Below are 115,343 nucleotides of genomic sequence, written 5' to 3'. Positions count from 1 at the left end.
AAACAGTCTCGACCTATTCTCGTTAATGTATGGTGCAAACTATGATTTAATAGTTTACATAAATATCAATAAGGGGTGTTTACTAATGGTTCACAAAAAAGGGATGAAGCAATTTTGGCTATTATTCGCATTAGTAGGATTGTTGATGTTGTTAGCAGCATGTTCGGGCGATGATACGAAAGACGATGTAGCAACAAACGTTGAAGGTACAGAAGCGGATGGAACACCGGAAGAACCGGCAAAAGAGGATGGACTATCAGGTAAATTAGAAATTCAATACTTCGTAGGTGGTTACGGAGATGAATGGTGGAAACAAGTAATTGGCGATTTCAAAAATGAGAATCCAAATTTAGAAATTGTTGAACATGCGGGTCCAAATATTAATACAGAAATGAATACGCGTTGGATTTCAAATAATCCACCAGATGTTGTGTATATCGATGGAGCCGGTGCAAATGAAACGCAAATGATTGCAGAAGGTCAATTAATGGATATTAGTGATTTTGTAAAAGATTTAAAGATGGAAGATGGTACACCGTTACTAGACAGCTTCATTTCACCAGCTGAAGAAATTGATGGTGGGAAAATTTACTCGTTACCACTTGTATTTGATACATGGGGTATTTGGTATGACTCAAACTGGTTTAAAGAAAATAATTGGGCAGCACCAACAGACTTTGACACGTGGTTAAGTTCAATGGAGCAAATTAAAGTAGAAACGAATATTGCACCGTTCATTACGACGGGTCAACACCCACAATACTTTGAGCGTGGTGTATTAAATCCTGCCTTTGCAGCAGCTGGTGGGGAACAATTTTTAAATGATTTAAGAAATGGTGTAGTAGAAGCATGGCAAAGACCCGAAGCATTAGAAGTTATGAAAAAAGTACAAAAAATGGCCGATGCGAAAGTTGTAGATCCTGGATTTGCGGCATATAACCATACACAATCACAAATGAATTTCCTACTGCATAAAAATGCATATATTCCAGTAGGATTCTGGTTACCGAATGAAATGAAAAATGACACACCAAGTGACCTTGAATTCGGTTTCACGCCAACACCGATGAATGAACCAGGAGAGCCTTTAGCGTTAGTACCAGATATTCGTACGATTGCGGTTTCTGAAAAAGCAAAAAATCCAGAAGCAGCAAAAGCGTTCCTAGAGTTCATTTTCACTGAAAAATACGCACAAGACTTTGCAGCATCAACTGGCGCTATTATGAACTTGAAAAATGTAGATCTGTCAGCAAATACAAATGTGCCTGAATTTTTAACAGGTATTAATGACATGATTAATAATCCAGATGCTGTACAACTTTACAAGCACCATACACCAGACGCAGAGGTACAAAAAATTGCGGTTGAAATTACAAATGAAATAAAATTACAACTTATTGAGGTTTTATTAGGTAAGAAAACGGCAGAGCAATTTATCGATATTATGACGAAAAAATCTCAAGAATTACGAAAATAAATAAGTAAAGGAATGGGGTTGACTAGGAAGAACGTTTTCTAGACAGCCCTTCCTTTCTATTAACATTCAACTGAGGGGAGGAAGAAATAGAAATGGCGCAATCAGCGAAACAACGCTATTTATTTTTAGCCTTTTGTTTACTTCCAACGTTTTTATTATTTCTTGTTTTTACCGTATATCCGATGCTCGGCGGTTTATATTATTCCTTTTTTGAATGGTCAGGCACGAGCTCAGTAAAAACATTTATTGGCTTAGATAATTATGTGAAGCTTTGGAATGATACCATTATTAAACAGGCGATATTTAATGACTTCTTCTTCGTATTTGTAAAAGTAATTGGCATTATGATGCTTTCCTTATTTTTTGCAGTTGCGCTAACACAGCTTCGTATTAAAGAAGCACCGTTTTATCGCATCGTATTTTTCTTTCCAAACATTATGTCCGTTGTCGTAATCGGGATCCTTTGGCAATTTATTTATGACCCGAGTATCGGACTGGTTAACAGCTTTTTAATGAAAGTCGGCTTAACCGAATGGGCGCGTCCTTGGTTAGGGGATATGACGTGGGTTTTACCGAGTATTGCGATTCCTGCGATATGGGCGGGGATTGGTTTATTTATGTTATTGCTTATGGGGGGCATTTCGAATGTACCTAAAAGTTTATATGAAGCAGCAGATATAGATGGTGCTTCAGAATGGCAACAATTTTGGCGAATTACGGTGCCATTAATTTGGCCGCAAATTAAAACATCGATTTTATACATTATTATTACATCATTAAACGGCTCATTCGTGTTAGTTCAAGTAATGACGGGCGGTGGTCCAGGAAGCGCGTCAGAAGTAATGGGCTCATACTTATACCAACGTGCATTTGAAGACTTTCAATTTGGTTATGGTGCGGCGATTGGCGTATTAATTTTAGTCGTATCACTCATTACCGTTTTAATTTCGCAATTTATTTTGAAAAAGGAAAAAGTAGAATATTAAAGGGGGGTTATGATGAAAGCTTTTTCACAAATTATGGTGCGAATTCCGCTTATACTATGGGCTATAATCGTAATTTTCCCGCTCGTTTGGATGTTTATGGGTGCTTTTAAAACGAACGCTGAAATTTTCACTTCTCCATGGGCGCTCCCACAAACGTTTAACTTTTCAAACTTTGCACGTGCATGGAATGACTTCAATATTGGTCGTGCCTTTTTAAATAGCTTTTTCGTTACGGCTTTAGGTTCCATTTTAACGTTAGCACTATCAATCCCAACGGCGTACGCATTAGAACGAATCCGCTCGAAAATGGGCGAGGTGCTCATCAATGTTTATTTAGCTTCGATGATGATACCAGCTGTTTTAGGGTGGATCCCGCTATTTTTCTTATTAATGAAGTTGAATTTACTAGATAATTTATGGGCGTTATCTCTTATATACGCCATTTCACATGTGCCTTTTACCATTTTCATATTAATCGGCTTTATTGGCAATATACCAAAGGAGCTTGAAGAGGCGGCAACTGTGGATGGGATGAGTCAATATGGTATTTTGTTTAAAATCATTACACCTTTAATCAAATCAGGTATTATGACGGTCACAATTTTAAATGCGATCTCTTATTGGAATGAGTTTTTTATGGCACTTATATTACTACAAACAGAAAGTAATACGACATTAGGGGTTGCGATGAACTTATTAAAAACGAAAGCGCAATACGAAAGTGCGTGGGGCGTATTATTCGCAGGATTATGTATCGCAGTGATTCCAGTCATTATTTTCTACACAATTTTCCAACGCTCTATTGTAAAGGGTATGACAGAAGGTGCGATTAAATAGGAGGATTCATATGGAATTCCAAGCAGTCCAAAAATTTATAGAACAGTCCATAGAACAAAATGTATTACCAGGTGCGGTGCTTTGTATTGCTAATAGGAAGGATATTTTATTTAAAAAGTCTTTTGGCAAGGCGCATGTTAAAAAGGATATTTTAATGAAGGAAAATACGTTATTTGATGTTGCTTCTTTAACGAAAGTTGTCGCAACAACACCAGCGATTTTATTACTTTTAGAACAAGGATTACTTGATTTAGACGATTCGATTGCACACTATTTTCTAGAGTTACAAGGGCAACATGAAGAGGTGACGATTAAACATTTACTGACGCATACGAGCGGCTTTCAACCAGAAGTAAGGTTTTATATCGAAGCAAATGTGCAGAAGAGTCCATTAGAAGTAATTGAACAAATACAAAATCGTAAAGCAATTGGCTCAGAAGTGATTTATAGCGATGTGAACTATATTTTACTAGGCATGCTCGTAGAAAAGATTAGTGGAGAGTCACTATCTAGTTTTACGAGGAAAAACATTTTTCAACCACTACAAATGGAACACACATTATTTAACCCTTCATCCGATTTACAAATACAAATAGCAGCTACTGAATATCGCAATCATTTGCAAGATTACCAGTGGGGAGATGTTCATGATGAGAATGCCAACTATTTTGGTGGTGTAAGTGGGCATGCGGGGCTGTTTTCAACGGCGGAAGATTTAGCACGTTACGCACAAGCTTTTATGAAAGGGGAACCTTCTATACTTACAGAAGAAACGAAACGAATGAGTAAACAAACGTATACGAGGGAACTAGATGAACAGCGCGGCTTAGGATGGCAAGTGTATAGTAATCCGACTTTTTCAGGGCAATATTTGCAAGATGGTTTTGGACATACTGGTTTTACTGGAACGTCAATGTGGATTTCAGATGAACAGGAAATCGCCATCGTGTTACTAACGAATCGGGTGCACTATGGGCGACAATGTAATATTCAAAGGTTTCGACGAATTACTCATAATTTAATCGCGCTAGCAGTAGAAAACAGTAGGAAATAAGGTGATGGACATAGCAAAACAGTACTATATCGGTATTGATGGGGGAGGAACGAAAACACGCTGTGTGATTGGCGATACAGAGGGCAATATCATTGGTTATAAAGTAAGCTCCTCTGGCAATATAAGTGCGATTCCACTTACGCAGTTGCATGACATGCTTCAGTCTATGATCGAAACGGTTTTAGCACAGGCGAAAATTCCGTTGCATGATGTTCATAAAGTTTTTATTTGTTTAGCTGGTGCAGATCGCTTAGATGAAAAGAATAAAATTCATCAATCCTTTGAGGGAAGTACGTTGTTTGACAAAATAATGATTCAGAGTGATGCACATGCCGCATTAGCAGCGGGAACATGGGGGGATTCAGGTACATTATTAATTGCAGGCACAGGTTCTATCGTTTATGGCTGGAATGGTGGACACAATTTTCGAGTGGGCGGCTGGGGCTATTTATTAGGTGATGAAGGAAGCGGTTTTCATCTTGGGAAATTAGCGGTGCGCTCTATTTTACAATCCCATGATGCAAAGCTTCCAATGCGACTGTTCCAGCGGGAAATATTAGCGCACTTTCAAGTTCAACATCCGCCAGACATCATCTCGAAAATTTATAGTCAAAAGGCGTCAGTCCCAATGATTGCATCCATTTGTAGCGATGTGCTGTTGGCATTTGAACAAGGGGATGAACTTGCAAGTGAGATGGTTCACTTAACTCAGCAGGAATTAATCCGTTTAATTCGCTTAGCTCAACCTCAAATGGATATGGAAAAGCCACTCGTTTTACATGGGGGATTATTCAGTAGTGGTCCTTTTTTTGAATCATTTTGTAAACATTTAAAACTACAATTTCCTACGTTGGAATTGTTGAGGCCAGAAGTTTCAGGTGAGGTAGGCGCCTATATTTTAGCTCTGCATGCTAATCAAATTTTAATGGATGAAGCGATGAAGGAAAATATTAAAAACACATGGGGAAATGTAAAGGAGGCGTGACATGAACAACCAACAATTGACAACTGAAAAACGCAATTCTGAAACGATGAATTTAGATGAATTAACGGTTGAAGAAATTTTAACGATTATGAACCGCCAAGATGAGCATGTCGTTCAAGGTGTCGCCAAAGTACTACCAACTTTAGAGAAAATCATCGAGAAGATTGTTGATAATATTTTAAATGGTGGGCGAATTTTTTATGTAGGTGCTGGTTCCAGTGGGCGTTTAGCGATGATGGATGCGTCCGAATGCCCGCCGACATTTATGACAGATCCTAATTTAGTCCAAACGATTATGGCAGGTGGAAATTCAGCATTTTTCCAAGCAGTTGAAAATGCAGAAGATGATGCCGAGGCAGGACAGCGAGATATAGCTGAGAAAGCGATTACGAAATGGGATACCGTCATTGGGATTACGGCGAGTGGTACAACACCTTATACAATAGGTGCTGTAAAATATGCGCGATTGAACGGGGCATTTACGGTTAGTTTAACGAGCAATAAAGATTCAAAAATTAGCCAGTATACAGATCAAGCAATTGAAGTGGATGTCGGTCCGGAAATTTTGACGGGCTCAACACGTTTAAAAGCAGCGACTTCTCATAAAATGATTTTAAATATGATTAGTACAGCCACTATGGTGAAACTAGGAAAAGTGTATGAAAATTTAATGGTCGATGTTAACGCCAGCAATAATAAGCTAGTGGAGCGCGCAAAAAGAATCGTTATGATGGCCACAAATTGCTCATATGAACAGGCAGAACAAGTTTTAAACACGACGAATCTAGCAGTAAAACCAGCGATTGTCATGCTGAAAACAAATGCAGATTTTGAAACAGTTCAAACGATACTTAGTGAAGTAAACGGAAATACGAAGCGAGCTATTGCTAAACTAAATTTATAATTGACTGAGGTGTTAGTTGTAGATTGCTAACATCTTTTTTTGTGGAGAATTTTATCCAACACATTTTGATTTCTATCCATCACTTTTCACTTTCTATCCGCCGCGACCTAGGATTTCGGGGGGACGGATAAAATTGAAACAAGCGATACGAAATTCACATTAAAAATCAATGGAATATGGTACACTAAACGCAACGAACTTAAGGTGGTAAAAAACATGTCAGCAATAAACTTATTAAATGAAACATTACAAAATAAATGGTCTTTTGAAACAACAATGAAAATTCAAGAAGAAATGATTCCCGCTATGCTTGAAGGAAAAGATGTAGTCGCGGAATCGCCAACAGGCTCAGGGAAAACACTTGCATACACATTGCCGATTTTAAATAAAGTAGATGGCTCTAAAAAGCAAACGCAAGCATTAATTGTGGCACCATCACAAGAACTCGCAATGCAAATTGTCGAAGTGATTCGTGATTGGACAGCGGGAACAGAAATTACAGTTCAACAATTAATTGGTGGGGCAAACTCAGCTCGCCAAATTGAAAAGCTGAAGAAAAAACCAACGATTGTTGTCGGTACACCAGGTCGTCTAAATGAATTAGCGCGCCAAGGAAAGCTAAAGTTAAAGGAAATTGAAACGATTGTATTAGATGAGTGCGATCAATTATTAAGCCGAGAATACCGAGTAGTTGTGAAGTCATTTATCGAAGGATCTGCTTTCGGACGTCAAGTCGTTGTCGTTTCTGCTACGATTACGGAGGAAATTAAGATGGTAGCCGAGCGCTTTATGTTCGAGCCAATCGAAATCGAAATCAAACCAGAAGATATGGTGAAGTTCGGTAAAGTCGTGCATTCTTTCGTAAAAATCGAAGAGCGTGATAAAACGGATATGTTGCGCCGTTTATCAAATATTGAAGGGCTGCGCGGCTTAGCATTCGTCAATAATATCGACCAAGTATTAATGAAACAAAATAAATTAACTTACCGCGATGCACCAATTGTTGCGTTGCATTCAGAGATGAAAAAGGATGAACGTAAAGCTGCATTAGATGCTTTCCGAAAAGGGGATGCGCGTATTTTAATTGCAACAGACATTGCAGCACGTGGTTTAGATATTTCTGGATTAACACATGTTATTCATGTTGATGTGCCACGTACGATTGAGCAATATACGCATCGCTCAGGTCGTACAGGTCGTGCAGGGGCAGATGGAGAAGTATTAACATTACTTTCTTATCGCGATGAAAAAACATATAAAAAATGGGTGCGTGATTTATCACAAAAGGCTGTACAAAAAATATGGCATCAAGGGGAATTTATTGAGGGGAATTCAAAAACGGTTTCAGCGAAAAAAGAAGCTCCTAAAAGCACAAGTGTGCAAAAGCCTTACAAATCAAAAACAGGTAATAAAGGAATGACATTCAGTAAAACAAAAAAGGGGAAATAAGCGATGACATTTGCAGAAAAGTTAGAGCAATATGCAGAGTTAGCTGTACGTATTGGCATCAATGTACAAAAAGGACAATACGTATTAATTAATACTTCAACTGAAACGTTAGACTTTACAAGAATTGTTGTAAAAAAGGCATATGAAGCAGGCGCGGGTCGCGTACATGTTAATTTGACAGATGCTAGCTTTGAGCGCTCCTACTTTGAAAATGTATCAATAGAAGAAACAACGAACTTCCCAAAATGGATTGTTGCGCAGCGTGAGGAATTAATCGAGCGCAAAGGGGCACTTTTATGGATTGAAGCAGATGATCCCGATTTATTAGCAGGGATTGATGTTGAGAAAATCGGTGCACAGCAAAAGGCATCAGGTACTGCACTTGTCAATTACCGAAAAGCTGTCATGAATGATGATATTGCTTGGTCAATTATTGCGATCCCATCAGCAAAATGGGCTGCTAAAGTATTCCCGCAATTACCGGAAGAAGAACAAGTACCTACATTATGGGATGCAATCTTTAAAACCGTTCGTATCGGTGAAGGGGATGCTGTAGCGAAATGGCAGCAGCATATTGAAAGTTTAGAAAATCGTGCAGCACAATTAAATAACAAAAAGTATCAACTTTTACATTATAAAGCGCCAGGTACAGACTTGAAAATTGCACTTCCGGATAAGCATTTATGGGTGAGTGGAAGTAGTAAATCTCCAGATGGCACAACGTTTATCGCAAATATGCCGACAGAGGAAGTATATACATTACCAGCAAAGTTTGGTGTGAATGGTATTGTCTCGAATACGAAGCCACTTGTTTATAAAGGCAATATTATTGATGACTTTACATTAACATTTGAAAACGGCAAAATTATTAAAGCAGAAGCAAAAGTAGGGCATGCGTTACTTCAACAGCTTATTGCTACGGATGAAGGCTCTGCTTATCTAGGGGAAGTGGCATTAGTGCCGCATGAGTCACCGATTTCAGCTTCGAATATTTTATACTACAATACATTATTTGATGAAAATGCATCGAATCACCTTGCTATTGGTGAAGCTTATCCAACTTGTTATGAAGGCGGTAGAGCGCTTGAGGCAGGTCAATTGGAGGCACTTGGCATAAACCAATCATTTTCACATGAAGACTTTATGATTGGTAGTGCGAATATGGATATTGATGGGGTTTTAGCTGATGGAACGGTAGAACCGATTTTCCGTAAAGGAAATTGGGCGTTCTAACTTATTCAGGGGATAGTTGTGATAAAGGAGGTGTGTCCATGCGCCGATTTACTATATTAACAGCGTTATTTTTATTCATGATGCCATTTCGTACTGAGGCTAAGGAGCAAGAAGTATATGTAGCAATAGGTGATTCATTAGCGGCTGGACAAACGCCTTATTCTCAAATTGATGCAGGCTATACCGATTTTATTGCACTACAGCTTCAGCGAAATGGCAAGTTAGCTCATTTCACAAAGGAACTTTCTTTTCCGGGTTACCGAGTGGAAAATGTACTGGAAAGTGTGCAATCTGAAAAAGCCGATATGCTATTAAAAGATGCAACGTTAATAACGGTTTCAGCGGGGGCGAATAATTTGCTCCCACTCATATCGTATAATGCTAATGCAGGAACACTCGCATTTTCACAGCTTTCAGCCAATTTCGCATTAAATGAAGTGCGAATTCAAATGCGACAATTACTGGAGCTATTACGTGAAAAAGCACCTGCTGCAGAAATTTACGTGATGGGCTACTACTTTCCATATGTAAGTGTTCATGAAGAGCAAGCAGAAGGGGCTATTACATCGTTAAACATGTTAAATCGTATATTACAACAAGAGACAGAACAGGCGAATGCTCATTTTGTCGATGTGTATGATGCGTTTAATGAACGTGCGCAGTCATATTTACCCAATCTCTCTGACATTCATCCAATCCAACAGGGCTACCGCTTAATGGCCAATCAAATGTTAGAACAGTATAGTGGCAATTCGTCATTCGAAATGCGAAAAGAAGCGATGCCACAGCCGGATCCTTTAACGTTTGAGGAAATATTACAGTTAAGAAATGATGTAGTAGAGGATAAGGTGTCTGCGCCCAAGCTATATGTGGCATCACCTCATATGCCCAATAAACCACAGCCATTACCAATATAAAAAACACATCCTTACCGATAATGCATTCGGAATGGATGTGTTTTTTGTTTCAATTATTTGTTAAGTGTTACATCGCCTAATTGATAAATACCGTCTGAACCTACATTGAAGCCAGAAACTTTATCAGACACACCTGTTAAGTAAGCTGGGTGTAATACGAATGCCATTGGCGAATCGTCTGAAATTTTTTGTAATGCTTCTTTATAAATTGCTTCACGAGCAGCTGGATCTGCTTCGCGTCGACCATTATCAAGTAATGTATCTACTTCTGCGCTTGTGTAGAATGAACGGTTACCTGCTTCACCATGTTGAGAAGAGTGGAATAATGCATATAGACCGTAGTCTGCATCATTTGTAGAGTTCGACCAACCTAAGATGAACATATCATGCTCACCAGCAGCTGTTTTCTCTAAGTACGCACCAAACTCTAACACTTCGATAGTTGCAGTGATGTTCAGTTTCTTTAATTCTTCTTGTAAAACGATTGCTACTTGTTGACGAACTGGATTATCATTCGTCCAAATTGTTGTAGTGAAGCCATCTGCATAACCTGCTTCAGCAAGTAAAGCTTTTGCCTCATCTAAATTATATTCCATTGAAGTTACATCTTCTGTGTATCCGAAAATACCAGGTGATAGTGGACTAATAGCTGGAATACCATAACCTTCATAAATACCATCGATTAATTTTGTACGGTCAATTGTTTTAGAGATGGCTTGACGTACTTTAGCATCGTCGAATGGTTTCTTTTGTGTATTAAAACCAATATAAGTTAAAGAAGAAGATGGTGTTTCTAATACAGAAGCATCTTCAAAAGAGTTAACGTTTGCAACTTGGCTAGGGTCTACAAGACCAATAATATCTGCATAACCAGATTGTAATTCAGCAACACGAGTAGCTCCTTCTGGAACAACTTTGAATGTTACAGTATCAATATTTGCTGGAGTACCAGCGTATTCTGCAAATTTTTCTAATTTAATTTCAGTACCTGGTGCCCATGAAACAAATTTGAATGGACCAGTACCTACTGGATTTGTTGAAACTACTGAACCAGCAAGTACAGCACCATCAGCTTCCATAGCAGCATAGTCAGCTGCGATTGATTTCGGACTGATAACACCACCACCATTATGCGTTAAGTGTGCAAGTAATGGAGTGAATGGATATTCAGTAACGAATTGAATTGTATTTTCGTCGATTACTTTAATATCAGTTACCATCTCGAATAGGAATGCACGAGGAGAGGCAACTTTAGGATCTAAAATACGATCGAAAGAAGTTTTTACAGCTTCCGCGTTGAATGCTTCACCATCATGGAACGTAACGCCTTGCTTTAATTTGAATTCCCAAGTTAATTCATCAACTTGCGTCCAAGATTCTGCTAAACCAGGAGCTAAGTCACCGTTTGAATCACGGACAACTAAAGTCTCATAAAGATTTGATTGTACGTTTGAAGAAGATACGTCATTTGAACCATGTGGATCTAATGAACTAGCGTCTGATTGTTCTGCGATGATTAAATCGCCACCAGCAGCTGCTGGAGTGTCTTCAGTTTTACCAGAATCTGTATTTTCCCCAGACTTAGTATCACCGTCTTTAGTAGATGAGTCTTTGTCGTCTCCGCCACAAGCTGCTAATACTAGCACTAGTGTAAACGTAAGAAGCATCATCCATAGTGATTTTTTTGAAAATGCCATGTTGGAAATCCCCCTGTGCAATATATTTTAGAATATTACAAAAATGTAAACTCTTTTTAAAGAATAGCATAGCGTCTAAATAGCATCAATAATAAAAAAGATAAAATAAATTTTAAAGAGAAAATACGAGTTTTATATAGAAAAATTGTATAATAATTTTATATTCAGAAATATTATAAGAACGCAGATTTCATATGTAGTTAGTGGAATTTAATATAGCGGAAAATATTATTTCGAGATAATTAAAATTCAGAAAACATTAAAATGATAAAATTTTCTGAATTTTATTAGAAAATTATTATGTTGAAAAATAATGTTTTAACTATATATACTAGAATCTATACAAAATTATTAGAATTTTGAGTTTACGTTACATTTGAAAGGGTGATTGATATTGAGTACACAGACAGAAAAAAGTCCTGTCATTGGGAAAAAAAGTAGTCCTCGTTCGGAAGCTTTTAAAACATTTATGAAGCGATTATTGAAAAACAAGGCTGCTGTTATTGGTGGACTTGTCATACTGTTCATCATTTTAGTTGGAATAATCGGTCCTTTTTTGCTGAAAACGGATCCTAATGCACAAGATATTCTCAACAAGTTACAACCACCTTCAAAAGAGCATTGGTTTGGAACGGATAACTTTGGACGAGATATTTTTACGCGTGTTGTATTTGGAACAAAACTGACATTAAAAGTTGGATTTTTATCTGTTTTAATCGGTGGTATTATCGGGATTGTATTAGGAATTGTTTCAGGTTATTACGGTGGAATCATCGATACGCTTATTATGCGTGTTATGGATGTATTATTAGCGTTCCCCGGTATTTTACTAGCTTTAGCAATCGTTTCAGTTTTAGGTGGAAGCTTAACGAACGTAATTATTGCGGTAGGTATTTTCTCAGTTCCAGCATTTGCTCGTATTGTGCGGGGATCAACCTTACAAGTAAAAAAACTCGAATATATTGATGCGGTAAGGGCATTAGGTGCCTCGGATGGACGAATTATTTTCAAACATATTTTACCGAATATTTTGTCTCCAATTATCGTGCAAGCAACGATGCGTATTGCAACGGCAATTTTAACAGCATCTGGTTTAGCCTTCCTAGGTTTAGGTGCACAGCCACCAGCGTCGGAGTGGGGAGCGATGCTAAGTGATGGTCGCGCTTACATGCATAATGCGAGCCATATGGTGATGTTCCCGGGGATGATGATTGTCATTGTTGTATTAGCATTTAATATATTCGGAGATGGATTACGCGATGCACTTGATCCAAAAATGAAGCAATAGGAGGAATGATGAATGACTAAATATATTATCCGTCGTTTACTACAAACGATTCCTGTTTTATTAGGCGTTTCTATTTTAGTATTTTCATTGATGTTCCTTATTCCTGGTGACCCTGCGCAAGTAATGGCTGGAGAAGGTGCATCTGCACAAACGGTTGAAAATTTACGTGAAAAGCTTGGATTAAATGATCCGGCTTATGTACAATACGGTCGCTTTTTAAGCAATGCGTTACAAGGGGATTTAGGGAATTCAATTCGCAGCGGTCGCCCTGTAATGGATGAGATACAAGCACGTTTTTGGGTAACGCTCGAGGTGGCCATTTACTCGACAATTTTAGCGGTATTTATAGGGTTAATTGCAGGGATCATTTCTGCTGTGCGCCATTATACGCTAACAGACGTTTCGATTATGATTGTCGCTTTATTCGGTTTATCGATGCCGAACTTCTGGCTTGGTTTACTATTAATTCAGTGGTTTGCACTTGGTAATTTGCCATTTGACATTCCATTCCCAGAGATTTTAAAAATGCGTCCATCGGGTTGGGGCGATACATGGCGTCAAATGGTGCTACCAGTTATTACACTCGGAACAGGGGGAGCTGCAATTATCGCACGTATGACTCGTTCTTCCATGCTTGAAGTTATCGGTCAAGATTACATACGTACTGCACGTGCCAAAGGGGTATCAGAGCGAGTTGTTATTTATCGCCATGCGTTAAAAAATGCGTTAATTCCAGTTGTTACGATTATCGGGTTAGAGTTTGGTGGTTTCCTAGGTGGAGCTGTATTAACAGAAACAATTTTTGCGATTAACGGGATGGGTCGTTTGACGATTGATGCGATTCGACAGCGAGATTTCCCAATTGTTCAAGGAACGGTACTCGTCATTTCGCTGTTATTCGTACTCGTTAACTTACTCGTAGATATTTCATATAAGTTCTTAAATAAACGGATTGACTTGAATTAGTAGAAGAAAAGAGGTGTGGCAAATGAATGAAATGGAAAATATTTTAGTCGTCAACAATTTACAAACAACATTTAAAACAGATGCAGGAGATGTGCGCGCCGTTGATGGTGTAAGTTTTACGGTTCCAAAAGGGAAAACAATTGGAATTGTAGGAGAGTCTGGTTCAGGAAAAAGTATTACGTCACTGACAATTTTACGTTTACTCGCTTCAAACGGTAGAGTAAATGGTGGAGAAGTTCTTTTTAAAGGTAAAGATTTATTAAAATTACCTGAAAAAGCGATGCGAGAAATTCGTGGAAATCAAATTTCGATGATTTTCCAAGAGCCGATGACATCTTTGAATCCTGTTTATACTGTCGGTCAGCAAATCGGAGAAACGATTCAAATTCATAAAAAGGTAGGAAAAAAAGAAGCAATCCAACAATCAATAGAAATGCTGAAATTAGTAGGTATTCCTTCTCCTGAAAAGCGCGTAAAGCAATATCCGCATGAGCTTTCAGGGGGGATGCGTCAGCGTGTTATGATTGCAATGGCACTTGCTTGTGACCCGGAAATCTTAATTGCGGATGAACCAACGACGGCACTTGACGTTACGATTCAAGCGCAAATTTTGGAGTTAATTAAAGATTTACAAAATCGTTTGGGCATGTCGGTTATTATGATTACCCATGATTTGGGCGTCGTTGCAGAGACGTGTGATTATGTAGCGGTTATGTATGCTGGTCAAGTAGTAGAGTATTCAGATGTGCGTTCGTTATTTAAAAATCCGAAGCATCCGTATACATTAGGCTTATTAAATTCATTGCCACGTCATGATATCGAGCAAGAGAAATTAATTCCGATTAAAGGGATGGTGCCGAGTCCGCATGAAATGCCTGTTGGATGTCGTTTTGCACCGCGTTGCCCAGTTGCCACGGAGCTTTGTCATAATAAACAGCCGCTACTATTAAATACAAATGATACAAATGCAGAGCAAATCCGATGCTGGATGTTTTCTGATGAATGGGATGGAGATTCGGAGGTGACGCTATATGGCGAAAAAAGAACTATTAAAGGTTGAGGGATTAAAGCAGTACTTCCCAATAAAAGGTGGCTTTTTAGGTCGTACAGTGAATCACGTAAAAGCGCTAGATGGCATTTCATTTACAGTATACGAAGGTGAAACAGTTAGTATTGTAGGAGAATCGGGCTGTGGTAAATCAACAACAGGACGTGCGATTTTACGTTTAGAAGAACCGACAGAGGGGTCTGTTACATTCCAAGGAACAGATTTAACGAAAATTTCTAAAGGGGAAATGCGCAAATTCCGTAAAGATTTACAAATTATATTCCAAGATCCTTACGCTTCGATTAATCCGCGTCAAACGGTAGCAAGTGTATTAAATGAAGCGATGCACATTCAAAATGTATTACCAGCAAATGAACGCCGTGCACGCATTGAAGAATTATTAGAAACTGTAGGCTTACGTCCATATCAAGCAGATCGTTATCCGCATGAGTTTTCCGGTGGTCAACGTCAGCGTATCGGAATTGCACGTGCTTTATCAGTCGATCCAAAGCTTATTATTTGTGATGAAGCAGTATCAGCGCTAGATGTATCGATTCAGGCGCAAGTATTAAACTTGTTAGAAGAGTTGCAAGATGAATATGGATTAACATACCTTTTCATATCACATGACTTAGGGGTTGTACGTCACATTTCAGACCGTATTATCGTTATGTACTTAGGGAAAATTGTGGAGATTGCAGATAAAACAAGCTTATTTGAAAATCCACAGCACCCTTATACGAAGGCGTTATTATCAGCCATTCCAGTGCCAGATCCAGATGCGGTTAAAAATCGTATCGTCCTTAAAGGAGATGTCCCGTCACCAATTGATCCGCCAGCAGGATGTCGATTCCATACGCGTTGTCCTTTTGCGACGGAAAAATGCCGTACAGAAGAACCACTACTGCGCACGACATCTGCAATGAAAGGCGGGCATGAAGCGGCATGTCACTATATCGAAGAAATTGCAGCAGGGACAATGACTGAAAAGTAATAACTAATATGTACCACACTAGACGAAGAAAATTTCGTTTAGTGTGGTTTTTTTGCCTAGTATTATAGTGCGAGTTGTGTCTTGCCAATAACGTCGTGTACACTATGGATAATAAAGTGAGGGGGTAATTTTATGAAAATTTTTCACACGGCAGATTGGCATTTAGGAAAACTTGTGCAAGGTGTATCAATGGTTGCAGATCAACAACATGTTTTGCAACAATTTATTGAAGATATTCGAACAGAAAAACCAGATGTCATTATTATTGCAGGGGATTTATATGACCGTTCAGTTCCCCCAATCGAGGCAATTCAATTGTTAAATACAACATTGCAGCAAATATTAATTGAAGAGAAGACACCAATTATCGCGATTGCTGGTAATCATGATAGCGCGACACGTTTAAACTTTGGTAGCGAGTTGATGAAGGTAAGTGGTTTACATATTATTGGTCATTTAGAAAAAGTAATTGAGCCAGTCATTTTACAGGATGCTTACGGGGAAGTTCATTTTTATTTAGTGCCTTTTGCAGAGCCATCAATGGTCCGGGCAATTTATGAAGATGAAACGATTACAACGCATGAAGCAGCAATGGCTAAAATTATTGACCAAATAAAAATGACGCTCGACCCTACAAAACGCAATATTATCGTTGCCCACGCTTTTGTTACGAAGGATGGTTTGCCTGAAGCAAATACGAGCGATTCTGAACGCAAGCTTACAATTGGAGGAACAGAGTGTATCAATTCGGCATTATTTGAGCCGTTTTGTTATACCGCTTTAGGTCACTTACATCAGGCGCATTTCGTTGCAAATGAAACGATTCAATATGCAGGCTCCCCACTTAAATATTCTGAATCAGAAGTCAATCACAATAAAGGCTTTACAATTGTGGACTTACAGGAAAATGGAGAAGTAATTTTGGAACGTCGACTTTTGACAGCAATCCGTGAAATGAAAATTGTGACAGGTATGTTAGAAGATATATTGCAACATTCCCGTAGTGAGGATTACGTTTTTGTAAAACTAGTAGACGAAAGTTATGTGAAAGGTGCAACAGAGCTTGTTCGTACCGTATATCCGAATGCGCTACATATAGAAAGAACGGCTGTTTATCGTCAAATGGAACAGCAAACATCAACAATGAGTCGTGTTGAAATGGATGATTCTGAGCTGTTTGAATTATTTTATAGCGAAATGACGGGAAAACCATTAAGTGATGAAGCAAAGGAAATTTATACAGATGTATTGCAACAAATACTCGATAGTGAACGAGAATCACAGGAGGTGCTATAAATGAAGCCGCTAAAGCTGTCTATGAGTGCATTTGGTCCTTATAAAGAGAAGGAAGTCATTGATTTTACAAAGCTACATGAACATGGCATTTTTGTCGTTTCTGGATCTACGGGTGCAGGAAAAACGACGATTTTTGATGCGATTACGTTTGCTCTTTATGACTCAGGTAGTGGTGAGGACCGGGAAAAATCATTCTTTTTAAGAAGTGATTTTGCAGAACCGGAAATGGATACGGAAGTCGAGCTTATTTTTGAAGTAAGGGGTCGAATTTATCGAATTTGGCGTAAATTTGGACATGATGGAGCGAGTGCAAAACGGGAATTTTATGATATTACGGGTGGGAAAGAGGTACCTGCTGTTGAGAAATTTCAAGTGAAGCTTGTCCAGTCAAAGGTTGAGGAACTTATCGGATTAACACAATCACAGTTTAATCAAATTGTTATGCTGCCACAAGGAGAATTCCAAAAGCTATTAACTTCTGAATCGAAGCATAAAGAAGAAATTTTCCGCAAGATTTTTAAAACAGAGCGATTTACAAAAATGGTCGAGCTATTAAAAGATAAAAAGAAACTTGCGGAAAATATGTACGATCAGGCAAAAATGCAACAGGATCAGACTATTTATGAAATAAAAAATAGATTGCCTGAGCGTGAATCTGAGCTTTTTGCAATAATTAATGGTGATGCCATCAATATGTATCAAGTTGAACAAGCATTAGCTGTGGAAGAACAGCATTATGTAACGTTAGCAGCCGAGCTAAATAGTCGTTATGAGGTGTTGAAGAAAGATTTAAAGCAGCAAAATGAACAGTTTAGTGAGCAGAAAATTCTAAATGACCGTATTGAGAAATTTAAGCAACGCCAAATTCAATTAGCCGAATTAAAGCAGCGGGAAGCTTATTTTGGGGAACAAGCTAATCAAATTGAATTGGCGGTAAAAGCGAGTCAAATTACGCCTTTTGAACGTGATTATGAGCGAGCAAAAACGCAACTATCATTGGCAAAAGAAACGTTGGTACGTGCAACGACTGAACAAACAAATGCACAAGAGCTATTATCTCAAGCGTCAATCAGCTTTGATGAGCAACAAAAACAAGCCCCATTACTCACAACGTATGCTAAAACCATTTCACAATTGGAACAAATTTTACCGATTTATCGTTCCATGGATGATATTAAATTAGCAGTCAACAAGTTGGAAAGTGAAAAGGGGAAGGCGGAAAAGTTGTTTGCTGAATTGTCAGCTGAGCAACTAGATTTAACAGGGAGAAAAACAAATCAACAAGCGCTCATTAAACAGTTAGAAGACGATATTGTTCCTTATCAGAAAACATTTGAAGAACATGCGGATATCGTACAAAAAATAAACAATATAAAAGAAACAATTCAGTTATCAAATAGCGTACAAGCATTGCAAGATGGAGTTTCTCAAAAGCAAAAAGTTGCCGAAGATGCACAACAACAAGTAAAGCAAGTGGAGCAACAAATCCGTCAAAACCAAGCGGCATTTATTGCGTCTACATTAATAGCCGGAGAAGCTTGCCCAGTATGTGGTAGTTTTGAACATCCAACTGTGCATAATCAAGAAACAGCGGTGGTTGAAGAACATGTTGTGGATGACTTGCGAAAAAATGCAGAACATATGCTGCAACAATATTATCAGGTGAAATCGAAGCTCGATATTGAGTTAAGAAATTTACAATTAAAGCAGAAGCAGCTTGACGAACAACAAGTAACGATCGATGCGCTATTACAATATGAACAAACGACAAACGAGTTGGCACAAGCATTGCAAAAAATGAAGCAGCAACAGGCACAATTAGTAACAGAAAAACAAACGCAAGAAGTGCTTGCTAAACAGCTAGAGGCATTGCAAACTCGTATAGATAAAGGGCGTACTTATGTAACGAATGTAAATACGCAATTAGCTCTGGAACAAGGAAAACTAGAGCAAAGTGAAAAGTCGATGCTGCCACAATTTACAACGGTGCAACAAGTGAATGCAGCATTACAGGCGGAGCAATTGAAGCATGAAACTTTAAAAAGGGAAATTGACCAAGCTACCCAACATCTACAACAAGCACAATTAAAAGAAAAAACATGTGCAGCAAATTTTGAACATGCTAAGGGGCGGGAAATTGACCAGCTTCAAGAGGAATCAAAGGCGAAATCAGAATATTTATTAGCGCTAGAAAATGCCGAGTTTGCAGACGAGACAAGCTATAAAAATTCGATTTTAACGATGGAAGTCCAGCAACAAATACGTCAAAAAATTGAAGAGTTCCGACAAAAGATGCATACAATTGCCGTTCAAATCGCGGAAGATTCTGCTCAATTAGCAGGGAAAGAACCTGTTGATTTAACGGCATGGGCGCAGAAAATTAATGAATTGAATGAACAATTTGAGAAGCTATATGCAGACTTTAAACAGGCTGAATCATATGTAGAGCAATGCCGAACAACGAAAATTCGACTGCAAAAAGTAGCAACTGAAATTGAGCAATATAAAGAAAAGTTAATTCAAGTAGAGCAAATTTATGATGTCATACGTGGCCAAAATGAAGCGAAAATTTCATTTGAACGCTTTGCACAAATTGGTTATTTAGAAAAAGTGACACATGCAGCGAATGAGCGATTGCGTGTGTTATCGAATGGTCAATATTTCTTAAAGTCAACGGGACGTAAGGAAGGAAATGCGCAAAGTGGACTAAGCATTGATGTATTTGACAGTAATACAGGGCAAACGCGCGATGTTAAAACACTTTCTGGCGGGGAAAAATTCAATGCTTCACTTGCCCTTGCATTAGGAATGGCGGATGTTATTCAAAGTGTGCAAGGAAGCGTCCACATTGATACGATGTTTATTGATGAAGGCTTCGGAACATTAGATGAGGAATCACTCCGAAAAGCGATTGATATTTTAATCGATTTGCAACAAACAGGGCGATTAATTGGTGTCATTTCACATGTTGCCGAATTAAAAGCAGCAATGCCAGCCATATTACAAGTGCAAAAGCTAAAAGAAGGGCATAGTAAAACGGAGATTATTATAAAATAAGAACACAGAAAAACCATTTTGACGGCGTGCAAAATGGTTTTTTATGCATATATAAATGGTATCCAGCAATTATGTTCACATTTTTAGATGCTTTGACTTTGATCGATTATCAATTAATTTTCTGACGATTGGATATACAATAGGTGCATATTTAATGGCGGTTTTTATTATTTTTTTTAGCTTCATAATGGAGCACTCCTTTAGCTTCTTTTATTGGATTTTATAATTAGTATGTCCAATTTAAAAAACATTAACGCAATACTTTAATGGCTTGCACTAAGTTCCAAATGGCAATGGAAATGAATAGAAGAAGGTACAAAATAAAAATAATTGCGGAAAGTAAAAAAGTATTTCCATTAAAAGAGGTTGTATATAATGCGAAAAATGATGCTGAAACAAATAATAGTAAAAATATAATACCTAAAACGAACGGGACTGAATGTGAAATAAAAGCGCGTTTGGCATGAGAGCGAACAACTTGTTCCTTACTCACCAAAAATATAAATAACGGGACAATGAATGGCGCAAAAAAGATACTTAAATAGCCAATTGCACTCAAACCTTTTGAATTATCCAAAAAGGTCAACTCCTTTACTTTTATATTCGAAAATGTACTAAGTTATCGAGCCGTAACAAAAAAATATAGTATTGATAATTTTACTACAACTGGATATAATTGAGTAGTCTGAACAATTAAAAAGATGTAACCACAAGGGGTGCCAAATTTGTTGGCTGAGATTGTGCACGTAATGCACGGACTCTTTGAACCTGTAAGTTAACACTTGCGTAGGGATGTGGATAGAAACCGACTAATAAACGATAGTCAGGCTCTGTCCTGCTATCGTTTTTTTCTATTCCTTCTCACTTTTTACATCGAAAAAAGGAGGAGATTTATTTTGGACAAAAAGAAATTATTAATGATGGTGGAAATTGCAATTTTTGCTGCCATCGGGCTAGTGTTAGACCAGTTTTCGTTTAGCTTGTGGGCACAAGGTGGATCCATTAGCTTTGTCATGCTACCTATCGTATTAATGGCGATTCGTTGGGGCATAGTAGCAGGTTTGGCAACAGGGTTAATTATTGGGATTTTACAAATGGCATTCGGTGCCTTTATTGCACATTGGGTACAGGCACTACTTGATTACGGTATTGCTTTTACAGTGGTGGGGTTAGCTGCTATTGTACGCAAACCATTACTTGAAGCATCACAAGCATTAAACAAAGCGAAAATGACGACTTATATTGTCATCGGAATTTTCATCGGTGGATTTTTACGATTCAGCGCACACCTAATAGCAGGTGTTGTATTCTTTAAGGAATATGCAGGTGATGAAAATGTATGGAAATATTCAATCATTTATAACACTTCGTATATGCTACCAGCAACGATTTTAACAGCTATAGTAGCGGTATTATTATTCACTACTGCGCCAAGATTATTAAAAACGTTTGACTCAATTAAAGGGAAATCCCCAGCTTCAATTAATGAAAGTTCAACATCCAGCTGACGGTACAATCGATAAAATAAATAACTAAAAATGGAGGAGTGTCTCGAATTGGGGACACTCTTTTTATTGGTAGGTAGGAATTTTCGCCATGTTGCAATATATGTTATAGTGTAGGGTAGACATTATTAGAAGGAAGGAAGTTTAACATGATTGTTACAACTCAAGAAGAAATCCAAGCGTTTAAAAAGATTGGTCGCATATGCGCGGAGATTCGTGAGGCGATGAAGCTTGCGACAGTTCCGGGTGTTACTACGAAAGAATTGGATGAAATTGCAGGGCGCATGTTTGCGGAAGCAGGAGCCATTTCAGGACCAAAAGGGGAATATGATTTCCCAGGATACACTTGTATTAGTGTTAATCATGAGGTAGCACATGGTATTCCAGGTTCAAAGAAAATCCAAGAAGGTGACATCGTTAATATTGACGTTTCAGGATCTTTAGACGGCTATTTTGCAGATACAGGGATTTCTTTCGTAGTTGGTGAAGGCTATGAAGATAAAGAGAAATTATGTGCAGTAGCAAAATCAGCGCTTGAGCGTGCGTTTACAAAAGTAAAAGCTGGTTCAAAATTAAACCAAATTGGTAAAGCAGTAGAACGCGAAGCACGCGATCACGGTTTAACGGTTATTATGAACTTAACAGGCCACGGCTTAGGTAAATCTTTACATGAAGCACCTGACCATATTTTAAATTATTACGACGCATGGGATACGACAATTATGAAAGAGGGAATGGTCCTTGCAGTAGAGCCATTCATCTCGGCAAAAGCAGAGCATATTGTGGAATCAGGTGACGGCTGGACATTCGTAACACCAGATAAATCATTAGTTGCCCAAATTGAGCATTCCATTATTGTTACAAAAGATAAACCAATTATTTTAACAATGTTAGAAGACTAATAAAAATCGTAACGGCATTTTTTAGCCGTTACGATTTTTTTGTAATTTATTATTTTATATGGACTTTTGATTGGGAATTGCACATTGAAAATACTAATAATTGAAAAGCTAAAAGCATAAATTGGTAAGAAGCATACTTAAATAAAAACTAGTGGAATTAGAAGGTGAAAAGACCGGTATTCAAATAAAATAATGTATGTCCAATTTGTATTTATATTAAAAAGTAAAACCATCCTTCCGTTTACAAAGAAATATGTGTAAAAAAGCACAAACGAACGAAAATTACCAAATTCAGATAATTTCAAGTAAACTAATAGTAGTTGAACAAGGGGAGGATGAAAAAGATGAAGCAATTAAAGGATTTGGATTTATCATTAGAATTAGATAAGAAAATGTACAAGAAAAAGTTGAAAGTTCTACAATATGAAATGCTAAATGCGCAACAGTTTTTATTTAATAATAAAATCGGATTAATTTTAGCTTTTGAAGGGATGGATGCAGCTGGTAAGGGTGGCGCGATTAAACGTTTAACAGAGCGTATCGACCCACGAGGCCTAGTTGTACACCCTATTTCAGCCCCACAACCACACGAGCTTCGTTACCATTATATGCACCGTTTTTGGCGTAAGTTGCCACAGCATGGTCAAATCGCGATATTTGACCGTTCTTGGTATGGTCGTGTACTCGTTGAACGAATTGAAAAATTTGCGACTGAAGATGAATGGAAACGCGCTTACGAAGAAATAAATAATTTTGAAGCACAATTAACAGATGGTGATTATATCATGATGAAATTCTGGATTCACATTGATTCAGAGGAGCAATTAAAGCGCTTCAATGATCGTGCAGAAGATCCGTATAAATCATGGAAATTAACGGATGAAGATTGGCGCAATCGTGAAAAATTTGATTTGTATAGTGAAGCAGCAGATGAAATGTTTGCAAAAACGGATACAGAAGATGCACCGTGGCATTTAATTTCAGGAAATAATAAATTCCATGCGCGTGTTCAAGTATTAAAAGAGATTATTGAACATATTGAAAAAGAAGCTACGCGCAGAGGCTTGCAGATGACAAATGTTTTTGAAACACAACAAGCGGCTGAGGAAGAAGTTGTTGCAACTATTGAATTACCAGTAAATACAAAGGAACGAAAGAAAAGTAAAAAAAGAAAACAAGTTAAAAAGTAATAATGTCCTTTATATTGGTGAATACGTAGGTGAATTGTGATGAAAAGTTTATTTAATTTATTTCAAAAGAAAGGTGATCCAATGGTACGACTTGTTGGACAGCAGTGTTTGTTGCGTACCTTTATTGAATCCGATGCAAAGGCACTCGCTAAGTTGCTTTCAGATAATAAGTTTTTTTGGTCAGTCCATGAGCCACTACATCGGGATGAATATTATACAGAGGTAACACAGTATAATAAAATTTTAGAAAGTATCCAACTTTTGCAAGCAAATAGAGAATTTTCATTTGGAATATATGATCTACAATCACAGCAGCTTATCGGTCATATTTCGCTGTATGCTATTAAACGTTTACCGTATTCAAGTGGCTTTATTGGTTATTCAATAGATAAAAATTTTATAGGTAGAGGGATTGCAACAGAGGCGGTCAATATTTTGTTAAGGTTTGCTTTTCAAACAATTAATTTACATCGTGTGGAGGCATATGTTTCTCCGCAAAACTTAGCATCTGTTCGTGTATTGGAAAAAGCAGGCTTTGAACAGGAAGGGTTACTAAGGGATTTATTATTTATTAATGGAAAATGGGAAGACCACTATATGTATGCATTGCTCCAACAGGATTTCAAAAAAAAGTAAAATAATGCAACCTTTCTTAATCTGGAACGTAGATTAGGAAGGGTTATTTTACTTCCTTAAAATTACTAATTATTAGAAGGGTGGCTTTATATAATGAAACCAATCGTACAAGTGAAAAATTTATCAAAGACGATTAAAAATAAGCGCATTATTAAAGATTTGAGTATCGATTTTTTTCCAGGTCAAATTACAGGATTTCTAGGACCGAATGGCGCGGGAAAAACGACGACAATTCGAATGATGACAGGACTTATGCATCCTACTGCTGGGGAAGTTATCATTGATGGTAAGTCATTAGCCAAAAATTATGAGTCTGCAATAAATCAGGTTGGCGTAATTGTCGAAAATCCAGAAATGTATAAATTTATGAGCGGCTATAAAAACCTCCAACATTTTGCACGCATGCATGAAGGCGTGACAAAAGGGCGAATTGATGAGGTCATTCGTCAAGTAGGGTTAGAAAAAAGGATTAATGAAAAAGTAAGCACGTACTCGTTAGGAATGCGCCAACGTTTAGGATTAGCACAGGCCCTTTTACATCGACCAAAATTTTTAATTTTAGATGAACCGACAAATGGTTTAGACCCAGCAGGTATTCGTGAGTTTCGAATGCATTTACGCCATATCGCACAAACAGAAGGGGTTTCGATCGTTGTTTCGAGTCACCTACTGTCTGAAATAGAGTTGATGTGTGACCGTGTAGCTATTATTCAAAACGGGGAATTAATCGATATTAAAGAAATTAACGCATCGGAATCAAGCATGTATTATATCGAGGCAGAGCCAAAAGAAAGATTCATGCAATTACTTGATGGTTATACAATATCAGCTTATGAAAATGGTTTTAATGTAGAAATTCCAAAGCAACAAATCCCTGCATTATTGAAGAAACTTACTAGTGAAGTTGAGGTTTATGCAGTTCAACCGAATAATAAAACATTAGAGGATCAATTCCTTGAAATGACAGGTGGAGGTGCAATCGATGAAATTAGTCGTTAATGAATGGGTTAAATTATGGGCGAAAAAGAGTACATGGGTCATGCTTATACTGATGTTACTGTTAGTCATCGTACCAGCGGCAGCTATAAAATATTATGATGATCCAGTAAATGAGGGTTGGCAGCAAAGTTCACAACAATTGATTACTGATTTTGAGAAGATAATTGAAGAAGACGATTTAAACGAATCTACAGGTAGCTATTATTATGAACGGATTATGATTGAGGAATACCGCCTTGAACATAATATTGCACCTAATGGAACAACGATGGATACATTCATGAGTAGTACGTTAGAAGTGGTGTCCATGGTTATTACGATATTTATCGTAACTGTAGCAGCGGGAATTGTTTCAAGTGAATTTTCAACAGGCACAATTAAAATGCTGTTAACGAGACCTATTGCAAGGTGGAAAATCTTATTGTCAAAATTAGTAACGACGATTATTTTCGGATTAACGCTTTATATATCAGCGATTATTTTGTCTGCAATTCTTGGTGCTACTTTATGGGGGACAGCGTTGTCAACGCCATTAGAAGTTATTGAAGGACAAGTAGTACAAATGGATGTATGGTCAAGCTATTTTGAAATGTTCTTTTTATCATTTGGTAGCTTCTTTATGTCAATTTTCTTTGCATTTTTAATTGGTACTATTTTCAAATCAAGCTCACTTGCTATTGGCTTGACGTTATTTAGCTCGTTCATGAGTAATATTGTTGTCATGTTATTAAGCCGTTATGAGTTTATTAAGTTTGTATGGATTACGCATGTGAACTTAAGTCAATATGCAACAAACTATACACCGATGATACCGGGTACAACGTTAACTTTAGCCCTTACCGTTAATTTTGTTTATGCTGTTATTTTCTTAACCATTACATTTATCGTATTTAATAAACGAGATGTCACTGCGTAGTGAAGAAATACTTTTAGTGCCAAATTTAACCCCCACCACTTTGATGAAACATAAAATGGTGGGGGTGTTTCAATTTAAGTTTTTATTTTTTAGAGTAGCCATTACCATCTGAAACTAAATCGAGCTTTCCTGTACCTGGATCAATGACTAGTCCATGAATTGGAACCCCAACTGGCATTAATGGGTGGCTCCTTACTATATCGACACTTTTTAACACGCTCGTTGTCACATCACCAAAACCGCGCAACCACTGTTCTAAATCTACACCTGAGTAATTAATAATATCAATAGTTTCTTGCTTAATCCCACGTTCACACATATGCTCTAGCATTGCTTGTGGGTCAATTGCGCTCATCCCGCAGTCATAGTGACCAATTATATAAATTTCTTCAGCTTGTAATTCATAGACCGCAACAAGTAAACTACGCATAATACCACCAAATGGATGATTGACGATTGCCCCTGCACTCTTGACGATTTTTACATCCCCATTGCGTAAATTCATCGCTTTTAGTAATAATTCAACTAAACGAGTATCCATGCAAGATAAAATAACAATCTTCTTATCTGGATATTTCGTAGTAATGAATGGCTCATATTGTTTCTCTGTGACAAATTGTTCATTGAAATTTAAAATATTATTTAGTGATGACATATGTTGTAAACCCCTTTCGTTACAATTATTATTTTATATTTTTATTTAGATAATTCAAATAATAAATACATTACTTAAAGTAAATAGATTAAAAATAAGGGTACTTGTGCGAAAAATGAGCATAAAAAAACAACCGCTAAATAAGAAGCGGTTGTGAAAAATTAATGATGGTGACCATCTTTTACTTTTTCATTTGGAGCAAAAGCGCCTGCCTTTGTATCTACTAATACAGAATCATGCGCCTGTAATCCCATGCGTAAATACTGAATGAATAAAATTAAACAAATAAGAATTACAGCAGAGAATCCGAGAACTATTGTATAGTAATCAGATAAAAATGGGTGATGGTGATCAAACATTGTAGAAAACTCCTTTCTATTCGATAATTTAAGAATGATTACACCCAATTATAACCTAACCAATTGGAACATTGTAGGGGAATTTGTGTAATTTTTATAGAATAGAATGAAAGTATGGCAACATCTTGAAATTTTCTGACATCGATTAGAAGCCTAATTTCTGTTAGTAGAAGTTAGAACGCCCAGTTGCCATTCCGGAATACCGGTTCTAATTTCCCGTCTTCAGTAATTCCATCAATGTTCATTTGTGCAGAACCAATCATAAAGTCTACATGTGTAATACTTTGATTCAGCCCTTTTTCTAATAATTCCTCACGTGACATTGTTTTGCCGCCTTCTAAACAAAACGCATAAGCACTTCCGATTGCTAAGTGATTCGACGCATTTTCATCAAATAATGTATTGTAAAATAGAATGTTTGATTGTGAAATTGGCGATTGGAATGGAACGAGTGCAACTTCCCCTAAATAATGAGAACCTTCATCTGTTGCGACAAGGTTTTTTAATACATCTTCACCTTGTGCTGCTTCTACATTCACAATGCGCCCATCTTCAAATGTAAGTTTAAAGTTGTCGATAATATTGCCACCGTAGCTTAATGGTTTTGTACTAGAAACGAAGCCATTCACACCATCTTTTTGAGGTGTTGTAAATACTTCCTCTGTCGGGATATTGGCCATGAATTCCTCGCCTTTTTCATTGACACTGCCTGCACCACACCATAAATGTCCTTTTGGGAGCGTGATTGTTAAATCTGTTCCTGGAGCAGTGTAATGTAATTTTGCATAATTTTTATCATTTAAATAGTCTACTTTTTCGTGAAGTGTTTCATTATGTTTGGCCCAAGCGTCGATTGGATCTTCTAAGTCTGCACGTGTCGCTTTAAAAATCGCATCCCAAAGTGCATCGACTTGTTGATCTTCAGCTAATTCAGGGAAAACTTTTGCGGCCCATTGTTTTGATGGTGCGGCAATAACCGTCCAGCTAATTTTATCGGATTGCACATATTGTCGATATTTGCTTAATGCAGTACCTGAAGCCTTTTGGAATGTGGCAATGCGCTTTGAATCGACACCAGCAAGTAAATCAGGGCTTTGAGAAACGATATGCATAAATGCTGCCCCTTGCTCTGCTAACCATTCACGCTCTTGTATTTTCCATGGAGGGAAGAAGTCAAAAGAATCCTCAGGAGCTAATTCGTAACGAAGGCGAGCAACTTGATCATCCGTGTAATCAACAAAAACTTGTTTCGCTCCAACTTCATAGGCTAATTTTGTAACAATTTGTACAAAAGGTGCAGAATCAATAGAAGCAGCAATATATAAATATTGATTTGGTTGAATATTAACTCCTACTTTTACTGCTAATTCAGCGTAATTTGTTAAGTTTCTCTTAAAATTTAAGTTCATTTGAATCATTCCTCCAATTTAATTCCTATAAATTTTGGTAACCTTGATACATTGTAATCAAAAATGGCAAAATACGAAGAAAAATGTATTATTACATCGAAAAAAACAAAAATTGCCTATATACTAGTGTATAGGAAGTTAATAAAAAATAAAATAGACCGAAGTAATAAACAGACAAAGTAATTGGAGGAACTACATATGGATATTTCATCACTTGTTGGGATAATTGTAGCGTTTTTTGCACTACTACTTGGGATGTTCATGAAAGGTGTTACACCTGATGCATTATTGAACCCTGCCGCTATTTTAATTATCATTTTTGGAACAATTGCTGCAGTAACAATCGCATTCCCAATGAAGGAACTAAAGCGAGTTCCAAAACTTTTTAAAATTTTATTTACAGAAAAGAAATTGGCGAGTGACATTGATTTAATTAAAATGTTTTCTCAATGGGCTGATTTAGCTCGTCGTGAAGGGTTATTAGCTTTAGAAAGTAAAGCCTCAGAGGTAGAAGATCCTTTCTTAAAAAATGGTTTAACACTAGCCATTGATGGTCAAAATGCTGACTACATTCGAGATGTACTAACCGAAGAAGTAGAGGCAATGGAAGATCGCCATACTAGCGGTGCTCTTATCTTCACACAAGCCGGTACTTATGCTCCAACATTAGGGGTACTTGGTGCAGTAGTAGGACTAATCGCAGCATTAAAAGATATGACTGACATTGATAAGTTAGGTGTTGCGATTTCAGCAGCCTTCGTAGCAACGTTATTAGGTATCTTTACTGGTTATGTATTATGGCATCCATTTGCTAATAAGTTAAAGCGTAAATCTGCAATAGAAGTAAAGCAAAAGCGCATGATGGTTGAAGGGATTTTATCTGTTTTAGAAGGTGAAGCACCTCGTGTAATTGAGCAAAAATTAGCATCATACTTAACAATGGAAGAGCGTAAGCAAATTACGGAAAGCGGGGCGGGTGGCCTTGGCAAAGAGGCATAAAAGACAGAAAAAACAAGAAGAACATGTTGATGAATCATGGCTCGTACCATACGCCGATATTTTAACGTTACTTCTAGCCCTATTTATCGTATTATTTGCTTCAAGTACTGTTGATGAGAACAAATTGGAACAAATGTCTGCTGTATTTAATGACGTATTCAGTAGTGGTACGAGTGTTTTAGATTACCCTGCAGTTATTCAATCACCAGATAGCGTGTCACCAGATATTCAATCGGGTGCAACGAAATATTTGGAAGACCAAAAAGCTTTACAAGAAGTTCAGGAGCGAATGGATGAATTTATTGCGGTGAATGAGCTAGAGAAGTTATTTGAAACAAAAATGACGGATGAAGGTCTATTAATTACAATCCGAGATAGTGTTCTTTTTGATATGGGTAAAGCAAAAGTAAAAGATGAATATATGGCTATTGCGACTGACTTGTCGCAAATTGTTATGTTTGATCCACCGCGTAATGTCGTTGTAACAGGTCACACAGATAATGTGCCGATTCGAACGACTGAGTTTGAATCAAACTGGGAGTTATCTGTAATGCGCGCAGTGAACTTTATGAAAATATTAGTTAGTGACAATGAAGAGCTAGATGCAAATTATTTCAGTGTAAAAGGCTATGGTGAATTTAAACCGATTGCTACAAATGATACAGAAGATGGTCGTGCTCAAAACCGTCGAGTAGAAGTTCTTGTTCAACCTCGTGTGAATGAAGCAGGACAAGTAATAGTAGAGTAAAGTTAAGGAAGTGCTATTTTGATTCATTCAAAATAGCGCTTTTTTTGTGGTTATAAAGCTAGAAATTGGGGGAAACAATATAATACAGGTCGATAAATAGGAGGTTTTAATGATAATTGCCCGTTTTGATTTTTTGTAAGGAAAAAATGTTTGACAACCTCCAAACAAAAGTTTTATAATCTAAACAAATGTTTGATTTAGGGAGGTGAGACTATGAATGAAAAGGAAAAATTAGTCTTCCAACTAATTAAAGAAAATCCATATTTATCACAGCAAGATATGGCGCAACAATTAGGTATGTCTCGACCAGCATTAGCCAATACGATTTCCTCGTTAATCAAAAAAAGGGAAATCATTGGACGCGCTTATGTACTGCCTGAAAAAAATCAAATTATCGCAATCGGTGGAGCTAATGTAGACCGGAAATTTTCGATTGAAAAAGATGTCCAATTAGGCACATCTAATCCAGCTACAATTAGCGAAAGCGTCGGTGGCGTTGCACGTAATATTGCAGAAAATTTAGGACGACTAGGCAATCAAGTTTCATTATTAACGACACTTGGTGATGATCATGATGGTCAGCTTCTTGAAAATTCTAGCGAAGCCTATGTAAGTTTTGATCTTGTAGAAAAACTTCAAGATGAAAAAACAGGATCCTACACAGCAGTACTAGATAATACAGGTGAACTCGTTATTGCTATGGCGAATATGTCGATTTATACAAAGCTTCTGCCAACTGTACTAGAAAAACATGAGGCAACATTGCAACAAGCGAGTTGTATTATCATTGATTTAAATTGCCCAGCAGAGACAGTTCAATATACGAAGGATTTAGCTAAACAGCGAAATATTCCTTTTGTCATCGTGCCGGTATCATCACCTAAGATGATTCACATGCCTGATAATTTAAACGGTGTAAGTTATTTTATTTGTAATCGTGATGAGGCGGAAACATATTTACAAGTAACACTTGAAAGTATGTCGGATTATGAAGCGGCAGTTCGACAGTTAATACAAAAGGGTGCACAATCAGTTGTATTAACACTTGGAGAACACGGTGTATTAGCAGGTAATCATGAAAAAATCCAACATTTCGAAGCCGTAAAGACTACGGATATTATCGATGTTACGGGTGCGGGAGATGCATTTGTTAGTGCCTTTTTACATGGGGTCATAAATGATGAGGACCTCGAAGTAGCGATTCAGCTAGGATTAATCAATGCATCAAAAACATTGCAATCGGAAAAAACAGTAAGAACAGATTTAACAAATGAAGCATTAAATCATTGGAGGGAATTATTATGAAACAATATTTATCATATTCACAAGAGGTTTTAGAAGCAAAAGAAAAAGGATTACCTGTTATTGCATTAGAGTCAACAATCATTTCACATGGTATGCCATACCCGCAAAATGTAAAAACTGCTCGTGAAGTAGAACAAATTATTCGTGATGGTGGCGCGGTTCCGGCAACAATTGCTATTATCGATGGGCAAATTAAAATCGGTTTATCGGATGAAGAACTAGAAATGTTCGGTAATGCACAAGGTGTTGCAAAAGCATCTCGTCGTGATATCGGTTATTTATTAGCAACGAAAAAAATTGGTGCTACAACTGTAGCGGCAACAATGATTTGTGCTGAATTAGCAGGAATCGAATTATTCGTTACAGGTGGTATCGGTGGTGTTCACCGTGGTGCAGAAACAACGATGGATATTTCAGCTGACTTAGAAGAATTAGCGATGACAAATGTAGCGGTTGTTTGTGCAGGCGCAAAATCGATTTTAGATATCGGTTTAACATTAGAATACTTAGAAACAAAAGGTGTACCTGTTATCGGTTACGGTACGGATAAATTACCAGCATTCTACACAAGCGAAAGTGAATTTGATGTTAACTTCCGTTCAGATTCTCCAGCAGAAACAGCTGCAATTTTACGTGCAAAGTGGGATTTAGGACTGCGCGGTGGGGCATTAGTAGCAAACCCAATTCCAGCAGAAGACTCAATCGAAGCAAGTTTTATTAATGGAATTGTTGAAAATGCATTAGCAGAAGCAGTACAACAAGGAATCGCAGGGAAAGATGTGACTCCATTCCTATTAGGTAAAGTAAAAGAATTAACAGAAGGTAAATCATTAGAGGCGAACATTGCATTAGTAAAAAATAACGCACGTGTTGGCGCGGAAATCGCTGTTGAATTAATTAAATAGTTCATTTCCTGGGGAATATTGTCGGGGAAACGCAAAAAGAAGCTTATCACGTATGTGATAGGCTTCTTTTTCAAATACTTTATTTACGAAGCTCACCAAGTTCTGATACGATGGCATTCATTTCACTTAGGCTAAATGATTCGCGCTTCATAACCATTTCATATAAATATAATAAGTCCTCGTATTTTTCAGCGTTAAATTGGTCTGCTTGCATTGCATCAACATTTACCATACGAAGTTTTTCTTTAATTTGTTCAATCATAAAAATAACATTTTCTTGTGTTGGATTTGATAATTCCATAATTATGTGCCCTACCTTTCAATATATACAAAATCATCATTTCATTTTGTTTCCTAAATGTCAACATAATCATGAGGGCGCGGCTTTCAAAAAGTTGGGAGTTTGGTTAGAATATAAGTAGACATATTAAGTTAGATTTGAATTGTAGATACTAGGAGGAAAAAGTCATGAGTAAAAGTAAATTACTACCGTTTGTTGTAATAGGTGCAGTAGTTGGTGCAACGATAAGTATGTTCGATAAGACAACGCGTCAGCATACTGTAGAAACATCGAAAAAAGTAAAAGGGACAGTAACGTATTATGCAGAAAATCGTGAAGAGTTAATGGAAATAGTAGGTGGAAAAGTTCAACAAGCGCAAAATTTATATAGTACAGTAAATAATAATGTACAAAATTTATTACAAGGACAAGACCCTAATGAGCTAAAAACATTGCCAGGTACAATTCAAGGTTTGGTTTCAGAAACAATTCAAGCGTTTTCTAAAAAGGATAATCAGCAGAGCTAATATCTTATAAGAGGTGGTAGCTGCATGAATGAAAAAGAAACTGTAAAAGATAAATTGGCGCTCGTTAAGTCCTATGTTTCACCAGAACCTGCATCAATTGATATGTTAACGACAAAGGGATTTATACAAGATTTAATCTATCGAATACGGAGAAGTGATATGAGTGGGATGGGTGCCCAATTAGCTTTTTTCTTCTTACTGTCATTCTTTCCGATGCTCATATTTATGGTGACATTGTTGCCTTATTTGAATTTAGAGCAAGGTCAAGTGTTTGATTTTTTGAATACTATTATGCCAGATGAAGTATATGGCTTTATAGAAGGTACATTGGTAGATGTGTTAAATAAACAAAATAGTGGATTATTATCTATTGGTATTTTAGGGACAATCTGGTCAGCCTCAAAAGGAGTAGACGCGTTGATGAAAGCTTTGAACCGCGCGTATGATGTAGAGGGAAAAGTAAATTTAAAAAATCGTCTATGGTCATTAATCTTCACCGTTTCATTAGTGGCTGTCATTTTGTTAGCACTCGTACTGCCCGTATTTGGTCAGCAAATTGGCCGCATCGTATTTAGCTATTTTGGTGTGACTAGTACATTTGAAGAGATTTGGAATTTTGTACGTTGGATTATGCCACCAGCATTAATTAGTATTGTCTTAATAGCAATGTACTGGATTGTCCCAAACACTAATCCGAGATTGACGATCATAAGTGTATTACCAGGAGCGATTTTTGCAACAGCTGGCTGGCTTATATTAACTTATGGGTTTTCATTTTACATTAGTAACTTTGGGAATTACAGTAAGACGTATGGCAGTATAGGTGGGATCATTATTTTAATGTTGTGGCTGTACTTTACTGGAATGGTTTTAATATTAGGTGGACTTTTAAACGCTACCGTTCAAAAGCGACAAATCGCGAAGAAGGTGCAAGTAGAAAGTGTATATTGAAGATGAATAAAACACGTAGAATTTTGATTTCTACGTGTTTTTATTATTGAGTTAGACATTTTTACTTAATAAACGTAACCCATTTAATATAACTAAAATCGTACTCCCTTCATGTCCGATAACACCAAGAGGTAAGTTCATTACTTGTAAAAAGTTCGAAATGATTAATAGTGCAATGATAGTTAAAGAGAAGGTGATATTTTGTTTAATGATTCGTTGCATTTTGCGAGATAGTTTTATCGCATAGGCAATTTTCGATAGGTCATTTTTAATTAAGATTACATCTGCTGTCTCTAAAGCGACATCTGTACCGCCGCCCATAGCAATCCCGACTGAAGCTGTTGCTAGAGCAGGTGCATCATTAATACCGTCTCCAACCATTCCTACATGTTCATAAGATGATTTAAACTGTTTAATATGCGCTACCTTTGTTTCGGGTAAGCATTCCGCTACATAGTTTGTAACGCCCGCTTCTTTTGCGATAGCTTTAGCTGTTGTTTCGTTATCCCCAGTTAGCATCATGACATCAATTCCAAGCTCTCGTAACTCAGCAACGGCTTTCTTAGCTTCTTCACGTACAACATCTTGCATAGCAATTAGCGCTGCAATTCCTTCTGCATCTTTTAAAAATACGACTGTTTTCCCTTCAGTACCTAATTGGCTTAATGCACCATTGGCAAATGCGCTTGCTAACTCGCTTCCAACAAAGTCCGGTTTCCCAATGGAATAATGCTGATTGTCAATTGTTGCCTTCATTCCATAGCCGGGAATGTCTTCAATTAAAATATTTTGGATAGTGGATACATTTTGTGCCTTTGCGTAGCGTATAATTGCTTGTGCAAGGGGGTGATTTGATTGTGCTTCAATGGCCGCAATAATTCCCAATGTATCTTCTTTGTTTAAATCTTCACGGACGATAAAATCGGTTACAACGGGAGTACCTTGTGTTAATGTACCTGTTTTATCAACAGCAAGAACGCGAAGAACGCTTAAATGTTCAAAATGCACGCCACCTTTTACTAAAATACCGCTTTTTGCACCATTTGATATAGCGGATAATGTTGCTGGCATAACGGCTGCAACGAGTGCACATGGCGATGCTACAACCAGTAATACCATGGCACGGTAAAATGTTGTCGTCCAATCCCAACCAAGTAAATAGTAGGGAACGAACATCATCAATGCAACGACGATTAAAACACCTTTCACATATGGTCCTTCAAATCGTTCAATAAATTGCTGAGAAGGGGACTTTTCACTTTGCGCAGATTGCACAAGTGTAATAATCTTTTGGAATAATGTATCGGTACTAGGTTTTGTTACACGGATTGTTAATATGCCGTTTAAATTAACAGTGCCTGCAAAAACCTCATCATTGATATTTTTTGTAATAGGCATAGACTCCCCAGTAATAGCGGCCTCATCAACAGTGGAAACACCTTTAAATATGTTGCCATCTGCAGGAATCCGCTCCCCAGGTTTTACTAAAATATGATCATTTACTTTTAACTCACTTACAGCCACTTTAATTGGTTCAAACCCACCACGTACTAACCAAGCTTCCTCAGGCTGTAATTCCATCAATGCAGAAATTTCACGATGGCTTTTATTCATTGCATAGGTTTCAAGTGCACCACTTATAGCAAAAATGAATATTAAAATAGCACCTTCTGTCCAGTAACCAATAATAGCCGAACCAATGGCAGCTAAAATCATTAAGATTTCAACGTTTAATGATTTACTTTCAATCGTATCTAAAATACCTTCCTTCGCCTTTGCATAACCACCTATAAAAAATGCAGTAAGATACGCAATGATCGCTGCTGTTATTTGTTCATTTGTTTCCATGCGCCAAGCTAGTAGAATAATAACACCAGAAAAAAGAGCGGCAATTAATTCTTTATGTTCAATCATTTTCTCATTTAATGATAAACTTTCTCGATTAGAATATTCCATAGGGACCTCCTTGATAATGATTTTCATTGTTAATGCAGGTGATAATCAGTTTCATTTATATTTTATTAATTATTTATTTATAATGATTATAATTTAAAGGTGCCATTTTGTAAATACTAAGAAAATAATATTAAAATATGGAACTTTTTTATTCCTACTTGATTAATATGAATTATAGGGTATTATTGTTTTTATAATTAATTTATATAGGAGGGGTTTTTGTTGAACTTTTTAGTGTTATTGAATGTTGCGCTCTTATTACTCATTGTTGCGTTTTTATATTACTTAAATTCAAAGCATGTGAAATTCTCTAATCGTGTTTTTCTTGGTTTAGGATTGGGGATTTTATTAGGTTTAGGATTACAATTCGTTTATGGGGCTGGATCAGATGCGCTCAATGAAACGATGCCTTGGTATAATATCATAGGCAATGGGTATGTAAAATTACTACAAATGATTGCGATGCCTTTAGTATTTATTTCAATTTTAACGGCATTTACGAAAGTGACGGCTGGTAAAAACTTTGGTAAAGCAGCTGCTATTATTTTAACTGTATTAATAGGAACTACAGCAGTTGCAGCTGGTATAGGTATTGTGACAACTGTTGCGTTTGATCTAGATGCTACGCAAATTATACAAGGTGAAAAGGAAGTTGCCCGTGGAGAAATGATGACAGAGCGTTCAGCAGACGTTGCATCGTTGCCAGATCAAATTTTAACGATGTTCCCGGCGAATCCATTTGCTGATTTAACAGGTGCTCGTGCTACTTCAACAATCGGGGTTGTTATATTTGCAGCATTTTTAGGTTTTAGTTATTTAACATTGCGCCGTAAAGAAGAAGAGACGGCAGCGAATGTAAAAAAAGGTGTGGACGCACTTTACGGATTAATTATGGGTGTCGTTCGTATTGTATTACGCTTAACGCCGTATGGGGTACTAGCGCTTATGGCGCGTACAGTAGCAACGAGTGATTTCGGAGCTATTATGGATTTAGGGAAATTCGTAATTGCTTCTTATGTCGCATTAATAGTAATGTTCTTATTGCATTTATTAATCGTTTCCCTAACAGGTTTAAATCCTTTAACATATGTGAAAAAGACAGCAGAAGTATTATTATTTGCCTTTACTTCACGCTCAAGTGCTGGTGCGCTTCCATTAAATATTCAAACACAAACGAAGCGCCTTGGCATTCCAGATGGGATTGCTAACTTTGCGGGATCATTTGGTTTATCGATTGGTCAAAATGGCTGTGCGGGTATATATCCAGCGATGTTAGCAGTAATGATAGCGCCGACTGTTGGTATTAATCCATTATCACCGTCATTCCTCGTATCGTTAATTTTAATTGTGGCAATTAGTTCATTTGGTGTTGCTGGTGTAGGTGGGGGAGCGACATTTGCAGCGATTATCGTATTATCCGCAATGGATTTACCGATTGCCCTTGCAGGTGTACTTATCTCAGTTGAACCGTTAATTGATATGGGACGTACTGCATTAAATGTAAGTGGTTCAATGGTTTCGGGGATCGTTTCAAGTCGTGCAACAAACGAGTTAGATACAAAAGTTTATAATGAGTCAGCAGAAAATGCTCCGTTAGTGCAGTAGTTTTTGACCGTAATCCAAAGGCAGTACAGCGAATAAATCGTATGTGCTGCTTTTTTCTATTGTCTTTATAGAAGAAATGAAAAAGCGACTCACCCCAAATGAATGGGGGAGTCGCTTTTGCTGTAGGGATTAGAATATGCGTTCAGCATGTAATGCTAATTTGTCTAAAGATGATTTTTCAACATCAGCGTGTAATGAGTTACCGTGAGAGTCCATCGTTACAACTGCTGTGAAGCCTTCAACACCTAAGTGCCACATTGCTTCTGGAATACCGAATTCCATTAAGTCTACTCCGTCAACTGATTTAATGCAGTCTGCGTAGTACTGTGCCGCACCACCGATTGCATTTAAGTAAACGCCGCCGTGTTCGCCTAAAGCTTTTAACGTTTTTGGACCCATGCCGCCTTTACCAATAACAGCGCGGATACCATAGCGTTTCATAATATCACCTTGGTAAGGCTCTTCACGCATTGAAGTTGTTGGACCAGCTGCTTTTACTACCCAGTTACCAGTTTCGTCTTTCGCCATTACAGGACCACAGTGATAAATAATTTGACCGTTTAAGTCAACAGGAGCTACCACATCTTCACCCATTAAGTGATGGTGGATTGCGTCGCGGCCTGTGTACATGCGACCGTCGATTGACACAACGTCACCCACTTTTAGTGAACGAATTTGTTCTTCTGAGATTGGAGCAGTTAATTTAATAATTTCGTTCGTTGTTTCTTCCACTTGAGAAGCTACATCTTGTTCTTTAAATGTAATCTTTTCACCGTCTTGGTAGTGCCAGTTCGTGATTTCACCAGTTGTAGGGTTAATGTCGATTGCCATGCGACGGTATGCCCAACAGTTGTACGCTACAGAAACGTAGAATGAAGCTGGGATACGGTGCATTACGCCGATTTTACAACCTAATAAAGTTGTTTCACCGCCGAAGCCCATTGTACCAACACCTAAAGTATTTGATTTTTCTACAATGTATTCTTCTAATTTTGCAAGTTCTGGATTTTCATTTACATCTTCTGTAGAACGGAATAATTGTTCTTTTGCAAGATCATATCCAGAAGAGCGGTCGCCACCAATCCCAACACCGATGAAGCCAGCTGAACAGCCTTGTCCTTGAGCTTGCCATACTGAGTGAAGGATACATTTACGGATGCCGTCTAAGTCACGTCCAGCACGACCTAAACCTTCTAATTCAGCAGGTAAAGAGTATTGGATGTTTTTATTTTCACAGCCGCCACCTTTAAGGATTAGCTTGATTGTAATATAGTCATTTTCCCATTGCTCGAACTTAATTACTGGAAGGCCCTCACCTAGGTTGTCACCAGAGTTTTTACCAGTTAATGAGTCCACTGAGTTAGGACGTAATTTTGCATCAGCAGTTGTTGCAACAATCGCTTTTTTAATGGCTGCCTTAATTTCAAGTTGGTTTACGCCAACTGGAGTATAAACTTTGAAAGTTGGTAATCCTGTATCTTGGCAAATTGGCGAAACATTATCTTCAGCCATTACGATATTGTTAGTGATTGTATCTAAACTCATCGCAGCACGTGTACCAGCGTTTTCAGCTTGCTTTGCTTTTTTGATCGCGCGGCGAACATCTTTTGGTAAATTTGTAGATGTTTCAGTAATTAAATTGTAAAGACTTTGTTCTAATGTATCTAAATATGACATCTTATTTTTCCCCCCAGAAAAATATAATTAATATTTTATAATTCATAGTTTATTATAGCTCTTTTAACCAAGAAAAAAAAGAGCGCTTACATAGAATGATATGAATCTTGTGAAATTAAGCCTTTTTACTGAGAAAGTAGCAGTTTTTATCATATAATTAAGGAATCTATCATTAATATTTCTTTCTAATTAAAGAGGGAGTTGATTTCCATTCCGGTTAGGACGCTTTTCGCGGGCACGGCTCCAACTAACTTGTTTCGAGAGGTATCTCGTAACAAGTGGATTTTCCGCACGTGCTGTTCCTTCAGAAGTCGCCTCCCCTACATTCCAATCAACTCCTTTCTAATCAAATTTTCACCACTAAAACCTTAATCATCTTTTGAATATGAAGATTTCTAGGTTTATTCAATATTTTTAATGCAATGTGAACTCGACCATAAAATACATTACTTCTATACTAGCAAGCATAAAAAAATAGGAGTTGATTGCTTAAATGGACCAACATTGCACAGAAGTTATATATTTCATTGCTCCTTTGCGGTAGGAGAATTAGGATAGTACCTGCACAATGGGCAAAGCCTTGCAAGGATAACACCGCCTCCCACGGCAAGCGGCGAAAAATGAAGAAGGTTTGAGAATAGCAAAATTTTGTGTAGGCTAGCCTTACACAAAGCTGTGCGCCTCATGTGCTTAGCCAGCCTAAACTAGCCAGCACTTTATGAGAAGTTTTATTTTAATACTTGCTCCATAAGGTTGGCTTATTTGGTTATAACTATGTAAAGATGAAAACACAAAAAGACAATGCTATAAAAAGCATTGCCTTCAATATTATTCGTTTGATTCGCGAGATTGGAATTGATCCATTTTATCTTCTAAATCGTCCATCATTTTGATTAAGCGATCGATATCGTCTAGTTCAGTTGTTTCAGGGTCAATTGCATCTAATACCTCAAGGAAGATTTCTAAACGTTCTTTTAAGTAAGTAACTTGTTGTTCTTTATTTGTAATTGGATTCATAAGCGCCATTTTTCACTGTGGAAAAAATGGATGTCCCTCCTTTATGGTTTGCATACATTAATTATACTACGTTATTCTAGAAAAGTTAATGGACAAGGCAAGGCTGCGTAAATTGTCCTTATAGTAATATCCATTGTAATCAATGTGCATACTTAAAAAAACTAAAGTTTAGTAATAAACCAGTAACAGGGAAAATAATAGGGAATAGTAATTAATTTAATATTTTATATATTTAGAATATTTACAAAAATGAAGTGTTGTGATAATGTAATAAGTAACTTAAAGAAAGGGAGATGGTTGAAAAAAGTATACAAATCTAAACTTGTAAAAGGGAGGGTGTTGAAACGTTTTTCGGTCAATATTCCGAGATGTTAGTCTATGCAAAATGAAATAAGATTAAGTAATAATTAAAGTCCTAGTTAACTTTTAGAGATAAAGTTAGCTAGGGCTTTTGTGATTTTAAAAAAAGTACTATGTTAAACAAAAAAAGCTGCAATCACATAAAAAGCAGGCGTTCAAAATTAATCTTTTGAACGTCTGCTTTTTACTGTGAAATAAATAATGGCCGTAATAATAGCGGATAATACTATGTAAAGAAATACATTTAAATAGTTTACGCCACCGAATGTAACGGCGGATTGAAGCATAGAACTATTATTTGTACTAACATCCGAGTCACTGTTAGATGTTAAAAATAAACCGGAAATCCATTGTAATCCAGTATAAGTAAAGGCAAAAATCGCCACTATAAATAGAATCTTTTTCAATTGTTACACCTCCTACTTGCTCTATGATACATGAAAACGAGCTGAATTTGGAGGGAGGTTTTGTGTGTTTATAATGAAGTGGAAAAGCGAGAAAAGGGAATTAACCTTTTCTCGCTACGTTTCTAAGTTTATTTCGCGTTTGGATCTGGTTGGTGAAGACCAAAAATATTGTTTTCGGTGTCGATGAAATATCCTTGCCAAGCCATGCCAGGTAATGCGTATTTAGGCATCGCAACTTGCCCACCATTTTCTAATATTTTTGCTGCTGTTTCATCGTAATTTTCTACGCCCATTGTACATACGGCAGAATTTACACCTTGTCCAAGCGCTGGTGGTGCACTTTGACGTTGCATAAGTGCACCATTAATACCTAGCTCTTGATTATCTCCAGTCGTAACACCGAAATAAGGCATACCTGCATACTCACTCCAGTCCTCGAACTTCCAGTCAAAAACATTACCATAAAATATTTTAGCGCGGTCCATATTATCTACATGAAATTCAAAATGTACGACACGTCCCATTTGTAATTAGCCTCCGTTATGTTGATTTTATTTAATATTCTGATAAGTGGTTGTATAATGCAAATGAAAAAGCTCATTCATTCTATAGTGAATGAATGAACTTTTGGATCATAACAATTATTTACGTAAAACAAGTCGACAAACAGCTTCTACTTGAGCAGTTTGTGGGAACATATCAATCGGTTGAATATATTCTACGTCATAGATTTTCGAAAGCTCTTGTAAATCACGCGCCAGTGTAGATGGGTTGCATGATGTATAAACGAAAGTTTTCGGCTTGATATTTAATACCGTTTTAATAAAGCCTGGTTCTAAGCCTGTACGTGGTGGGTCAACTGAAATGACATCTGGTCGATAGCCTTCTTTTGACCAGCGGAACAGCCATTTATCAGCAGAGCCAGGGAAAAAGCGAACATGTTGTAAGTTGGCATTTGAACGTGCATTATATTTTGCATCGGCAATGGCCTCATCAACATTATCCATCCCGCGAACTTCACGTGCCCCGTCTGCTAGCCACATGCCGATCGTTCCAACACCGCAATAAGCATCTACAACATTTTCTTTACCTGTAAGCGCGGCAGCCTTTTTAATTTCATTGTATAAATGCACTGTTTGTTCTGGATTTAACTGGAAGAAAGCGCGTGTTGATAAATCAAATGCAAACTCGCCTAATTTTTCACGAATCGCCATTTCTCCATCTAATACGAATGTGTCTTCGCCAAAAATTAACGAAGATTTATCGCGATTGACGTTCTGCGTTATAGACACAATCGATGGATCGATTTTTTTTATACGCTCGATTAATTCCGCTTTATGAGGCAACTCATTGCGAGTCGTTACAAGACAAACTTGTGTTTCGCCAGATTTCACTCCTGTACGAACGACAATTGTACGCACTAAACCATTTAAGTTTTTGCCGTCATAAATAGTGATATTTAACTTTTGTAATGCTTTTCGTACACCGACTGTAATTTTTGAAGTTAAAGGATGTTGTACTAAGCAATCATTAATATTTAATAATTCATTTGTATTTTCAGCAAATAAACCAGCATAAACACGTTTACCTTCTTTACGTACTTGGAACTGTGATTTATTGCGGTAATTCCAAGGGTTTTCCATTCCGATTGTTGAGCGGATTTCTGTTTTAGCTGCAATTTCCTTTGCATACTTTTCTAATGCTTGCACGACCAAATCACGCTTATGAAGGAGTTGGTGGTCATATGTCATATGCTGTAACTGACAGCCCCCACACTCTGAATAAACAGGGCAAGGTGCTTCTTGACGAAATTCACTTTCTTTACGGATTGTTAGTATTTCAGCCTCGGCGAAATTCTTTTGTAATTTCGTTAGCTTTACGGTTACTTCTTCGCCAGGAATTGCATTTTTTACGAATACAACATTGCGCTTGTAAAACCCGACACCTTCTCCATTAATTCCGAGTCTCTTTATCGTAAGCGGGAATTTTTGCCCGACTTCCATTTTTACGTCACTCATTTTTACACGTCCTTTAATTGCAGAAAACTGCCAATTTAAACATCAACAACTCGCACTAAATTTAGCGCGAGTTGTTGATGCAATATTATCTCACCATTATAACGGACAAATGAAGGAAATGAAAGAAGCGGGACTTTAGTTAAACGATTACATTAGTTAAAATAGCAAGGTCTGTCTAATTCATTACCAGCCAACGACACCTTCGTATTCCAATACTACATCATCGAGTGAGCCGAAAGTATAACCTTGCTTTTTGGCTTCTTGAATAAATTTAGGGAGAGCTTCTGCATTATCTTGCGCAACTGTGTGCATTAAAATAATTGCTCCAGGGTGTAATTGGTTCATCAAGGCATTATAAGCATATTCATAGCCACGACGTTCATCTTTTATCCAGTCTTTAAAAGCGATGGACCAGAACATATGGCGGTATCCAACTTCATTTCCGGCTTTTAGAACTTCTTCATTAAAAACCCCTGCTGGTGGGCGCGTATAAATTGTACGTTCGATACCTGTCAGCTCTTTTAATTTCGCATCAAACTGCTGCCATTCCTTTTGCATTTCACTTGCAGAAAGTCGAGTCAAATTCGGATGCCCGTCCGTGTGATTGCCTATACTATGACCATCAGCAATCATTGTTTTTACTAAATCGGTTGCGCTCGTTAAATAATGACCTGTTAAGAAAAATGTTGCAGGCGCTTTTTCTTCACGCAATGTGTTTAAAATACTTTCTGTAAAACCGTTTTCGTAGCCATTATCAAAGGTCAGATAGACAACTTTTTGATCGCCATTTCCTTTATAAATGGCACCGTATTTTTCTAAAAGTCCTTCTAATGGTTGACCAATTTCAACCGTTGCGCCATCACGACTCGGTTTAAAGCCCCAATGGAATTCTTCCGCATCGGCGACAGACATAAATGAAATAAATGTCACACCTATAATGAAAAGAATACCGATGACATGTTGTTTATGTTTAAGCATAAAAAAAGCAACCTCCTTTTTCAAATAGGTTGCGCATATGAAAAAAATATATACGATTAGATAGCTTGAAGTTAAAAATGGAAAATTGACTATAGAGAAAATACGAAGCCAATTAATTGCTATAAAGATCCGTAATTGCATCCTCAACGGAAATAAATTTAAATGGAAAATTTGCCTGTAATAATTTTTCAGGCATAACATATTGCCCTTCTAATACGAGTGCACTCTTTTCACCGAGTGCAAGTTTTAATGCAATACTTGGGACAGGTAGCCAATGTGGGCGGTGAAATGCAGCACCTATAGATTTCCCGAAATTCCTCATTTGTTTAACATTTGGAGAAGTGAAATTAATAGGACCAGTAAGTGTTTCATTTTCAATGACAAATAGTAATGCATTTGCTACATCATCAATATGAATCCAACTAATCCATTGCTTACCAGAGCCCACTGTCCCACCGACACCGAGTCGATAAGGAAGTGTCATAAGTGGTAAGGCTCCTTCGTCTTTAGCTAAAATGACACCGAATCGTGTTAGGCAAGTTCGAATACCAAGTTCTTCAACTTCCAGTGCACGTTGCTCCCAATGTTGTACGACCGTACCTAAAAAATCCTTCGCTTTTAGTGTAGAGTTTTCTGTATAAATGGTAGTTGTGGAAACTGGATAAATGCCAACAGCGCTAGCATTAATATAAACGTGGGGTTTATTTTGCAACGCCTTAATTATTCTCAGTACTTCGTCAGTAGATTTCATACGGCTTTGATAAATCTTTTCTTTTTGCTGTACTGTCCAGCGTCCATCATTCAATGAAACACCAGCTAAATTAACAAATGCATCAATACCTTCCAGTGCAGTTTCAGGAGTTGCTGAATTTGTAAGCCAATTTACAAATCGAATGCCATTTTGGTATCGATTTTCTCCGCGAGTTAACACGATAACTTCATGTCCGCTTTTTAAAAGGAGATTGCTAAATTTTTTACCGACCATTCCTGTTCCACCAGCAATTGCAATTTTCATAAAGAGCCCTCCAAGCGACATCATTTATTTTTAGTATACCGTTCAAGAAAGTTTAAGTAAAAAGATGTATACTAAATTGGAATGCATCCATTATGTTAGTAAAAAAGCTGAAATGAGGTGTTCCGGTGCAAACAATTACAAAGATTGGTCGCCAAAAACATAATCCAGAACGCTATAATATTTATTTAAACGAACAGTATACTTTTGCTGTTGATGAGAACACGCTTATCAAATTTGGCTTGCAAAAAGGTAAAATACTTGAGCAGTTAGAAATAGATGAAATACAATATGAAGATGAAATCGCTAAGGCGTTTAATAAAGGATTGAACTTTTTAAGTTATCAAATGCGCAGTGAACATGAAGTGCGCACTAAATTATTAACAGCTGGGCACGGTGAAGCAGTCGTTCAAGAAGCGTTACATAAATTGACGAAGCTGGGCTTTTTAGATGATGCCAGTTATTCCAAGGCATTACTAGAAACGCGCAAAAGAACGGCAAAAAAGGGACCAGCTGCAATTCGTCAAGATTTAATAAAAAAAGGCATTGATAAAAACTTACAGCAACAAGTGCTTGCAACATTTGAGCATGAAGAACAAATAAAGTTAGCAATGGAATTAGCTGAAAAAGCTGTGCGTACAAACAGCAATAAAACACCAGTACAAATAAAGCAAAAGATACAAGATATGTTGCTACGAAAAGGCTATTCCTATACAGTAGTAACGGAAATATTAGAACAGATGAGTTTCGAGCGTGCAGAAGATGAGTGGGAAAATTTAATAGGAAATCAAGGCGACAAAATATGGCGCAAATTTTCTTCTAAATTTACTGGGTATGAGCTGCATAATAAAGTAAAGCAAGCACTTTACCAAAAAGGATTTCCAGTAGAAATGATCAATCAATTTATCGAGCAAAAGGAGCAAGAACAACATGAATGAATTAAACTATAACTCAATGACCGAGCAAGAATTACGCCAAGAAATTGCAAATATCCGTGAAAAATCGCGTAAAGCAGAGCAACTAGGCATTGTAAATGAATTTGCAGTATACGAGCGTAAAGCATTAATGGCAGAAGCTTACTTAGTAGATTTAGATACGATTATTCCAGGAGAGATGTACCGCATTACAGGTTCACCGGGAGAGTTTTTCCAAGTGGATTATTTAAAAGGGCGTTTCGCATGGGGACATCGTTTAGGAAGCGATCGTTATGAAGAAGCGTTACCAGTATCCATTTTACAACCAATGAAAGTAGGAAAATAAATTGGAGAACACAATCGAAAAGCTAACACAGGAATTATTAGCGAAAAATCCTGAAATGCCAACAGGGCGCGCAAAAGTTTGGATTGAGTTATTGTGGAGTGATTTTGAAGCAACTTCAGCTAAAGCTGGCTATAATTATCGCGGCACAGAATATACGGAAAATCTAGTGCGTCAATTAATTACAAGCTACGGTGACAAACTGCATTTATTTGCGGGGCGTAATCCAAAATATGCGCATTTATTAGATAGTAGCGAAGACACGTTAAATTAAAATAAAACCTCCTTGAATTTTATAATTTCAAGGAGGTTTGTTTGTCCGTAAAACAAGATTAGAAATTTGTACGCAATGATGCTACGAGGAACGGATCATTCATTACCTGCGCCGATTTGTAATTTTTTTTGAAGTTTATCTTCAGTAAAAATCCAACCCGTGTAGGAATTAACGATTGCTAATTGTTCATCCAAATGCGCAACTGCAACAAATGGATAGCGATCATTGCTTCGATAGCGTAAATCGATGAGGCGCAATTCAGTTAACCCATTTTCAAGCTCTGAAATTTCCCAACGATGTAGCGGAGAAAATGATAAAAAAGCAGCCATATTCGGGTCTTTCAACGCGGTTTCGACAAGCTCTGTTTTAGGAATCGGATGAATTTCAAATTTATCATAAATATTGACGGTTCTTCGATAAGCACGTCCAACATAATAATGTGTTTTTGATTTTGCAGCAATTCGCCAGTGGAAAAAGCGCATTGTAGGTGCAATGATAACAAAATCCTCATCTTGTATTGCATGATGAACGGCTTGTTTTATCGCCTTTTGTACAGCGAAGCGCAAAATGTAATAACCAATAATTATGACATACATGATGATAAAAGTGATGACTGGATTTGCACCGAGGACCCATAGTAAAATACCGATGCAATGAATAGTAAAAATGAACGGATCGAATGTATTAATTACACCTAGTGCGACCCATTTTCTCGAAAATGGTCGAAGTGCTTGTGTGCCATAAGCATTGAAAATATCAACAAAAACATGAAGGAATACAGCAAGTTGTGTCCATATCCATAGGTGTAATACATTGGCTTCGGGCATAATTAACGCTAAAATAGCGGTAATTAAAATAGGCCATAGGAAAACAGCGGGAATCGAATGTGTGATTCCACGGTGATGACGAATATAGGTCGCATTATTTCGAAGTTTTAAAACTGTATCAATATCCGGAGCTTGTGAGCCGATAATTGTACCTATGATTACTGCGGTAAATGTAACTGGGTGACTTGCTACGACGGGATCGGCAAGTGCCAAGCCACCTAAAGCAATTCCCATAACGAAATGTGTGCCTGAATCCAAATTAATCATCTCCTCGTTAGTGGAACCGTTAAGGAACGGAAATATTTTACAAAATGCTTATTATAATAATATACCCTTTTTTAATAAAATAAAATCGAATTTTTGGAGGAAACAGTGAATTATCAATATACGAAACAATTTCGACAATCTTTAGTAGCTTGGTTTAAGAAAGAACATCGCGATTTACCTTGGCGACATACTACTGAACCTTATAAAATTTGGGTTTCTGAAGTAATGCTCCAACAAACGAGAGTGGATACAGTTATTCCGTATTATGATCGTTTTATGGACAAGTATCCAACAGCTGAAAGTTTAGCGTATGCACCTGAAGATGAACTTTTAAAAATGTGGGAAGGGCTTGGTTATTATTCGCGCGCTCGAAATTTGCAAGCGGGTGTCCGTGAAGTAGTAGAAGTGTACGGTGGACAAGTTCCAAATAATCGCGTCGATATTTCAAAGTTAAAAGGTGTGGGACCTTATACAGCAGGTGCCATATTAAGTATTGCCTACGGGAAGCCAGAACATGCAGTGGATGGAAATGTCATGCGAGTGCTAAGCCGTGTTTTAAATATTGATGCGGATATTTCGTTGCCAAAAACGAAAAAAGTATTTGAAGAAGCGGTCATGAAACTAATTGATGTAGAAAATACATCGGCCTTTAACCAAGGATTGATGGAGCTCGGCGCATTAATTTGCACACCCACTTCACCGAAATGCTTACTTTGCCCTGTAAGAGATTATTGCACCGCTTTTCATGAAGGAGATCCGACAAGTTTACCGGTGAAAACGAAAAAAGTGAAAACGAAAGATTTACATTACGATGTATTTGTCGTGCGAGATAGCGAAGGGCGATTTTTAATGGAGAAACGCGATGAAAGTGGCTTGCTCGCTAACATGTGGCAATTCATTATGATTGAACGTGATGCCAATGCGGTTAGCTTAACAAAGGTAGCTGAACAATATGAATTAAATTTAGATGCGGTTTTAATTCCGTTAATTAGCTTTAAACATATATTTTCTCATTTAAAATGGAATGTTGAAAGTTATTTAGTGGATGCAAAAGAGATTACGGGGCAGTTACCTGCAAATGTAGCCTTTTTTACAAAGGAGCAAATTGCTGATTTACCAATGCCTGTGCCAATGTTAAAAATTTGGGAGAAGTTAAAATAGAAGGATTTTTTGAGCGTTCCACATCAGTATTACCAATAACAGACATGCATATTTCAATCTACCTCAGACCACAATAATAAGCATGGAGGTGATATTGATGAAGAAAAATCAAAACAACCCATTTCAAAAAGGACAACAAACGAACAAACAACAAAATAATGGAGAGGAATTTGGTCAGGAACAAGATTTAAATCAATTATTACAACAAACTCAAAAACAACAGACTGAGCAGCGTAATAAGCAATTTACGAAACAAAATAACAACAAATTCTAATTTATTTTGTACTAACTAAAACTATAAAGTGTTAAAAAGTGATTATTCTGGAGAAAGTACATTCAAGTGAATGTGCTTTTTTCCCATTTAAAATATGCAAAAGGAATCTTTTTCCTCACAATTACGGAAATGATGATAATCTAACTATAAGTTTTGTCAAACCATTGTTATAATGACATAAAGACTGCTAGAATTTTTATCTTAGACGAAAAGGTGGGGCTTCAAATGGCATTACCAATAGAAGGAGAAACGATACAAATACATAGCTATAAACATAACGGTAATATCCACCGTGTCTGGCAAGAAACGATGGTTTTAAAGGCGACCAAAAATATTATTATTGGGGCAAATGAAAAAACGCTTGTTACCGAATCGGATGGACGTACATGGCTGACACGTGAACCATCCATCTGCTATTTCCATGCAGAGCACTGGTTTAATATTATTTGTATGCTTCGAGATGATGGGGTTTATTACTATTGTAATATTAGTTCTCCGTTTGTATTTGATAATAATTGTTTAAAGTATATTGATTATGATCTTGATGTCAAAGTATTTCCCGACATGAGCCATGCATTGTTAGATGAGGATGAATATGAACAGCATAAAAAGGAAATGAACTATCCAGAAGTAATTGATAAAATTTTAAAGAGAAATGTAAAAACGTTAATTAGTTGGATTGAACAGCGCCGTGGACCATTCGCGCCGGACTTTATACAAGTTTGGACAAACCGTTACGAACTACTTAGTGAAATTCAAGCAAATAAAGAATAACGAAAACATAAGTAAACGGTGTGATTAAATCTGTTTGCTTATGTTTTTTGATTTGAAAAAATGTGAATACTTCATATAAGGGTGAAAACTCAATTCAACTATATGTTTGTGATAAGATAGGGAATGTCGCAAATTTTGAAGGGATGTGTTTTTTGAATTGGACAGTATTAAACGGTATATGCGCTTCGTAAAGCCGTATAAATTTCTACTCTTTTTAACAATAATTATTGGGATTATTAAATTTACAATTCCATTATTTTTACCTTGGCTATTACAAATTGTATTAGACGATATTTTATTAAATGATACTTTATCAAAAGATGAAAAAACATCGCAACTATTTACATGGATTGGAATCGGGTTGGCGTTGTTCTTCGTTATTCGCCCGCCAATCGAGTATTACCGCCAATATTTTGCCCAAAATTTAAGTAATAATATTTTGTTTGATATTCGTAAAGAGCTTTATGGGCATTTACAGAAGCTCAGCTTAAAATATTATGCCAATACGCGCGCGGGAGAGGTCATCTCACGTGTTATCAACGATGTTGAGCAAACGAAAAACTTTGTTATGACAGGTTTGATGAATTTATGGCTAGACCTTGTCACGATTATTATTGTTGTAGCAATCATGTTTAAAATGGATGTGAAGCTGACACTTGTTTCACTTATTGCATTACCGTTTTACATGATTAGTGTAAAGTATTTCTTCGGTAAGTTACGTAGCTTAACGGGTGCACGTTCGCAAGCATTAGCAGGTGTACAAAGTTATTTGCACGAGCGCGTTGCAGGAATGAGTATTATTAAAAGTTTTACTTTGGAAAAGCATGAGCAGAAAATTTTTGATGAAACAAATGGAGAATTTTTAAATAAGGCGCTAGATCATTCGCGTTGGAACGCAAAATCTTTTGCAGTAGTTAATACGATTACCGATATGGCACCATTAATTATTATTGGTTATGCAGGTTATCAGTATTTAAATGATGGTCTAACAATCGGTGTTATGGTGGCGTTTTATGCTTATATTGACCGACTTTACGGGCCACTGCGTCGATTAGTTAGCTCATCGACAGTATTAACACAGTCAATTGCTTCGATGGACCGGATGTTTGAATTAATGGATGAAAAATACGATGTTCAAAACAAGGACAATGCAATTGAATTGCCAAAAGTACAAGGGAAGTTACAATTTGAAAATGTAACGTTTAAATATGAAAAAAATGGCAACACAATATTGAATAACGTGGATTTCACGATTGAACCAGGACAAACAGTGGCGTTCGTTGGTATGAGTGGCGGTGGTAAATCGACTATTGTCAGCTTAATTCCACGCTTCTATGATGTTGTAGAGGGTGCGGTGAAAATTGATGATTTGGATGTTCGAGATGTGACAACATCATCTTTACGCGCACAAATCGGAATTGTTTTACAGGATAATATTTTATTTAGTGATTCTGTAAAGCAAAATATTTTAATGGGGAACCCAACTGCATCGGACGAACAAATTATTGCCGCTGCAAAAGCTGCCAATGCTCATGAGTTTATTATGAATTTGCCTGAAGGATATGATACGAAAGTGGGCGAGCGCGGCGTCAAGCTGTCTGGTGGTCAAAAGCAACGTGTCGCGATTGCACGAGTATTCTTAAAAGATCCGCCAATCCTAGTATTAGATGAAGCGACTTCTGCACTTGATTTAGAAAGTGAAGCGTTAATCCAAGATTCGCTTGACCGACTTGCAAGTGACCGTACAACGATTGTCATTGCACACCGCTTGTCGACAATTACGCATGCAGATAAAATTTTCGTTATTGAACATGGGGAAGTTGTAGAGTCAGGCAATCACGAACAGTTAATGAATCAGAACGGTGCCTACTATAATTTATTCCAAGTGCAAAAATTAAATTAGATAAAAGATGCAAGTCGCGGCTTTTTAGTAATAGTTTAATGTATTGAAGCAAAAATTGAATTTATCTAGATAAATTCACATCATTTTGAATTTGAAATGATGTGCTTTTTCTTGTTAAAAAGAAATCAATTTCTCTTAAAATGTATGCTAGAATAGTATTCGGAAAATTCCGAATACTATAATTTTATAACTTTTTGATATTTAAAGTGTACAAAATCATATTTTTGCTATTGTTCTGAAAATTAAATGAATAATATTTTTTAGAATATTGTATATTGTTAGACTATGGTTTATTATAAGGTCTATTCGAAATTCGTTATTCAGAAAATAGGGGGAGCAAGATGACACGTAAAGTACTTCTTGATGTGAAAGGTTTAGAAACAACTTTCTTCACAGATGACGGCGCAGTTATAGCTGTAGATAATATACATTTTGATGTTCATGAAGGTGAAATTCTTGGCATCGTAGGGGAATCTGGATGTGGTAAAAGTGTAACATCACTGTCCATCATGGGGTTAGTGCCAAGCCCACCAGGAAAAATTACGAACGGAGAAATACTGTTAGAAGGCAAGGACTTAACAAAATTAACGGATAAACAAATGCGTGCTGTTCGTGGTAAAGACGTTGCGATGATCTTCCAAGAGCCAATGACATCGTTAAATCCATTGTTTACAATAGGGAATCAACTAATAGAAGCGATTCGTATACATAATAAATCTTGGTCAAAAAAGCAAGCTGTAGCAAGAGCGATTGAAATTATGAAGTTAGTAGGTTTACCTCGTTCGGAAGAGCTAATTAATGAATATCCTCATCAACTCTCTGGTGGGATGCGTCAACGTGTCATGATTGCGATGGCATTAGTATGTGATCCGAAAGTACTTATTGCGGATGAACCTACAACAGCATTAGATGTAACGATTCAAGCGCAAATTTTAAAGCTAATGAAGGATTTAAATGAGCGTTTAAATACAGCCATTTTATTAATTACGCATGATTTAGGTGTGGTAGCAGAAACGTGTGAACGTGTAGTTGTTATGTATGCAGGGCAAGTTGTTGAAGAGGCGCCCGTAAAAGAGATTTTCAAAAATCCACAGCATCCATATACACAAGGTTTAATACAATCCGTTCCAGATATGCGCTATAAAAAAGATAGTTTATTTTCGATTCCTGGTAATGTTCCGAAACCAGGCTCCATTAAAACCGGGTGTAGATTTGCTGCTCGTTGTCAGTATGCAACAGATCGTTGTATGGAGGAAACACCAGCGTTATTTGAACTATCGAGTACACATAAATCTCGTTGCTTCTTAGTAGAGGAGGGTATCAAACAATGAGTAAAGTACTATTAAAAGTTGATAATTTAAAAAAGTATTTCCCGATTCGATCAGGTATGTTTGCACGTGTGACAGGGCATGTAAAGGCTGTTGATGATGTTTCGTTTGAAGTATTTGAAGGTGAAACATTAGGAATCGTTGGTGAATCAGGTTGTGGGAAGTCAACAACGGGACGTACATTAATGCGCTTAACTGAACCAACTGAAGGGAAAATTGAATTTGATGGTACGGACTTAACGAGTTTATCCAACGAGGACATGCGGAAAATTCGTCGTGAAATTCAAATGGTGTTTCAAGACCCATATGCTTCACTTAATCCCCGCCATACAATTGCTAAAATTTTGGAAGAACCATTAATTGTACACGGCATGGGGGATGCTACTGAACGCAAGAAAAAAGTAATGGAATACTTAAAAATTGTTGGATTAAGTGAATATCACGCACAACGTTACCCGCACCAATTTAGTGGTGGTCAACGCCAACGTATAGGTATTGCTCGCGCGCTTATGACAAATCCAAAATTAATAATTGCGGATGAACCTGTATCTGCATTAGATGTATCCATTCAAGCGCAAGTATTAAATTTAATGAAACAGCTACAGGAAGATTTAAAGTTAACGTATATTTTCATTGCTCATGATTTAGGGGTTGTGCGTCATATTAGCGATCGGGTAGGAGTAATGTATTTAGGTCGAATGGTAGAACTTGCAACGAGCGAATCATTGTACGATAAACCGTTGCACCCATATACACAAGCATTACTTTCGGCTGTACCTATTCCGGATCCAGAATTCCAAGGGGAGCAAATGTTGCTGACTGGAGATATTCCAAGTCCATCCAATCCACCTACTGGCTGTACATTCCATACACGCTGTCCATTTGCTACGGAAGAGTGTAAACAAAAAGCACCTGTACTAAGAGAAATTAAACGAGGTCACTCAGTTGCTTGTCATTTATATAATGAACAGTAACGTTTGATATAAATACATAAGAAGAGAGGAAGTAAAGGTATGAAGAACAAATTTTGGTCACTCGGATTTATGCTAGTACTAGTAATTTCAGTTTTAGCAGCATGTGGCAGTAACAGTGATTCAGGTTCATCTGATAAAAATTCAGGTGACGGCGAATCGAAAGAAAAAGAACAAGTATTAGTATTTGGCCGGGGAGCAGACTCTGTAGGACTTGATCCAGCAGTAATTGTTGACGGTGAGTCAATCAAAGTAACACAAAACATTTATGAAACTTTATTAAATTTCAATGAAGAAGATACATCCGTTCAACCTGGTTTAGCAAAAGAATGGGCGGTTTCTGAAGACGGTTTAACTTACACGTTTACGTTAGAAGAAGGTATTAAGTTCCATGATGGTACAGACTTTAACGGAGAAGCAGTAGTGAAAAACTTTGAACGTTGGGGCTCGGGCGAAGAAGACGAGTTCTATTACTACACTTCAATGTTTAAAGCAGAGGGCGAAAACATTATCGCTAAAGTAGAAGCTCCAGACGAAAAAACAGTTGTATTTACATTATCACGCCCACAAGCGCCATTCTTAAAAAATATTGCAATGGCACTTTTCGGTATCGCTTCACCAACTGCATTTGAAGCAGCAGGTGATAAATTTGGTGAAAATCCAGTAGGTACAGGTCCATTTAAATTTGTAGAATGGAAACGTAACAACTCAATTACGCTTGAAAAGAATGAAAACTACTGGAAAGAAGGATTACCAAAACTAGATAAAGTAATTTTCCGTTCAATTCCAGATAACTCAGCACGTTTAAATGATTTAGTATCAGGTGCAATCGATTTAGCAGATGGAATTAACCCATCTGATGGTTTACAAATTGAAAATAACGCTGCTTTACAATTAATCGAACGTCCATCAATGAACATTGGTTACTTAGGTTTAACAGTAACTCGTGCACCATTTGATAACAAATTAGTACGTCAAGCAGTAAACCATGCAATTGATAAACAAGCGATTGTTGATGCATTCTACGATGGTCGTGCTGATGTAGCAATCAACCCAATGCCATCTTCAATTTCAGGTTACAACGATGAAGTAAAAGACTATGATTACAATCCAGAAAAAGCAAAAGAATTATTAGCTGAAGCTGGTTATGACGGTAAAGAAATTGAACTATGGGCAATGCCAGTACCACGTCCATACATGCCAGACGGAGCAAAAGTTGCTGAAGTTATTCAAAAGAACTTAGCAGACGTTGGTATGAAATCGAAAATCGTTACATTTGAATGGGCTACTTATTTAGAAAAAGCTTCACAAGGTGAGGCAGATGCATTTATGTTAGGTTGGACTGGTGATAATGGTGACCCAGACAACTTCCTATATGCATTACTTGACCGCGATACAATTGGTTCAAATAACTATTCTTACTACGACAACCCAGAAGTGCATGACTTATTAATCAAAGCACAATCGGAAGTTGATGAAGCAAAACGCGTAGAACTTTACAAACAAGCACAAGTAATTATTAAAGACGATGCGCCGTGGGTACCATTAGCACACTCAACACCATTACTTGGTGCTTCTACATCTGTAAAGGGTTATGTACCACACCCAACAGGTTCTGAATCTTTAGAAAACGTTTCAATGGAATAGGATCTTTAAAGAGGAAGGGGAGGTTTCTTGCCTATCCTTCCCTCTTTCTTTATAAACTAAGTTATTCATAAGGCACACTCAAAATAGAATCAAATTCTACATAGGTGTATAAATTTGTTGATGAAGTTAGTTAACAAAACTTCAAAGTACTAAGCAGAAGTAGCTATTTCGAAAATGATTAATGGAGAGGTGAAGACAATGCTTCACTACATAGGGAAAAGGCTTTTACACTTAATTCCGGTATTACTTGGGATGACGTTTGTTGTTTTCTTAATTATTCGTGCGATTCCGGGCGACCCGGCACAGGTAATTTTAGGGCAACAAGCAACTCAAGAGGCGATGGCCGCATTACGTGCAAAATTAGGTCTAGACAATCCTTGGTATGTGCAATATTTTGATTATTTAAAAGGTCTTCTTACAGGAGATTTAGGTGAGTCTTTAAGAACAGCGCAACCAATTTCGAGCGAGGTTTGGCCGTATTTAGCTGCGACATTCGAACTTGCAATTTTTGCAATGATTTTAGCAGTCATTATCGGTATGAACGCGGGGATTATTTCAGCTTGGTTCCAAAATTCTTGGTTTGACTATGTGGCAATGATTATCGCTTTAATCGGTGTTTCAATGCCTATCTTCTGGCTTGGATTATTGGAACAATGGGTTTTTAGTATTAACTTAGGCTGGCTTCCAACTTCAGGACGTGAAGAAGTTCGCGACCCAATAAATGCGATTACACATTTTTACTTAATTGATACGCTTATTCAAGGGCGTTTTGATCAATTTGTTGTAGCGTTTAAGCATTTAATTTTACCAGGTATAGCACTAGCAACAATACCAACTGCTATTATTGCACGTATGACACGTTCTTCAATGCTTGAAGTAATGCGCTCTGATTATGTTCGTACAGCTCGTGCAAAAGGGCAAAAAATGTTTATTGTTATTTATAAGCATGCACTGAAAAATGCATTAATTCCAGTATTAACAATTATCGGTTTACAGCTAGGAATGCTTTTAGGTGGAGCGATTTTAACAGAAACAATTTTCAGTTGGCCAGGAATCGGTCGTTATATTTATGAGGCGATCGGCTATCGTGACTATCCAGTAATTCAGTCGGGTATTCTAATCGTTGCGTTCATATTCGTAATGATCAATTTAATTGTTGATATATTATACACGGTTATTGATTCAAGAATTAAATACAACTAGAAAGGGGGATCAACATGTCTGAACTAGCATCAAAGCAAATCGTTGCACAGGAAAAAGTTGCAGGTCCATGGAAAGAGGCTTGGCGGAGCTTTAAGAAAAGTAAAGCGGCTCTTTTCGGATTAGCGATTGTTACGTTCTTTATTATACTAGCGTTTATTGGTCCTCTAGTTGCACCATCTGGAATGAATGACCAATTATTATCAAACAAATTACAGCCACCATCCGCAGAACATTGGTTTGGAACGGATGATTTAGGACGCGATATTTTTTCGCGAATTTTATATGGGGCTCGCATTTCATTAACAGTTGGTTTTTCAGCAGTATTACTATCAGCTATAATGGGAAGTTTCCTAGGTATTATTGCGGGTTACTATGGTCGTTGGATTGATACAATCATTTCAAGAATTTTTGATATTATGCTCGCATTCCCAAGTATTTTACTTGCGATTGCAGTTGTGTCGATTTTAGGACCATCACTTCAAAATGCATTAATTGCGATTGCCATCATTAACGTACCTACATTTGGTCGGTTAATCCGTTCTCGTGTATTGATGATTAAACAAGAAGAGTATATTGTAGCGGCGAGAGCAATTGGTATGAAAAACTCACGCATATTGTGGAAACATATTTTACCAAACTCTATGACACCGGTTATTGTACAAGGTACATTAGCGATTGCTACAGCTATTATTGAAGCTGCTGCATTAGGGTTTTTAGGGTTAGGTGCAGTTGCGCCACAAGCAGAGTGGGGAAAAATGTTAGCTGATGCACGCGTTTACTTTATTAGCGCACCATGGGCAATGATTTTCCCAGGGATATCTATTATGTTAACGGTTATTGGCTTTAACTTAATGGGAGACGGTTTACGTGATGCCCTCGATCCGAAAATGAAAAACTAATTGAATTTAAAATAGCCTTCGATTGATTGCAATTAATCGAAGGCTATTTTTTATTTTGAAATTTAGTTAAAAGGTGAATAATCGATCGATAAAGAGACTTGCGAAAGATAAAACTTGTAAAATATAGAAATATATTATAATCTAAAATAAAATTAGAATTTTCAGATATTATGAAGATGGGAAGCTTGAGTCGAAATTCCGAGCTGCCGAACTTTTACATTTCATATGCGTTGTCCACATACGGTGGAACAGTGTGAAAAAGTTGTCCCAAAACTATAAGAAGTTAAGTGAGGTCATTATGTAGCGTAGCATTTATATAATGAGGCGCCGCAATGATAATAGGACAAAACATAGGGGGAATTTTATTGAAGAAAGGGAAATTGTATTTTTTAGGACTTATGTTGCTTTTAGCAATGTCAGTATTTTTAGTTGCGTGTAATTCAGATGACGCAACTTCTCCAAATGAAGATAAAAATGGAACAAATACGGATGGCAGTACGGATAGCGCTACAAAAGAAGAAGCAAGCCCTTCAATACCTCAAGATTTAGTATTTGGTCGTGGAGCAGACTCCGTATCACTTGACCCAGGTATTGTAACGGATGGGGAGTCGTTTAAAGTAACTCAAAATTTATTTGAAACATTAATTAATTTTGGAGAACAGGATACAACAATTAACCCAGGTCTTGCAAAATCTTGGGAAATTAGTGACGATGGTTTAACTTATACATTTGAATTACAAGAAGGTGTAAAGTTCCATGATGGCACAGACTTTAATGCAGAAGCTATAATAAAAAATATTAATCGCTGGAAAGCAGGAAAAGAAGAGGATTTCTACTACTTTAACTCTATGTTTAAAGTAGAAGGTGAAGATATTATTAAAGATGTTGTGGCACAAGGTGATTATACTGCAGTATTCACACTTTCTCGCACACAAGCTCCATTCTTAAAAAACTTAGCGATGAGCCCATTCGGTATTGCATCACCAACAGCATTCGAAGCAACAGGAGATAAGTTTGGTGATCAACCAGTTGGTACAGGGCCATTTAAATTTACAGAATGGAAACGAAATGACTCCATTACAATCGAAAAATTTGAAGACTATTGGCAAGAAGGTTTACCAAAATTAAATAAAGTAATTTTCCGCTCGATGCCAGATAACTCCGCTCGCTTAAATGCATTAATTGTTGGAGAAATCGATTTAGCGGACGGGATTAACCCTTCAGATGGTAAGACAGTTGAAGGGAATGCGGATTTACAATTAATTGAACGTCCATCGATGAATATTGGCTATTTAGGCTTAACAAATACGCGCGCCCCATTTGATAATAAGCTTGTACGACAAGCGGTGAACTATGCAATTGATAAACAAGGAATTGTTGATGCATTTTTTGAAGGACGTGCAGAAGTTGCAGTAAACCCGATGCCTTCATCAATTAGCGGTTATAATGATGCGATTACTGGTTATCCGTACGATCCAGAAAAGGCAAAAGCATTATTAAAAGAAGCGGGTTATGATGGCAAAGAAATTGAACTTTGGGCAATGCCAGTACCACGTCCATACATGCCAGATGGTGCTAAAGTTGCTGAAGTTATTCAAAAGAATTTAGAAGATATTGGAATGAAATCGAAAATCGTTACTTTTGAATGGGCAACGTATTTAGATAAAGCGAAAGACGGTGAGGCAGATGCGTTTATGCTTGGTTGGACAGGCGATAACGGAGATGCAGATAACTTTATTTACACATTATTAGATGAAGACAATATTGGAAGTAATAACTACGCGTACTATAAGAATGATGAAGTACATGATTTATTAATTAAAGCGCAATCTGAAACAGATGAAAATGTACGAAATGATTTATACAAAAAGGCGCAAGAAATTATTCACGATGATGCCCCGTGGGTACCACTTGCACATTCAACGCCATTACTTGGTGCAAAATCGGGTGTGAAAGGCTTCAAACCACATCCAACTGGCTCGGACAAATTATTAAACGTATCAATGGAGTAAGTTTTATAAAAAGGTGAAGGAAATGCTTCGTTAGAAATTAAAAAGATGGTGGAACGTTGAAAATAAAAAGCGTCCCACCATCTTTTTATTAATAAAAATCCGATTCTAAATCAATATTTATTTCTTTACTATGATGGTTGCGGTAAGAAACTATTAGCGTATCTAGGTGCTCTAAATTTTCTTCGTAGTCTAAAATCCGCGATAAAATGTAAAGTAAGTGATAGCTTGAAAATTGTTCATCCTCAGTAGCCTCTTCCTGAGCGGAGGCGATTTGCTGGATGAATCGCTCCATTAATTCAGCACCTTGTAAATATTCTTCGTGACGTGTCCATTTCGAATGCTCTGGTCTTAGCTTTCCAGTATATTTTAATAATAATTGCTCATGATATGTCAGTAAAAAATCTAGACGATCTTGAATGATAAATTGAAATTGTTTCGGCAATTTACCAAGTTCATTTTCATGTTTGTGTAGTCGTATTAGTAATTCGTAGCTTTTTTTAGATGTTAGGATCATTTGTCGATACACAACAAGTTTCCGCGCCTTTGCGAATTGTTGTTTCTTTACGTAGCTACGATCTTCTTTGAAAAAATCATACATCGTATTTAATTCATTTAAACGCGATTTTAATTTTGTAATTGTTATTTTTGTTGATACGTGTTCACTTGCCTGACGAACAGCAAGTCTAGTCCAACGAATAATATCATCTTGGACAGAATTAATATTTTTAAATAATTTAACTTCATATTTAGGAGGTAAAAAGATTAAGTTGACGATGAACGCTGCAAATACTCCGAGCATGACTGTACCGAAGCGAATTAAGCCGAACATTAGAAACTCATCTCCAGGGACTTCCATAATGGCGATAACTGTTACAAGTGCTAGCGAAATGGACTTCTCTAATTTTAGTTTCATCATTAGTCCGATAACGATAATAGCAGCGATCCCAATTGCAACGATGTGATGACCGAAAATTAGTCCGAAACAAACAGCGATGACCGCACCAATTAAGTTACCTTGAATTTGCTCTAAAATTGTAAGATAAGAGCGATAAATGGATGGCTGTATGGCGAATACCGCAGCAATCCCAGCAAATACAGGAGAGGGAACTTTTAAAAGTTCTGCTAAAAATAGAGCAAATACAATTGCAACGCCCGTTTTTAAAACACGTGCACCTAATTTCATAGGGATTGGCTCCTTCTTTTGAGTCGAATTTAAACCGAGCTACTATGTGGGAATGATACTATTCTACAATAGTAGCTCGTAAAAACTAAATGCTATGAATGGACGATCTCATACTTAATTATAATTTTGAAAATGCATAATTGACAGCTTGAATTGTTTCGTTAATATCTGCCTCTGTATGTTCAGTCGTTAAGAACCAAGCCTCATACTTTGAAGGGGCTAAGTTAACACCTTGAGAAATCAGGAGCTTGAAGAAACGTCCGAATTTTTCGCCGTCTGTATTTTCAGCTTGCTCATAATTTTCTACTTTTTCATCGGTAAAGTATACCGCTAAAGCACCTTTAAGACGATTTACAGTAATTGTTACATTATATTTTACTGCTGCCTCTAAAATACCCGCTTCAAGTAATGCACCTAAACGATCCATTTCCTCATAAATCCCAGGTTGTTGTAAAACTTCTAAACACGCAATACCTGCTTGCATACTTGCAGGGTTACCAGCCATAGTGCCTGCTTGATAAGCTGGTCCAAGTGGAGCGACGGTATTCATCACTTCTAGACGACCGCCGTATGCACCGATTGGTAAACCACCACCGATTACTTTTCCAAGTGCTACCAAGTCAGGTGTTAATCCTAACATTGTATGTGCTGCACCATAGTGGAAACGGAATGCGGTAATGACTTCATCGTGAATTGTCAATGCACCGTATTCTTTTGCTAACGCGTGTACATGTTCAAGGAAGTCTTTGTTTGGTTCAACAATCCCGAAATTCCCTACGATTGGCTCGATTAAAATAGCGGCAATTTGTGCTCCCCATTTTTCCATTGTAAGCGTGAATTCTTCTGCATTATTAAAAGGTACAGTAATGACTTCTGTAGCGACATTTTCTGGAACACCTGCTGAATCTGGAGAACCAAGTGTAGCGGGACCAGAACCAGCTGCAACTAATACTTGGTCGAAGTGACCGTGATAACAACCCGCAAATTTAATAATTTTAGTGCGACCTGTATAAGCACGTGCAACACGTACTGTCGTCATAACAGCTTCTGTTCCTGAGTTATTGAAGCGAACTTTATCTAATGTAGGAATCGCTTCTTTTAACATTTTAGCGAAAGTAATTTCATGTTCTGTTGGCGTCCCGAATAATACACCTGTTTCGGCTGCGCTTGCAATCGCTTTTGCGATATGTGGGTGACCATGACCTGTTACGATAGGTCCGTATGCAGCTAAGTAGTCAATATAACGATTGCCATCTACATCCCAAAAATATGCGCCTTTTCCGCGAGTCATGAATACAGGGGCACCACCGCCAACTGCTTTATACGAACGCGAAGGACTATTAACGCCTCCAACAATATGTTTTAATGCTTCTTCATGAAGTTGTTCAGATTTCGTGTGATTCATTTTTAATTCCTCCAAATAGTTACGATAAATAATTTCTCTACTATTGTAATATGTATTCGTAATGAACGCCAAAGAATTTGAAACGACGAGCAATGTTTTGTACGATAGAAGATAAAATAGGAGGTTTTATTCGATGCTATTAGAAAATCAAAAGGCTCCTTCTTTTTCATTAGTTAATGAAAAGGGAGAGTTAATACATTTAGAGGATTATAAGGGGAAAAATGTAGTCCTTTATTTTTATCCAAAAGATATGACCCCTGGATGTACGACTGAAGCATGTGATTTCCTAGACGCGCATGAGGATTTTTCGAATCTTAATGCAGTCATTTTAGGAGTAAGCATGGATGATGCAAGTCGTCATACGAAATTTATTGAAAAACATGGGCTGCCATTTTCGTTATTAGTGGACGCGGATCACCAAATAGCAGAAAGTTACGGGGTATGGACGCTGAAGAAAAATTTCGGTAAAGAGTATATGGGGATTGAGCGAACAACTTTTTTAATTAATGAGCAGGGCATTGTTGAAAAAGAGTGGCGTAAAGTTCGAGTGAAAAATCATATTGAAGATGTGTTAAACTATTTAAAACATCGATAAAAAACAATGAACATAGAATCATTGTACAAGGGGGATTTTTTTATGGTGATGGTTTATTTCACATTTGAACCGAGGGAAGATTTAAAAGCGCCGTTAATCGCGCAGTTTCCACAAGTAGATTTTAAATTTGATTCAAAATTAGATGTAGCTAATTTGCGAGAGGCGCAAATTTTAGTAACGTATGGTGAGGATTTAACGGAGCAATTGGTCGACGAGGCGCAAAATTTGGAGTGGATTTTCGTAGCTTCGGCAGGGGTTGAAAAAATGCCAGCAGCAGCGATTGCCAAAAGTGACATTTTAGTTTCTAACGTGCGCGGCATCCATAAAAAGCCGATGACAGAATCTATTTTGGCACATATTTTAGCATTAAAGCGTGGCCTGCCATTTATTTATGAACAGCAGTCGAAAGGTCAGTGGAATAAAAAAACGACTTTGTCAGAGTTAAATGGGAGTACGGCATTGATTATTGGACCTGGAGCGATTGGTAGTGAAATCGGTCGTATTCTACAAGCATTTGATGTTTACACAATTGGTTGCAACCGTTCAGGGGAAGCAGCACCTTATATGGATGAAACACACTTATTAGGGGATATGGCACAATATTTGCCGAAAGCGGATATTATTATTTCAATGCTCCCATCAACAAAATATACGAAGCATTTATTAGGATATGAACATTTCAAATTAATGAAGGAATCAGCCATTTTTATGAATTTTGGCAGAGGTGATTTAGTTGATACAAATGTGTTAGTGCAAGTGATGAAAGAACAGCTAATAGCCCATGCAGTATTAGATGTATACGAAATTGAACCATTACCTGCAAATAGTCCACTTTGGGCATGCGAAAATGTTACATTATCACCACATTTCTCAAGTCATTCTTCTCGTTATGTGGAGCGCGGTTTAGAAATTTTTAAACCGAGCTTAGAGCAATGGTTAAACGGTGAGCGTAATTTAGAAAACAAAATGAATTTGCTGCGCGGTTACTAATTGAGAATGGAAATTGAAGAAAGGCATATTTTGGGGGATCCTTTTTCAATTAACGATATTGGTAGTATGGGATGGAAATACTTTCGAATCAAGTTAAATCTAAATAAGCAATTGTTGACAAGATGTAGATGAATTAGCTACACTATTTATAACAATTATAAATTAATAATATGTATGAAGAGAGGTGCATGACGATGTCTGAACTGCATTTGAAAGATGCGCTGGACACGTTAAAGTCTACTGGTGTAAGAATTACTCCTCAGCGTCATGCGATTTTAGAGTATTTAATTCAAAGTATGATTCACCCTACTGCTGATGATATATACAAAGCACTTGCTGACAAGTTTCCGAATATGAGCGTTGCCACAGTATATAATAATTTACGCGTATTTCGTGAAGTGGGCTTAGTGAAGGAATTAACTTACGGTGACGCTGCAAGTCGATTCGATTTTGCAACGGGAGATCATTACCATATTAGCTGTGAAAGCTGTGGTAAAATTGTCGATTTCCATTACCCAGGGTTAAATGAGGTAGAACAATTTGCAGCACATATGACAGGCTTTAAAGTGAATTCACATCGTTTAGAAGTGTATGGTACTTGCCCAGAGTGTGTAGAAAATGGTTCAAAAAAGACTTTATAATAGTTAAAAACCTAGTAACGATTAAGTTACTAGGTTTAATTTTGGGCTTAAATCAATTATATCTCAGCGTAATTACGCAATTAAAAAAGGTGCACCATTAAATAGTGCACGTTGCTTGATTATTGGCTCTTTTTACTATTATAACTTTGATCGAATTCTTTCCCTTCCAGATTTGGATCAAGTGTAAGTGGTTCATTACAATACATACATAAATCTACACGACCTAAAACTTTAGTCCATTTACCACATTCCGGACAGACAACTTGCACTGCGCGAGTTGATAACAGCCCAATCCATCCGTAAACTGCCGTACTTCCAATAATACAAAGCAAACCGAGTGACATAAATATTAATACTAAAATTTGATTTTCTCTAAAGAAAATAGCGCCGTACATAATAACGAAGCCGATAAAAATAAGTGCTAATGCAAAGGAGCGAATTTTATTAATTTTATTGTTATACTTTTTCATGTAGTTTGCCTCCCAATCTAAACTATACTATAACATAGAATAGAATCCATTTAGTAGAGTGGATAAGGGTTCTAATTCCATAATTCAAATTATTTAAGTTGTTTTTAAAGGGTTTGTTCATCAGGTTGTCGAAATTATGCATGAAACATTATATGTAGAAAGACCGTTTTAAAAAGGATAGGATATTCCTTAATGTATGAATTACTATGAATAGTGCTCTACTTTTTACAACTATATTAAAAGACAATAAGAAAAGTAATAATTGAGGAGGAGAAAGATGGAGCATATTTTGCGACCAATATACCAAGAACGTGCAAGTCAACCTGATACACTAGGTGTTATTTTAATTAATAAACGTGAGGATGCACCAAATACGACAGATACATTTGATGCAGTTCTTCTTATTGTAGTAAAAGATGCAGAACATCCTATTTTTTCTAAGCACTATATATATGGTGATTCGAAAACAGTGATGCATATTATAACGGAAGAACGATTACGTAAATGGATTTTTATTGGTTCGAATAAGCGATTAGTTGATTGGATTTTCTTTGGTAAAATTATGTTTGATCGAAATGAGTTTTTATTTAAATTACGATCCGAGTTACAAGAGTTTCCGTTTTTCGGTCGAAAGTTAAAAACGGGTATTCAATTTTCGAAATTAATTCGTCGATATCAAGAAGGAAAAGAGTTATTCGAAAGTGGTCATTACTTAGATTCTTATAATCATGTCGTTGCACTACTCCATCATTTAGGTCGTTTATCGATAATTGATAGTGGCTTATATCCAGAAGTAGTCGTATGGTCTCAAGTGAAAAGAATTGAACCCGCAATATATAAGTTATATGAAGAATTGATTTTAAGTAATGAAAGTTTAGAAAAACGTTTAGAGCTTTTATTTCTTGCAGGAGAGTTTTTAATTAACTCAAGAACGAATGATGGTGGCCAACATATATTAGAAACAATGCTAGAACAACCGAGTTGGACAATTCAAGAATTGCATAATCATCCTGAATTAAGCTACTATTCAACAGACTTAGAAGTGTTTGTTGAATACTTAATTGAAAAGGGATTAATTCTTGTAGAACCGACCATTGCGAAGAATGAGGCTATTTTCCATAGAAATTACTACGTAGACAAGCAATTTGTTGAAAGAGAATATGGTTTATAGTATATTTAACAGAGCGTTTTTATACGCTCTGAATTTTTTTGTAAAAAGTGTTGACGAAACGCTGTATAGTATTGTAATATATTAATTGTCGCTAAGACGTACTCGAAAAAATGATTTACTTTAACAGATTAACTTCTCAAATAACTTTTTCAAAAAAGTTGTTGACAAAGAAAAACAAAAATGTTAAATTAGAGAAGTCGCAAAAACAGCGCACATTTAAAATGAACCTTGAAAACTGAACAAGCAAACGTTAATGATTTAAACGTTTAAGTGATGAACTTAAACAAATTATAGATATCAACTTTATGTTGATACGCTAGCAAAGCAAATGAGCTTTCAAACTAACTTTTATGGAGAGTTTGATCCTGGCTCAGGACGAACGCTGGCGGCGTGCCTAATACATGCAAGTCGAGCGGACTTTCATTGGTGCTTGCACCTTTGAAAGTTAGCGGCGGACGGGTGAGTAACACGTGGGTAACCTACCCTGTAGATTGGGATAACTCCGGGAAACCGGGGCTAATACCGAATAACACATTCGAACTCATGTTCGAATGTTAAAAGACGGCATCTCGCTGTCACTACAGGATGGGCCCGCGGCGCATTAGCTAGTTGGTGAGGTAACGGCTCACCAAGGCAACGATGCGTAGCCGACCTGAGAGGGTGATCGGCCACACTGGGACTGAGACACGGCCCAGACTCCTACGGGAGGCAGCAGTAGGGAATCTTCCACAATGGACGAAAGTCTGATGGAGCAACGCCGCGTGAGTGAAGAAGGATTTCGGTTCGTAAAACTCTGTTGCAAGGGAAGAACAAGTAGCGTAGTAACTGGCGCTACCTTGACGGTACCTTGTTAGAAAGCCACGGCTAACTACGTGCCAGCAGCCGCGGTAATACGTAGGTGGCAAGCGTTGTCCGGAATTATTGGGCGTAAAGCGCGCGCAGGTGGTTTCTTAAGTCTGATGTGAAAGCCCACGGCTCAACCGTGGAGGGTCATTGGAAACTGGGAAACTTGAGTGCAGAAGAGGATAGTGGAATTCCAAGTGTAGCGGTGAAATGCGTAGAGATTTGGAGGAACACCAGTGGCGAAGGCGACTATCTGGTCTGTAACTGACACTGAGGCGCGAAAGCGTGGGGAGCAAACAGGATTAGATACCCTGGTAGTCCACGCCGTAAACGATGAGTGCTAAGTGTTGGGGGGTTTCCGCCCCTCAGTGCTGCAGCTAACGCATTAAGCACTCCGCCTGGGGAGTACGGTCGCAAGACTGAAACTCAAAGGAATTGACGGGGGCCCGCACAAGCGGTGGAGCATGTGGTTTAATTCGAAGCAACGCGAAGAACCTTACCAGGTCTTGACATCCCATTGACCACTGTAGAGATACAGTTTTCCCTTCGGGGACAACGGTGACAGGTGGTGCATGGTTGTCGTCAGCTCGTGTCGTGAGATGTTGGGTTAAGTCCCGCAACGAGCGCAACCCTTATTCTTAGTTGCCATCATTTAGTTGGGCACTCTAAGGAGACTGCCGGTGACAAACCGGAGGAAGGTGGGGATGACGTCAAATCATCATGCCCCTTATGACCTGGGCTACACACGTGCTACAATGGACGGTACAAACGGTTGCCAACCCGCGAGGGGGAGCTAATCCGATAAAACCGTTCTCAGTTCGGATTGTAGGCTGCAACTCGCCTACATGAAGCCGGAATCGCTAGTAATCGCGGATCAGCATGCCGCGGTGAATACGTTCCCGGGCCTTGTACACACCGCCCGTCACACCACGAGAGTTTGTAACACCCGAAGTCGGTGGGGTAACCTTTATGGAGCCAGCCGCCGAAGGTGGGATAGATGATTGGGGTGAAGTCGTAACAAGGTAGCCGTATCGGAAGGTGCGGCTGGATCACCTCCTTTCTAAGGATATTTTCGGAATCATTCCTTCGGGAATGAAACATTAACGTTTGCTGTTCAGTTTTGAAGGTTTATGAATGAAATTTATAACTTCTAAGAGGGCCTATAGCTCAGCTGGTTAGAGCGCACGCCTGATAAGCGTGAGGTCGATGGTTCGAGTCCATTTAGGCCCACCATATAAATTACTTTATATACCTCTTAATTAAATTGGGGCCTTAGCTCAGCTGGGAGAGCGCCTGCCTTGCACGCAGGAGGTCAGCGGTTCGATCCCGCTAGGCTCCACCAAAACTTGTTCTTTGAAAACTGGATAAAACGACATTGAAAGCAATAAACAAACAAATGATCAAGAAATTGATCGTGCAAGTTCTTAAATCTTATCTTTTGATAAGTAGTAACTAATTGAGGATTTCAAGACACAAGTAGTTCTAGGAAGCAATTGAGTGAAGAAAGGAACGTACCTATGTACATGACTGACTAAACGAATGAAGCTGACGACGAAATATGCCGTGTATTGGAAGCCAGAAGGTTAAGTTAATAAGGGCGCACGGTGGATGCCTTGGCACTAGGAGTCGATGAAGGACGGCACTAACACCGATATGCTTTGGGGAGCTGTAAGTAAGCTTTGATCCAGAGATTTCCGAATGGGGGAACCCACTATGTTTAATCGCATAGTATCTTCACGTGAATACATAGCGTGTTGAGGACAGACGCAGAGAACTGAAACATCTAAGTACCTGCAGGAACAGAAAGAAAATTCGATTCCCTGAGTAGCGGCGAGCGAAACGGGAAGAGCCCAAACCAAAGAGCTTGCTCTTTGGGGTTGTAGGACATTCTATACGGAGTTACAAAAGAATGAGATAGTTGAAGCGGCTTGGAAAGGCCCGCCATAGAAGGTAAAAGCCCTGTAAGTGAAACCTCATTCCCTCTTGAATGTATCCTGAGTACGGCGGAACACGTGAAATTCCGTCGGAATCTGGGAGGACCATCTCCCAAGGCTAAATACTACCTAGTGACCGATAGTGAACCAGTACCGTGAGGGAAAGGTGAAAAGCACCCCGGAAGGGGAGTGAAATAGATCCTGAAACCGTGTGCCTACAAGTAGTTAGAGCCCGTTAATGGGTGATAGCGTGCCTTTTGTAGAATGAACCGGCGAGTTACGATTACGTGCGAGGTTAAGTTGATGAGACGGAGCCGCAGCGAAAGCGAGTCTGAATAGGGCGAATTAGTACGTGGTCGTAGACCCGAAACCAGGTGATCTACCCATGTCCAGGGTGAAGGTGAGGTAACACTTACTGGAGGCCCGAACCCACGTACGTTGAAAAGTGCGGGGATGAGGTGTGGGTAGCGGAGAAATTCCAATCGAACCTGGAGATAGCTGGTTCTCTCCGAAATAGCTTTAGGGCTAGCCTCGTGATTGAGAATACTGGAGGTAGAGCACTGTTTGGACTAGGGGGGCATCTCGCTTTACCGAATTCAGACAAACTCCGAATGCCAGATATTTATACACGGGAGTCAGACTGCGAGTGATAAGATCCGTAGTCAAGAGGGAAACAGCCCAGACCACCAGCTAAGGTCCCAAAGTAATCGTTAAGTGGAAAAGGATGTGGCGTTGCTTAGACAACCAGGATGTTGGCTCAGAAGCAGCCATCATTTAAAGAGTGCGTAATAGCTCACTGGTCGAGTGACGCTGCGCCGAAAATTTATCGGGGCTAAACGATTCACCGAAGCTGTGGATGCATCCGTATGGATGCGTGGTAGGAGAGCGTTCTAAGGGCGTTGAAGTCAGACCGGAAGGACTGGTGGAGCGCTTAGAAGTGAGAATGCCGGTATGAGTAGCGAAAGACGGGTGAGAATCCCGTCCACCGTATGACTAAGGTTTCCTGAGGAAGGCTCGTCCGCTCAGGGTTAGTCGGGACCTAAGCCGAGGCCGATAGGCGTAGGCGATGGACAACAGGTTGATATTCCTGTACCACCTCCTCACCGTTTGAGAAATGGGGGGACGCAGTAGGATAGGGTAAGCAGAGCGTTGGTTGTCTCTGTTCAAGCAGTAAGGCGTGTGTGTAGGCAAATCCGCACACTAATACGTTGAGCTGTGATGACGAGTCCGTATGGACGAAGTTCCTGATTTCACACTGCCAAGAAAAGCCTCTATCGAGGTGAGAGGTGCCCGTACCGCAAACCGACACAGGTAGTCGAGGAGAGAATCCTAAGGTGTGCGAGAGAACTCTCGTTAAGGAACTCGGCAAAATGACCCCGTAACTTCGGGAGAAGGGGTGCTCTTGAGCGTGCAAGCGCATGAGAGCCGCAGTGAATAGGCCCAGGCGACTGTTTAGCAAAAACACAGGTCTCTGCAAAACCGTAAGGTGAAGTATAGGGGCTGACGCCTGCCCGGTGCTGGAAGGTTAAGAGGAGTGGTTAGCGCAAGCGAAGCTACGAATTGAAGCCCCAGTAAACGGCGGCCGTAACTATAACGGTCCTAAGGTAGCGAAATTCCTTGTCGGGTAAGTTCCGACCCGCACGAAAGGCGTAACGATCTGGGCACTGTCTCAACGAGAGACTCGGTGAAATTATAGTACCTGTGAAGATGCAGGTTACCCGCGACAGGACGGAAAGACCCCGTGGAGCTTTACTGTAGCCTGATATTGAATTTTGGTACAACTTGTACAGGATAGGTAGGAGCCAGAGATCTCGGAGCGCCAGCTTCGAAGGAGGCGTCAGTGGGATACTACCCTGGTTGTATTGAACTTCTAACCCATGCCCCTTAGCGGGGTAGGAGACAGTGTCAGGCGGACAGTTTGACTGGGGCGGTCGCCTCCTAAAGAGTAACGGAGGCGCCCAAAGGTTCCCTCAGAATGGTTGGAAATCATTCGTAGAGTGTAAAGGCATAAGGGAGCTTGACTGCGAGACCTACAAGTCGAGCAGGGTCGAAAGACGGGCTTAGTGATCCGGTGGTTCCGCATGGAAGGGCCATCGCTCAACGGATAAAAGCTACCCCGGGGATAACAGGCTTATCTCCCCCAAGAGTCCACATCGACGGGGAGGTTTGGCACCTCGATGTCGGCTCATCGCATCCTGGGGCTGTAGTCGGTCCCAAGGGTTGGGCTGTTCGCCCATTAAAGCGGTACGCGAGCTGGGTTCAGAACGTCGTGAGACAGTTCGGTCCCTATCCGTCGTGGGCGTAGGAAATTTGAGAGGAGCTGTCCTTAGTACGAGAGGACCGGGATGGACACACCGCTGGTGTACCAGTTGTTCTGCCAAGAGCATCGCTGGGTAGCTATGTGTGGACGGGATAAGTGCTGAAAGCATCTAAGCATGAAGCCCCCCTCAAGATGAGATTTCCCATTACGCAAGTAAGTAAGACCCCTGAAAGACGATCAGGTAGATAGGTTCGAGGTGGAAGTGTGGCGACATATGGAGCTGACGAATACTAATCGGTCGAGGACTTAACCACAATTTATTGCACAATTCAATGAAACGTTTATCCAGTTTTGAAAGAATAAAATAAAAAATCACTAATAACACTTGACATTTTAAGTGTAAATGGTATAATGAATATTGTCTTTCAAATAGTCTAGTGATGATGGCAAAGAGGTCACACCCGTTCCCATACCGAACACGGAAGTTAAGCTCTTTAGCGCCGATGGTAGTTGGGGGCTTCCCCCTGTGAGAGTAGGACATCGCTAGGCGTACACAACAATATTCCGAAGTAGCTCAGTGGTAGAGCAACCGGCTGTTAACCGGTTGGTCGTAGGTTCGAGTCCTACCTTCGGAGCCATTCTTCTTGGAGAGTTGTCCGAGAGGTCGAAGGAGCACGATTGGAAATCGTGTATGCGGATAACACTGCATCAAGGGTTCAAATCCCTTACTCTCCGCCAGACTATAATAATTCCATTGGCCCGTTGGTCAAGCGGTTAAGACACCGCCCTTTCACGGCGGTAACACGGGTTCGAATCCCGTACGGGTCACCATTCAACATTTATTATCCAGCATGGAGGATTAGCTCAGCTGGGAGAGCATCTGCCTTACAAGCAGAGGGTCGGCGGTTCGAGCCCGTCATCCTCCACCATAAAAAAATAGTATTATCGCGGGGTGGAGCAGTGGTAGCTCGTCGGGCTCATAACCCGAAGGTCACAGGTTCAAGTCCTGTCCCCGCAACCAAATGGTCCCGTGGTGTAGCGGTTAACATGCCTGCCTGTCACGCAGGAGATCGCCGGTTCGATCCCGGTCGGGACCGCCATTTTATATTTCATACATAAAATATGGGTCAGTAGCTCAGTTGGTAGAGCATTAGATTGAAGCTCTAAGTGTCGGCGGTTCGATTCCGTCCTGACCCACCATATTTTTTAAAAGTAATTTGCCGGTGTAGCTCAGTTGGTAGAGCAACTGACTTGTAATCAGTAGGTCGAGGGTTCGACTCCTTTCGCCGGCACCATTAATAGGTGGGGTAGCGAAGTGGCTAAACGCGGCGGACTGTAAATCCGCTCCTTAGGGTTCGGCGGTTCGAATCCGTCCCCCACCACCATTTTCAATCGCAGGGGCATAGTTTAAAGGTAGAACTACGGTCTCCAAAACCGTCAGTGTGGGTTCGATTCCTACTGCCCCTGCCAATTAAATAAACAACAAACGAAATAATATAATGGCGGTTGTGGTGAAGTGGTTAACACACCTGATTGTGGTTCAGGCATTCGTGGGTTCGATTCCCATCAGTCGCCCCATTCTTTATTTAGTTTAAAGGTTTATTTCAAATAAGATAATATAATGGCGGTTGTGGTGAAGTGGTTAACACACCTGATTGTGGTTCAGGCATTCGTGGGTTCGATTCCCATCAGTCGCCCCATTTCTTATAAAATATTAATTTACTTCATTGGGGTATAGCCAAGCGGTAAGGCAACGGATTTTGATTCCGTCATGCCCTGGTTCGAATCCAGGTTCCCCAGCCATTTTTTTGCGGAAGTAGTTCAGTGGTAGAACACCACCTTGCCAAGGTGGGGGTCGCGAGTTCGAACCTCGTCTTCCGCTCCAAAAATATAATTATATATGGCGGCATAGCCAAGTGGTAAGGCACAGGTCTGCAACACCTCTACCACCGGTTCAAATCCGGTTGCCGCCTCCATATACTTTAAATCGGTTATTCCGGTTTTTTTTATTCCTTTTTTTTGATATGCCGGTATGGCGGAATTGGCAGACGCGCGCGACTCAAAATCGCGTTCCGTGAGGAGTGTCGGTTCGACCCCGACTATCGGTATCTATGTGCAGACGTATTAAGAGTTCTCATTAATTTGAGGACTCTTTTTTGTTGTCTAAAAGCCTAAATTTGCAAAGATACATGAAGTAGGGGATTAGATGGGAGCATCGACTATTTCTCCGATGTGCATCTCGACTTCTATGAAGAGCCTGATTCTATATATAACGGTTTGAGCAGTGTTTTTGATTCCTTTCACACCTATTTTACTTCTACTTCTATCGTTCGATTCAATCCATATTTTGCAGCATCAATATATTCTTGAATTGTTTTGTTTGCGATGTTTGCATGCGGATTTAATGACTCGAAGCCGTGGTATGCACCCGCATATAAATGGAAGTCTACATCGACGCCCGCTTGTGCTAATTTGGTTACGTATTGCAGTGTTTCATCGCGGAACGGATCCAATTGGCCAACACAAGTGTATGTGTAAGGTAAGCCATGTAAATCTTCAACTGTAGCTCGAGCAGGTGCTGCATGATATGGGATATTAGTGGAGTCTTTTAAATCGCCTAAATACATAGACCAGCCGCTTTCATTTAAGCTGTAGTTCCAAATGTAGTTACCTGTAATTTCTTTGTTCGAGAAGCTATCGTTTAAATCGTTAATCATTGGATATAATGGCATTTGGAAAATTAAGCTTGGCCCCTGACGGTCTTTCGCTAACAGTGCTAACGCCGCCGTTAAGCCGCCGCCTGCGCTCGCACCTGCAATGCCGATACGAATTGGATCAATATTTAATGCTTCACAATTGTCAGCTACCCATTTTAATGCGCTATAGCAATCTTCTAACGGGGCAGGGTATGGATGTTCTGGTGCTAAACGGTAATCGACTGATACGACGACACAGTTTGCCTCTTTGACGAAACGTTCGCATAACACATCATCACCTTCTGGTACGCCTATCACATAGCCTCCACCGTGAATCCACAGTAAAGCTGGTAACGTGCTTGTTTCACCTTTTTGTTTATAAATGCGCACGCGTAGTGGATCACCGTCTGGACCATTAATCATTTGATCTACTACGCCCATATCTTCTGCAATTGGTAGCTTTGGTGAATTAGCCATCCCTTCGCGCACCGCACCTAAATACTCAAAATTTAATGGTGGAAATGCATCTAACAAACCTCGTAAATCTGGGTGAACACGTTTATTCATGAATACTCCTCCTTTGTTAACGCTTTTATTATATTTAATAGAAATTTATGATATTTAATGAGAATTTATAACCTATTAATATGCTAGCCAACCTGCATCAACTGGAACGACTGCACCGTTAATAAAGCGTGCCTGCTCACTTGCCATCAACAAAATAGCATTCGCAATATCACTCGGCTCTGCCAACTTAGGTGCGTTCATCGCGCCTGAACCTACTTTTCGTTGTCCTAATTCGTTTGAATTTTTAAAAACGGTGCCCATTTCGGTATTGACCCCACCAGGTGCTAACGCGTTACAACGAATACCTTGATCTGCGTACATAAATGCCGTATTTTTTGTCAAGCCAATGATGCCATGTTTGGATGCTGTATAGGCTACACCAGCTCGTGATCCGCTCATACCTGCCGCCGACGCTAAGTTAATGATAACCCCATGTTGTTGTGGTAAAAATACTTGTACAGCAGCGCGACACATACGCATCGTGCCTGTTAAATTAATATCGATAATTTTCTTCCAGTAATCGTCTTGTATATCCGCTACAGGAGAAAAATCATCCATAAAACCTGCATTATTTACGACGATATCAACCTTTTCATAAACTGCAATCGCTTGCTGAAATAACTGATCCACATCTGTGGCGGACGTAATATCGACTTTTACCGCGATCGCCTCGCCGCCGCTTGCTACAATTTCTTTTACCGTTTCATTCGCCTTTTCTATTTGGATATCTGCCACAACAATTTTTGCGCCGTGCCCAACAAATAACTGAGCTGTCGCTTTACCAATACCTTGTGCTGCTCCTGTTATAATTGCAACTTTCCCTGGTAATAACAAATCACTCACACTCCTTTAATTTTCTGAAACAGATGAATATAATTGAAAATCTGCATAGTGTAAGGAAGCGACTGCATCGCATTTGGCACGGTAATGGTCAAAGCCTCCTAAATAAATAAGGAAGCTACGTGGTTTACCTTCAATATTGGAGCCGGTATACCAAGAATCACCTTTCGTATACAGTGTCATTTCTGCCACTTCTCGAGTATGTTCGCTCCACGCATCCTCTGCTTCTTTCGATGGCTCAATTGCATCGATGTCATGTTTTTCTAAGTAATTGATGCAATCGCTTATCCAATCAACATGCTGCTCGATGGCAGTTGGCATAACGACAAGAACTGATGGGCTTTCTGGTCCTGTAATCATAAAGAAATTCGGGAAATCATTTGTAGCGATACCAAGGAATGTTCGAACTTTACCACCGTCTTCCCATTTCTCATTTAATGACACGCCATTTCGCCCTTTAATGTCCATTCGTAATAGTGGTCCCGTCATACCATCATAGCCTGTTGCATAAATAATGACATCTAATGGTATTTCTTCTGTTGTTGTCTGGATGCCTTGTGCAGTAATTTTTTCAATTGGTGTTTTGCGTAAATTGACTAAACGAACGTTCGAGCGATTATATGTTTCATAATAATTCGTCCCTAAAGTTAAGCGCTTAACACCATACATATACTGTGGTAACAATGATTCGGCTGTATCAGTATCTCGAATTATTGCCTTTATTTTGTTACGAATGAAGTCTGAGACAAATGCATTTGCTTGTTCATTAACCATTAGGTCATTATAAACGGTCGTCATATTAAAGCCGCCCGTTGTCCAAGCTTCTTCAAATGCAGCTTCGCGCTCCTCAGCTGTATCTTCGAAAGCTGATTTATTGCGAATAGTAATCGCACTACCAGATGAGGAGAAGTGCAATAACTTTCGAGTTGCTTCGTAATTATTTTTAGACTCCTCAATAAACTGCTGCGTGTAATCATAGTTATTTGCTGGTAAAACATATTGTGCTGTACGCTGAAATACCGTTAATTCCGCCGCAACTTTCGCTACCTCAGGTATGAGTTGCACACCACTTGAGCCTGTCCCAATGACCCCTACTCGTTTATTCGTAAAATCAACAGAGTTTTTTGGCCATTTTCCTGTATGATAAGCTTCACCTTGGAATTGTTCAATTCCTTCAATCTTCGGTAAATTTGTTGCGGATAAGCAGCCGACTGCGGAAATAAAGTATTTGGCTGTTACGACCTCTCCATTTTTCAGTTGTACTACCCAAACGTTTTGTTGTTCATCGAATGTTGCACCTACAACTTGTGTGTTAAATTGAATATCTTTTTTTAAATCTAACTCATCCGTTACATAGTTTAAGTAATTTAAAATTTCATGCTGCAGTGGATATTTAGATGTCCAATTCCACTTTTTATACAACTCTTCGGAAAATGTATAACAATAATGAATACTATCAATATCGCACTTTGCTCCCGGATATAAATTCCAGTACCATACACCACCAACTTCTGCGCCAGCCTCATAAACGACGGTGCTTAAGTTCGATTCGCGAAGCTTATGAAGCATGTAAAGTCCCGCAAACCCCGCACCTACAACAACTGCATCTAATTGCTTGTTCATTTGCATCGTAATTCCTCCTTTGAGTGTACCATCATATTACTGAATAGTTTTAAAATTGAAAATTCCACTTAAATAGGATAATCTATACTAATTAAAGGGGGAATGAATTTGCAATTAACTACTACCTTTTTGAAAGACTTTTTATCGTTACGTAGCATTCAGTCGCAAGAGGAGTTATTTGTACAATTGCTCGATTTATACGAAAATAGTTTTCCTGTGAAAAGTGGCTATTTACTTCGCTATTCTCCACTTGGTCATATCGGAGAAGGTATTATTGCATTTAGATTGAATGATTACAAATTTATTACACACTATGTAGAAGACCTTCGAAACGTACCAATTATTATGGATGCTTTGCAGGAACGTCGTGCGCTTTATGTAAAAGGGGTTGACTATTTAAAATCAATGCCTAGTAAATATATTTCAAATGGAGAATCTGAGCAATTTATCGTCGTACCTATCTTTCATGGTAACGTATCTTTAGGTTATATATGTGGTGATGAATTTGAAGAAGACTTTCAAATTTCTGACACTCTATTGGAAGCGTTTACATATTTCGGTCGCTTAACAGGGGAACTCTTCGCAACGCAACACCAAATTTCGAATAAGTGCCCTTTAAGTAAGCGTGAACTTGAAGTCATGCAGCATGTCGCGTTAGGAGAAAGTACTAAAGAAATTGCCGCTTCCATTCAAATAAGTGATTTAACAGTGAATCAATATATTAAAACAGCAATTAAAAAATTACAGGCACAAAATCGTGTAGAAGCAATCGTCAAGCTATATAAATTAGGGTTGATTTAATAATAGCTGTCCTTTGATCTTTAATGACGTATTAACGGTCATGTAAAATAGCCAATGTTTGTCCAATAACTGAAATAAGTTAACATAGAAAAAAGCATCGAATCATAGGATCGATGCTTTTGCCATTCTACTCATTATTTCTTTTTATCAATAACTACATGTGTTAATGTATCTTCAGCAAAATCAATATCAAACGCTTTTCCGAAGCCTACTACATAGCGTCCTTTGAGTGGTGTTAGCTCAAATAGAGAGAAATCTAATGTGCGTAATAGCTGCATCATCTTTTTGCTATGAACTGTATCAAAGGCTTCGAATATTTCTTCATGCCCTTCATTGCCTAAGTTTTGTGGGGCACATTGAAAGCGAGCTCGTTCTGTTGCAAAGTGGTTTTGTGTAACGGCTTCATCTGCTACAAACAATACATCGATTATTTCGTTTTGCTCAAGGAGTTGATGATGTTCTGCGATATGACTTACATAAACATAAAACTTATTATTTACTTGTACAAATGCTGCTGAGCTACTAAATGCTTGACCTTCTGGTGTAACGAAGCTTAATAATATACTTTTCTTACGTTGTAAAAATGCTTCATAGTCTGAACGGATTTGAATTAGATCAATTGTAGTTTTCATAATAATTCTCCTAACCTCTTACAGTATTTTTTAATTGAATTCGAGGGGCTGAATCCCAAACAACATGTTGAATTTCTGCCTCCATTTTATAAGTGGACTGAATCATCTGCTCAGTCATTACTTCAGTAGGTGTTCCTTTTTGTACACAATGACCATCTTTAACAACGACAATGCGATCACTATAGCTAGATGCTTGATTGAGGTCATGAAGCACCATAACAACGGTCAAACCGGTTTCGCGATTCAGCTCACGGACTAGCTCTAATATTTCGTGCTGATGTGCAATATCTAAATACGTTGTCGGTTCATCGAGCAATAAAATTTCGGGTTTTTGAGCCAATGCCATGGCAATCCAAGCACGTTGAGATTCGCCTCCAGATAGGGCAGCAATAGATTGATTTTGGTAGTGGGTTAAATGTGTTTTCTCAAGTGCCCAATCAACTATCGCGTAATCTTCATCGTTTAAGCGTTCAAACCACTTTTTATGTGGATAGCGACCATAGGCTACTAAATTTCGAACGGTAATATCAGAAGGGGCTTGATTACGTTGACTTAAAATACACATTTTCTTAGCGATTTCTTTGGATGCTAAATTGCGCATATTTTTTTGGTCAAACGTAATCGTTCCAGAGCAATACGGAAGCATACGGGCAACAGCTTTTAAAATAGTTGATTTACCTGAGCCATTTGGTCCAATAATCGATAATATTTCTCCTTTTTGAACATCAAATGAAAAATTATGGACAACTTCTTTTTGCTCATAACGAATGGAGAGCTGTTCAATTGTTAACATTAAAAAGCCTTCTTTCTCATTAAGTATAAAAAGTAAGGACCACCAATAATGGCCATAATAATCCCTGCTGGAATATCGAGGGGAGCAAATAAAGTGCGCCCGACTGTATCGGCCACTAATACAAGGATAGCTCCCATAGCCATGCTCATTGGCAGCATGTATTTATAATCTGATCCGACTAATAAACGCGCCATATGCGGAACAATTAAACCAACAAAACCAATCATTCCGATGGCTGCTACTGAAATCGCTGCTAAAAATACAGCTAAAATAGATAAAATGATACGAATTCGTGTTACATTTTCCCCTAAATTAACGGCTACTTGGTCTCCAAGGCGGATAATATTTGCTTTTCTAATAGCGAATATTGATAAAATCCATCCAATAATGGCGTATACATAAATCATTTGAAGTGCAGAATGTCCCTTTGCTGCTAGGCTTCCATTTAGCCATTGGACAGCTGAAGGAAGACGGTCACTATACATAATTGATAAAAAGCCAATAATACCACCACATAAAGCATTAACTGCGACACCAGATAAAATAATGGTAATCGGGGTAATCCCAGATTTTCGCCATGCAAGTGCATAAACAATGCTCGCAGCTATAATGCCACCAACAAATGCGGCAACAGGAACGAGCTGTATATATTCTGGTTTTGCTAGCATAATAAGTAATACAAATGCAGCAGCTCCACTTGTCACTCCAGTAAGACCAGGATCAGCAAGTGGGTTGCCCATAACGGCTTGTAGTAATGCACCTGAAATGGCGATATTAGCGCCAATTATGAGTGCTAATAAAACACGTGGAAGGCGAATATCCCAAACAATTGTCGTAAAAATCCCATCTTCACGGCCATTCATAAGCGTTTTTAAAATATCAGGAATAGAAATATGTACGCTCCCTAATCCAATCGCGACAATTGTTAGTAGAAGTGCTAATACAAAGGTAATGATAACAATTGCCCGGCTTCTTGTTGACTTTATCATGAAATCTTCCTCATTCTATTGATAGAAATAATCTGCAATTGTTGTTAATGCTGTATCTACGTTGGCAATGGATGTTACACCAAAAACACTGTAATCAAGAAGATGGATTTTATCATTTTTATAGGCTGATAATTGTGTCCATGCGCTATTTTTGGTAATTTCCTGTTTGAATTTGTCTTCATTTGCACCGTGATCACCTGAAGCTAACACAAAAATCATATCAGGGTCCGCAACAACAATTTCTTCTAAATTAAGCGTTGAGTACGTTGAATCTGTTTTTAATATAGACGTTGCGATATTATCTGCGCCAAGACGCTCTACTAAGCTACCTAAATAAGACTTATCGTTCATCACCATAAATGAATCAGCTGTACCAATGACTAACATAATAGAAGGCAGTTCTTTGCCAACTGCTTGTTTTTCTAATTGTTGCTCCCTAGCTACAATTTTTTGCATAATCTCATTCATTTCTTTTTCCTTGCCGAAGTATGTACCTAACACTTTAAAACTTAATTTTAAATCTTCATATGAATCAGTTGGTAAATATGCTGTAGTCAAATTCATGCCTTCTAAAGCTTTATCAAGCGATTCTTGTAACGACCCAGCACCGATAATTAATTCCGTTTGTAAATTTGAAATGACTTCTAAATCTGGGGCCATTGGTGAACCTACTCGTGTAACAGAGTCAAAATCAGTTGGAATTGGATTTGTTGAAGTTGGAACACCTACGGGCACAATATTTAGTAAATGTAGCATTTCAGTTAAAGGAACCGATGTTGTAACGATTTTCCCTGGTACCGTCTCAGGGAAAGCGGCTAATGCTTCTTGGAATTTTTTTTCGTCTACACCATCATTAAATGCGGTATTACTCACAGTATCTTCTTTCGTTTGTTGTTCTTGTGGAGTTGTTTCAGCCGAGCCCACATTTTCGATTTCGTTTTCCGAACAGCCATAAAGGGCTAAAGTAAGTGCTGCGATCATACCGATACTTGCAAACTTTTTCATAATTATGCCTCCATTAATTGATAATGATTTTCAATATCACTAATAATATCAAAGGCAATTGAGAATATCAATATGTAATTGAGAATTAATTTCAAAGAGTTAATTTGGCATTCATCCTCCACTTATCGAAGTAAGGGGCTTCTGCTGAATTAAGTTAAAATATTATGTATAATTTTTAGTGAAATGGTTATCTTTTAAAAAAATATTATAGCTTTTTGTAGCGAAATAAGGGAATTTCCGATAAAATTAAGGTAGTTATTACAGGTGAAAAATAGTGGAACTAAGTTGGAATTTAAAAATGAAATGCTGTTTTTAATACAATGATAATGATTGAAAACAAGAAGAAAGTAGGGTAATGAATGGCAAGTGAGACTACAAATATGAAGTGGATTGAAGCGGTAAGCTATGAAGACATGAGCCAAATTGCTGCCACAATTTTTAAAGAGCAACTAAAAAAAGTAAAGACAAGTGTTTTTGGAATGGCGACGGGTAGTACACCAGAAGGCTTATATAAAGAGTTAGTAAAGGCTTATCAAGCTGGCGAATTATCATTTGCTGAGGCAAAATCATTTAATTTAGATGAATATATTGGAATTACGCCTGAAAATAAAGCGAGCTATCATTACTTTATGGATGAAAATTTATTTAATCATATTGATATGAAGCGTGAAAATATTTATGTGCCGACAGGTGATACTGAGGATATAGAAAAAGCTGCTACGGATTATGATGCAGCAATTGCTACTGTGGGCGGCATTGATATTCAATTATTAGGAATTGGTGTGAATGGTCATATCGGATTTAATGAGCCAGGTACACCGTTTGAGTTAGAAACAAATATTGTCGAGTTGACACAATCAACGCGTGAGGCAAATCAAATTTATTTTGATTCGATTAATGATGTTCCAACAAAAGCGATTACAATGGGGATTCAAACGATTATGAATGCCAAAAAGGTCATTCTTTTAATATCAGGTACATCAAAGCAGGATGCATATGAACGCTTGCGTAGTGGGGAGATTACAACCGATTTCCCGGCAAGCGCATTACACAATCATAAAGATGTGACTGTTATTTATACAGGTGTCAAATAATAATCATGAAAGGGGTGCTTAGTTGAGCACTCCTTTTCTTATTTGATTATTCACCTATGATACAATAGCCATGAAAGTAAAAGGAGGCAACAACTATGAAAATCCGTCCTGCAAGATTACAAATTGGAGATACTGTTGGGCTTGTTGCATTAAGCAGCCCTATAAATATGGAGAAAATCGGGCAACACTTAGCATTTTTAGATGAATTGGGATTGCGTTATAAGCTAGGAAATACGATACAGCCGTATGAAGGCTATTTAGCGGGTACAGATGCAGAGCGTGTTCAAGATTTACATGTGATGATTCAAGATCAAGAAGTGAAAGCCATTATTTGCGTAAAAGGTGGTTACGGCTTAGGTCGAATTATTGATAAAATTAGCTATCCATTGATTGAAGAAAACCCAAAAATTATTTGGGGCTTTTCAGATGTGACACTTCTACATACGACGGTCAATGACTATGCAAACTTAGTGACATTCCACGGTCCGATGTTAACTAGCTCTAATGGGGAGTTAGATGCATTATCGAAAAAAATGTTCCAGCAACTTTTTACGCCAATTGAAATTCAGTATGATGAACAAATTTCACCGTTACATACAATTGTCGAGGGTACGGTTCGAGGCGAATTGACAGGTGGTAACTTAAATCGCATTGTAAGTACGATTGGCACAAAGTTTGAACTAGATATGCGCGGTAAAATTCTTTTAATAGAAGATACTGGGGAGTCTTTGGAGCAAATTGATGGAATGTTGAACCATCTGCGTTTAGCAAGAAAGCTTGAGCAAGTGGCTGGATTTGTTATTGGAAACTTTAAACTGCCGAATCCAAATGAAACAGAGGAAGATGTCATCCAGTTGATGGAGCATTATTTAAAACCACTGAACAAACCGGCTTTAGCGGGCTTCCAAATCGGTCACTGTGAACCAAATATAGGGATCCCACTAGGCGTAGATGTCATATTAGACGCAAATGAAAAAACATTGCGTATTTTACCAGGTGTAGAGTAGTTTTTAAAGAGAAATTAATATTCTATGTATAAGTAGGACACAACTAACGGTCGCAATGAGACTAGCAGTTGTGTCCCTTTCTTTTTATTTATTGCAATAATATGAGAAGTAGGTTATAAATGTTTAAATAATATAAAAAATGGGAATTATATAATACCGAAAGATAAGGAGAGAATTAGATAATAGGTAAAAGGGTTTGTTATATTATTTAAATAATATATACATAGTTTTAAATGATAATGGAAAGGGTGATGAGAATGTATCGGAATAAAAATATTGTAATGATGACTTTTTCTTTAATTGTTGTAGGAATTGCATTCTTCATTTTTTCTTTGCATCATCTATTAGGTTGGATGGAGCCATATGTATTAATCGAGCAATCAAGAGGTATGGCGCTAGCTCCTCTACATAAAGGGATAATTTTTACATTGTTTTCGATCATTATTCTCTTATTATTAACGGCATTTATATTATATAAAAAAGACAACGGTCACAAATATATTCCAATATTAACAGCATTGGTAGCAACACTTGGTAGTGTGACAATTGTGGCAAGTGGTGAAGGAATGGTGGAATATCACTTTTCTGTGTTTATGGTCGTAGCAGCTTTAGGTTATTATGAGAGTACAAAAATCATCGTATTAAGTACGATATTATTTGCGGTTCAGCATTTAGGAGGCTATTTTTTATTTCCAGAGCTATTGTGCGGAGCGGCGGAATACCCATTTAAATTGTTATTAATTCATGCAGGCTTTTTAATTTTAACAAGCGCTATTGTCATTACACAAATTATCGTCCGTAAGCGTACAATTGTAGAATATAAAAAAGAAAAAGATCATGCAGATATTATTAAAGCCATGATGCGCAGCGTAAATATTACATCGAAAGAAGTGCTACAAAATATTAACTTTTTGGAAGAGGGGTCATCTAGCACTGCAATGACTTCACAAAATACGAAAGTTGCGATTGAACATTTATTAGTGGCGGCCGATGAACAAATCAGTTATACAGATAGAAGTAGGGAAATGCTTATTGAAGTTGAAAAAAGTACTTCGACAATTATTGAACAATTAAATACTTCGAGAATGGCCTCCTATGAAACTACGAGGGAAGCGTTGCAAGGAATTTCCGTCATGACAAATACGGTTGAGCAAATGAATAGTGTTGTAAAAAGCGCGGAGCAAATGAAACAAGTAGTAGAAAAATTAGAAAATCGGTCAAGTGAAATTGAAAAGACACTTCAGTTAATTACGGAAATTGCTGCACAAACAAATTTACTTGCGTTGAATGCTGCAATTGAAGCAGCTAGAGCGGGGGAATATGGCAAGGGGTTTGCTATTGTAGCAGCTGAAGTACGCAAGCTGGCAGATACATCGAATCAGTATGCCATGGGAATTTCGGAAGTGATTACTGGTTTACGTCAAGATACCGAAAATTTATCAAAAGAGATGGAAATGACAGAAAATAACATGATAACAGGTGTAAACAAAGTAAATGAATCCAATGAAATTTTTAATACTATTTATGAACGTGTAGAAGAAGTAGGGCAATTACTAGGGCAGTCTTACACGAAGGCACAACAAATTGGAAATAATGTGGGCGAGGTAAATCAATTTATTACCGAAATGACAATGACTGTTGCAGGCTATAGAGGCAATACAGAAAATATTATTATTGCTGCAGATCATCAATTATCGACAGCGGAAGATTTTAATAAAATTACGATTGCGATGCGAAAGCTGACGGAAAACTTAAATAAACAGATTATGGATGTGCAAGTGTAATTGATACAACTCCACATAAGAAAAGACCTACCTCACGCGATTTAGCACGGGGTAGGTCTTTCTCAATAACGAGTGTATAAAGAAAAATCATCATCTAATTGTTGTTTGCTTTTACAATAGTTGGTCATTAGTAAAAGGTAACAGCGGTAAATGTTAAAAAGTCATTGGTTTTCTCAGCTAGTTTTGCTTTAAAGGCAAGGCATACACTCGTTATTGCCCGGTTTGGAGTCTCACCGCACCGAGTGGGCGTTCAAAGCTTAAAAATACTTACTATCATCAAATTCAATTTCAACTTGATAATTTTTTGCGTTAATTAAGTTCGATAAACGATGCGCTTCTTTTTCAAGTTCATTTGATTGATTGCGGTAATGCATCGGGTCAAATAGTGCAACATTATAAAGAATTGTTTCGCCAGAGCTATGATAATACGTTTCTTTTTCAGACATGCCGAGCTGCTTACAAAAGGCCGCTTCTGCACGTAATTGTATCGCAAGTTCAATTGCTTCCACAATCGGCATGATCTCATCTTTAAATGCAATCGTATTGTCAATGTTTGCACGATATATAAGTGAATCTAGCTTGCGAGAATCTTTGCGAATGTCCTTTAACTCTGTTTCAATCATTTCAAGCGTGTATTCAGGCTTAACCGGTTGTTCCCCTTTTTCAATAATCGTATGAGATGCTTGATGAACCGAAGAAGTTAAATCTTGAATCTTTTTCGTTAAAATACTTTTTAACTTCACCGCTTCTGCTAAATTGATTGCCATCGAAATCGCTCCTTAATATGTAGTTGATTGGTCGTGAATGGATAGAAGAGTGGCTTTAAAATCCCCGCCATTTACTTGTGTAAACATTTTCCCTGCAGCTGCAAGCAATTGTTCACATTCATCTTCTGATAAAGAAGGACGTAAATAAAATATTTGGAGCGCATCGGTTGTTTGTTCGGTAACCGCTGTGCGACTTGAATCAACAAAAGGACTGCCAAAAGCACCTAGCTCATCTTTTGAATAAAGGATGTTTGTTAATGCATTATACCGACCATTTAATCCATCGTAACCTGTATTTTCATCGCCTAGAGCAATTTCGATAGGACCTTGAATTGAAGCGGTGTCGTAAATACCAATCGGTATTTCATATTGTAGTGAAAAGAAATTATTCAAATCCACAGCAGAATGAAAAGGTGTTAAATAATTTTGTTTTGCAATCCGACGCATAAGGCTTTCCGCAGAATGACGGTAGCGGTTTGGATCTGCACCAAAAGACTTCCAAAGCTTGCGCCATTCTTGAATGCCAGGGCGTTCGGTTACTGGACTTTCTTGCAAGTCTAAAAATAAATGCTCTTGATAAAGTTGTGTGCGTCCTTTAATCATTTGAGGAGATTCTGCCACAACTATTTTGTTATAATGAATAAGACCAATTTTGAACTGGTCATTCATAGTAAATAGTGATTCATTGATAGAAATATTCATATACATCACCTATGTTTTAATTTTAATTAATTGTATCATTTGTTAGGAGAGAATAAAATGAAAGTCCATCAGCTTCAGGCTGAATTAATCGAATATGCTAAATCAATCGGTGTTGATAAAATAGGATTTACAACTGCTGCTCCCTTTCATGAACTAAAAAATCGTTTGCGCCGTCAGCAAGAACTTGGCTTTCAGTCAGGTTTTGAGGAGTCTGATGTGGAGCTTCGTACAGAACCGTTAAAATTACTGAACGGAGCAGAAAGCATAGTGGCAATTGCATTGGCTTACCCTTCACGTATGAATGACGCTCCTCAAGGGAAAAAGGGTGCACGCAGAGGAATATTTTGCCGCGCATCTTGGGGTGTTGATTATCATACGGCAGTACGCGAACGACTTCAATTGATTGAGGCTTGGCTAGAAGAGCGGGTGCCATCGGTGAAAACAAAATCGATGGTTGATACAGGAGAGCTTGTGGATCGTGCCGTTGCACAGCGCGCTGGAATTGGCTGGAGCGGAAAAAATTGTTCGATTATTACACCTGAATTCGGCTCATATGTTTACCTTGGCGAAATCATGACAAATATCCCGTTTGCACCAGATACGCCGATGGAAGATGAGTGCGGAGAATGTACGTTATGTATCGATGTTTGTCCAACAGGCGCAATTGTAGCACCGGGACAGCTCAATTCCCAACGTTGCATCGCCTTTTTAACACAAACAAAAGGTTTTTTACCAGATGAATTTCGGGCGAAAATCGGGAATCGGATCTATGGCTGTGATACTTGCCAAACGGTGTGCCCTAAAAATAAAGGTAAGCTCAATTGGATTCATGATGAATTTACACCAGATCCAGAGTTAGCAAAGCCATTATTACAACCGTTATTAACGATTTCCAATAAAGAATTTAAATCAAAGTTTGGTCATGTATCGGGCTCTTGGCGTGGAAAGAAGCCAATTCAACGAAATGCAATTTTAGCATTGGCTCATTTTAAAGAAGAAAATGCAGTGCCGGATTTAATTGAGCTTATGAGTAATGACCCACGCCCTGTTATACGCGGAACTGCTGCGTGGGCAATTGGTAAAATAGGGTCAGAAGATGCGAATGGAGCTTTACTTGCGGCTCAAATAAAGGAGCAAGACGAAGAAGTGCTAGCAGAAATCAAAAAAGGGCTAGCGCTGTTAACAAATGATGAGAGAAGGAAATAAAAGTGCCAAATCATATCGTACTATATCAACCAGAAATTCCAGCAAATACAGGAAATATTGCAAGAACATGTGCTGGGACAAATACATCGCTTCATTTAATACGTCCATTAGGCTTTTCAACGGATGATAAAATGTTGAAGCGCGCAGGGCTGGACTACTGGGAGCATGTGAATGTCGTGTACCACGATTCACTTGAGGATTTTACCCGATATAGTAAAGACGGCGATGTTTATTTAATTGAAACGTATAGCGACGAGCCGTTTACGACGCATGATTTTAGTGATGTGACGCGGGATATTTATTTTATGTTCGGCAGAGAAACGACAGGCTTACCGAAAGATTTTGCCGAGCAGCGCGCCAATATGTGTTTACGAATTCCACAAAGTGATTATATACGCTCATTAAATTTATCGAATACCGCAGCGATCGTTATTTATGAAGCATTACGTCAGCAAAACTATCCAGGGTTGAAATAATTGAAAAGGCATGAGTAGCAATTAATTTTGCTCCTCATGCCTTTTGTTTTAGCACATTTTATTTTCGATTGCTTGTGCGATTTTTGCTGAAATATTATCGTTTTCAAATAATGTTAAGCGAATAAAACTTTCATCCATGTCAAAAGCTTCGGATAAAAAGCTTCCTAATCCACGAGCACGTCGATCCACTTGCACTAATATTTCAACGGATTTCGATGATTGATCTAAAAAGATTACTTCAAGTTCATCTAGATACCGGCGATACGTATTATTTGTCGGTGTAAATTCAAATTCTTGTACAATCGGTGTGCGGTTGCGTAAAGAGGCAGGTGCTTGTTCGCTATCTACTTTGCGCAGACGAAAGCCTAAATTTTGAATAGCAGATAATACGCTGTTTGCTAGACGCGTAGGCTGGATATCGATAAAGTCTTTATCTGTTGGGTCAATCGCATTTTTAATATCTAAACCTGTATGAATCCAAACACGGGATTGCCCAGTTGTCACAGGAATGGCTGCTGGTAAATCAAAAGAGAATGGGATCTCTTGTTTTTCATTTGGTTGAACTGTAAAAGGCTCATTCATTTTATAATTCATCAATAATGCGTTGTCCGTAACTTTTTTATCGTTTATTTCACGCGTATAGTTTGTATATAACGATAAATAAATCGAATCAATTTGCTGCTCCGTGTTGCCCCCGATAATTTCTACAATACCTGTAATTTTCTCGCCAATTGTATAACTTGCCTTATGCAGCTTTGTATCGACGACTGCTGCACCTATACCAACACTTGCTAATACTTTATTAAAAAGTGACAAATGAATTCCTCCAATACTTCTAATTACTTTTATATACGGAGAATGGAAGAAAAGGTTTCAAAGATTTTTTATTCGCCATCAATTGTGAAAATGATGCGCAAGCCGTTTGGATCAACTGTAGAGAAAGATTGTAGACCACCAAATTTCGGCGCGGCTTCATGCGTTTCAATGTTATAGCCGTTTGATTGTAAGTTTTGTTTTACGTTAGCAGCAACTTGTTCATCATTTAATACGATTGTAAATGAATTTAAGCCAACCATGTTTGCTGTAGGCGGTTGTCCATCAGCACTTTGCCATGTATTTAAACCGAAATGATGGTGATAATTTCCTGTTGAAATGAATAATGCCCCGGCCCCGTAACGTGCAACGACATTATAATTTAATACATTCGTATAAAAATTTTCTGATTGCGCAAGATTAGCTACAGATAGGTGAACGTGACCCATCACCGTATCTTGAGGGAGTCCATCCCATTGCTCATCCGCTTCTGCTAAAATTGGCTGGAAGTTGAGACGGTCTGTCGTCATTTGAACGGAACCGTCTTCATACCAAGTCCACTCAGACTCGTCGCGGTCCACATAAATTTCAATGCCATTTCCGTCAGGATCATTTAAATAAAGTGCTTCTGAAACATCATGATCGGATGCGCCAAGACGGACATTTAAATTAACAAAATGCTGAACGATGTTTCCTAAGTCTTTACGAGAGGGTAATAGTAAAGCAAGGTGGTAAAGTCCTGTGAAGCCGTCGCGTAAAGGCTGCGCATTTTGTACTTCTATTAATGACACTAAACTTGTATTGCCATCCACCGTTAAATAAGCGGTATTATCCGTTTGTTCAAGTACTTTAAAGCCGATAATTGTTGTGTAATATTCGATAGAACGTGCTAAATTAGAAACTTTTAATTGAACATGTGATGTGTACATGTTTGGTTTTTTGTGAAAATGAGTTTGCATGAGTGAATCTCCTTTAGAATTAGGTTGTGTTTTGCAACTAACTTACTTTATGTAACTAATATAATTTATGCTTACTAAAAAATCAAGTATATCGGAATATTTTTGAAGAGCAGGGGATTTGGCTAGTTACCGAGTCAATTCGGCTAGTTTACGATGAATTTTGGCGAGTAGCGTATGAAAAGTGGCTAGTTTTAGCGGGAGAATGGCTAGTTTACGGAAAAAGTTGGCTAGTTACAGAGAGTAAAAATTAACTTTTATAGTAAAGCGCATATTTTGGTGGAGATCCATTATTTAATAACAAAAAAGACAATCGCAAGTTAATTACGATTGTCCGTTAGTGAAAGCTAATTAACGATAATTAGTTTTCTTTTGAGAATGGTTTGCTATCATATCCAGCAGTGAAGATTGCTGTTAAAAATGCTACGCAAACACCCAGAATTAAAATTAATTTCATGGAAGAACCCTCCTCAAGTTTTTACTATATCTCTAATCAGTATAGCTTAAATTATTTTGATTTACTACTTAATATTGTGGCAGAAATGGTTCGAAAAAGAAAAAAATGGGAACATTAATAGAAGGGAGGCGGTACAATGAAAAATCAAGATGATATTGTAAATGGCAATATGGCAAATACATTAGAGGAATTAAAAATGCTTGGAAAACAGATGGAGCATATGCGAGATGAGCAACAATTAGAAGAACATAACCGTATACCAGATCCGCAGCAATTTGATAATGAAGAGAAAACGGAAGAAAAATAATGAAGAGAAGCGCATCGGTTAATAGCCAATGCGCTTCTCTTAATATTATTGTATTTTATAACGAATTACTTAAAGCGGAACTTCATAATCTTTCAAGTCTTCACGAAGCTTCGCCTTTAAAAACTTCCCAACAGATGTTTTTGGGATTTCATTTAAGAAAACGACATCATCTGGTAGCCACCATTTCGCGAAATCATTTTCAAGATGGGCGATTAATTCATCTTTTGCCGCATGTGCATTATCTTTTAAGACGACACATGCAAGTGGACGTTCTTGCCATTTTGGATGCGGTACCGCGATAACAGCCGCTTCAAAAACAGCAGGGTGGGACATGAGCGCATTTTCTAAATCTACGGAAGAAATCCATTCGCCACCGGACTTAATTAAATCTTTTGTACGGTCCGTAATTTTAATATAGCCTTCTTTTGTTAAGACGGCGATATCTCCTGTATAGAGCCAACCATCACGGAATGCATCATTTGTCCGTTCATCCTTATAATATTCAGAAGCAATCCATGGACCGCGAATTCGTAGTTCACCCATCGTTTGACCATCCCATGGAATAGGACCGTTTTCATTCACAACTTCGGTTTCAATTAAGGAAGATGTTAAACCTTGTGTTACACGTAAATCTAATAATTCATCTGTTGAATAATTTGCCATTTCAGATGTTGGGTGTGACATACTTACTAACGGCGAAGTTTCGGTCATGCCATATGCATTGACATAAGGAACGCCTAATTTTTCATTAAATGCTTGGATTAACCCTTTTGGTGAAGCGGAACCACCAGAAATAATTTGACGAATAGACGACAAATCGCGCGGCTGCTTTTCTTGTTCCGCAAGTACACCAAGCCATATTGTTGGAACACCTGCAGCGAGCGTCACTTTTTCTTGCTCTATTAGGTCAAGCAGCAAGGCCGGTGTGAACATAGGGCCAGGAAGTACGAGATTTGCACCATAGTTAATGGCAGCAAAAGGTAAGCCCCATGCATTGACATGGAACATAGGCACTACTGGTAATGCGATATCATTTTCCTTGAGCGCAAAGGATTCGGCAAGACCAAGTGCGATACTGTGGAGTACAATACTGCGATGTGTATAAATAACACCTTTAGGCATACCTGTTGTTGCAGAAGTATAGCACATACCTGCTTGCGTATACTCATCTATATCTTCAGGAAACTCGAAATTTTCATTGGCTTTTTGAAGTAATTGCTCATAATTATGCACATTCGGGAAGCTAGATGTCGGAACTTCTAAACTGTCGCCCATTACAATAATATGTTTTACTGATTTTAAGTGAGCTAAAGCCGGTTCAACTAATGGGAATAAATCTTCATCGATTAATAAAATTTCATCTTCGGCATGATTAATAATGTACACAATATGCTCCGGAGCTAAACGTATATTAATTGTGTGTAAAATGGCACCACTACATGGAATTGCAAAATAAGCTTCTAAATGACGGTGGTGATTCCAACCGAACGTACCAACTTTTGTCCCACGTGTCATACCCAAATTTGTAAGTGCATCCGCTAAACGGCGTGTACGTTTTACATAATCTTTGAAGGCAATGCGATGTGTTGTTGTTGGGCTTGTACGTGAAATAATTTGCTTGTTGGGAAAATAACGTTCTGCGCGTTTTAAAAATCCTGTCAAAATTAACTGCGTATCCATCATAGTTAACCAGCTCCTCTATCATTGTTAGTCAAATAGAAAAAGTAGTTCTCATGTTGAAAAAAGAATTTTCTGTAAATTAAATTATACTAAATCACGCATGTATTTTCTAGTAAACTACGAAAAACCCTCCAAATTTATTTTTGGAGGGTTTTTGATTTTTTTACTGATGAAATTAATGTGGCATGAAAACAAGTTGGATAACGAATAAAACTGCAAATATATATAGCAGTGGATGAACCTTTTTTCCTTGCCCCTTAACAATTTGCAACAATGGATAAGAAATGAAGCCAAGCGCAATCCCTGTTGAAATACTTGCTGTTAAAGGCATCGTTAAAATAACTAAAAACGCAGGGAAAGACTCCTCGAATTTATGCCATTCAATATTTTTTACGACACCAATCATTAAACTTCCGACGATAATTAGTGCAGGAGATGTAATTGCTGAAACGCCAGAAATAGAAGTTACTAACGGTCCAAAAAATGAAGCAATAATAAAAAGTCCTGCAACTGTTAATGAAGTAAGTCCTGTACGTCCGCCAGCAGCTACACCAGCTCCTGATTCTAAGAAAGCGGTCGTAGGACTTGTACCTAACATTGAACCAGCAGTTGTAGCAATTGAATCCGCAAGCAATGCTTTACGAGCACGAGGAAGCTTGCCGTCTTTTAAAATGCCAGCTTGCTTAGCGACACCAATCATTGTGCCAGTCGTATCAAATAATGTTACTAAAATAAATGAGAAAACAACGCCATATAAACCGAATTGAACGACTTGACTAAATGCTTCAATAGGATTCCAAACTAAAATGCCTTCTGGTAAATGTGGAACGGCAACAACTTTATCGATATGAAGCTGCCCTGTCATAAGTGCAACAATGGACGTTGCAATCATGCCGATAAATAAAGCTCCGTTCACATTTAAAGCCATAAGAACGACTGTTACTGCTAGTCCAAAAAGTGCAAGTAAAACGGGGCTAGAGCTCAAATCACCAAGAGCGACTAAATTCGACTCGTTTGCGACAACAATTTTAGCCATGCGAAGTCCGATAAATGCGATGAATAAACCAATGCCAGCTGTAATTGCCAGTTTTAAGTTTTCTGGTATAGCTGTAATTAACTTTTCACGAAACGGTGTTAAACTTAGTAAAATGAAAATAATCCCGGCAACAAATACAGCTGAAAATGCTGTAATATAATCAATTTGTCCATTCGATGAAAGGACGACGGTATAAGTAAAATAAGCATTCAAGCCCATCCCAGGTGCAATGGCAATCGGATAGTTTGCAAAAATAGCTAACCAAACCGTACCAATAACTGCTGAAATAATCGTTGCCATAAATACTTGATCAATCGGTACGCCGGCATCCGCTAAAATAATCGGATTGACTACGATAATATAAGCCATCGTTAAAAAAGTTGTTAAACCTGCAAATAATTCTGTTTTAACGGTAGTATGATTTTCCTTCAATTTAAACATAAAATCCTTCTTTCTAAAAACGAACATTAGTAAAAACATATTATATATTATTCGTATTTTCCCCGAGAAGCAAATTTTTATGCTTATTTTTATTCGATTTAAAGAAGATTAAATAAAGGTTATAATAAAAATATTCTAATAGTGGGGGGATTTAAATGAATTTACAATCGACACGCACACTTGCTAATGGTGTGCAAATGCCACTTGTAGGGCTGGGCGTATTTAAAATGACAGACAAAGAAGAGACGGTGCAAGCAATTTCAACAGCTATTAATTTGGGCTATCGTGCAATTGATACGGCGGCACTTTATTACAATGAAGAGGAAGTAGGAGAAGCAATTCGTCATTCAGGTGTTGCACGAGAAGAAATTTTTGTGACGACGAAAGTATGGAATAGCGACCAAGGCTATGACAATACGTTACGAGCATTTGAAACATCGTTAAAGAAGCTAAACATGGATTACGTGGATCTTTATTTAACACATTGGCCTGTTTTGGATAAGCTTGAAGATACGTACCGTGCGATTGAGCGTCTGTATGATGAAAAGTTAATTCGTGTACCGGGCGTTTCAAATCACCACGAGCATCATTTACAAACATTATTAAACAAAGCAAATGTCGCACCAATGGTCAATCAAATTGAGCTACACCCTTATTTAAATCAAGCGCCATTACGAGCGTTTTGTAAGGAACAAAATATTGCAGTAACGGCATGGTCACCGCTAGGGCGCGGCAATGTGCTAAATGATGCAACAATCCAAGCAATTGCTAAGCAGTACGGGGTGACGCCAGCGCAAGTGATTTTACGTTGGCATTTGCAGCATGATGTCATCGTTATTCCAAAATCAGTAACCCCATCACGCATTAAGGAAAATGCACAGCTATTCCATTTTGAATTATCAAATGAAACGATGGCGCAATTAGATGCGCTGAATCGTGATGAACGATTTGGTCAAGATCCAGATAATTTTAAATTTGATTTTTAACCGAACGTGAAAAAAAGAGGGGATCGCTTCATTAGCGATTCCCTCTTTTAACATTAAACGTCTTTCACGACAACAAGTTTATTTAAAAACGGATGGTCGAATTCTAGTTGGATCGCATGAAGCTCGTAACCACCATAGCTTGTTTCACGTGCGCCGTACATAATGTCGCCAACAATTGGGTGACCTAAATGTGCCATATGGACACGGATTTGGTGCGTGCGGCCTGTTTCTAATACTAAGTGAACAACGCAAGTACCTTTATAGCGATTGATAACTTCATAATGTGTAACCGCGTGCTGTCCGCTATCTGAAACGACACGGCGAGAGCTATGATGACGGTCTTTACCAATTGATGCATTGATTTTACCACTGTCCGAACGAATATTGCCTTGTACTTCAGCAGCGTATGTGCGAGTGATAATTTTCTCTTCAATCATGCGATCAAAAATAGATTTAGCAATCGGGTGCTTTGCAATGAGTAGTAAACCTTTCGTACCTTGATCTAAACGGTGTACATGCTCTGCATATTGACCGCCTTGATCTTGAATATGCTTCATCACATGGTTCATACATGTGTTGTGGTCTGTTGGTTCGTTCGGGTGTGTCGCCATTCCTTTAGGTTTCGAAACGATTAAGCAATGCTCATCTTCGTAGCGAATTGTCACATCGCAGCTATTAGTCGGTGCATAGTTTGATGTTGGCATTTCAAATGCAAAGTTTAAAATCGTTCCTGCTTTTAAAGGGTCTTTCCATAACACGGGCTCGCCATTCATCGTTACAGCCTTTGCCATGCGTAGCTCATGAACGATTTTCTTTCCTAAGCGCCAATTCGAGCGCAGTAAATCTTCTACCGTAAGTCCTTCTTGGACAACTTCATATGTGAACATCTATTTCCTCCAAATGAAAAATCGTGCTCGGTCAGGAACACGATTTTTCTCGTTTTCTTATTTTAATATAACATCATTAATAAATTTACGTGTATCTGCATCTGCTGCATCACCTGTTAAACGGGCAACTTCTTCACCATTTTCAAAGTAAATTAATGTTGGTGTTGCTTCAAGTGCATATTTGCCCCATTCCTCTGGGAACTCAAGCACATTTAATTGATTGACTTTTACGTCTAACTCTTCTGCGATTGGCATTAGTTTAGGTGTATAACTTCTGCAGAATGAGCATTCCGGACTAAAGAAATAGCCGACAACCCCTTCACCAGACTCAATTTTTTTAGCTAATGCATCCGGTAAAATAATGTTTTGATAGTTTTCATCACTTAATAGGTCGATTGTGGATTGTTTTAAATCTTTCGTTCCGTATGGATTGTCTTTTAATTTATCTTCGTTTGACATATTTGTTAAGAAAATAATTACAGCGAATAAAATTACGATAATCCCACCAAGAATGGATAATTTCTTCAATTTATTTTTCCCCCTTCATAACTTTGAGCATGTAAAAACTAATTGCTGCGATTAATACGAAAGCAGTTAGTGCTAAAAATGGAATGGTAATAAAGCCAAACCAGTTAATATACTCACCTGTACATGCAACTTGTCCGCATGAAGGTGCACTTTCTTGCAAGAACGTGATTTTTTGTATGCCGTAGTGATATAAAGACGTTGCAGCGCCAATACATGCAAAGACAGCAATTGTTAAAGCGATTTTAGCATTTTTTTGGATGATCGCAACCGTAGAAATTAGGACGATTGGATACATAATAATGCGTTGATACCAACAGAGTTCACATGGTTCATAGCCGCGAATTTCAGAAAAATAGAGAGAGCCAAGTGTAGCCATTAATGCAACAACCCATACCATTAGTAGGGCATTTTCTAGTTTTTTTGTCATAAAAAGACTCCTAATAATCAATTTAACCCTATTTTATTATAGTTTGATTTCGAAAAGAAGTAAATCGTTACGTTTAGACGAAGATTTACACTATAATAGGTTCCATTTATGAAACGAACATTTTTATAGAATGGAAATCTAAATAAGGAAATGTCGCCTCCCACGGCAGCGACGCACCCAATTGAGGAAGCATTTTAAAAACGGAAAACTTTATGTAGGGCTGGCCTTGCACAAAGCACAAAGATGAGTCGTGCAGATTTGTGACAACAAAGCTGTGCGCCTCATGTGCTTAGCCAGCCGAATCTAGCGCATACTTTATAAGAATCCCGACAATTAAAAAATAGAAAATTTTGTTGAAATTATATAGCACCTATTTTTAGAAAAGTAACTTTCATCCAAAAGTATGAGGAAGAAAGCGATGCATCAAAGAAATGCTCAATGTTATGATAAAGGAAATAGAATAGAGGGCGGAATGCGCAGTGAATAACGATCATTCAAATATTACGATATTAAAAGAAATTGCGGAATTATTAAATGATGAAACCGAAATGGTCCCAATGTTGAAAGGTGCATTGTCCAAATTTTTAAATGGTACGAAATTTGACACAGGCTGGATTTTCTTTATTGATGGTAAAGGGAAGCCGGATCTTATTGTAAAACAAAACTTACCGGATGCATTAGCATTTAATGAATGTCAGCATTTAAAACGAGGTGGTTGCTGGTGCGTTTCGCGTTATCGCACGAATCAGTTGGATAAGGCATCAAATATTATCGAATGTCAACGAATTGAAGCCGCAATTGAAGCGAATGTAGGGGACAACGATAATATTACACATCATGCAACGGTGACATTGCAATCTGGACAAGAACGTTTTGGATTATTGAATGTCGCATCTCGTAATACCGTGCGATTTTCTGAGGAAGAATTGGCTTTACTCGAATCGGTTGCATTTCAAATGGGCTCTGCTATAAAACGAATTTACTTAACAAATGAACAGCAGGAAATTGCCCTTGTGCAGGAGCGAAATCGCTTAGCACGTGATTTGCATGACTCTGTGAATCAGCTCCTTTTTTCGGTTACGTTAACTGCCCGAGCTGGGATTGAGATGAGTGAACAAATCGAAATTAAAGAAACATTTAAAGATATTCAGCAACTGACACAAGAAGCTCTGACGGAAATGCGTGCATTGATTTGGCAATTACGTCCGAGAGGGTTAGAAAGTGGATTAATCGAAGCGATTAAAATTTATGCAGAAATGCTCGGACTGCAACTTTCTGTTAATGTGTTAGGCGTCATTCAATTTCCGTCGCGTGTAGAGGAAACGTTATTTCGTATTACACAGGAGGCGCTGAATAACGTTCGTCGTCATGCGGGTGTGAAGTCAGCTCAGCTTTATGTAACGGTTACCGCAACGGATGTATTACTTGTTGTGAAAGATAAAGGGCGCGGTTTTTATATGGAAGCGCACAATGAAATACCATCACTTGGACTACAATCAATTAAAGACCGAGCGAGTGCAGTTGGTGGTACAGCCGATTGGGTAAGTGAAATTGGAAAAGGGACGGAGCTTTTAATCCGTTTACCATACTAGGGGGAATAGATTATGATTCGAGTGTTAATTGCAGATGATCATCACGTTGTTCGCAGAGGACTACTCTTCTTTTTAAAAACACAAAAAGATATTGAAGTGATTGGTGAAGCAAAAAATGGCTTAGAAGCAGTAGAACTCGTTGAACAATTGAAGCCAGATATCGTATTAATGGATTTGGTCATGCCAGAAATGGATGGTATTCAAGCGACGAAGCGTATTAAAAGGAAATGGCCAAAAATAGAAGTGCTCATGCTGACGAGCTTTTCGGATAAAGATCATGTTTTACCAGCAATGGAGGCGGGGGCATCGGGTTATCAATTAAAGGATATTGAGCCAGATGATTTAGTTGAATCGATTCGTCAAATTATGCGTGGGGAAAATACTTGGCATCCAGAAGCATCGACACAATTAGAAGAAGGACTGCGAGAGGATGAAAATAAACCGCATGTATTAAATCCGTTAACACCACGCGAGCAAGATGTTTTAGCGGAATTGACTAAGGGTAAAAGCAATCGAGAAATTGCATCATCTCTTTATGTCACAGAAAAAACTGTCAAGACGCATATTTCGAACATTTTCACAAAGCTTCAAGTACAAGACCGCACACAAGCCGCGCTTTATGCAGTAAAGCATAATTTAACCGCATCGAGTGAAGGGTGAGATATTTATAATAAACAAAAATGCCCAATTGGAAATAAAATGGGCATTTTTCTTTGTGAAATTTAAAAGTGATAATCCTCCTCAGTAGGCTGCTCTAGCTCATGGGGTTCGATATGAACGAGCACCATACAATAAGGATTAAAGTGTTTGACTGTATGTTCAATTTTTTCGGTAATATCATGACTTTCTCGAACATTTAAATTAGGATTGACGGTAACTGTCACATCGATAAAGCTCATATTACCATGAGAACGTCCTTTCAAATCAACAAGCGAGATCACTTCCTCCACGTTTTCGATCAGCTTCCATAATGTTTCGGCTTCATCAATATCAAACGCATCTGTCAACGTTTGAACGGCTTCCCAGAAAATCTCGACGGCTGTTTTAATGATGATGATGCCGACGATTAATGCTGTAATTTTATCAATGATTGGAAATCCAAAAATAGCTCCGAATATCCCGATTGCTGCGCCAATACTTACAAGTGCATCGGACCGATTATCATAAGCGGCTGCTTTGACTGCAGAACTTTTAATACGGTTAGCCAATGCCAAGTTATAGCGATATACAACATACATAATGATTGCACTAAAAATCGCGACAAAAGCCGTTAATAGAGAAGGCACCTCATGTGTTGGATTCCATAAGTTTTTAATCGTACTCGTAATTACTTGTAAACCTACAACCATCATAATAAATGAGGCAACGAGGGAAGCAACTGTTTCTGCACGTAAATGTCCGTATGGGTGATTGGAATCAGGTGGCTTTTGAGAAATTTTTAATCCGACAAGAACCGCAATGGATGCGATAATATCGGTTGTATTGTTTAAACCATCAGCCATGAGCGCGGATGAGGTACCAATATAGCCGACAATTAATTTCATTGAACTTAAAAAAATATAAGTGATAATCGAAAGCCAAGCCCCTTTTTCACCCGCGCGTAAGTTTGTATATAGCTCCACAATGTTTCCCCCTAGCAAAACTTCTTTTCAACATAAAACGACACCCCTTTAAATGAAAAGGAGTGTCGATAATTATTTGCTTTGTTCTTCTTCAATCAATGAATCCAAATTTGATAGCTTTGAAACTTCTAAATAAAGTATGTGATGACCGTCTAATTCTTTAATGGTAAATTGGTAACCTTGTTCCTCAAGTGTTTCACCTTCTACAACATCAAAGCGCTGTGTCATGAACCATCCACCAATTGTATCAATATCATCATCTTCAATATCAATACCTAAAATATCGTTTACTTCTTGTAATAACATTTTAGCGTCGAAAATATAGTGATCTTCCGCAATTTCTTGCACTTCAGGAATTTCATCCTCGTCAAACTCATCTTGGATATCTCCAACAATTTCTTCGATGATGTCTTCAATTGTTACTAAACCAGAAGTACCGCCATACTCATCCATTAAAATGGCCATATGAATGCGTTCACTTTGAATTTTTAACAATAAGTCACTAATCGGAATTGTTTCAATGACACGAATAACAGGCTGCATATATTCTTCTACTTTTTTATCACCATTGATAGGATCTTTAATATAAGCTGTCAGTAAATGCTTCATGTTGACCAGTCCAATAACATGGTCTTTGTCTCCATCTGTGACAGGATAGCGTGTATATTGTTCAATCCCCATCAATTCAAAAACTTCACGTATTGTTTGATCCCGCTCAATACTAATAATCTCAGTTCGAGGTACCATAATTTCTTTTGCAATTCGGTCAGAAAACTCAAAAATACTATTTACATATTCATATTCGGAATGGTTGATTTCTCCACCTTTAAAGCTGTCGGATAAAATCATGCGAAGCTCTTCTTCTGAGTGCGCTTCTTCACTTTCAGAAACCATTTTCAAGCCGAATAGTCCTGTTAAAGCACGTGCAGAACCATTTAATGTACGAATAAATGGATACATAATATTGTGGAATAAAATTAATGCACCTGAAAGCTTTAATGTTACAGCTTCTGCTTTTTGAATTGCTAATGTTTTTGGTGCTAATTCCCCTACGACAACATGTACAAATGTTACAAATGAGAAAGCAATAATAAATGAAAGAACAGATGTAATATTACCACTTAAATTAAAAAGCTCGAAAATGGGACGGAGCATGATTTCAATTGTTGGTTCTCCAAGCCATCCCAGCCCAAGTGCGGTAATCGTAATACCAAGTTGACAAGCGGATAAATACTCATCTAAATTTGCGATTACTTTTTTAGCACGTATTGCCTGTTTGTTTCCATCAGCAACGAGCTGATCAATTCTTGTTGTCCTTACTTTAACTATTGCAAACTCGGTTGCAACGAAAAATGCCGTAGCGGCAATTAAGATAGCAAATGCTATCAACCTAATGGTTAGTTCGATACCTATGTCTACGTCCAAATATATTCTCTACTCGCGGCGCAAATGAGCGTGGCAAATAAAGAGTACACCTCCTAAGATTAAAAATTTGTAATACTACAATGATAAAATATAATTGGAAAAAAAACAAATTATGTATTCAACTTTAGTAAAGCTTCTTAATTCTTTTTTTAAAATAATGAAAATTGTCTCATAAAAAGCATAAAGATGAGTCGTGCTTAGCGAGCTTAACCGAGCGCATACGTTATGACAATGGCTAGTCGAATTCATACATCGAAAGGATAGAATGTTTAGTTCGATCTCTATACGGACAGTTAATATTTGAAATATTGAATTATTATTTTATGTATGATAATGTGAAAAGGGAGATAATAATAAAGAAACCTTTGGAAAAAGCATGAAACGAATAAAATGCCAGCACAATTGCTAATTCCATTTAGCAGGTTCCTTTGTTATTAACTTGAACGCGCATAAAAAAGGGAGCACCTCACTACCTGAGATGTTCCCTTTTTTTCTGCACAAAAGATGATTATGTTTATTCAGTTAATAAACCATCTTATGATTCGCTATTTATTCATAAACGTGAAATAGCATTAGTTCATGAACCATTTTTTCGACAGCTGGTAATTGATCCGCACCGGGCGCAGTCCCAATAAATTGAATGCTCCCATCTTTATAATATTCGGCATTGTATCGCTGCTGTTGAAAAAAGAATTGGATAGACCAACCTGGAATTTGACTATTTTTAAATAACGGTTTATAGCTAAAATGTTGTATCATGAAACTTCCCTCCCTATTTAATCGTACAAGAAAGGGATACATTGTTGCAATAGTTCAAATACAGGTATCAATTACGCCTAGGCGTAATTGCGTCCAGAATAAATTATTTAGAAAGAGTGAGGTAGATGAGTCATTTTATATCTTTGCTACTGTTATTAGGGGTTGTAGGTGCAGTTGTAGGAGCAGCTACAAACTATATGGCAATAAAAATGCTATTTCGTCCGTACAAACCAATCTATTTTAAAAAATGGCGTTTACCATTAACACCGGGACTTATACCAAAACGTCGCGGAGATTTAGCGGTTCAGCTAGGCAAAACGGTTTCTGAGTATTTATTAACACCAGAAACGATTAAAAAGAAATTTTTATCACAGGAAGTTCGGAAAAATGTATTAACCTTTGCTCAAAATAAAGTGGAGCATGAAATTTTTACGAATGATAAAACACTAAAGGATTGGTTAAAAGTTGTAGGCTTCGAGCATTTACCAAAAACAGCTGAAGGTAAATTGGACATTCTTATATTTAATCAATTTGAATCGATCAAGCATACATTATCATCTAAAGCAATTCGCGAGCTTTTACCTGCTGATTTAGAGCCGGTACTCGATCGCAAAATAGATGAAGCAGTCACTCAAATTTTAGAGAAGGGTGAAGATTACTTTTTATCACCTGAAGGAACGTTGACGATAAAAAATATGCTTGATGATTTTTTATCATCTAAAGGATCATTAGGTGGCATGGTTCAAATGTTTTTAGGCGATTCAAATTCGCTTGTTGATAAAGTACAACGCGAACTTGTGAAGTTTTTACAAGCACCGGGCACGAATGCACTACTTGTTCGTATTTTTACAACAGAATGGGAAAAAATTAAAAATCGTCCAGCAATGGACTTTATGAAAGATGTAAACTTTGATACGATTGTTACGAGTATTCAAGATTATGCAAAGCGTGAACTAGCACTTGAATCCCGCTTAGATAAAACGATTGAAGACTATTGGCCAGATGGAAAGCGATGGGCAACCGATGATTTACTCCCTAAAGTTCTCGATAAAGTATTTCTTGCAGCAGAAGGTAAAATTGAAGACGTATTAAAACGTTTAAATTTAGCTGAAGTTGTACGTGAGCAGGTTGATTCATTCCCAATTGCAAAACTGGAGGAGCTCGTGCTAGGCATTATTAGTAAAGAGCTTAAACTAATTACTTGGCTTGGTGGTATTATCGGTGGTCTTGTCGGAATTATCCAAGCAATTATCGTCTTTTTGACGAATTAAAATGAAGAAAGTAGGATGTATTCAATGGTAAATATTTACGATGATATTAATAAACTGCAAGGAACTTTTCGTCAAACAACAGAATTTAAAAATTTACAAGTAGCAGTAGAAGCGGTTCGTGAAGATGAAGCAGCAACAGCTTTATTTACAAACTTCCGTGATGTGCAAATGAAGTTACAACAAAAGCAAGCAACAGGTGAAGAGGTTTCTGAAGAGGAATATGTTTACCTACAAAAAACAGCGCAATTAGCACAGCAAGATTTAAAGATTTTAGCGATGTTAGAAGCTGAAATGGCTTTAAGTACTGTTATTGAAGAAATCAATCGTATTATTACACAACCGATTCAGTCACTTTACGACGGACTGTAAAAAAAAGGGTTCACACTATAATAGTGTGAACCTTTTTTTATAGATGAATGCAATCAACTCGTATTAATTATGCACGCTAACACGAGCTAATTGGAATAAATTAAGTTTGTATGTTGGAAACTTACATTTGTATTGTTGAATATATTCCTGAAATTTTGGGGTTGCCGCAACTAAACGGGCAATATGTATTTCATCTGTATGTAGTAATGTATAGTCAAAATGTTCTTCAAAGAAACGCTGGACATCTGTATACGAATTATTCAAAGAGAGAGCACCGAAAAACTCCTCACGATCAAGTAAATAAATGAGTTCACCAAAAATAAAATGGTTAGCATACCAAAATCGAATCGTTATATAAAAAGTTCGTTCTTCACATTGATTAATATCAAATTTATAAATGCTAATAGATAATTTACTTAAAATACTTGTAAAATCCTGTGTTGTTTTCTCTTGAAATAAATACATACGCATATCTCCCCTTCTTAGAATAAAATATAGCCACTCTGAATTTTGTATTTTTTTCCATACAATCATCTTTAATCACATTATAATCAACAAATGTTAGAAATAGGTTAAAATTTAAGATTTAATTAAAACTATTTTCACCCATAAGCATTCAATGTCAAATTCACTCGGATTTTTTGATACAATAGGAAGGATTTTATGAAATGAAAGTAGTGAATTTATAATGAAAGCTATTTATATAAAAGAACAATTGAAAGAGGATTGGCATCGTGTATTCAATCATATCGCCAATCTGTTTTATGAAGATTCGGTTATACAATTTGAGCATGAAGATTCGGATATGGCATTGCAATTTGACCATTCAACTGATGCGCAACATACGATTCGTACATCAGCAAAGCTTGAAGTAGAAGGACAAGTGTATACGAGTCAATATTCCATTGGTTATCCAACAGAAGGTACAGATAAAGAGCGCAATATTCGAATGAAGCGCGCACTTTCACACGTTATGTTGGATGTATTGGAGCAATATTCAGGCATGACGCAACAATGGGGGATTTTAACAGGAATACGTCCAACGAAGCTATATCATAAATACCGAAAATCAGGCTTAGATCATGCACAGATTGCAACGATTTTAAAAGAGGATTTCCGTATTTCAGATCAAAAAATTGCGCTTATGGAAGCCATTGTTGAACGCCAACTAAAGGTCATTCCAGATTTAGATGAAATCGGTCAAGAAATTTCGATTTATATCGGTGTCCCATTTTGTCCGACGATGTGTGCGTACTGTACATTCCCAGCGTATGCAATTCAGTCCAATCGCAAGGCGGGGCGCGTAGATAAATTTATTGATGGCTTGCATATAGAGCTACGTGAAATGGGCAAATGGCTAACAGAAAAAAATATGCGCATTACGTCTATTTATTGGGGTGGGGGTACACCTACTTCGATTGAAGCGCATGAAATGGATGCCCTTTACAAAACGATGTTTGAAGCATTCCCAAATACCGATTCGATTCGCGAAATCACGGTTGAGGCTGGTCGACCAGATACGATTACACCGGAGAAAATTGAAGTACTGAAAAAGTGGGGCATTGATCGCATCTCAGTAAATCCACAAAGTTATACGCAAGAAACGTTAAAAGCGATTGGACGTCATCATACTGTAGAAGAAACGGTTGAAAAGTTCTGGTTGTCTCGCAATTCTGGGATGAATAACATTAATATGGACTTAATTATCGGCTTACCAAATGAAGGTATAGAGGAGTTTCAACATTCATTAGAGGAATCCGCTAAAATGCAACCAGAAAGTTTAACGGTGCACACATTAAGCTTTAAGCGTGCTTCTGAAATGACGCGGAATAAAGATAAATATAAAGTAGCTGACCGTGACACTGTCGGAGAAATGATGGAGATGGCGACAAAGTGGACTGCTGAAAATGGCTATGTCCCTTATTATTTATACCGTCAAAAAAATATTTTAGGCAATCTTGAAAACGTTGGCTACTGTAAACCGAGTGAAGAATCGATTTACAATATCGTCATTATGGAGGAAGTTCAAACGATTTTAGGCATTGGTTGTGGCGCATCCTCAAAATTTGTACATCCAGAGACAGGGAAAATTACACAATTCCATAACCCAAAGGACCCTGCAGCCTATATTATGACGTTTGAAGATGCCATCGCGAAAAAAATAGCGATTTTAGATGAAATTTATTCTAGCTAAAAATATCAACTATGCGATTTAGGCAGTTTCAGAATCGCATAGTTGACTTCTTGCTAACATAAACGACACAACAGTGGACCAAGAATTATATGTTAGTGAAAATCCCAGTCCAATTTGGCGACTAAAAGGTTTGTCCGCTATTGTGTGACAGGCCTTTTTTATTGAAGTGACTCAGGTTGTAGAATATAAAGAAAAGGATTTATGAAAAATGAAAAAAATTTTAGTAGTTTTAGTAGCCGTTTTACTTTTAGTAGCAGGCTGCGAGGAAATACCACAAACGAAAGAGCAAACAAAACCATTTACAGGAAAGGAAATGCGCGTTCATTTTATTGATGTTGGTCAAGGGGATTCGATTTTTATTCAATCACCAAATGGCAAGACGATGTTAGTTGACGCTGGTGTTAAAGGCGCGGGTAAAACCGTTGTTGACTATTTAGGGGCACACGGTGTACAAAAATTAGATTATGTTGTAGCAACACATCCCGATGCCGATCATATTGGTGGGTTGATTCCAGTATTAAATTCAATGCCAATTGAGCACTTTATTGATTCGGGGAAAATCCATACATCCAATACATATGAAGAAATGTTAACGTTAATTCATAACAAAAATATTCCGTTTAATGTTCCACAGACGGGCGATCAAATTGAATTAGATCCAGAAGTAACCGTGGAAGTTTTAAGTGCAGATGAAAATGCAACTGACAATAATGAGGCTTCTATTGTGTTACGAGTTGCCTATGGAAATATTTCGTTTTTATTAACAGGGGATGCGGGTATTGATTTGGAAAGGGCAATGCTTGCAAATGATCTTGATGTTGAGGCAACAATATTAAAGGCGGGGCATCATGGATCGAATACGAGTAGCTCCCAATCTTTTGTAGAAGCGGTTTCTCCGTTAGCGACGATTTTAAGCTATGGACAAAATAATAAATATGGACATCCACATGCAGAAGTCATTGATGCGCTGCAAAATGTCGGCAGTGAAATTTATAGTACAGCAGAAGTGGGAACGATTGTTGTGAACACAGATGGAGAAACATATAAAATAAATCAATCTGAATGGACAGGTATTGGTGCAACGAGCGCAATTACGCCAAAACCAACACCAGCTCCAAAGGGTGAGCATGTACAATTAATAAGTAAAGATCTTCAAGCGGAAGTGGTTGTCGTGAAAAATGCGGGTGAAGCAGTGGTCAATATGCAAGGATGGCAACTTGTTTCAGTAGAAGGGAATCAAGTATTTGATTTTCCAAATATTGAGCTAGCTCCGGGGACATCCATTTCGATTACGAGCGGACCAGATGCAAAAACAGGTACAAATGAATTGCAATGGACAAAAAGACAAATTTGGTTAAACTCGGGGGATGCAGCCCAATTACTGAATGCGAAAGGGGAAATGGTTAGTGAGCTACCATAAATATACGCTTGATCGATTCGACGGAGACTATGCTGTTTTTTTAAAGCGCCCAGAAGAAACGGAACAATTGCTCATCCAACGTACAGAAATTTTAGTAGCACTGCAAGAAGGGGATATTGTAAGCATTCAAGACGATGAAGGGAAATATTCGATTGAAGTATTACAAGATGAAATGAACGCTCAAAAAAAACGAATTCAACAATTAATGAAGCAGCTGCGTGACCAATCAAAATAAATAGCCAAATGGTTTGAGGAACATTTAGAAAAGTCGAAATATCAAGTAACGAAGCCACTTTATTATGGTAAAATAAATATTACAATATATTAATTTTAGGAGCTAGCAAAGATGACAATTAAAACGATAATTTTTGATTTAGATGATACGTTATTATGGGATCAAAAATCTGTGCAAACGGCTTTTGACAAAACATGTGAATATGCAAGTGAAGTACATAATGTGGACCCTGTAAAGTTTGAAGATGCCGTGCGTGTAGCGGCAAGAGCATTATACGAAGGTTATGAAACATTTGATTATACGGTATTAATTGGTATTAATCCGTTTGAAGGGTTATGGGGAACTTTCGATGACCCAACACCACAATTCCAACAGATGAAAGAAATTGTTCCGCAATACCGCGCACAAGCTTGGACAAATGGATTAGCGGCTCTTGGTATTGATGATGCTGCATTCGGTATGGAGCTAGGGGAACGCTTTGTAGCAGAGCGTAAAAAAGCACCTTTCTTCTATGAAGATACATTTGCTGTTTTAGATGAGCTAAAAGGGAAATATCAGTTAGTGTTATTAACAAATGGTGCACCAAGCTTACAAAATTTAAAATTAGAAATCACACCAGAAATCGTTCCATATTTTGACCATATTATTATTTCAGGCGATTTTGGTAAAGGGAAACCAGATGCTTCAATTTTTGAATTTGTAATGGAAAAAGCACAAGTAACAAAAGATGATGGCATTATGGTTGGCGATAATTTAATGACTGATATTTTAGGTTCTTCTCGAGTAGGAATGCGCAATGTTTGGATTAACCGTGAAAACAAACCACAAAATCCAGATGTCATTCCGACGTATGAAGTGACTTCACTAACAGAGTTTTTAAAGCTTGTCCGACAGCTGTAATATAAAATGAAATGTAAAGAGCGTATCTGCAATTTAAGGATACGTTTTTTTTTTATTGATTTTTAAATATAGTGAATTTTCCGATAATAAATAGTATAATATTTGTATACTGTTAGAGAAGGAGGCTGTAGAAATGGATAAAATTCAACTTTGTGTATGTGAAAATTGCGGACGTTCAAATGAATCCGTGACCATTAGTAATCATACAATTCATCAGCATGTAGCACAACTTTGTCCAACATGTACGCATATTTTATCCTTATCAACAAATGAAGTACGTTTTCTACAACTTGCTCGAAAGAAAAATAAACAAACATCCAATACAGAAATGCAAAAAATACATCAAAAGCTATCTATATTATTAGCAGTAGCAGGTTTGTTTGTAACAATAGTCGTTGCAGCAGCAGTTACTCAAAGTATGGAAACCCATGCCTTTACTGACCTATATGTTAATGAATCGAAAGCAAATTCTTATTTATCTTTCGCCTACATAAATGAGGAATTTTCTACTGAATAAAAAAACGCCATTTACTCAAAATGTAAATGGCGTTTTAAAATCTACAATTTTTTTTAATGAGATGCGATATCGCAGAAACAACCATATTCATCATTTCTCTAAAAGCTCTGAAACCGTAACGAATTCATAGCCCTCTTTAGATAGATAGTCAAGAACAGCATCTAATGAATCGGCAGTTGTTTGATGAATATCATGCATTAATATGATGCTATCCTTTTTCGCATTTGTTTGAACAATTTGCAATGTTTTTTTAGGATCACGGTGCTTCCAATCGAGCGTATCAATGGACCACATAACGTTCGGCACTTTTAGTAAACCTATAATTGTTTTATTATACGCCCCATAAGGTGGGCGGAATAGCGTCGTATTTTGATTGATTGCAGCTTTTACGGCTATGTCTGTTAATTGAATTTGTGATTGTACTTGTTTTACGCTAATCGATGTTAATTTCGCATGATCATATGTGTGATTACCAATTTCGTGCCCAGCATCAAAAACTTCTTTGACAGTTTTAGGGTATTTTTGTGCGTTTTTTCCGACAACGAAAAAGGTCGCTTTTGCATCATACTTCTTTAGTGTTTTCACAATTTGCGGTGTTGTTTTTGGATTAGGCCCATCGTCAAAAGTTAAAGCAATTTGTTTTTTTCCAGATGGCTTATTAGGTTTTGGACTAGTAGTACCTGTATTTTTTGGCGCTTCTCTTAATTCCATAAACGTAACATAGCCAGAGACCGTATTGCTCGTTACAAAAGCCCAACCACTAAAAGTAGTATGCATTGTAACTTCAGTGTTTTTCGGCAAATGCCCGATCAATTCACTCGAATGGCTCGCCCTGTCACGAACAGATAATCCAGCTGGCTCTTTCACAATCATTTGCTTTGTTATTGGCTTTGCTAAAGCAATTGTATCAACAAAACCAGATACATCACCGAAACGAACAAAAGCCCAACCTGCTGTATCAGTTGTATAAACCTCTACAATACTGCTTGAGGGTAAATTCCCAATAATTTCACCTTGAACATTATTAATAAGCCTGACATTTGGTTTGAATTTAGCGCTTGTTAACATGTATTGCGCAGGAGCTGTTTGTAAAGAGTTGCTCGGAACATAGCCTGTATAAAAGGTAGAATTTATTTTAGCCCAGCCATTTGATTCGGATAGGACAGTGACAATGCTATTTTTCGCTAATGTAATGACTTCATCTTGTAGGCCCTCATCAACAACGACTGTATCAGAAATTGTCATTTTTATGGCACTTATTGATTCGGCTTCAGCCTGAGCCTTAGTAAATAATTGAGGATATGTAACACACGCTGTGACAACTATCGCCAACAGTAAAAACACTTGGAACTTTTTCATTTGAAAGACACCCGCCCTTAGTAAATATAATATTAGTATACAATCCCTTTGCATAAATACAAAACAATATTCTGAATATAACTAATAATAACGATATGAAAGTTGGGAGGATAGTATGAAGCCGTTAGAATGAATAAAATGTTAAAAAGAAATCACCATTTAACAAAAAGTCAAATGGTGATTTCTTCATTATTAAAGTGTAATTGCTTTTACTTCATCAATATTTTCAAGTTGTGCCACAAAAATTAAATCTTCTGTAGTTACAGCATTATCAACGACAAGCATCATAACAGCTGAACCACCAACTTGGTCACGGCCTACTTGCATTGTTGCGATATTAATTTCTTTTTCTGCTAATTTTGTAGCTACGCGGCCGATAGAACCAGGCTTATCTTGGTTTTTAATGTAAAGAAGATTACCATTTGGAACAACGTCCACAACAAAACCTTCTACTTTAACGATACGTGCGCCAAGACCATTTAATAATGTACCTGCAACCGTATGTGTCTCTGTTTCTGTTATGATTTCAACTGTAATTAAGTTCGTGAATCCTTTAGCAGTTGTCGTTTTATGTTCATTAATTTTCATGCCGATACGTTCAGCTAAGTAACGCGCGTTGACGTCATTTACATGTGTACCGTGGTTTGTAGATAATAACCCTTTAATCGCATTAGCTGTTAAAGGACGAACATCAAAGTTAGCTACCTCACCTGCATAAGAAATGTTTAATTCCTTAATGCTTTCTTCTGTCACTTGAATTAGGAATTTTCCTAATTTTTCAGCTAAGGCAAAGAATGGCTCTACTTGTGCAAGCTTTTCTTTTGGAATTGAAGGCATGTTTACTGGGTTTGTAACGGTACCTGTTTTAAAGAATTTAATAATATCGTTAGAAACGTCCACTGCAACTGACTCTTGTGCTTCAACAGTAGATGCACCTAAGTGTGGTGTTGCAATAACTTGTGGTAATGTAAGTAATTTATGGTCTGTTGCTGGCTCTTGGATGAATACGTCAAGTGCTGCTCCAGCTACTTTCCCTTCAACGATTGCATCATATAAATCGTCCTCGTTAATAATTCCACCGCGTGCACAGTTAATAATGCGAACGCCGTCTTTCATAATAGCAAAGCGCTCTTTGTTAATAATGTTACGTGTTTCAGGTAGTAATGGTGTATGCACTGTAACGAAATCAGCTGCCGCACAAACTTCATCAACCGTTCCTTTTGTAATACCAAGTTCTTTCGCGCGTTCTTCTGTTAAGAATGGGTCGTATGCAATAACGTTCATACGTTGACCTTTCGCACGGTAAGCTACTTCAGCACCAATACGTCCCATACCGATAACACCGATTGTTTTATTTTTTAATTCCACACCTACGTAAGATTTGCGGTCCCATTTACCATTTTTTAATGTGTTGAATGCTTGTGGAATGAAGCGAGCAAGTGAAGTCATCATCGCAATCGTATGCTCAGCAGCAGAGTTTGTATTGCCGTCTGGCGCGTTTACAACAATAATTCCGTGCTCAGTAGCAGCAGTTAAATCGATGTTATCCACACCAACACCCGCACGACCAATTAGCTTTAAATTTTTTGCAGCTTCGATGATTTCACGCGTAACTGTTGTTTGAGAACGAACAAGTAATACGTCCACATCTGCAATTTTAGCAATTAATTGTTCAGGTGTTAAACCAGTATCAATAATAATATTTAAATCTAATTCAGTTTCTTGGCGAAGTGGGAAAATTCCATCCTCACTTAGTGGATCCGCGATAAATACATTAATTGTTTTCGTTGCTGTTTCTTTTAATTTTGTTACCATAATAAAAATCTCTCCCTTTACCTGTTTTGATTTTAGGCCTGCACGATGCAGGTCACGAAGGTGTTGTCATAGGACATGACGTATTTAGCCTTTGTTCCTTTTGTTTCACTACCTAGAGAGGTGGCGATTTTTTGCAAAATAAAAATAGCCCTCCACCCCTTACATGTTACTGTAAGGGGCGAAAGACTATTGAAAATATAGTATCGCGGTACCACCCTAATTCGTTGCCATAATATGTAAAAGGAAATTATGTGCAACCTTATCTATATGCGTAACGTGCATGGACCGGAATAACCTACTGAACTGTTCAGCTATTCTATTCAAGAGTGGAACATTGTCGTCGTATACACTGGTTCACACCACCCACCAGCTCTCTTTGCTATACGTAACGAAAAGTATGTCTCTATCACAATAGTTGTTCGTATTTAAATTTGATACTATCATAATACCGATTGTTCACCTTTGTCAACAGTATTTCACAAATGAATTAATGTAAATCTACTTTTCCAGTAGTAAATCACCCTTTAACCGAACTTTATTAGGCGTTACGTTTATCAATGTTCGTATTTTAAATTTCTTTATGAAAGCGTTATCGTTGTTGATATAACGGTTTTTAATTGAATTTACTGAAAACAGAATGTGGATTTTTTGATATTTTAAATTCGGTTACGCTTTTTTTGACATAATTTTGTCACGCTTTCATAATGGACTGTTTTTTATCAATAAGTTGATTTAAGAAGGGGAATTTAAAAATTGCACGAATGTGTATAACAACGCTTTCGAAAAGGGGGAGGAGAATATATGAAGTATGATGTCATCGTTGTTGGAGCAGGTTTGGCGGGACTGACTGCTACAAGTCAGCTTATTGATGCGGGGAAAAAGGTATTACTAGTCGATCAAGAGACAGAGAATTCAATTGGTGGACAAGCATTTTGGTCGTTCGGCGGGTTATTTTTAGTGGATTCACCGGAACAACGGAGAATGGGCATTAAAGATAGCAAGGAGCTGGCGTGGCAGGATTGGATTGGTTCAGCAGGATTTGACCGATTAGAGGATGAGGATAGCTGGGCATATAAATGGGCAAAAGCTTATGTGGATTTTGCTACCGAAGAAAAATATGAGTGGTTGAAATCGCATGGCATTCAGTTTTTCCCAGTAGTTGGCTGGGCTGAGCGTGGCGGTGCTTTAGCAGGGGGACATGGAAATTCTGTTCCTCGTTTTCATATTGTTTGGGGAACAGGACCCGCACTCGTTGAACCATTCGCAGAAAAAGTATTGAAAGCTGCCTCACTTGGACAAGTGGACTATATGCCTCGCCATCAAGTAACGGAGCTGATAATCGATGGAAATACGATTACAGGAGTACGAGGAAATGTTTTAGAAACGAGCGTGATTCGACGGGGAGAAGAAAGTTCTCGAGAAGCAATCGGGGCATTTGAATATTATGCGGAGGCCGTTATTATTGCGAGTGGTGGCATTGGCGCAAATATAGAGCTTGTAAAGAAAAATTGGCCTTCCCGATTAGGAAAGCCACCTAAAACGATGATTTCAGGTGTCCCTGCATATGTGGATGGACGCATGCTGCAAATAGCAGAGCAAGCTGGGGGGCGTGTAGTTAATCGAGATCGAATGTGGCATTATACAGAAGGTTTGCGCAACTGGGATCCAATTTGGAAGAACCATGGAATTCGTATTTTACCCGGACCATCCTCGATGTGGTTCGATGCAACAGGAAAACGTTTTTCTGCACCAAATTTCCCTGGATTTGATACGTTAAGTACATTGGAAGCAATCCAAAAAACAGGCTATGACTATTCATGGTTTATTTTAACGGAAAAAATGATTGAAAAGGAATTTGCATTATCTGGCTCAGAGCAAAATCCAGATTTAACGAATAAAAGCATTTACCAAATTTTAAAACGTGTATTGCCAGGGCCTCCAGCAACCGTTCAAGCCTTCAAGGATAACGGGGAGGATTTCGTCGTTGCCCACGGCTTAAAGGACCTTGTAGAAGGAATGAATCACTTAGTAGGAAGTGAATTGTTAGACTTTATGCAGATTAAAGAGCAAATTTTAGCCCGTGATCGAGAGATTGAGCATAAATTTTCGAAAGATGCACAAGTGACAGCCATTTACGGTGCGCGCAATTATTTGGGGGATAAACTAATTCGTGCAGCAAAGCCTCATAAAATGTTAGATCCAACAGCAGGACCGCTTATTGCTGTGAGATTAAATATTTTAACGAGAAAAACATTGGGTGGGCTGCAAACGGATTTAAATGGACAAGTATTAAACGACTATGGAAAGCCTATTCCAGGCTTATTTGCGGCGGGAGAAGTGAGTGGTTTTGGCGGTGGGGGGGTTCATGGTTATCGCTCATTAGAAGGAACTTTTGTTGGTGGCTGTTTATTTACTGGATTACAAGTTGGAAAACATTTGAGTAAATAAAGGATTTTTCAATTTCCGTGTCGAAATGAATGAGTATTCATAATGAAGGGGTGTATGTTAATGAGTTACGAAACAATTCAACTTGAAATAGCAGATCGAAAGGCGACGTTATCTTTAAATCGTC

General features: G+C 38.0%; 105 protein-coding genes, 18 tRNA genes, 3 rRNA genes and 1 riboswitch (2 of these 127 cut by a window edge). Of the genes, 86 read left to right on the top strand and 40 right to left on the bottom strand.

What is annotated here, in order from left to right; all coding sequences use genetic code 11:
* From MHI10_RS18630 to MHI10_RS18585, 10 genes are all read left to right on the top strand, one after another.
* Positions 1-26 carry the 3' end of a MurR/RpiR family transcriptional regulator gene (locus tag MHI10_RS18630; RefSeq protein ID WP_340788090.1) on the top strand. Its footprint begins 823 nt before the window's first position, so 26 of the gene's 849 nt are visible here — the last part of the coding sequence; its start codon lies off the left edge, out of view; it ends in the stop codon at positions 24-26.
* A 59-nt stretch (positions 27-85) separates the two neighbouring features.
* Entirely contained in the window at positions 86-1,477 is a 1,392-nt protein-coding gene (locus MHI10_RS18625; protein WP_340788088.1) for an ABC transporter substrate-binding protein, read from the top strand.
* Positions 1,478-1,569: 92 nt separating this feature from the next.
* Positions 1,570-2,463 (top strand): carbohydrate ABC transporter permease, encoded by an 894-nt coding sequence (locus MHI10_RS18620; RefSeq protein WP_340788085.1) that lies wholly within the window; start codon positions 1,570-1,572, stop codon positions 2,461-2,463.
* A 12-nt stretch (positions 2,464-2,475) separates the two neighbouring features.
* The gene (locus tag MHI10_RS18615; protein ID WP_445683197.1) at positions 2,476-3,300 is read left to right on the top strand and encodes a carbohydrate ABC transporter permease; all 825 of its coding nucleotides are present in this window, start codon (positions 2,476-2,478) and stop codon (positions 3,298-3,300) included.
* 10 nt (positions 3,301-3,310) lie between these two features.
* The gene (locus MHI10_RS18610) at positions 3,311-4,354 is read left to right on the top strand and encodes a serine hydrolase domain-containing protein (protein WP_340788081.1); all 1,044 of its coding nucleotides are present in this window, start codon (positions 3,311-3,313) and stop codon (positions 4,352-4,354) included.
* Between the two features lie 4 nt (positions 4,355-4,358).
* The gene (locus tag MHI10_RS18605) at positions 4,359-5,339 is read left to right on the top strand and encodes an N-acetylglucosamine kinase (RefSeq protein ID WP_340788077.1); all 981 of its coding nucleotides are present in this window, start codon (positions 4,359-4,361) and stop codon (positions 5,337-5,339) included.
* A gap of 1 nt (position 5,340) precedes the next feature.
* Entirely contained in the window at positions 5,341-6,243 is a 903-nt protein-coding gene (gene murQ, locus MHI10_RS18600; protein WP_340788075.1) for an N-acetylmuramic acid 6-phosphate etherase, read from the top strand.
* A 216-nt stretch (positions 6,244-6,459) separates the two neighbouring features.
* Positions 6,460-7,692 (top strand): DEAD/DEAH box helicase, encoded by a 1,233-nt coding sequence (locus MHI10_RS18595; protein WP_340788074.1) that lies wholly within the window; start codon positions 6,460-6,462, stop codon positions 7,690-7,692.
* A 3-nt stretch (positions 7,693-7,695) separates the two neighbouring features.
* The gene (locus MHI10_RS18590) at positions 7,696-8,925 is read left to right on the top strand and encodes an aminopeptidase (protein WP_340788072.1); all 1,230 of its coding nucleotides are present in this window, start codon (positions 7,696-7,698) and stop codon (positions 8,923-8,925) included.
* A 38-nt stretch (positions 8,926-8,963) separates the two neighbouring features.
* Entirely contained in the window at positions 8,964-9,842 is an 879-nt protein-coding gene (locus MHI10_RS18585; protein WP_340788069.1) for an SGNH/GDSL hydrolase family protein, read from the top strand.
* A gap of 53 nt (positions 9,843-9,895) precedes the next feature.
* Here MHI10_RS18585 and MHI10_RS18580 read toward each other — a convergent pair whose 3' ends face one another.
* Positions 9,896-11,539 carry a glutathione ABC transporter substrate-binding protein gene (locus MHI10_RS18580; RefSeq protein WP_340788066.1) on the bottom strand — a complete coding sequence of 548 codons (1,644 nt, stop codon included), beginning with the start codon at positions 11,537-11,539 and terminating at the stop codon, positions 9,896-9,898.
* A gap of 394 nt (positions 11,540-11,933) precedes the next feature.
* Between MHI10_RS18580 and nikC the strand changes: the two genes are divergently transcribed.
* The 6 genes from nikC to MHI10_RS18550 all read left to right on the top strand — a co-directional run bounded on the left by nikC (position 11,934) and on the right by MHI10_RS18550 (position 20,188).
* Positions 11,934-12,827 carry a nickel transporter permease gene (nikC, locus tag MHI10_RS18575; protein WP_445683196.1) on the top strand — a complete coding sequence of 298 codons (894 nt, stop codon included), beginning with the start codon at positions 11,934-11,936 and terminating at the stop codon, positions 12,825-12,827.
* Between the two features lie 12 nt (positions 12,828-12,839).
* Positions 12,840-13,793 (top strand): ABC transporter permease, encoded by a 954-nt coding sequence (locus MHI10_RS18570; protein ID WP_340788062.1) that lies wholly within the window; start codon positions 12,840-12,842, stop codon positions 13,791-13,793.
* Positions 13,794-13,815: 22 nt separating this feature from the next.
* The gene (locus MHI10_RS18565) at positions 13,816-14,853 is read left to right on the top strand and encodes an ABC transporter ATP-binding protein (RefSeq protein WP_340788060.1); all 1,038 of its coding nucleotides are present in this window, start codon (positions 13,816-13,818) and stop codon (positions 14,851-14,853) included.
* Complete coding sequence (locus MHI10_RS18560; RefSeq protein ID WP_340788059.1) at positions 14,825-15,835, top strand: ABC transporter ATP-binding protein; 1,011 nt, start codon at positions 14,825-14,827, stop codon at positions 15,833-15,835. The genes MHI10_RS18565 and MHI10_RS18560 overlap by 29 nt, the downstream gene beginning before the upstream one ends.
* Positions 15,836-15,967: 132 nt before the next feature.
* The gene (locus MHI10_RS18555; protein ID WP_340788057.1) at positions 15,968-17,131 is read left to right on the top strand and encodes an exonuclease SbcCD subunit D; all 1,164 of its coding nucleotides are present in this window, start codon (positions 15,968-15,970) and stop codon (positions 17,129-17,131) included.
* The gene (locus tag MHI10_RS18550) at positions 17,132-20,188 is read left to right on the top strand and encodes an SMC family ATPase (RefSeq protein WP_340788056.1); all 3,057 of its coding nucleotides are present in this window, start codon (positions 17,132-17,134) and stop codon (positions 20,186-20,188) included.
* Positions 20,189-20,438: 250 nt separating this feature from the next.
* Here the strand turns inward: MHI10_RS18550 and MHI10_RS18540 are convergent, their stop codons facing one another.
* Positions 20,439-20,765 carry a hypothetical protein gene (locus MHI10_RS18540; RefSeq protein WP_340788052.1) on the bottom strand — a complete coding sequence of 109 codons (327 nt, stop codon included), beginning with the start codon at positions 20,763-20,765 and terminating at the stop codon, positions 20,439-20,441.
* A gap of 125 nt (positions 20,766-20,890) precedes the next feature.
* A riboswitch (TPP riboswitch) is annotated at positions 20,891-20,998 on the top strand.
* Between the two features lie 86 nt (positions 20,999-21,084).
* Here MHI10_RS18540 and thiT point away from each other — a divergent pair.
* The 6 genes from thiT (at position 21,085) to MHI10_RS18510 (ending at position 26,336) form a co-directional block, all read left to right on the top strand.
* Complete coding sequence (thiT, locus tag MHI10_RS18535) at positions 21,085-21,696, top strand: energy-coupled thiamine transporter ThiT (protein WP_340788050.1); 612 nt, start codon at positions 21,085-21,087, stop codon at positions 21,694-21,696.
* A 146-nt stretch (positions 21,697-21,842) separates the two neighbouring features.
* On the top strand, positions 21,843-22,595 hold the full coding sequence (gene map / locus MHI10_RS18530; protein ID WP_340788049.1) for a type I methionyl aminopeptidase: 753 nt from the start codon (positions 21,843-21,845) through the stop codon (positions 22,593-22,595).
* Positions 22,596-22,939: 344 nt separating this feature from the next.
* Positions 22,940-23,785, top strand: a complete 846-nt coding sequence (locus MHI10_RS18525; RefSeq protein ID WP_340788048.1) for a polyphosphate kinase 2 family protein — start codon at positions 22,940-22,942, stop codon at positions 23,783-23,785.
* Positions 23,786-23,866: 81 nt separating this feature from the next.
* Positions 23,867-24,421 (top strand): GNAT family N-acetyltransferase, encoded by a 555-nt coding sequence (locus MHI10_RS18520; protein WP_340789283.1) that lies wholly within the window; start codon positions 23,867-23,869, stop codon positions 24,419-24,421.
* A 90-nt stretch (positions 24,422-24,511) separates the two neighbouring features.
* Complete coding sequence (locus MHI10_RS18515) at positions 24,512-25,420, top strand: ATP-binding cassette domain-containing protein (RefSeq protein ID WP_445683231.1); 909 nt, start codon at positions 24,512-24,514, stop codon at positions 25,418-25,420.
* Positions 25,404-26,336 (top strand): ABC transporter permease, encoded by a 933-nt coding sequence (locus tag MHI10_RS18510; protein WP_340788042.1) that lies wholly within the window; start codon positions 25,404-25,406, stop codon positions 26,334-26,336. The genes MHI10_RS18515 and MHI10_RS18510 overlap by 17 nt, the downstream gene beginning before the upstream one ends.
* Positions 26,337-26,418: 82 nt before the next feature.
* Here the strand turns inward: MHI10_RS18510 and MHI10_RS18505 are convergent, their stop codons facing one another.
* The 3 genes from MHI10_RS18505 to MHI10_RS18495 form a co-directional block, all read right to left on the bottom strand.
* Positions 26,419-26,991: a beta-class carbonic anhydrase gene (locus MHI10_RS18505; protein ID WP_340788039.1), complete on the bottom strand. Its 573-nt coding sequence runs from the start codon at positions 26,989-26,991 to the stop codon at positions 26,419-26,421.
* A gap of 161 nt (positions 26,992-27,152) precedes the next feature.
* The gene (locus tag MHI10_RS18500) at positions 27,153-27,350 is read right to left on the bottom strand and encodes a hypothetical protein (protein ID WP_340788038.1); all 198 of its coding nucleotides are present in this window, start codon (positions 27,348-27,350) and stop codon (positions 27,153-27,155) included.
* Between the two features lie 173 nt (positions 27,351-27,523).
* A complete protein-coding gene (locus MHI10_RS18495; protein ID WP_340788037.1) occupies positions 27,524-28,759 on the bottom strand; it encodes an aminopeptidase in 1,236 nt (411 codons plus the stop codon).
* Between the two features lie 198 nt (positions 28,760-28,957).
* Here MHI10_RS18495 and motA point away from each other — a divergent pair, with 198 nt between their 5' ends.
* From motA to MHI10_RS18475, 4 genes are all read left to right on the top strand, one after another.
* Positions 28,958-29,758 carry a flagellar motor stator protein MotA gene (motA, locus tag MHI10_RS18490; RefSeq protein WP_340788034.1) on the top strand — a complete coding sequence of 267 codons (801 nt, stop codon included), beginning with the start codon at positions 28,958-28,960 and terminating at the stop codon, positions 29,756-29,758.
* Entirely contained in the window at positions 29,742-30,506 is a 765-nt protein-coding gene (gene motB, locus MHI10_RS18485) for a flagellar motor protein MotB (protein ID WP_340788032.1), read from the top strand. Before motA ends, motB begins: the two co-directional genes overlap by 17 nt.
* Positions 30,507-30,719: 213 nt before the next feature.
* Positions 30,720-31,811 (top strand): PfkB family carbohydrate kinase, encoded by a 1,092-nt coding sequence (locus MHI10_RS18480; protein ID WP_340788031.1) that lies wholly within the window; start codon positions 30,720-30,722, stop codon positions 31,809-31,811.
* Complete coding sequence (locus MHI10_RS18475) at positions 31,808-32,716, top strand: pseudouridine-5'-phosphate glycosidase (protein ID WP_340788028.1); 909 nt, start codon at positions 31,808-31,810, stop codon at positions 32,714-32,716. The genes MHI10_RS18480 and MHI10_RS18475 overlap by 4 nt, the downstream gene beginning before the upstream one ends.
* A 79-nt stretch (positions 32,717-32,795) precedes the next feature.
* Here the strand turns inward: MHI10_RS18475 and MHI10_RS18470 are convergent, their stop codons facing one another.
* Positions 32,796-33,017: a DUF1128 domain-containing protein gene (locus MHI10_RS18470; RefSeq protein ID WP_340788025.1), complete on the bottom strand. Its 222-nt coding sequence runs from the start codon at positions 33,015-33,017 to the stop codon at positions 32,796-32,798.
* Positions 33,018-33,184: 167 nt separating this feature from the next.
* Here MHI10_RS18470 and MHI10_RS18465 point away from each other — a divergent pair, with 167 nt between their 5' ends.
* Positions 33,185-33,523 carry a YtxH domain-containing protein gene (locus MHI10_RS18465; protein WP_340788023.1) on the top strand — a complete coding sequence of 113 codons (339 nt, stop codon included), beginning with the start codon at positions 33,185-33,187 and terminating at the stop codon, positions 33,521-33,523.
* A 24-nt stretch (positions 33,524-33,547) separates the two neighbouring features.
* Positions 33,548-34,474 carry a YihY/virulence factor BrkB family protein gene (locus MHI10_RS18460; protein ID WP_340788021.1) on the top strand — a complete coding sequence of 309 codons (927 nt, stop codon included), beginning with the start codon at positions 33,548-33,550 and terminating at the stop codon, positions 34,472-34,474.
* Between the two features lie 51 nt (positions 34,475-34,525).
* Here the strand turns inward: MHI10_RS18460 and MHI10_RS18455 are convergent, their stop codons facing one another.
* Positions 34,526-36,430 (bottom strand): heavy metal translocating P-type ATPase, encoded by a 1,905-nt coding sequence (locus tag MHI10_RS18455; RefSeq protein WP_340788019.1) that lies wholly within the window; start codon positions 36,428-36,430, stop codon positions 34,526-34,528.
* A 222-nt stretch (positions 36,431-36,652) separates the two neighbouring features.
* On the opposite strand from MHI10_RS18455, the gene MHI10_RS18450 reads away from it, so the two are divergent.
* A complete protein-coding gene (locus tag MHI10_RS18450) occupies positions 36,653-38,035 on the top strand; it encodes an L-cystine transporter (RefSeq protein WP_445683195.1) in 1,383 nt (460 codons plus the stop codon).
* 129 nt (positions 38,036-38,164) lie between these two features.
* On the opposite strand, the gene MHI10_RS18445 is transcribed toward MHI10_RS18450, so the two are convergent.
* From MHI10_RS18445 to MHI10_RS18415, 7 genes are all read right to left on the bottom strand, one after another.
* Positions 38,165-39,712, bottom strand: a complete 1,548-nt coding sequence (locus tag MHI10_RS18445) for a fumarate hydratase (protein WP_340788015.1) — start codon at positions 39,710-39,712, stop codon at positions 38,165-38,167.
* A gap of 828 nt (positions 39,713-40,540) precedes the next feature.
* Complete coding sequence (locus MHI10_RS18440; RefSeq protein WP_340788012.1) at positions 40,541-40,729, bottom strand: SE1561 family protein; 189 nt, start codon at positions 40,727-40,729, stop codon at positions 40,541-40,543.
* A gap of 521 nt (positions 40,730-41,250) precedes the next feature.
* Positions 41,251-41,496 (bottom strand): carboxypeptidase, encoded by a 246-nt coding sequence (locus MHI10_RS18435; protein WP_340788011.1) that lies wholly within the window; start codon positions 41,494-41,496, stop codon positions 41,251-41,253.
* Positions 41,497-41,624: 128 nt separating this feature from the next.
* Entirely contained in the window at positions 41,625-42,020 is a 396-nt protein-coding gene (locus MHI10_RS18430) for a VOC family protein (protein ID WP_340788008.1), read from the bottom strand.
* Between the two features lie 117 nt (positions 42,021-42,137).
* On the bottom strand, positions 42,138-43,514 hold the full coding sequence (gene rlmD / locus MHI10_RS18425) for a 23S rRNA (uracil(1939)-C(5))-methyltransferase RlmD (RefSeq protein WP_340788006.1): 1,377 nt from the start codon (positions 43,512-43,514) through the stop codon (positions 42,138-42,140).
* 183 nt (positions 43,515-43,697) lie between these two features.
* Positions 43,698-44,492, bottom strand: a complete 795-nt coding sequence (locus MHI10_RS18420) for a polysaccharide deacetylase family protein (RefSeq protein ID WP_340788004.1) — start codon at positions 44,490-44,492, stop codon at positions 43,698-43,700.
* Between the two features lie 112 nt (positions 44,493-44,604).
* Positions 44,605-45,507: a TIGR01777 family oxidoreductase gene (locus tag MHI10_RS18415; RefSeq protein WP_340788001.1), complete on the bottom strand. Its 903-nt coding sequence runs from the start codon at positions 45,505-45,507 to the stop codon at positions 44,605-44,607.
* 125 nt (positions 45,508-45,632) lie between these two features.
* On the opposite strand from MHI10_RS18415, the gene recX reads away from it, so the two are divergent.
* Genes recX through MHI10_RS18400 form a run of 3 tightly spaced genes read left to right on the top strand, consistent with a single transcriptional unit; the run spans position 45,633 to position 47,035 of the window.
* A complete protein-coding gene (gene recX, locus MHI10_RS18410; RefSeq protein ID WP_340787999.1) occupies positions 45,633-46,442 on the top strand; it encodes a recombination regulator RecX in 810 nt (269 codons plus the stop codon).
* Positions 46,435-46,764, top strand: a complete 330-nt coding sequence (locus MHI10_RS18405) for a YfhH family protein (protein ID WP_340787996.1) — start codon at positions 46,435-46,437, stop codon at positions 46,762-46,764. Before recX ends, MHI10_RS18405 begins: the two co-directional genes overlap by 8 nt.
* 1 nt (position 46,765) lies before the next feature.
* Positions 46,766-47,035, top strand: coding sequence for a YfhJ family protein (locus MHI10_RS18400; RefSeq protein WP_340787994.1), 270 nt, complete (start codon positions 46,766-46,768; stop codon positions 47,033-47,035).
* Positions 47,036-47,130: 95 nt separating this feature from the next.
* Here the strand turns inward: MHI10_RS18400 and MHI10_RS18395 are convergent, their stop codons facing one another.
* Positions 47,131-48,120 (bottom strand): metal-dependent hydrolase, encoded by a 990-nt coding sequence (locus tag MHI10_RS18395; RefSeq protein ID WP_340787992.1) that lies wholly within the window; start codon positions 48,118-48,120, stop codon positions 47,131-47,133.
* Positions 48,121-48,234: 114 nt separating this feature from the next.
* Between MHI10_RS18395 and mutY the strand changes: the two genes are divergently transcribed.
* From mutY to MHI10_RS18345, 10 genes are all read left to right on the top strand, one after another.
* Positions 48,235-49,290 (top strand): A/G-specific adenine glycosylase, encoded by a 1,056-nt coding sequence (gene mutY / locus MHI10_RS18390; RefSeq protein WP_340787990.1) that lies wholly within the window; start codon positions 48,235-48,237, stop codon positions 49,288-49,290.
* Positions 49,291-49,387: 97 nt separating this feature from the next.
* Positions 49,388-49,564, top strand: coding sequence for a hypothetical protein (locus MHI10_RS18385; protein WP_340787988.1), 177 nt, complete (start codon positions 49,388-49,390; stop codon positions 49,562-49,564).
* A gap of 225 nt (positions 49,565-49,789) precedes the next feature.
* Positions 49,790-50,338: a nucleoside tri-diphosphate phosphatase gene (ntdP, locus tag MHI10_RS18380; RefSeq protein WP_340787986.1), complete on the top strand. Its 549-nt coding sequence runs from the start codon at positions 49,790-49,792 to the stop codon at positions 50,336-50,338.
* Between the two features lie 157 nt (positions 50,339-50,495).
* Entirely contained in the window at positions 50,496-52,241 is a 1,746-nt protein-coding gene (locus MHI10_RS18375; RefSeq protein ID WP_340787984.1) for an ABC transporter ATP-binding protein, read from the top strand.
* Between the two features lie 341 nt (positions 52,242-52,582).
* Positions 52,583-53,572, top strand: a complete 990-nt coding sequence (locus tag MHI10_RS18370) for an ABC transporter ATP-binding protein (protein ID WP_340787982.1) — start codon at positions 52,583-52,585, stop codon at positions 53,570-53,572.
* On the top strand, positions 53,569-54,543 hold the full coding sequence (locus tag MHI10_RS18365; protein WP_340787980.1) for an ABC transporter ATP-binding protein: 975 nt from the start codon (positions 53,569-53,571) through the stop codon (positions 54,541-54,543). Before MHI10_RS18370 ends, MHI10_RS18365 begins: the two co-directional genes overlap by 4 nt.
* Before the next feature lie 39 nt (positions 54,544-54,582).
* Positions 54,583-56,187, top strand: coding sequence for an ABC transporter substrate-binding protein (locus MHI10_RS18360; RefSeq protein WP_340787977.1), 1,605 nt, complete (start codon positions 54,583-54,585; stop codon positions 56,185-56,187).
* Between the two features lie 198 nt (positions 56,188-56,385).
* On the top strand, positions 56,386-57,390 hold the full coding sequence (locus MHI10_RS18355) for an ABC transporter permease (protein WP_340787974.1): 1,005 nt from the start codon (positions 56,386-56,388) through the stop codon (positions 57,388-57,390).
* A gap of 14 nt (positions 57,391-57,404) precedes the next feature.
* Positions 57,405-58,289 carry an ABC transporter permease gene (locus MHI10_RS18350; RefSeq protein ID WP_340787972.1) on the top strand — a complete coding sequence of 295 codons (885 nt, stop codon included), beginning with the start codon at positions 57,405-57,407 and terminating at the stop codon, positions 58,287-58,289.
* Between the two features lie 365 nt (positions 58,290-58,654).
* A complete protein-coding gene (locus MHI10_RS18345; RefSeq protein WP_340787969.1) occupies positions 58,655-60,301 on the top strand; it encodes an ABC transporter substrate-binding protein in 1,647 nt (548 codons plus the stop codon).
* A gap of 88 nt (positions 60,302-60,389) precedes the next feature.
* On the opposite strand, the gene MHI10_RS18340 is transcribed toward MHI10_RS18345, so the two are convergent.
* Positions 60,390-61,484 carry an aromatic acid exporter family protein gene (locus tag MHI10_RS18340; protein WP_340787967.1) on the bottom strand — a complete coding sequence of 365 codons (1,095 nt, stop codon included), beginning with the start codon at positions 61,482-61,484 and terminating at the stop codon, positions 60,390-60,392.
* 118 nt (positions 61,485-61,602) lie between these two features.
* Positions 61,603-62,889 carry a glutamate-1-semialdehyde 2,1-aminomutase gene (locus tag MHI10_RS18335; RefSeq protein WP_340787965.1) on the bottom strand — a complete coding sequence of 429 codons (1,287 nt, stop codon included), beginning with the start codon at positions 62,887-62,889 and terminating at the stop codon, positions 61,603-61,605.
* A 133-nt stretch (positions 62,890-63,022) separates the two neighbouring features.
* Here MHI10_RS18335 and bcp point away from each other — a divergent pair, with 133 nt between their 5' ends.
* The 3 genes from bcp to perR all read left to right on the top strand — a co-directional run bounded on the left by bcp (position 63,023) and on the right by perR (position 65,115).
* On the top strand, positions 63,023-63,484 hold the full coding sequence (gene bcp / locus MHI10_RS18330) for a thioredoxin-dependent thiol peroxidase (RefSeq protein ID WP_340787962.1): 462 nt from the start codon (positions 63,023-63,025) through the stop codon (positions 63,482-63,484).
* Between the two features lie 45 nt (positions 63,485-63,529).
* A complete protein-coding gene (locus MHI10_RS18325) occupies positions 63,530-64,474 on the top strand; it encodes a D-2-hydroxyacid dehydrogenase (protein WP_445683230.1) in 945 nt (314 codons plus the stop codon).
* A gap of 194 nt (positions 64,475-64,668) precedes the next feature.
* The gene (gene perR / locus MHI10_RS18320; RefSeq protein WP_340787960.1) at positions 64,669-65,115 is read left to right on the top strand and encodes a peroxide-responsive transcriptional repressor PerR; all 447 of its coding nucleotides are present in this window, start codon (positions 64,669-64,671) and stop codon (positions 65,113-65,115) included.
* Positions 65,116-65,234: 119 nt separating this feature from the next.
* Here perR and MHI10_RS18315 read toward each other — a convergent pair whose 3' ends face one another.
* Positions 65,235-65,585 carry a YgzB family protein gene (locus MHI10_RS18315; RefSeq protein ID WP_340787959.1) on the bottom strand — a complete coding sequence of 117 codons (351 nt, stop codon included), beginning with the start codon at positions 65,583-65,585 and terminating at the stop codon, positions 65,235-65,237.
* Between the two features lie 277 nt (positions 65,586-65,862).
* On the opposite strand from MHI10_RS18315, the gene MHI10_RS18310 reads away from it, so the two are divergent.
* The 22 genes from MHI10_RS18310 (at position 65,863) to MHI10_RS18205 (ending at position 73,901) form a co-directional block, all read left to right on the top strand.
* Entirely contained in the window at positions 65,863-66,756 is an 894-nt protein-coding gene (locus tag MHI10_RS18310) for a nucleotidyltransferase-like protein (protein ID WP_340787957.1), read from the top strand.
* Between the two features lie 347 nt (positions 66,757-67,103).
* Positions 67,104-68,659 (top strand): 16S ribosomal RNA (locus tag MHI10_RS18305).
* Positions 68,660-68,755: 96 nt separating this feature from the next.
* Positions 68,756-68,832 (top strand) — tRNA-Ile (locus MHI10_RS18300).
* A 33-nt stretch (positions 68,833-68,865) separates the two neighbouring features.
* Positions 68,866-68,941: transfer RNA gene (locus MHI10_RS18295), tRNA-Ala, on the top strand.
* A gap of 239 nt (positions 68,942-69,180) precedes the next feature.
* Positions 69,181-72,107: ribosomal RNA gene (locus MHI10_RS18290) — 23S ribosomal RNA — on the top strand.
* A 119-nt stretch (positions 72,108-72,226) separates the two neighbouring features.
* Positions 72,227-72,342, top strand: a 5S ribosomal RNA gene (gene rrf, locus MHI10_RS18285).
* The 16S, 23S and 5S rRNA genes sit together here with 18 tRNA genes alongside, the layout of an rRNA operon.
* A gap of 14 nt (positions 72,343-72,356) precedes the next feature.
* Positions 72,357-72,431 (top strand) — tRNA-Asn (locus tag MHI10_RS18280).
* 8 nt (positions 72,432-72,439) lie between these two features.
* Positions 72,440-72,531 (top strand) — tRNA-Ser (locus MHI10_RS18275).
* 18 nt (positions 72,532-72,549) lie between these two features.
* Positions 72,550-72,624: transfer RNA gene (locus tag MHI10_RS18270), tRNA-Glu, on the top strand.
* A 22-nt stretch (positions 72,625-72,646) separates the two neighbouring features.
* Positions 72,647-72,722 (top strand) — tRNA-Val (locus MHI10_RS18265).
* 17 nt (positions 72,723-72,739) lie between these two features.
* Positions 72,740-72,814: transfer RNA gene (locus tag MHI10_RS18260), tRNA-Met, on the top strand.
* A 3-nt stretch (positions 72,815-72,817) separates the two neighbouring features.
* A tRNA-Asp gene (locus MHI10_RS18255) sits at positions 72,818-72,893 on the top strand.
* Between the two features lie 24 nt (positions 72,894-72,917).
* A tRNA-Phe gene (locus tag MHI10_RS18250) sits at positions 72,918-72,993 on the top strand.
* 19 nt (positions 72,994-73,012) lie between these two features.
* Positions 73,013-73,088, top strand: a tRNA-Thr gene (locus MHI10_RS18245).
* 6 nt (positions 73,089-73,094) lie between these two features.
* A tRNA-Tyr gene (locus tag MHI10_RS18240) sits at positions 73,095-73,178 on the top strand.
* Positions 73,179-73,189: 11 nt separating this feature from the next.
* A tRNA-Trp gene (locus tag MHI10_RS18235) sits at positions 73,190-73,263 on the top strand.
* Between the two features lie 32 nt (positions 73,264-73,295).
* Positions 73,296-73,371, top strand: a tRNA-His gene (locus MHI10_RS18230).
* 46 nt (positions 73,372-73,417) lie between these two features.
* Positions 73,418-73,493 (top strand) — tRNA-His (locus tag MHI10_RS18225).
* Between the two features lie 28 nt (positions 73,494-73,521).
* Positions 73,522-73,596 (top strand) — tRNA-Gln (locus tag MHI10_RS18220).
* Positions 73,597-73,603: 7 nt separating this feature from the next.
* Positions 73,604-73,678: transfer RNA gene (locus MHI10_RS18215), tRNA-Gly, on the top strand.
* Between the two features lie 17 nt (positions 73,679-73,695).
* A tRNA-Cys gene (locus MHI10_RS18210) sits at positions 73,696-73,769 on the top strand.
* 50 nt (positions 73,770-73,819) lie between these two features.
* A tRNA-Leu gene (locus MHI10_RS18205) sits at positions 73,820-73,901 on the top strand.
* A 198-nt stretch (positions 73,902-74,099) separates the two neighbouring features.
* Here MHI10_RS18205 and MHI10_RS18200 read toward each other — a convergent pair.
* The 3 genes from MHI10_RS18200 to MHI10_RS18190 all read right to left on the bottom strand — a co-directional run bounded on the left by MHI10_RS18200 (position 74,100) and on the right by MHI10_RS18190 (position 77,525).
* The gene (locus MHI10_RS18200) at positions 74,100-75,056 is read right to left on the bottom strand and encodes an alpha/beta hydrolase (protein WP_340787955.1); all 957 of its coding nucleotides are present in this window, start codon (positions 75,054-75,056) and stop codon (positions 74,100-74,102) included.
* A gap of 75 nt (positions 75,057-75,131) precedes the next feature.
* On the bottom strand, positions 75,132-75,899 hold the full coding sequence (locus tag MHI10_RS18195) for a glucose 1-dehydrogenase (protein ID WP_340787952.1): 768 nt from the start codon (positions 75,897-75,899) through the stop codon (positions 75,132-75,134).
* Positions 75,900-75,905: 6 nt separating this feature from the next.
* A complete protein-coding gene (locus MHI10_RS18190) occupies positions 75,906-77,525 on the bottom strand; it encodes a flavin-containing monooxygenase (protein WP_340787949.1) in 1,620 nt (539 codons plus the stop codon).
* Positions 77,526-77,627: 102 nt separating this feature from the next.
* Between MHI10_RS18190 and MHI10_RS18185 the strand changes: the two genes are divergently transcribed.
* Complete coding sequence (locus MHI10_RS18185) at positions 77,628-78,320, top strand: response regulator transcription factor (protein WP_340787946.1); 693 nt, start codon at positions 77,628-77,630, stop codon at positions 78,318-78,320.
* Between the two features lie 134 nt (positions 78,321-78,454).
* On the opposite strand, the gene MHI10_RS18180 is transcribed toward MHI10_RS18185, so the two are convergent.
* Genes MHI10_RS18180 through MHI10_RS18165 form a run of 4 tightly spaced genes read right to left on the bottom strand, consistent with a single transcriptional unit; the run spans position 78,455 to position 81,739 of the window.
* Complete coding sequence (locus MHI10_RS18180) at positions 78,455-78,952, bottom strand: pyridoxamine 5'-phosphate oxidase family protein (protein WP_340787942.1); 498 nt, start codon at positions 78,950-78,952, stop codon at positions 78,455-78,457.
* 10 nt (positions 78,953-78,962) lie between these two features.
* The gene (locus MHI10_RS18175) at positions 78,963-79,745 is read right to left on the bottom strand and encodes an ABC transporter ATP-binding protein (protein ID WP_340787940.1); all 783 of its coding nucleotides are present in this window, start codon (positions 79,743-79,745) and stop codon (positions 78,963-78,965) included.
* Positions 79,745-80,734, bottom strand: coding sequence for a FecCD family ABC transporter permease (locus tag MHI10_RS18170; RefSeq protein WP_340787938.1), 990 nt, complete (start codon positions 80,732-80,734; stop codon positions 79,745-79,747). The genes MHI10_RS18175 and MHI10_RS18170 overlap by 1 nt, the downstream gene beginning before the upstream one ends.
* A gap of 15 nt (positions 80,735-80,749) precedes the next feature.
* Complete coding sequence (locus MHI10_RS18165; protein WP_340787935.1) at positions 80,750-81,739, bottom strand: ABC transporter substrate-binding protein; 990 nt, start codon at positions 81,737-81,739, stop codon at positions 80,750-80,752.
* Between the two features lie 380 nt (positions 81,740-82,119).
* Between MHI10_RS18165 and nagB the strand changes: the two genes are divergently transcribed.
* From nagB to MHI10_RS18150, 3 genes are all read left to right on the top strand, one after another.
* Entirely contained in the window at positions 82,120-82,833 is a 714-nt protein-coding gene (gene nagB / locus MHI10_RS18160; RefSeq protein ID WP_340789282.1) for a glucosamine-6-phosphate deaminase, read from the top strand.
* A 95-nt stretch (positions 82,834-82,928) separates the two neighbouring features.
* Complete coding sequence (locus MHI10_RS18155; protein ID WP_340787933.1) at positions 82,929-83,840, top strand: S66 peptidase family protein; 912 nt, start codon at positions 82,929-82,931, stop codon at positions 83,838-83,840.
* A gap of 257 nt (positions 83,841-84,097) precedes the next feature.
* Entirely contained in the window at positions 84,098-85,624 is a 1,527-nt protein-coding gene (locus MHI10_RS18150; protein ID WP_340787932.1) for a methyl-accepting chemotaxis protein, read from the top strand.
* A 257-nt stretch (positions 85,625-85,881) separates the two neighbouring features.
* On the opposite strand, the gene MHI10_RS18145 is transcribed toward MHI10_RS18150, so the two are convergent.
* Together MHI10_RS18145 and MHI10_RS18140 are read right to left on the bottom strand one after the other, a co-directional pair.
* Complete coding sequence (locus MHI10_RS18145; protein WP_340787929.1) at positions 85,882-86,391, bottom strand: hypothetical protein; 510 nt, start codon at positions 86,389-86,391, stop codon at positions 85,882-85,884.
* A 12-nt stretch (positions 86,392-86,403) separates the two neighbouring features.
* Positions 86,404-87,093, bottom strand: coding sequence for a B3/B4 domain-containing protein (locus tag MHI10_RS18140; protein ID WP_340787927.1), 690 nt, complete (start codon positions 87,091-87,093; stop codon positions 86,404-86,406).
* 57 nt (positions 87,094-87,150) lie between these two features.
* On the opposite strand from MHI10_RS18140, the gene queG reads away from it, so the two are divergent.
* Positions 87,151-88,299: a tRNA epoxyqueuosine(34) reductase QueG gene (gene queG / locus MHI10_RS18135; RefSeq protein WP_340787924.1), complete on the top strand. Its 1,149-nt coding sequence runs from the start codon at positions 87,151-87,153 to the stop codon at positions 88,297-88,299.
* 2 nt (positions 88,300-88,301) lie between these two features.
* Complete coding sequence (trmL, locus tag MHI10_RS18130) at positions 88,302-88,775, top strand: tRNA (uridine(34)/cytosine(34)/5-carboxymethylaminomethyluridine(34)-2'-O)-methyltransferase TrmL (protein ID WP_340787921.1); 474 nt, start codon at positions 88,302-88,304, stop codon at positions 88,773-88,775.
* Between the two features lie 48 nt (positions 88,776-88,823).
* Here the strand turns inward: trmL and MHI10_RS18125 are convergent, their stop codons facing one another.
* Positions 88,824-89,591 (bottom strand): sporulation protein, encoded by a 768-nt coding sequence (locus MHI10_RS18125; RefSeq protein WP_340787919.1) that lies wholly within the window; start codon positions 89,589-89,591, stop codon positions 88,824-88,826.
* A 68-nt stretch (positions 89,592-89,659) separates the two neighbouring features.
* Positions 89,660-90,547 (bottom strand): VOC family protein, encoded by an 888-nt coding sequence (locus tag MHI10_RS18120; RefSeq protein WP_340787918.1) that lies wholly within the window; start codon positions 90,545-90,547, stop codon positions 89,660-89,662.
* Positions 90,548-91,137: 590 nt separating this feature from the next.
* On the opposite strand from MHI10_RS18120, the gene MHI10_RS18115 reads away from it, so the two are divergent.
* Positions 91,138-91,308 carry a multidrug ABC transporter ATPase gene (locus MHI10_RS18115; RefSeq protein WP_340787916.1) on the top strand — a complete coding sequence of 57 codons (171 nt, stop codon included), beginning with the start codon at positions 91,138-91,140 and terminating at the stop codon, positions 91,306-91,308.
* 69 nt (positions 91,309-91,377) lie between these two features.
* On the opposite strand, the gene MHI10_RS18110 is transcribed toward MHI10_RS18115, so the two are convergent.
* Positions 91,378-92,991, bottom strand: coding sequence for a long-chain fatty acid--CoA ligase (locus tag MHI10_RS18110; protein WP_340787914.1), 1,614 nt, complete (start codon positions 92,989-92,991; stop codon positions 91,378-91,380).
* Positions 92,992-93,163: 172 nt separating this feature from the next.
* Positions 93,164-94,465, bottom strand: coding sequence for an NCS2 family permease (locus MHI10_RS18105; protein ID WP_340787913.1), 1,302 nt, complete (start codon positions 94,463-94,465; stop codon positions 93,164-93,166).
* Between the two features lie 155 nt (positions 94,466-94,620).
* Here MHI10_RS18105 and MHI10_RS18100 point away from each other — a divergent pair, with 155 nt between their 5' ends.
* Positions 94,621-95,451 (top strand): aldo/keto reductase, encoded by an 831-nt coding sequence (locus MHI10_RS18100; protein ID WP_340787910.1) that lies wholly within the window; start codon positions 94,621-94,623, stop codon positions 95,449-95,451.
* Between the two features lie 53 nt (positions 95,452-95,504).
* Here MHI10_RS18100 and MHI10_RS18095 read toward each other — a convergent pair whose 3' ends face one another.
* From MHI10_RS18095 to MHI10_RS18085, 3 genes are read right to left on the bottom strand one after another with little or no spacing between them, the layout of a single operon-like run.
* On the bottom strand, positions 95,505-96,338 hold the full coding sequence (locus MHI10_RS18095; protein ID WP_340787908.1) for an RluA family pseudouridine synthase: 834 nt from the start codon (positions 96,336-96,338) through the stop codon (positions 95,505-95,507).
* Positions 96,339-96,395: 57 nt separating this feature from the next.
* The gene (locus MHI10_RS18090) at positions 96,396-96,866 is read right to left on the bottom strand and encodes a thioredoxin family protein (RefSeq protein WP_340787904.1); all 471 of its coding nucleotides are present in this window, start codon (positions 96,864-96,866) and stop codon (positions 96,396-96,398) included.
* A 1-nt stretch (position 96,867) separates the two neighbouring features.
* A complete protein-coding gene (locus MHI10_RS18085) occupies positions 96,868-97,293 on the bottom strand; it encodes a disulfide oxidoreductase (RefSeq protein WP_340787901.1) in 426 nt (141 codons plus the stop codon).
* 479 nt (positions 97,294-97,772) lie between these two features.
* Here MHI10_RS18085 and MHI10_RS18080 point away from each other — a divergent pair, with 479 nt between their 5' ends.
* Both MHI10_RS18080 and MHI10_RS18075 read left to right on the top strand, forming a co-directional pair.
* Positions 97,773-98,885, top strand: coding sequence for a GAF domain-containing sensor histidine kinase (locus tag MHI10_RS18080; RefSeq protein WP_340787899.1), 1,113 nt, complete (start codon positions 97,773-97,775; stop codon positions 98,883-98,885).
* A gap of 12 nt (positions 98,886-98,897) precedes the next feature.
* The gene (locus MHI10_RS18075; protein ID WP_340787896.1) at positions 98,898-99,545 is read left to right on the top strand and encodes a response regulator transcription factor; all 648 of its coding nucleotides are present in this window, start codon (positions 98,898-98,900) and stop codon (positions 99,543-99,545) included.
* A 62-nt stretch (positions 99,546-99,607) separates the two neighbouring features.
* Here the strand turns inward: MHI10_RS18075 and MHI10_RS18070 are convergent, their stop codons facing one another.
* The 3 genes from MHI10_RS18070 to MHI10_RS18060 all read right to left on the bottom strand — a co-directional run bounded on the left by MHI10_RS18070 (position 99,608) and on the right by MHI10_RS18060 (position 102,691).
* Positions 99,608-100,507 carry a cation diffusion facilitator family transporter gene (locus MHI10_RS18070; RefSeq protein WP_340787894.1) on the bottom strand — a complete coding sequence of 300 codons (900 nt, stop codon included), beginning with the start codon at positions 100,505-100,507 and terminating at the stop codon, positions 99,608-99,610.
* A gap of 72 nt (positions 100,508-100,579) precedes the next feature.
* Positions 100,580-101,896: a hemolysin family protein gene (locus tag MHI10_RS18065; protein WP_340789281.1), complete on the bottom strand. Its 1,317-nt coding sequence runs from the start codon at positions 101,894-101,896 to the stop codon at positions 100,580-100,582.
* A 585-nt stretch (positions 101,897-102,481) separates the two neighbouring features.
* Positions 102,482-102,691 carry a YheE family protein gene (locus MHI10_RS18060; RefSeq protein WP_340787890.1) on the bottom strand — a complete coding sequence of 70 codons (210 nt, stop codon included), beginning with the start codon at positions 102,689-102,691 and terminating at the stop codon, positions 102,482-102,484.
* A 125-nt stretch (positions 102,692-102,816) separates the two neighbouring features.
* Between MHI10_RS18060 and MHI10_RS18055 the strand changes: the two genes are divergently transcribed.
* Together MHI10_RS18055 and MHI10_RS18050 are read left to right on the top strand one after the other, a co-directional pair.
* Positions 102,817-103,962, top strand: coding sequence for a DUF445 domain-containing protein (locus MHI10_RS18055; RefSeq protein ID WP_340787889.1), 1,146 nt, complete (start codon positions 102,817-102,819; stop codon positions 103,960-103,962).
* Positions 103,963-103,986: 24 nt separating this feature from the next.
* The gene (locus MHI10_RS18050; protein WP_340787887.1) at positions 103,987-104,331 is read left to right on the top strand and encodes a YlbF family regulator; all 345 of its coding nucleotides are present in this window, start codon (positions 103,987-103,989) and stop codon (positions 104,329-104,331) included.
* Between the two features lie 63 nt (positions 104,332-104,394).
* On the opposite strand, the gene MHI10_RS18045 is transcribed toward MHI10_RS18050, so the two are convergent.
* Positions 104,395-104,796: a hypothetical protein gene (locus MHI10_RS18045; RefSeq protein WP_340787886.1), complete on the bottom strand. Its 402-nt coding sequence runs from the start codon at positions 104,794-104,796 to the stop codon at positions 104,395-104,397.
* A gap of 223 nt (positions 104,797-105,019) precedes the next feature.
* On the opposite strand from MHI10_RS18045, the gene MHI10_RS18040 reads away from it, so the two are divergent.
* From MHI10_RS18040 to MHI10_RS18020, 5 genes are all read left to right on the top strand, one after another.
* Positions 105,020-106,525, top strand: coding sequence for a coproporphyrinogen III oxidase (locus MHI10_RS18040; protein ID WP_340787884.1), 1,506 nt, complete (start codon positions 105,020-105,022; stop codon positions 106,523-106,525).
* 208 nt (positions 106,526-106,733) lie between these two features.
* Positions 106,734-107,945 (top strand): MBL fold metallo-hydrolase, encoded by a 1,212-nt coding sequence (locus MHI10_RS18035; RefSeq protein ID WP_340787883.1) that lies wholly within the window; start codon positions 106,734-106,736, stop codon positions 107,943-107,945.
* The gene (locus MHI10_RS18030) at positions 107,932-108,180 is read left to right on the top strand and encodes a DUF3006 domain-containing protein (protein ID WP_340787881.1); all 249 of its coding nucleotides are present in this window, start codon (positions 107,932-107,934) and stop codon (positions 108,178-108,180) included. The genes MHI10_RS18035 and MHI10_RS18030 overlap by 14 nt, the downstream gene beginning before the upstream one ends.
* 111 nt (positions 108,181-108,291) lie before the next feature.
* On the top strand, positions 108,292-109,080 hold the full coding sequence (locus MHI10_RS18025) for an HAD family hydrolase (protein WP_340787878.1): 789 nt from the start codon (positions 108,292-108,294) through the stop codon (positions 109,078-109,080).
* Between the two features lie 133 nt (positions 109,081-109,213).
* The gene (locus tag MHI10_RS18020) at positions 109,214-109,597 is read left to right on the top strand and encodes a DNA polymerase III subunit delta (RefSeq protein WP_340787877.1); all 384 of its coding nucleotides are present in this window, start codon (positions 109,214-109,216) and stop codon (positions 109,595-109,597) included.
* Positions 109,598-109,687: 90 nt separating this feature from the next.
* Here MHI10_RS18020 and MHI10_RS18015 read toward each other — a convergent pair whose 3' ends face one another.
* Together MHI10_RS18015 and serA are read right to left on the bottom strand one after the other, a co-directional pair.
* A complete protein-coding gene (locus MHI10_RS18015; protein ID WP_340787875.1) occupies positions 109,688-110,956 on the bottom strand; it encodes a polysaccharide deacetylase family protein in 1,269 nt (422 codons plus the stop codon).
* A 192-nt stretch (positions 110,957-111,148) separates the two neighbouring features.
* Positions 111,149-112,771 carry a phosphoglycerate dehydrogenase gene (gene serA / locus MHI10_RS18010; protein WP_340787873.1) on the bottom strand — a complete coding sequence of 541 codons (1,623 nt, stop codon included), beginning with the start codon at positions 112,769-112,771 and terminating at the stop codon, positions 111,149-111,151.
* A gap of 801 nt (positions 112,772-113,572) precedes the next feature.
* On the opposite strand from serA, the gene MHI10_RS18005 reads away from it, so the two are divergent.
* On the top strand, positions 113,573-115,219 hold the full coding sequence (locus MHI10_RS18005; RefSeq protein ID WP_340787872.1) for an FAD-binding dehydrogenase: 1,647 nt from the start codon (positions 113,573-113,575) through the stop codon (positions 115,217-115,219).
* A gap of 60 nt (positions 115,220-115,279) precedes the next feature.
* Positions 115,280-115,343, top strand: the 5' portion of a protein-coding gene (locus MHI10_RS18000; RefSeq protein ID WP_340787870.1) for an enoyl-CoA hydratase. 719 nt of this gene lie beyond the right edge of the window; only the first 64 of its 783 coding nucleotides appear in the window; the start codon lies at positions 115,280-115,282; the stop codon falls past the right edge of the window.

The sequence above is a fragment of the Solibacillus sp. FSL K6-1523 genome, assembly GCF_038005225.1.
Taxonomy (GTDB): Bacteria; Bacillota; Bacilli; order Bacillales_A; family Planococcaceae; genus Solibacillus.
Note: the sequence above shows the minus strand (reverse complement) of the source record. Positions and strands in the feature narration are given on the sequence as shown.

Excerpts from the sequence above, each read along its gene's own strand:
- MHI10_RS18155 (WP_340787933.1), top strand. The coding sequence starts at position 82,929 with ATGAAAATCCGTCCTGCAAGATTACAAATTGGAGATACTGTTGGGCTT.
- MHI10_RS18560 (WP_340788059.1), top strand. The coding sequence starts at position 14,825 with ATGGCGAAAAAAGAACTATTAAAGGTTGAGGGATTAAAGCAGTACTTC.
- MHI10_RS18415 (WP_340788001.1), bottom strand. The coding sequence starts at position 45,507 with ATGAAAATTGCAATTGCTGGTGGAACAGGAATGGTCGGTAAAAAATTT.
- MHI10_RS18420 (WP_340788004.1), bottom strand. The coding sequence starts at position 44,492 with ATGCTTAAACATAAACAACATGTCATCGGTATTCTTTTCATTATAGGT.
- ntdP (WP_340787986.1), top strand. The coding sequence starts at position 49,790 with ATGGCATTACCAATAGAAGGAGAAACGATACAAATACATAGCTATAAA.
- MHI10_RS18350 (WP_340787972.1), top strand. The coding sequence starts at position 57,405 with ATGTCTGAACTAGCATCAAAGCAAATCGTTGCACAGGAAAAAGTTGCA.
- MHI10_RS18430 (WP_340788008.1), bottom strand. The coding sequence starts at position 42,020 with ATGGGACGTGTCGTACATTTTGAATTTCATGTAGATAATATGGACCGC.
- MHI10_RS18100 (WP_340787910.1), top strand. The coding sequence starts at position 94,621 with ATGAATTTACAATCGACACGCACACTTGCTAATGGTGTGCAAATGCCA.
- MHI10_RS18140 (WP_340787927.1), bottom strand. The coding sequence starts at position 87,093 with ATGAATATTTCTATCAATGAATCACTATTTACTATGAATGACCAGTTC.
- MHI10_RS18625 (WP_340788088.1), top strand. The coding sequence starts at position 86 with ATGGTTCACAAAAAAGGGATGAAGCAATTTTGGCTATTATTCGCATTA.
- rlmD (WP_340788006.1), bottom strand. The coding sequence starts at position 43,514 with ATGAGTGACGTAAAAATGGAAGTCGGGCAAAAATTCCCGCTTACGATA.
- MHI10_RS18355 (WP_340787974.1), top strand. The coding sequence starts at position 56,386 with ATGCTTCACTACATAGGGAAAAGGCTTTTACACTTAATTCCGGTATTA.
- MHI10_RS18470 (WP_340788025.1), bottom strand. The coding sequence starts at position 33,017 with ATGGAATTATCAAATCCAACACAAGAAAATGTTATTTTTATGATTGAA.
- MHI10_RS18315 (WP_340787959.1), bottom strand. The coding sequence starts at position 65,585 with ATGAAAAAGTATAACAATAAAATTAATAAAATTCGCTCCTTTGCATTA.
- MHI10_RS18050 (WP_340787887.1), top strand. The coding sequence starts at position 103,987 with ATGGTAAATATTTACGATGATATTAATAAACTGCAAGGAACTTTTCGT.
- MHI10_RS18465 (WP_340788023.1), top strand. The coding sequence starts at position 33,185 with ATGAGTAAAAGTAAATTACTACCGTTTGTTGTAATAGGTGCAGTAGTT.
- MHI10_RS18310 (WP_340787957.1), top strand. The coding sequence starts at position 65,863 with ATGGAGCATATTTTGCGACCAATATACCAAGAACGTGCAAGTCAACCT.
- MHI10_RS18025 (WP_340787878.1), top strand. The coding sequence starts at position 108,292 with ATGACAATTAAAACGATAATTTTTGATTTAGATGATACGTTATTATGG.
- MHI10_RS18405 (WP_340787996.1), top strand. The coding sequence starts at position 46,435 with ATGAATGAATTAAACTATAACTCAATGACCGAGCAAGAATTACGCCAA.
- perR (WP_340787960.1), top strand. The coding sequence starts at position 64,669 with ATGTCTGAACTGCATTTGAAAGATGCGCTGGACACGTTAAAGTCTACT.
- MHI10_RS18475 (WP_340788028.1), top strand. The coding sequence starts at position 31,808 with ATGAAACAATATTTATCATATTCACAAGAGGTTTTAGAAGCAAAAGAA.
- MHI10_RS18060 (WP_340787890.1), bottom strand. The coding sequence starts at position 102,691 with ATGATACAACATTTTAGCTATAAACCGTTATTTAAAAATAGTCAAATT.
- MHI10_RS18105 (WP_340787913.1), bottom strand. The coding sequence starts at position 94,465 with ATGTTTAAATTGAAGGAAAATCATACTACCGTTAAAACAGAATTATTT.
- MHI10_RS18045 (WP_340787886.1), bottom strand. The coding sequence starts at position 104,796 with ATGTATTTATTTCAAGAGAAAACAACACAGGATTTTACAAGTATTTTA.
- MHI10_RS18585 (WP_340788069.1), top strand. The coding sequence starts at position 8,964 with ATGCGCCGATTTACTATATTAACAGCGTTATTTTTATTCATGATGCCA.
- serA (WP_340787873.1), bottom strand. The coding sequence starts at position 112,771 with ATGGTAACAAAATTAAAAGAAACAGCAACGAAAACAATTAATGTATTT.
- MHI10_RS18075 (WP_340787896.1), top strand. The coding sequence starts at position 98,898 with ATGATTCGAGTGTTAATTGCAGATGATCATCACGTTGTTCGCAGAGGA.
- MHI10_RS18480 (WP_340788031.1), top strand. The coding sequence starts at position 30,720 with ATGAATGAAAAGGAAAAATTAGTCTTCCAACTAATTAAAGAAAATCCA.
- MHI10_RS18110 (WP_340787914.1), bottom strand. The coding sequence starts at position 92,991 with ATGATGGATACGCAGTTAATTTTGACAGGATTTTTAAAACGCGCAGAA.
- MHI10_RS18150 (WP_340787932.1), top strand. The coding sequence starts at position 84,098 with ATGTATCGGAATAAAAATATTGTAATGATGACTTTTTCTTTAATTGTT.
- MHI10_RS18015 (WP_340787875.1), bottom strand. The coding sequence starts at position 110,956 with ATGAAAAAGTTCCAAGTGTTTTTACTGTTGGCGATAGTTGTCACAGCG.
- MHI10_RS18615 (WP_445683197.1), top strand. The coding sequence starts at position 2,476 with ATGAAAGCTTTTTCACAAATTATGGTGCGAATTCCGCTTATACTATGG.
- bcp (WP_340787962.1), top strand. The coding sequence starts at position 63,023 with ATGCTATTAGAAAATCAAAAGGCTCCTTCTTTTTCATTAGTTAATGAA.
- nagB (WP_340789282.1), top strand. The coding sequence starts at position 82,120 with ATGAAGTGGATTGAAGCGGTAAGCTATGAAGACATGAGCCAAATTGCT.
- MHI10_RS18445 (WP_340788015.1), bottom strand. The coding sequence starts at position 39,712 with ATGTCATATTTAGATACATTAGAACAAAGTCTTTACAATTTAATTACT.
- MHI10_RS18175 (WP_340787940.1), bottom strand. The coding sequence starts at position 79,745 with ATGTTAACAATTGAACAGCTCTCCATTCGTTATGAGCAAAAAGAAGTT.
- murQ (WP_340788075.1), top strand. The coding sequence starts at position 5,341 with ATGAACAACCAACAATTGACAACTGAAAAACGCAATTCTGAAACGATG.
- MHI10_RS18605 (WP_340788077.1), top strand. The coding sequence starts at position 4,359 with ATGGACATAGCAAAACAGTACTATATCGGTATTGATGGGGGAGGAACG.
- MHI10_RS18035 (WP_340787883.1), top strand. The coding sequence starts at position 106,734 with ATGAAAAAAATTTTAGTAGTTTTAGTAGCCGTTTTACTTTTAGTAGCA.
- MHI10_RS18590 (WP_340788072.1), top strand. The coding sequence starts at position 7,696 with ATGACATTTGCAGAAAAGTTAGAGCAATATGCAGAGTTAGCTGTACGT.
- MHI10_RS18570 (WP_340788062.1), top strand. The coding sequence starts at position 12,840 with ATGACTAAATATATTATCCGTCGTTTACTACAAACGATTCCTGTTTTA.
- MHI10_RS18455 (WP_340788019.1), bottom strand. The coding sequence starts at position 36,430 with ATGGAATATTCTAATCGAGAAAGTTTATCATTAAATGAGAAAATGATT.
- MHI10_RS18095 (WP_340787908.1), bottom strand. The coding sequence starts at position 96,338 with ATGTTCACATATGAAGTTGTCCAAGAAGGACTTACGGTAGAAGATTTA.
- MHI10_RS18200 (WP_340787955.1), bottom strand. The coding sequence starts at position 75,056 with ATGAATAAACGTGTTCACCCAGATTTACGAGGTTTGTTAGATGCATTT.
- MHI10_RS18360 (WP_340787977.1), top strand. The coding sequence starts at position 54,583 with ATGAAGAACAAATTTTGGTCACTCGGATTTATGCTAGTACTAGTAATT.
- MHI10_RS18510 (WP_340788042.1), top strand. The coding sequence starts at position 25,404 with ATGAAATTAGTCGTTAATGAATGGGTTAAATTATGGGCGAAAAAGAGT.
- MHI10_RS18365 (WP_340787980.1), top strand. The coding sequence starts at position 53,569 with ATGAGTAAAGTACTATTAAAAGTTGATAATTTAAAAAAGTATTTCCCG.
- map (WP_340788049.1), top strand. The coding sequence starts at position 21,843 with ATGATTGTTACAACTCAAGAAGAAATCCAAGCGTTTAAAAAGATTGGT.
- MHI10_RS18190 (WP_340787949.1), bottom strand. The coding sequence starts at position 77,525 with ATGCAAATGAACAAGCAATTAGATGCAGTTGTTGTAGGTGCGGGGTTT.
- MHI10_RS18520 (WP_340789283.1), top strand. The coding sequence starts at position 23,867 with ATGGTACGACTTGTTGGACAGCAGTGTTTGTTGCGTACCTTTATTGAA.
- MHI10_RS18340 (WP_340787967.1), bottom strand. The coding sequence starts at position 61,484 with ATGAAATTAGGTGCACGTGTTTTAAAAACGGGCGTTGCAATTGTATTT.
- MHI10_RS18145 (WP_340787929.1), bottom strand. The coding sequence starts at position 86,391 with ATGGCAATCAATTTAGCAGAAGCGGTGAAGTTAAAAAGTATTTTAACG.
- MHI10_RS18565 (WP_340788060.1), top strand. The coding sequence starts at position 13,816 with ATGAATGAAATGGAAAATATTTTAGTCGTCAACAATTTACAAACAACA.
- MHI10_RS18055 (WP_340787889.1), top strand. The coding sequence starts at position 102,817 with ATGAGTCATTTTATATCTTTGCTACTGTTATTAGGGGTTGTAGGTGCA.
- MHI10_RS18595 (WP_340788074.1), top strand. The coding sequence starts at position 6,460 with ATGTCAGCAATAAACTTATTAAATGAAACATTACAAAATAAATGGTCT.
- queG (WP_340787924.1), top strand. The coding sequence starts at position 87,151 with ATGAAAGTCCATCAGCTTCAGGCTGAATTAATCGAATATGCTAAATCA.
- MHI10_RS18165 (WP_340787935.1), bottom strand. The coding sequence starts at position 81,739 with ATGAAAAAGTTTGCAAGTATCGGTATGATCGCAGCACTTACTTTAGCC.
- MHI10_RS18085 (WP_340787901.1), bottom strand. The coding sequence starts at position 97,293 with ATGACAAAAAAACTAGAAAATGCCCTACTAATGGTATGGGTTGTTGCA.
- MHI10_RS18610 (WP_340788081.1), top strand. The coding sequence starts at position 3,311 with ATGGAATTCCAAGCAGTCCAAAAATTTATAGAACAGTCCATAGAACAA.
- MHI10_RS18440 (WP_340788012.1), bottom strand. The coding sequence starts at position 40,729 with ATGAATCCAATTACAAATAAAGAACAACAAGTTACTTACTTAAAAGAA.
- MHI10_RS18180 (WP_340787942.1), bottom strand. The coding sequence starts at position 78,952 with ATGAAAACTACAATTGATCTAATTCAAATCCGTTCAGACTATGAAGCA.
- MHI10_RS18170 (WP_340787938.1), bottom strand. The coding sequence starts at position 80,734 with ATGATAAAGTCAACAAGAAGCCGGGCAATTGTTATCATTACCTTTGTA.
- motA (WP_340788034.1), top strand. The coding sequence starts at position 28,958 with ATGGATATTTCATCACTTGTTGGGATAATTGTAGCGTTTTTTGCACTA.
- MHI10_RS18005 (WP_340787872.1), top strand. The coding sequence starts at position 113,573 with ATGAAGTATGATGTCATCGTTGTTGGAGCAGGTTTGGCGGGACTGACT.
- MHI10_RS18500 (WP_340788038.1), bottom strand. The coding sequence starts at position 27,350 with ATGTTTGATCACCATCACCCATTTTTATCTGATTACTATACAATAGTT.
- MHI10_RS18370 (WP_340787982.1), top strand. The coding sequence starts at position 52,583 with ATGACACGTAAAGTACTTCTTGATGTGAAAGGTTTAGAAACAACTTTC.
- MHI10_RS18580 (WP_340788066.1), bottom strand. The coding sequence starts at position 11,539 with ATGGCATTTTCAAAAAAATCACTATGGATGATGCTTCTTACGTTTACA.
- MHI10_RS18525 (WP_340788048.1), top strand. The coding sequence starts at position 22,940 with ATGAAGCAATTAAAGGATTTGGATTTATCATTAGAATTAGATAAGAAA.
- MHI10_RS18460 (WP_340788021.1), top strand. The coding sequence starts at position 33,548 with ATGAATGAAAAAGAAACTGTAAAAGATAAATTGGCGCTCGTTAAGTCC.
- MHI10_RS18020 (WP_340787877.1), top strand. The coding sequence starts at position 109,214 with ATGGATAAAATTCAACTTTGTGTATGTGAAAATTGCGGACGTTCAAAT.
- MHI10_RS18505 (WP_340788039.1), bottom strand. The coding sequence starts at position 26,991 with ATGTCATCACTAAATAATATTTTAAATTTCAATGAACAATTTGTCACA.
- MHI10_RS18115 (WP_340787916.1), top strand. The coding sequence starts at position 91,138 with ATGAAAAATCAAGATGATATTGTAAATGGCAATATGGCAAATACATTA.
- MHI10_RS18120 (WP_340787918.1), bottom strand. The coding sequence starts at position 90,547 with ATGCAAACTCATTTTCACAAAAAACCAAACATGTACACATCACATGTT.
- MHI10_RS18495 (WP_340788037.1), bottom strand. The coding sequence starts at position 28,759 with ATGAACTTAAATTTTAAGAGAAACTTAACAAATTACGCTGAATTAGCA.
- MHI10_RS18550 (WP_340788056.1), top strand. The coding sequence starts at position 17,132 with ATGAAGCCGCTAAAGCTGTCTATGAGTGCATTTGGTCCTTATAAAGAG.
- MHI10_RS18040 (WP_340787884.1), top strand. The coding sequence starts at position 105,020 with ATGAAAGCTATTTATATAAAAGAACAATTGAAAGAGGATTGGCATCGT.
- MHI10_RS18555 (WP_340788057.1), top strand. The coding sequence starts at position 15,968 with ATGAAAATTTTTCACACGGCAGATTGGCATTTAGGAAAACTTGTGCAA.
- MHI10_RS18385 (WP_340787988.1), top strand. The coding sequence starts at position 49,388 with ATGAAGAAAAATCAAAACAACCCATTTCAAAAAGGACAACAAACGAAC.
- MHI10_RS18620 (WP_340788085.1), top strand. The coding sequence starts at position 1,570 with ATGGCGCAATCAGCGAAACAACGCTATTTATTTTTAGCCTTTTGTTTA.
- MHI10_RS18335 (WP_340787965.1), bottom strand. The coding sequence starts at position 62,889 with ATGAATCACACGAAATCTGAACAACTTCATGAAGAAGCATTAAAACAT.